Annotated in this window: 63 protein-coding genes; 32 read left to right on the top strand and 31 right to left on the bottom strand. The window is 43.8% G+C overall.

From position 1 onward, the window contains the following. Nucleotides 1–364 precede the first annotated feature (364 nt). From DWX23_RS22845 to purL, 3 genes are all read left to right on the top strand, one after another. Nucleotides 365–535, top strand: coding sequence for a TIGR04149 family rSAM-modified RiPP (locus DWX23_RS22845; RefSeq protein WP_122355977.1), 171 nt, complete (start codon nucleotides 365–367; stop codon nucleotides 533–535). Between the two features lie 671 nt (nucleotides 536–1206). After that, the gene (locus tag DWX23_RS22840) at nucleotides 1207–2346 is read left to right on the top strand and encodes a 6-bladed beta-propeller (RefSeq protein WP_158607114.1); all 1140 of its coding nucleotides are present in this window, start codon (nucleotides 1207–1209) and stop codon (nucleotides 2344–2346) included. Nucleotides 2347–2570: 224 nt separating this feature from the next. Next, nucleotides 2571–6260 (top strand): phosphoribosylformylglycinamidine synthase, encoded by a 3690-nt coding sequence (purL, locus tag DWX23_RS22835; protein WP_122376192.1) that lies wholly within the window; start codon nucleotides 2571–2573, stop codon nucleotides 6258–6260. 150 nt (nucleotides 6261–6410) lie between these two features. On the opposite strand, the gene DWX23_RS22830 is transcribed toward purL, so the two are convergent. After that, entirely contained in the window at nucleotides 6411–8129 is a 1719-nt protein-coding gene (locus tag DWX23_RS22830) for a RagB/SusD family nutrient uptake outer membrane protein (RefSeq protein WP_122376191.1), read from the bottom strand. Between the two features lie 18 nt (nucleotides 8130–8147). Then, the gene (locus DWX23_RS22825) at nucleotides 8148–11144 is read right to left on the bottom strand and encodes a SusC/RagA family TonB-linked outer membrane protein (RefSeq protein WP_122376190.1); all 2997 of its coding nucleotides are present in this window, start codon (nucleotides 11142–11144) and stop codon (nucleotides 8148–8150) included. Nucleotides 11145–11749: 605 nt separating this feature from the next. On the opposite strand from DWX23_RS22825, the gene DWX23_RS22820 reads away from it, so the two are divergent. Beyond that, the gene (locus tag DWX23_RS22820; RefSeq protein WP_122376189.1) at nucleotides 11750–12514 is read left to right on the top strand and encodes a glycerophosphodiester phosphodiesterase family protein; all 765 of its coding nucleotides are present in this window, start codon (nucleotides 11750–11752) and stop codon (nucleotides 12512–12514) included. 4 nt (nucleotides 12515–12518) lie between these two features. Here the strand turns inward: DWX23_RS22820 and DWX23_RS22815 are convergent, their stop codons facing one another. Next, complete coding sequence (locus tag DWX23_RS22815; RefSeq protein WP_122376188.1) at nucleotides 12519–13067, bottom strand: RNA polymerase sigma-70 factor; 549 nt, start codon at nucleotides 13065–13067, stop codon at nucleotides 12519–12521. A 148-nt stretch (nucleotides 13068–13215) separates the two neighbouring features. Between DWX23_RS22815 and DWX23_RS22810 the strand changes: the two genes are divergently transcribed. The 8 genes from DWX23_RS22810 to DWX23_RS22775 all read left to right on the top strand — a co-directional run bounded on the left by DWX23_RS22810 (nucleotide 13216) and on the right by DWX23_RS22775 (nucleotide 26808). Further along, on the top strand, nucleotides 13216–14184 hold the full coding sequence (locus DWX23_RS22810; RefSeq protein ID WP_122376196.1) for a FecR family protein: 969 nt from the start codon (nucleotides 13216–13218) through the stop codon (nucleotides 14182–14184). Between the two features lie 121 nt (nucleotides 14185–14305). Further along, nucleotides 14306–17749 carry a TonB-dependent receptor gene (locus DWX23_RS22805; protein WP_122376187.1) on the top strand — a complete coding sequence of 1148 codons (3444 nt, stop codon included), beginning with the start codon at nucleotides 14306–14308 and terminating at the stop codon, nucleotides 17747–17749. A 32-nt stretch (nucleotides 17750–17781) separates the two neighbouring features. After that, a complete protein-coding gene (locus DWX23_RS22800) occupies nucleotides 17782–19542 on the top strand; it encodes a RagB/SusD family nutrient uptake outer membrane protein (protein ID WP_122376186.1) in 1761 nt (586 codons plus the stop codon). Nucleotides 19543–19624: 82 nt separating this feature from the next. Continuing rightward, a complete protein-coding gene (locus DWX23_RS22795) occupies nucleotides 19625–20998 on the top strand; it encodes a Gfo/Idh/MocA family protein (protein ID WP_122376185.1) in 1374 nt (457 codons plus the stop codon). A gap of 274 nt (nucleotides 20999–21272) precedes the next feature. After that, nucleotides 21273–23192, top strand: coding sequence for a beta-N-acetylhexosaminidase (locus DWX23_RS22790; RefSeq protein ID WP_122376184.1), 1920 nt, complete (start codon nucleotides 21273–21275; stop codon nucleotides 23190–23192). Between the two features lie 128 nt (nucleotides 23193–23320). Then, nucleotides 23321–24607, top strand: coding sequence for a hypothetical protein (locus tag DWX23_RS22785; RefSeq protein WP_122355987.1), 1287 nt, complete (start codon nucleotides 23321–23323; stop codon nucleotides 24605–24607). 160 nt (nucleotides 24608–24767) lie between these two features. Next, nucleotides 24768–25586, top strand: a complete 819-nt coding sequence (locus DWX23_RS22780; RefSeq protein ID WP_122376183.1) for a phosphate ABC transporter substrate-binding protein — start codon at nucleotides 24768–24770, stop codon at nucleotides 25584–25586. Nucleotides 25587–25740: 154 nt separating this feature from the next. Then, complete coding sequence (locus DWX23_RS22775; protein WP_122355931.1) at nucleotides 25741–26808, top strand: nitronate monooxygenase family protein; 1068 nt, start codon at nucleotides 25741–25743, stop codon at nucleotides 26806–26808. 205 nt (nucleotides 26809–27013) lie between these two features. Here the strand turns inward: DWX23_RS22775 and DWX23_RS22770 are convergent, their stop codons facing one another. The 15 genes from DWX23_RS22770 to DWX23_RS22700 all read right to left on the bottom strand — a co-directional run bounded on the left by DWX23_RS22770 (nucleotide 27014) and on the right by DWX23_RS22700 (nucleotide 40916). Next, on the bottom strand, nucleotides 27014–28462 hold the full coding sequence (locus DWX23_RS22770) for a DUF3868 domain-containing protein (RefSeq protein WP_122376182.1): 1449 nt from the start codon (nucleotides 28460–28462) through the stop codon (nucleotides 27014–27016). A 15-nt stretch (nucleotides 28463–28477) separates the two neighbouring features. Then, entirely contained in the window at nucleotides 28478–29044 is a 567-nt protein-coding gene (locus DWX23_RS22765) for a DUF3575 domain-containing protein (protein ID WP_122355927.1), read from the bottom strand. 127 nt (nucleotides 29045–29171) lie between these two features. Continuing rightward, entirely contained in the window at nucleotides 29172–29777 is a 606-nt protein-coding gene (locus DWX23_RS22760; protein WP_122355925.1) for a response regulator transcription factor, read from the bottom strand. 6 nt (nucleotides 29778–29783) lie between these two features. Then, nucleotides 29784–30476 (bottom strand): hemerythrin domain-containing protein, encoded by a 693-nt coding sequence (locus tag DWX23_RS22755; protein WP_122355923.1) that lies wholly within the window; start codon nucleotides 30474–30476, stop codon nucleotides 29784–29786. Between the two features lie 83 nt (nucleotides 30477–30559). Beyond that, nucleotides 30560–30802: a hypothetical protein gene (locus DWX23_RS22750; protein ID WP_233564416.1), complete on the bottom strand. Its 243-nt coding sequence runs from the start codon at nucleotides 30800–30802 to the stop codon at nucleotides 30560–30562. Further along, on the bottom strand, nucleotides 30781–31047 hold the full coding sequence (locus DWX23_RS22745) for a hypothetical protein (RefSeq protein WP_122355921.1): 267 nt from the start codon (nucleotides 31045–31047) through the stop codon (nucleotides 30781–30783). The genes DWX23_RS22750 and DWX23_RS22745 overlap by 22 nt, the downstream gene beginning before the upstream one ends. Nucleotides 31048–31095: 48 nt before the next feature. Continuing rightward, complete coding sequence (locus tag DWX23_RS22740; RefSeq protein ID WP_122355919.1) at nucleotides 31096–32241, bottom strand: Rid family hydrolase; 1146 nt, start codon at nucleotides 32239–32241, stop codon at nucleotides 31096–31098. A 95-nt stretch (nucleotides 32242–32336) separates the two neighbouring features. Further along, nucleotides 32337–32945: a response regulator transcription factor gene (locus DWX23_RS22735; protein WP_122355917.1), complete on the bottom strand. Its 609-nt coding sequence runs from the start codon at nucleotides 32943–32945 to the stop codon at nucleotides 32337–32339. A 10-nt stretch (nucleotides 32946–32955) separates the two neighbouring features. After that, nucleotides 32956–33648, bottom strand: a complete 693-nt coding sequence (locus tag DWX23_RS22730) for a hemerythrin domain-containing protein (RefSeq protein ID WP_122355915.1) — start codon at nucleotides 33646–33648, stop codon at nucleotides 32956–32958. A gap of 24 nt (nucleotides 33649–33672) precedes the next feature. Further along, entirely contained in the window at nucleotides 33673–34824 is a 1152-nt protein-coding gene (locus DWX23_RS22725; protein ID WP_122376181.1) for a Rid family hydrolase, read from the bottom strand. Between the two features lie 10 nt (nucleotides 34825–34834). Next, on the bottom strand, nucleotides 34835–35548 hold the full coding sequence (locus DWX23_RS22720) for a hypothetical protein (protein WP_122376180.1): 714 nt from the start codon (nucleotides 35546–35548) through the stop codon (nucleotides 34835–34837). 10 nt (nucleotides 35549–35558) lie between these two features. Continuing rightward, nucleotides 35559–36773, bottom strand: a complete 1215-nt coding sequence (locus tag DWX23_RS22715; protein WP_122376179.1) for a porin — start codon at nucleotides 36771–36773, stop codon at nucleotides 35559–35561. Nucleotides 36774–36790: 17 nt separating this feature from the next. Continuing rightward, nucleotides 36791–38218 (bottom strand): di-heme oxidoredictase family protein, encoded by a 1428-nt coding sequence (locus DWX23_RS22710; RefSeq protein ID WP_221267795.1) that lies wholly within the window; start codon nucleotides 38216–38218, stop codon nucleotides 36791–36793. 144 nt (nucleotides 38219–38362) lie between these two features. Further along, nucleotides 38363–39550 (bottom strand): imelysin family protein, encoded by a 1188-nt coding sequence (locus DWX23_RS22705; protein ID WP_122376177.1) that lies wholly within the window; start codon nucleotides 39548–39550, stop codon nucleotides 38363–38365. 37 nt (nucleotides 39551–39587) lie between these two features. Continuing rightward, nucleotides 39588–40916: a hypothetical protein gene (locus DWX23_RS22700; RefSeq protein ID WP_122376176.1), complete on the bottom strand. Its 1329-nt coding sequence runs from the start codon at nucleotides 40914–40916 to the stop codon at nucleotides 39588–39590. A 952-nt stretch (nucleotides 40917–41868) separates the two neighbouring features. On the opposite strand from DWX23_RS22700, the gene pflB reads away from it, so the two are divergent. The 5 genes from pflB to ahpF all read left to right on the top strand — a co-directional run bounded on the left by pflB (nucleotide 41869) and on the right by ahpF (nucleotide 48331). Then, nucleotides 41869–44109: a formate C-acetyltransferase gene (gene pflB, locus DWX23_RS22695; protein WP_122376175.1), complete on the top strand. Its 2241-nt coding sequence runs from the start codon at nucleotides 41869–41871 to the stop codon at nucleotides 44107–44109. Nucleotides 44110–44207: 98 nt separating this feature from the next. Next, entirely contained in the window at nucleotides 44208–44930 is a 723-nt protein-coding gene (gene pflA / locus DWX23_RS22690) for a pyruvate formate-lyase-activating protein (protein ID WP_122355983.1), read from the top strand. Between the two features lie 88 nt (nucleotides 44931–45018). Next, nucleotides 45019–45918: a cation diffusion facilitator family transporter gene (locus DWX23_RS22685; RefSeq protein WP_122376195.1), complete on the top strand. Its 900-nt coding sequence runs from the start codon at nucleotides 45019–45021 to the stop codon at nucleotides 45916–45918. Between the two features lie 159 nt (nucleotides 45919–46077). Continuing rightward, nucleotides 46078–46644 carry an alkyl hydroperoxide reductase subunit C gene (gene ahpC, locus DWX23_RS22680; RefSeq protein ID WP_122355897.1) on the top strand — a complete coding sequence of 189 codons (567 nt, stop codon included), beginning with the start codon at nucleotides 46078–46080 and terminating at the stop codon, nucleotides 46642–46644. A 136-nt stretch (nucleotides 46645–46780) separates the two neighbouring features. After that, nucleotides 46781–48331, top strand: coding sequence for an alkyl hydroperoxide reductase subunit F (gene ahpF, locus DWX23_RS22675; RefSeq protein WP_122376174.1), 1551 nt, complete (start codon nucleotides 46781–46783; stop codon nucleotides 48329–48331). Nucleotides 48332–48387: 56 nt separating this feature from the next. Here ahpF and DWX23_RS22670 read toward each other — a convergent pair whose 3' ends face one another. From DWX23_RS22670 to DWX23_RS22655, 4 genes are all read right to left on the bottom strand, one after another. After that, nucleotides 48388–50868 (bottom strand): prolyl oligopeptidase family serine peptidase, encoded by a 2481-nt coding sequence (locus tag DWX23_RS22670; RefSeq protein ID WP_122376173.1) that lies wholly within the window; start codon nucleotides 50866–50868, stop codon nucleotides 48388–48390. A gap of 64 nt (nucleotides 50869–50932) precedes the next feature. Next, complete coding sequence (locus DWX23_RS22665; protein ID WP_122376172.1) at nucleotides 50933–53197, bottom strand: ATP-binding protein; 2265 nt, start codon at nucleotides 53195–53197, stop codon at nucleotides 50933–50935. 89 nt (nucleotides 53198–53286) lie between these two features. After that, a complete protein-coding gene (locus DWX23_RS22660) occupies nucleotides 53287–55608 on the bottom strand; it encodes a glycoside hydrolase family 20 protein (RefSeq protein ID WP_122376171.1) in 2322 nt (773 codons plus the stop codon). Nucleotides 55609–55731: 123 nt separating this feature from the next. Beyond that, a complete protein-coding gene (locus DWX23_RS22655) occupies nucleotides 55732–56565 on the bottom strand; it encodes an MBL fold metallo-hydrolase (protein ID WP_122376170.1) in 834 nt (277 codons plus the stop codon). 95 nt (nucleotides 56566–56660) lie between these two features. Between DWX23_RS22655 and DWX23_RS22650 the strand changes: the two genes are divergently transcribed. The 4 genes from DWX23_RS22650 (at nucleotide 56661) to DWX23_RS22635 (ending at nucleotide 60663) form a co-directional block, all read left to right on the top strand. After that, a complete protein-coding gene (locus DWX23_RS22650) occupies nucleotides 56661–57581 on the top strand; it encodes a Mur ligase family protein (RefSeq protein ID WP_122355886.1) in 921 nt (306 codons plus the stop codon). A 2-nt stretch (nucleotides 57582–57583) separates the two neighbouring features. Next, nucleotides 57584–58132 (top strand): DUF4924 family protein, encoded by a 549-nt coding sequence (locus DWX23_RS22645; RefSeq protein WP_122355884.1) that lies wholly within the window; start codon nucleotides 57584–57586, stop codon nucleotides 58130–58132. A 4-nt stretch (nucleotides 58133–58136) separates the two neighbouring features. Beyond that, nucleotides 58137–58997: a dTDP-4-dehydrorhamnose reductase gene (gene rfbD / locus DWX23_RS22640; protein ID WP_122376169.1), complete on the top strand. Its 861-nt coding sequence runs from the start codon at nucleotides 58137–58139 to the stop codon at nucleotides 58995–58997. Nucleotides 58998–59082: 85 nt separating this feature from the next. Continuing rightward, complete coding sequence (locus tag DWX23_RS22635) at nucleotides 59083–60663, top strand: peptide chain release factor 3 (protein WP_122355880.1); 1581 nt, start codon at nucleotides 59083–59085, stop codon at nucleotides 60661–60663. 482 nt (nucleotides 60664–61145) lie between these two features. Here DWX23_RS22635 and DWX23_RS22630 read toward each other — a convergent pair whose 3' ends face one another. From DWX23_RS22630 to DWX23_RS22610, 5 genes are all read right to left on the bottom strand, one after another. Further along, nucleotides 61146–61838: a YjjG family noncanonical pyrimidine nucleotidase gene (locus tag DWX23_RS22630; protein WP_183671166.1), complete on the bottom strand. Its 693-nt coding sequence runs from the start codon at nucleotides 61836–61838 to the stop codon at nucleotides 61146–61148. Then, a complete protein-coding gene (locus DWX23_RS22625) occupies nucleotides 61838–62710 on the bottom strand; it encodes a hypothetical protein (RefSeq protein WP_122355979.1) in 873 nt (290 codons plus the stop codon). Before DWX23_RS22625 ends, DWX23_RS22630 begins: the two co-directional genes overlap by 1 nt. A gap of 19 nt (nucleotides 62711–62729) precedes the next feature. Beyond that, a complete protein-coding gene (gene rsmI / locus DWX23_RS22620; RefSeq protein ID WP_122355876.1) occupies nucleotides 62730–63434 on the bottom strand; it encodes a 16S rRNA (cytidine(1402)-2'-O)-methyltransferase in 705 nt (234 codons plus the stop codon). Between the two features lie 92 nt (nucleotides 63435–63526). After that, nucleotides 63527–64354 (bottom strand): hypothetical protein, encoded by an 828-nt coding sequence (locus DWX23_RS22615; RefSeq protein ID WP_122376168.1) that lies wholly within the window; start codon nucleotides 64352–64354, stop codon nucleotides 63527–63529. 110 nt (nucleotides 64355–64464) lie between these two features. After that, a complete protein-coding gene (locus tag DWX23_RS22610; protein WP_122376167.1) occupies nucleotides 64465–65880 on the bottom strand; it encodes an ATP-dependent RecD-like DNA helicase in 1416 nt (471 codons plus the stop codon). Between the two features lie 94 nt (nucleotides 65881–65974). Between DWX23_RS22610 and DWX23_RS22605 the strand changes: the two genes are divergently transcribed. The 3 genes from DWX23_RS22605 to rsmD are packed head-to-tail and all read left to right on the top strand — an operon-like array spanning nucleotide 65975 to nucleotide 67975. After that, nucleotides 65975–66601, top strand: coding sequence for a hypothetical protein (locus tag DWX23_RS22605; RefSeq protein ID WP_122376166.1), 627 nt, complete (start codon nucleotides 65975–65977; stop codon nucleotides 66599–66601). A 10-nt stretch (nucleotides 66602–66611) separates the two neighbouring features. Then, nucleotides 66612–67439, top strand: a complete 828-nt coding sequence (locus DWX23_RS22600) for a DUF3822 family protein (RefSeq protein WP_122355868.1) — start codon at nucleotides 66612–66614, stop codon at nucleotides 67437–67439. Further along, complete coding sequence (rsmD, locus tag DWX23_RS22595; RefSeq protein WP_122376165.1) at nucleotides 67427–67975, top strand: 16S rRNA (guanine(966)-N(2))-methyltransferase RsmD; 549 nt, start codon at nucleotides 67427–67429, stop codon at nucleotides 67973–67975. The genes DWX23_RS22600 and rsmD overlap by 13 nt, the downstream gene beginning before the upstream one ends. Here the strand turns inward: rsmD and cls are convergent. Beyond that, entirely contained in the window at nucleotides 67972–69411 is a 1440-nt protein-coding gene (gene cls / locus DWX23_RS22590) for a cardiolipin synthase (RefSeq protein ID WP_122376164.1), read from the bottom strand. The genes rsmD and cls overlap by 4 nt on opposite strands. Nucleotides 69412–69507: 96 nt before the next feature. Here cls and DWX23_RS22585 point away from each other — a divergent pair, with 96 nt between their 5' ends. Both DWX23_RS22585 and DWX23_RS22580 read left to right on the top strand, forming a co-directional pair. Beyond that, nucleotides 69508–70101: a rhomboid family intramembrane serine protease gene (locus tag DWX23_RS22585; RefSeq protein WP_122355863.1), complete on the top strand. Its 594-nt coding sequence runs from the start codon at nucleotides 69508–69510 to the stop codon at nucleotides 70099–70101. A gap of 107 nt (nucleotides 70102–70208) precedes the next feature. Beyond that, a complete protein-coding gene (locus DWX23_RS22580; protein ID WP_122376163.1) occupies nucleotides 70209–71495 on the top strand; it encodes a Gfo/Idh/MocA family protein in 1287 nt (428 codons plus the stop codon). Between the two features lie 90 nt (nucleotides 71496–71585). Here DWX23_RS22580 and DWX23_RS22575 read toward each other — a convergent pair whose 3' ends face one another. Continuing rightward, nucleotides 71586–74393 carry a TonB-dependent receptor gene (locus tag DWX23_RS22575; RefSeq protein WP_122376162.1) on the bottom strand — a complete coding sequence of 936 codons (2808 nt, stop codon included), beginning with the start codon at nucleotides 74391–74393 and terminating at the stop codon, nucleotides 71586–71588. 320 nt (nucleotides 74394–74713) lie between these two features. Beyond that, nucleotides 74714–75277, bottom strand: coding sequence for an RNA polymerase sigma-70 factor (locus DWX23_RS22570; RefSeq protein ID WP_122355857.1), 564 nt, complete (start codon nucleotides 75275–75277; stop codon nucleotides 74714–74716). Nucleotides 75278–75442: 165 nt separating this feature from the next. Here DWX23_RS22570 and DWX23_RS22565 point away from each other — a divergent pair, with 165 nt between their 5' ends. The 6 genes from DWX23_RS22565 to DWX23_RS22540 all read left to right on the top strand — a co-directional run bounded on the left by DWX23_RS22565 (nucleotide 75443) and on the right by DWX23_RS22540 (nucleotide 85554). Then, nucleotides 75443–76501 (top strand): FecR family protein, encoded by a 1059-nt coding sequence (locus tag DWX23_RS22565; RefSeq protein ID WP_122376194.1) that lies wholly within the window; start codon nucleotides 75443–75445, stop codon nucleotides 76499–76501. A gap of 331 nt (nucleotides 76502–76832) precedes the next feature. Next, nucleotides 76833–80024: a TonB-dependent receptor gene (locus DWX23_RS22560; protein ID WP_158607113.1), complete on the top strand. Its 3192-nt coding sequence runs from the start codon at nucleotides 76833–76835 to the stop codon at nucleotides 80022–80024. 11 nt (nucleotides 80025–80035) lie between these two features. Further along, nucleotides 80036–81691 (top strand): RagB/SusD family nutrient uptake outer membrane protein, encoded by a 1656-nt coding sequence (locus DWX23_RS22555; protein WP_122376160.1) that lies wholly within the window; start codon nucleotides 80036–80038, stop codon nucleotides 81689–81691. A gap of 117 nt (nucleotides 81692–81808) precedes the next feature. Continuing rightward, nucleotides 81809–83239, top strand: a complete 1431-nt coding sequence (locus DWX23_RS22550; RefSeq protein WP_122376159.1) for an FAD-dependent oxidoreductase — start codon at nucleotides 81809–81811, stop codon at nucleotides 83237–83239. A 243-nt stretch (nucleotides 83240–83482) separates the two neighbouring features. Beyond that, the gene (locus DWX23_RS22545) at nucleotides 83483–85078 is read left to right on the top strand and encodes a beta-N-acetylhexosaminidase (protein WP_122376158.1); all 1596 of its coding nucleotides are present in this window, start codon (nucleotides 83483–83485) and stop codon (nucleotides 85076–85078) included. A gap of 104 nt (nucleotides 85079–85182) precedes the next feature. Further along, on the top strand, nucleotides 85183–85554 hold the full coding sequence (locus DWX23_RS22540) for a Spy/CpxP family protein refolding chaperone (protein ID WP_122376157.1): 372 nt from the start codon (nucleotides 85183–85185) through the stop codon (nucleotides 85552–85554). Between the two features lie 62 nt (nucleotides 85555–85616). On the opposite strand, the gene DWX23_RS22535 is transcribed toward DWX23_RS22540, so the two are convergent. Next, a complete protein-coding gene (locus DWX23_RS22535; protein WP_122376156.1) occupies nucleotides 85617–86906 on the bottom strand; it encodes a DUF1080 domain-containing protein in 1290 nt (429 codons plus the stop codon). Nucleotides 86907–87175: the final 269 nt, after the last annotated feature.

Raw genomic sequence — 87175 nt, 5'->3', positions numbered from 1 at the left:
CGAGTCAACCCTTTTTATTGATTAGGCAGAAAGTAGTCAACTAAAATCGTTAAACTACAAGCCAGATTTTGTTTCTCCCTAATGAAACAGTTGTTTCTCCATAGTGGAACAAGTGTTTCATTAGTATGAAACAATATTTGTTCAGTATGGACTGTTTACCGGAAAAGTGACAGTCTAAAACAGGATGCTGAGGCAAAAGAACATTGATGCTTCTTCAAAAAAAGGTAAAACATAATCTCGGACTTAGAATAATAAAAGTAGAGAAAACTCAAATAGACTCAATTGGGCTAATTGTGATTTTAAATCGAATGTTAACTTTGTTACATGTTAAAATCTCTTATTAATCTTAATACCATTAAAGAAAATGAAAACTTTAGGTAAGCTTAAATTACATGAATTCAGAAAGGCTGAATTAGAGAAACGTGAACTGAATGCTTTGAAAGGTGCTTGTAATTGTAAATGTCTTTGTATAAGCAGCTATACACAGGTGTATATTCTCAGCAATTCCAGTATGAATGATGCGAGTGCATATTAGTATTACTTTAAAAAGAATTTAAATTTGGTTTGTGCTATATTCAATTAACATTTATGCTGCAATTGTTGCAAATTTAATTTTCTCTTCCCATAGTCTTCGATTTATTTCTTTGTAGGGTTCAATCCCTAATCTGGGAATAAATCGTTGCATGAGGAAGATCTTGTGACACAATACCTTTACTGAGGCCATTTCTATTTTCCCATCGTACAACTTGTGACATCATTTCCCATCGGTAATTTTCTCTTTGGTGAGATAACGAAAATAAGTATCATTCTCTTCTAAACTGAGTCTTAATTTCCTGAAATTAATTTCACCGGATGACAAATCTGTGGTTGTGCTTATGGAGAACTAAAAAATGGAGTACTTATCACTAAGGTGACTTTATATCTTTGGGAGAGTTTATAATGATATAACTGGGCTAATTTGTTATGAATGTGTTATTTGAGACCGTGTAGTAGTCTTTGTGGATGTAAAATATCATAATTTCTTGGATGCTATTTTTTGTTAAGATAAAATTAATCAGTAAATTGTGACCGAGACTTTGAATTAAGACGTTTCTGTCGCTTAAATCTTAATTAATTATGAAATGCGTGAAACTCTTTTGGTTTGCTGTTGTGCTACTTGTTCATTTAGTAATATTGTCTTGTCATGAACAAGGTGATAAAAAACGTATGGAAATGATAATAGAAGATCCTGCTGAATTGTCAACCATAACTGATGTGGTAAAAGTGCGTGATACACAACATAATAATGATGATATATCGATAAAAAATGAATTTAAGAGTATAGAGTATGTTCGTATTGATAATAAAAAGATAATCGGAAAGATAATAGATATCGCTTTTACAAAGGATTATATGTTTTTAATGCTCTCTCATGATGGAGGAATAATGAAATATGATCGGAAAGGTAATTTTATCAAAGTAATCGCCAGGGTTGGTGAAGGTCCTGAACAGGTTAATCCACATCATATATTTGTAGATGAATATAGAGAAAAGGTCTATGTAATGCAGTTTAGAAGAAAACATAGTATAGCCGTTTTTTCTTTTGAAGGAAAGTTTTTAGGAAATTTGGAATATCCGTTCGATGAAATAAGAGTTATGTTACCTTTAGGTGATGAGGTGTTTTTTACTTTTAAGGAATCTATAATTCCTTTGACTGATTCATTGAATTATGTTTCTGGTATGTTTGATATTCTGGGGAAAAAGTATTATTCAAGAAAATCGTATGTAAAACAATGCGATCTTGAAAATTGCAGATTAGGACGCGTGTTCTTTTTTTCTCATAAAAACGGTGTGTTGTACAAAATCGGAGGTATTAATATCCTTTATAGGGCAATGCGAGATACAATTGTTCCTGCTTATTATTTGGATTTAAAAAATCCTATCAGAGGAGAAATTTATCAATTGGCTTACTCTTCTAAATATTATACAAATTCTCTTGATGGGAATAATTTGAATTATCTATTTATTAATAGAGAGGGCTTTTTTGAAACAGACTCTTGTTTATATTTGAGATATGCAAGTGATAGAGGCGGTACCGTTTTGCAATATAATAAAAGTAGAAAACAAACAAAAAGTTATGCGCCTAAAACGAAAAGAGTTTTAGGTGTTAAAAATGATATTGATAATGGAGCCCCTATCTGGCCATTATACCATTATGCGAAAGAGAATATATATGTTCAGACTTTATCAGGTGGAGAAATTCAAGATCTGAAAGATTTGAACTATTTTGATGAACAAGCTCCAGCTGTCTATCGTGATATGAACGAAGATAGTAATCCTCTCATTATTATATATAAATGTAATTGATCGATTCATAGTAGAGGGGCGTTTGTCGTCAATTTTTATGAAATGAAAACGATTGCTGAAATAGTAACCGATGATTCTCGTTTGATAGAACGTTTCTTCCTGCCACAGAAAAAGATGCTGAGAGAAGGGTTGTAAATTTAATAATGTAAAGATGAATATTTTTATCTGCTACATATTTACTATCTTTGCAGTCTGTTATTGGAATATCTTAATAAATCGACGATATGATTCTATTCTTTCAATCTCCAACAAAGACGGTGCTGGCTGTTGAGGCGGCACATGCTTTCTCTCCTGAAGATGTTCAAAAGCTCGTTTGGTTGTTTAGTGAAGCAACTCCCGTTCAATCGGAAACATTGGATGGCTGGTATGTTGGTCCCCGCCGGGAAATGATCACCCCGTGGAGTACTAATGCCGTGGAAATCACCCAAAATATGGGATTGAGCGGTATCTCACGTATCGAAGAATACTTCCCTGTATCTTCCGGTGAGGCAGACCACGACCCGATGCTGCAACGCATTTACAACGGACTGAACCAGGATATCTTCACGATCAGTAAACAACCGGATCCGATTGTTTATATCGAAGATATTGCAGCTTACAACCAACAGGAAGGGCTGGCGCTGAGTGCTGAAGAGGTGTCTTACCTGAACGAAGTAAGCCAGAAGCTGGAACGTAAGCTGACCGACAGCGAAGTGTACGGTTTTGCACAGGTAAATTCGGAACACTGCCGTCACAAGATCTTCGGCGGTACATTCGTTATCGACGGAGAAGAGAAAGAAAGCTCTCTCTTTAACCTGATTAAGAAAACATCGGCAGAAAACCCGAACAAACTGGTTTCTGCTTATAAAGATAATGTGGCTTTCAATGAAGGTCCGGTGATCGAACAGTTTGCTCCGGCAAGCGGTGACAAACCTGATTTCTATGAAACAAAGGTATATAAATCGGTTATCTCTCTGAAAGCTGAAACACATAACTTCCCGACAACGGTTGAGCCGTTTAACGGTGCTGCTACCGGTTCAGGTGGTGAGATCCGTGACCGTCTGGGCGGAGGTAAGGCTTCTTTGCCTATCGCTGGTACAGCCGTTTACATGACTGCTTATCCGCGTACGGAAGGTGCTCGTGAATGGGAAAAGATCATGGACCCGCGTCCTTGGTTGTACCAGACACCGGAACAGATCCTGATCAAGGCTTCCAACGGTGCTTCCGACTTTGGTAACAAGTTCGGCCAGCCGCTGATCTGCGGTTCGGTACTGACTTTCGAACACGAAGAGAATAATAAGAAATATGCTTACGATAAAGTGATCATGCTGGCAGGTGGTGTTGGTTATGCCAATATGCGCGATGCTTTGAAGGGTGATCCTCAGCCGGGTGAAAAGGTCGTACTGCTGGGTGGTGACAACTACCGTATCGGTATGGGCGGTGGTGCCGTATCTTCTGTAAATACAGGACAGTACACCAGCGGTATCGAGTTGAACGCCGTACAGCGTGCCAACCCGGAAATGCAGAAACGTGTATCGAACGTGATCCGTGCGATTGCAGAGTCTGACAACAATCCGGTAATCTCTATTCACGACCACGGTGCAGGCGGTCACCTGAACTGTCTGTCTGAGTTGGTGGAAGCTACCGGCGGACATATCGATATGAGCCAGTTGCCTGTCGGTGACCCTACGCTTTCTGCTAAGGAAATCGTAGGAAACGAGAGCCAGGAACGTATGGGCTTGCTGATGAAGGAAGAAGACGTTGCCCGCGTACGCCGCATTGCCGACCGCGAACGCTCTCCGATGTATGTAGTAGGTGAAACGACCAACGATATGAAATTCGTATTCGAGCAGGCCGACGGTGTGAAACCGATCGACATTAAGCTGGAATATATGTTCGGTAAACCGCCTAGAACAATCATGACAGACCATACAGTGAGCGAAACTTATGCTCCTGTGGTTTACAAAGATTCAGAAATACATCATTACCTGGAAAACGTACTTCAGCTCGAAGCTGTTGCATGTAAAGACTGGTTGACCAACAAGGTAGACCGTTCCGTAACAGGTAAGATCGCCCGTCAGCAGTGCCAGGGTGAATTGCAGTTGCCGTTGAGTGACCTGGGTGCCGTAGCATTGGATTACCGCGGAAAGGCTGGTATCGCTACTTCCATCGGTCATGCTCCACAGGTGGCTTTGGTCGATCCGGCTGCCGGTTCGGTAATGGCTATCGCTGAGTCGTTGACGAATATCGTATTCGCTCCGCTGGCTGATAAGTTGACCGGTGTTTCTTTGAGTGCTAACTGGATGTGGCCGTGCCGCAACGAAGGAGAAGACGCTCGTCTGTACACGGCTGTTCAGGCCGCTTCAGATTTTGCCTGCGAACTGGGTATCAATATCCCGACAGGTAAAGACTCTTTGTCGATGACACAGAAGTATGGCGACGATAAGGTGATCGCTCCAGGTACGGTAATTATTTCGGCAGGTGCTGAGGTAAGCGATATTCGCAAGATCGTTTCTCCGGTATTAGCTCACGAAAAGAATTCTTACATATATTATATAGACTTCTCGTTCGATACGATGAAGTTGGGCGGTTCTGCTTTTGCACAGGCTTTGAACAAGCTGGGTAATGAAGTGCCGACCGTGAAGGATAGCGAATATTTCGCAGATGCGTTCAACGCCGTACAGGATGCGATCGAGAAAGGTCTGATCCTTGCCGGACACGATATTTCTGCCGGTGGTATGCTTACTACCATGCTTGAAATGTGCTTCGCAAACGTAGAAGGCGGTCTGGAAGTCAATCTGGATAAGCTGTCTGAAACAGACATCGTGAAGATCCTGTTCGCTGAAAACCCGGGTATCCTGGTACAGGTGAAAGACAAGAAAACTTTCGAAAAGTTGATGGAAGAAGCCGGTGTCGGTTTCGCTATCATTGCCAAACCGACTGCCGAACGTCATATCCTGGTGGAAAAAGACGGTGTTCAGTATCACTTCGGTATCGACTATATGCGTGACGTATGGTACGAATCGTCTTACAAACTGGATATCAAGCAGAGCGGTAGCGTATGCGCAGGCAACCGTTTCGAAAACTATAAGATGCAGCCGCTGGAATTTAAATACGGCAAGAACTTCACCGGTAAGCTGGCTGATTACGGTCTGACTCCCGACCGTAAAGGTAAGAGTGGTATCCGTGCTGCTGTAATCCGTGAAAAGGGTTGCCAGTGCGAACGTGAAACATCTTACGCATTGTATCTGGCCGGTTTCGACGTGAAAGACGTTCACATGACTGACCTGGCTTCGGGACGCGAAACACTGGAAGATGTGAATATGATCGTATTCTGCGGTGGTTTCTCCAACTCCGACGTTTTAGGTTCAGCCAAGGGATGGGCCGGTGGTTTCTTGTATAACGAAAAGGCTAAGAAAGCATTGGATAACTTCTATGCACGTCCTGATACGTTGAGTCTGGGTATCTGTAACGGTTGCCAGCTGATGGCTGAACTGGGTGTGGTTTATCCGGAACACGAAAAGAAACATAAGATGTTGCATAACGACTCTCACAAACTGGAGTCTAACTTTATTTCTGTAGAGATTCCGAAGAACCATTCAGTGATGTTCGGTCCGATGAGCGGACAGAAACTGGGTATCTGGATCACACACGGAGAAGGAAAGTTCAGCTTCCCGTACGAAGAGAAAGAATATCATATTGCTCTTAAATACAACTATGAAGGCTATCCTGCCAACCCGAACGGTTCGCCCTGGTCGGTTGCCGGTGTCTGCTCACACGACGGACGCCACATGGCTATGATGCCTCACCTGGAACGTGCTTTGTTCCCATGGCAGTGCGGTTATTATCCTGCTGACCGTAAAGGTGACGAAGTAACTCCGTGGATTGAAGGTTTTGTAAATGCACGCAAGTGGATTGAAGAAAACAAGAAATAAGAAAAAGAGATACATCTTTATAAATGTAAAGGTTGCAATGTTCTGAACGTTGCAACCTTTTTTTCTATGAATAAGCAGCCTGGAATTTATTATTAAGTGCTGAATTGTTAGTAGATGCGGCCGCTTATTCATAGTTGTTTCATCAGATGATTACCAGCCTTTTGTCGTTTGTTTTAACAGAGGGTTGGCGTCCAGTTGGCGCTTAGGGATCGGGAAGATCGTGTATTCTTTATCCGACGGATCGACATCTTTATCCCACCAGGCATTACCGAAACGTCCCCAGCGGATCAGGTCCGAACGGCGGCGGCGTTCGCCGATAAACTCGCGTCCCCATTCGTCGACAAACTCCTGGTCGGTCAGCAGGGCCGGATTTTGTACATAGCTGTATTTACCCCATTCGTCTGCCGGATAGTTTCTGACACGGATAAAATCGAGCAGTTCGGCAGCCTTAGCTTTGTTGCCGCTTCTGTAATTGATCTCTGCCAGCATATAATAGATTTCTGTCAGACGGATCTCCGGTGCGGATTGGCACATATATAGTCCGTCGCCTTCCTGCAGATACGGGAACTTATTGAAACGTACGCCTGAATTTTCTTCTCCTGTCGTTACGCGCGAACCTTTTTCTTTAGCCGTGCTGAGACCTTCGGAGAAACGGCCGACCTGATCTACATAGATCAACGGTTCACCTTTGTATTCTTCCGTTCCTTTTACTGTCTCGTTCGTGTAGCCGTATCCTTTTGTATAGTCGAACTTGTATTGGGTTCCGATCATAAAGAAACCTTCGTAATCGCCGTTGGCACTGGTGATCTGGAACGGTTGTTTACGGTAATCGCAGTCTGCATACTTTTCATACGGGGTTCCCAGTTGGCTGGCGAAACTATACACGTTGCCATCGAAATCCCGTGAAGGTGTCATGTGAATACCATTGTTGCCACCGTCGGGATTACCCAAAGCCTGGCCGGAAGTATAATGCAGGAAAGAATCATGGAAACCGCCGAACTGGTACACATTGCGTTTGTGGGGGAATTCGAACAACAGTTCAGGCGACCTGTATCCTTTGATGCCGGAGCGGAACGGATCGCGGTAATCGTTCTGGTTGATATGATATTCCCCGTATTTACCGGCAATGATATCTTCGCAGAATGTTTTACAGTCTGCCGAACGGTCGACATTGAGCCATACCTGCGAATTGAAATAGATACGGGCCAGTAATGCCGCAGCAGGAGCCTGGGTGAAACGACCGACGATATTCTCTTTTTTCAGTTGAGGCAATACATCTTTCAGTTCGCTCTCGATATAGCTGAATACTTCTTCGGGTGTAGCCTGGGCGAGCAGTTCGTCCGGTGCATCCTTTTCCGTGAAGATAGGCACATTCCGGTAGAAGTCGATCAGGAAGATATAGAACCAGGCACGTAAAGTACGTAATTCGCCGATGTAGTTGTTTTTCTCTTCATCCGTGATCCCCATTGCCTGGAAGTCCAGGACATTGAAATCGCGAAGGAGTGAATTGATCTGTTGGATACCCTGATATGGACCGACCCAACCTCCATTGATCTGGTTCATATCGTAATTCCATTTATGCTCGTGCAGACGGACCCATTGTCCGTCGTCATAGCCGTGGCGTCCTTTCTGTGTCCAGACGAAATGGTCGCCGGTAAGTTCCTGCAACTGCCAGCGGTCGCCGTCCCATCCACACCATTGAGCGTGTTCGTAGGGGCGGAGTACGGTTGCTTCGACAGATGCTTTGTCTGTGAAGTAGTTGTCGCTTGTCAATATATTGAATGGCTCCTCCGTCAGATCCGTACAGGAAGTGAAAGCCATGGTTGTAGCCATCAGGCTGACTGCACAAAGTGATTTTATATTTTTCATGCTGTATATACTTTTAGTTTAGTAACTGATTTGAACTCCGAATGATACGTTGCGGGCTGTCGGATATAAGTCCATACTGCCTCTACCGGCCCATAAGCCAGTGACGTCGACACTTGACGGGTCCATGCCGCCTGAATACTTCGTGATGGTGAACACGTTCTTCATGGTTGCATAAATACGCAGGTTGGAGATCCATTTCGTATTCAGTTTAGGTGTCCATCCCAGCGTGATGTTATCCAGTTTCAGGTAATTACCGTTTTCGAGGAAGTAGTCGCACATGATCTTTTCTCCTTTGATATGGGCATTTTCCTTATAAGCGGATGTCAGCTTGTTAATACCTGTTACTCCTTGCAAACCATAATACATCTGGTATTGATTCAGGATCTGGTAGTCGAAACGTCCGCGGAAATAAAGGGACAGGTCGAAACCTTTATAAGTAAATGTGTTTCCCCAGGCCATTTCCCATTTGGGCGTACCGTTGCCGATATAGGTTCTGTCCGCTTCGCTGGCGTCACGTCCCCGTACGGTTTCTCCTCCTTTGATACCATCTTTGAAAACCATGATATTTCCATCTTCATCGACACCAGCGTAGCGGTATCCGTAGAATGAACCGATTTCAATACCATCCTGCAAACGCTGGCACGGGCCGGGGTTTCCAGGTGAAGGCAGACCGTCGCCTTCCATATAACCCAACTCATATTTCTCGTTAGAGAATGATTTCAGCTTCGATTTGGTATAGGCAAGCGTGGCATTGGTTGAATAGGTGAACTTGTCGTTTTGTACGGCATCCCAGTTTACCTGTAATTCAAAACCTTTGGAATTGGTTGTACCTACATTAGTCATGATCTTTTCGTGCAAATAGGGAGGAACAGGAACCTGATATTCACCGATTACATCTTTCCCTTCGCGGATGAAAAGGTCTAAACTACCGGATAGGCGGGAGTTGAACAAGGTATAATCGATACCCAGGTTGTAGGATATTTGTTTTTCCCAGGACAGGTCTTTGTTAGGATTGTTTCCCGGGCCGTATACCTGAACCCATTTACCTTCACTGTTCGGCATCCATCCGTAACCGGTATATTTTGCCAGGGAGATGTATTTATCGAAGCCCGAGCGTCCGGTCTGTCCGTAAGAGAAACGGAGTTTCAGGTCATTCACAGTCTGAGAATCTTCGAAGAAGGAAAGACGGGAAACACGCCATGCGGCAGAAGCAGCAGGGAAAGCACCCCATTTATGATCCGTACCGAATTTGGTGTTCCCTTCGTAACGGATAGAACCCGTGAACAGGAAAGTATTATCGAAATCATAGTTGACGCGTCCCAGGAAAGCGATCGTCTTTTCTTTGTTTTTATCGGATTCCATGCCCAGACGTCCGTCGGCCTTGTTGTAGTCGCCGGCTCCCAGGTTGTTGTACAGGAAAGCGTCTGTCGGGAAGTTCATGTTTTCGGCATTGAACTTTTCCCAGTTGAATTCCTGATAGGAGTAACCGCCCATTACTTTCAGGTGGTGCCGATCTATATCCAGCGAATAATTGCCTAACCATTCTAACGTATAGTCCACCCATTTCTCATTTTCCAGGCGGGCACGTCCGTTACGGCTGTTGTTGATCGACTCGCGATGGTCTTTGAAATAATACTCGCGTTGCTTCTTGTCATGTCCCTGGCGGCCGAGTTTTAATTCGGTATTCAGGTTCTTCAGGATGTTGAGTTTGATGTTGAAGTCGGTAGTCAGGTATTCCTGTGTAGCTCCGTTTTCACGTCTTGTCAGGTTGAAGATCGGGTTGTAACTATCGAAGTTATTCCGGAATGCATCCATTTCATCCTTCGAATAGGTCGGGTTCAGTTCGACTGCTTGTTTGAAACTTCCGTAATCGGTGTAATCTTCATCGGCGTAACGATAGGATATGTTTCCTGTCACTTCCAATAAACCTTCTAAAGTGATTTGTTTGAAGCTGGCACGTAAACCATATTCTTTACGGTCTGTTGCAATGTCGAGCCCTTCTTTCGAACGGTAGTTTGCCGAGATACGGAAGATGCTGGATTCGCTACCACCGGAGAGGGCCAGGTTATGGTTCTGTCCGAAGTTGTTTTTGTTGAGCAACTCGTTGTACCAATTCGTACGGGAACCGTAATCCTTTCCGATATTGTTGGCCACAAACTCTTCCGGACTCAGTATTTCCGGTCGTGCAGCAACGAAATCATGTTCGGCATAACCATCGTATGTGATGGATACTTTACCGGCTTTCCCCTGCTTCGTCTGAACCAGGATAACTCCGTTCGCTCCGCGAGAACCGTAGATGGCAGCGGCGGAACCATCTTTCAATACGGTAATAGATTCGATGTCTTGCTGGGCAAGATTTCGCAGGTCACCGCCCGGCATCCCGTCGATAACGATCAACGGACCGTTTCCGGCTTTCAAAGAAGAGGCTCCGCGTACCTGGATACTCGGACTGGCATTCGGGTCGGCTGCTGCCGTATTGGATACGGATACACCGGCTACTTTACCGTCGATCATCTGTAACGGACTATTGGAAGCTCCTTGCAGGAAGTCTTTACTTTTTACACTTGTCACGGCAGTTGTCAGGTCTTTTTTCACCGTACTACCATAACCGACAACAACTACTTCCTGTAGATTTTCGGTATCTTCTTCCAGTGTAACTTCTATTTTTAACTGGTTGCCTACCGGTATCTCCTGTGATTTGTAACCGATATAAGATATTTGTAGCGTTGCATTCGCAGGTACATTGTTCAGCGTAAAATTTCCGTCGAGGTCCGTAATGCTCCCATTGGTTGTTCCTTTTACTACTACATTGGCTCCGATAACAGCCATCCCTTTTGTATCGGTAATGGTGCCTGTTATTGTTTTGCTTTGCTGGGTAATACTTGTTACCGGTGAATTTTCTGTTGTCGATCGTTTTATATCAGATGCATTTACAGGAAAGGCATAGAATAGAAAACAAAATGCTGACATTTTTGCTATCTCGTTGAAAGAGATGTGATTAAATGTTTTCTTCATAATTGTGAATTAATACTAGTTAGAATTAATAATTTTAATAGGTAAGTGATACGTATCTTATACGTATTGTCTGAACTGTTGTTTTTTCTACGTCATAGGCCTTATTTTTTTAGATTAGAATTAAAGTTGATTTAATACTCGCATTGAAATTTAATCAATAGTTCTTCAGGAACTAATTGCTTTATGAATTTGATTGAGAGAGAAGGCAGTCCTTTTATTGGGAAATTTTGCGAATAATGTTCTTGAGAAGGAGGAATAAGTCAAGGTAAAACATCGAATTCTGTGTTTTTATAATAAAATATTAGCTTATTAATTACTTCATCTGATTTTAAAGCCGGGGTATTATGATATTATATTAATTTTTTTATTATTTTTGCCCTGTGTTTTTCTCAATTTGATTTGTTTTCCATAGTTCCTGAAGAACTATGTCCGATATCTTCTATTCCCGTTAAGATAATGTAAGACCATCATTTTTTATACTCGCATTGATTACCGGCAGTTTTAGCCGGAGTTAGAAATCTTCCGCGGATGCTCCCGAATATCGGATAAAATCTGTAAGTTTACATGCTCAATATTTTGTAACGGATTCTAATACAAAAAAGAAGATGAAGAAGAGATCAATGTTAACTATCCTGCTTGCCGTATGTTTATATGGAAGTAATGTTTTTGCCCAGACAAAAGTAATTGCCCATCGGGGATATTGGGATTGTGAAGGTTCTGCCCAGAACTCGATTACGGCTTTGAACAAAGCCCATGAGGTTGGTGCGTATGGTTCTGAATTCGACGTATCTATAACAGCTGACGGTATTCCGGTCGTCAACCACGATGACAGTATTCAGGGTTTTTGTATAGAAACATCTCTCTATGAACAACTGAAAGACCTGAAGTTGAAGAACGGGGAGACATTACCGACTCTGGAAGAATACCTGATCCAGGGAAAGAATAATAAGGGAACTCAACTGATCCTCGAGATCAAACCTCATAAAAGAGTAGTCAATGAAGACAAAGCTGTCGTGGCAATTCTTTATCTGGTACAAAAATACCAGATGGAAGACCAGGTAGAATATATTTCTTTCAGTATGAATATTTGTAAGGAGTTGATTCGGCGTGCTCCGAGTGTCCAAGTCTCTTATCTTCGTGGGGAAGTTTCACCGACAGACCTGAAGATATTAGGCTTTTCCGGCCTGGATTATCATTATAAAGTATTTGACAAACATCCTGAATGGATTCAGGAAGCCAAGGATGCCGGCCTGACGATCAATGTGTGGACAGTGGACGACCCGGCAGTGATGGAGTCATTCATAGCAAAGAATGTCGATTTTATTACAACGGACAAACCGGTACAGCTGAAGGAGATGATTGGAAAGTAACCTGCTATACTGAAAGGAATAATTGCAGGAAGTAAATATTCTTTTTCAGATATTTCAAAGCCTCATTGATGTGTCTTTCCACTGTCTTTGGGGTAATGTCGAGCCTTTCGGCAATTTCTTTATAGCTAAGTTGTTCATGGCGGCTCAGGTAAAAAACTTCTTTTTGCCTGGGCGGCAATTCGTTTACCAACCGTTCAATATAAATCTGCAGATCTTTTGCCTGTAACTCCTCTTCTATATCATAAGCCTTGTCGTAAGCCGCAAGGATAGACATTTTATAAAAAGTTTCGTTGAAATTTTTCTTTGAATTGCTGAAAATCATATTCCGGGTGATGATGAAAAGTAATCCTTCCAGATTTTCATTTTCATTTACATAACTGCGTATATCCCATAATTTGATAAAAACTTCCTGTACCACTTCCTCGGTGGTAGAATCGTTTGTGTAATAAAGTCTGCAAAACTTGTAGACTTTGTCGCAATACTTGTGATACAAAGAAGTAAAGGCCTCCTCGCTACCGCTTTTTAATGCCAGTATTAGTGATTGATTATCCAAATTAGCTTCTTTATTGATTATTGCAAAGATAGAAAAGAATTGAAGAATAGCAAAAGTATCTTAGAAAGATGAGGCGTTCTGTTAAAATAAAAAAAGTTAGATATTCTTCTGGGGGATAACTCTGAATTTGGAGTATTTAGTGTTAGATATGAAGGAAATGAAAGAAGAGGATATTATAAAAAAAGCTTTGACAAGCAGACTGACTGATAAGGAAAAAGAATTTCTGGCTGGTCAGGAGCCTGTTTTGCGCCATTTAAAAGAACAGTGGAATGAATCGGGAGATTCTTTTCTTTGTCCTGTGGCTAAAGAACGAGTGTTGGGGCGGGTTATGAGGAAGATACATCCTTATAATACCCGCCGGGACTATTGGATGAAGTATGCGGTAGCGGCTTCTTTGGCTCTGCTTATTTCGGTTGGCTCCTGGTTAATTGGGCAGAGTGGGACAGAAGAGAAAACTATTTATGTAGTAAGTGCCGGTCGGCAATCGATGGAGTCGTTCTATCTGCCGGATGGTAGTCATGTGTCGTTGAATGCCGGTGGAAGGTTAACTTATCCGGAGTCGTTCGACGGAGAAAGAAGGGAAGTATCCCTGACCGGGCAGGCTTTTTTTAAGGTACATCATGATCCGGAACATCCTTTCATCGTGAAAACAAAAGGTATGGATGTAAAGGCATTGGGGACTGCCTTCGAAGTCTTCTGTGTCGACTCTCTTTCTTATGCGGAAATGATTCTGGCAGAGGGGGCAGTTGAGGTAAGTACAAAGAATGAGCAGGGTAAAGAGGACGTCTTACTGGTAAAGCCTGATGAGAAACTGGCTTATGTGATAGGAGGAAAGGCTGAAATTGTGCAGGTAAATGCCGATCTGTATTCATCTTGGCGCAGGGATGGAAAACCTAATTTCAAAAATGAAAAACTGGGAATGATTCTTCCACGTCTGGAAAGCTGGTACGGTATAAGTATAAAATGTCCGGTTGAACTGGCCGGTAAATATAGTTTTACCTTTTCTATTCACGATGAGTCGTTGGAACTTTTACTGGATATCATATCCAAAAGTTCTCCGGTTGCCTATCGTAAAAGGGGAGACAGCTTTGTATTGTATGAGAAAGTCAATAAATAATTATGTTAAACTTAAATCAGAAATATATGAAAAACAGGCAAAGTGGATAATAAGAGACAGTAGGAATATTGGCTGATAAAGAGAAAGAAAAAACGCATATTTATTTTATCTAATTATTAATATGAACAAACGAGTTATTTTGTTGAAGGATGTGTTCTGTAAGCAATTCAGAAAGCAGATCACACAGTTGTTTCTGGTAGGTGCGATAGGATTGGTTCCTATCTCGGCTTTTGCACAAGTCTATCAAATTACCATGAAGAAAAGTAATGCACCTTTGTCGTCTGTGATTGCAGAAATAGAGAAAGAGAGCGGCTATACTTTCTTTTATAATGATGACCAGATCAATCTGGGTAAGAAAATTTCAATCGATGTTACTGATGCTTCTCTGGATGTGGTATTGAACCATATGTTCAGGAATACCGGATATGTTTACCGGATTGTGAATAATCAGATTGTAGTTTCAAAAGCTTCCGATGAAAAGGCTTCTGCACGTACACTGTCTGTGAATGCAGCGCAACAGCAGAAGAGTGTTACGATCAAAGGGGGCGTGAAAGATGCACATGGCGAACCTGTTATCGGTGCCAGCGTGGTGGAAGCTGGAACGACAAACGGAACTGTAACTGATTTTGAAGGTAATTTTGTCCTGACAGTGTCAGGAAGAGATAAGCACGTGCTTATCTCTTATATTGGTTATACAACAAAAAATATAGCTTTGAAAGACGGGCAGACTTCGGTTAATGTTATACTTGAAGAGGACTCTGAACTGTTGGATGAAGTTGTTGTAGTGGGCTACGGTACACAAAAAAAAGTGAACCTGACCGGCTCGGTCGCAGCTATCGGTTCGGAAGAAATCAAAGACCGCGTACAAACAAATGTACTGGCAGCCGTTCAGGGAACTGTTCCCGGCGTAACGGTAATATCCCGTCCTGGATCGACACCGTCAATTAACTTCCGTGGTCGCGGTAACCTGGGTACATCTTCTCCTTTATATGTGATCGATGGCGCTATAGCTGATGCCGACTTGTTTTCGAATCTGGATCCGAACAGTATTGAGACAATCTCTTTTCTGAAAGATGCTTCTTCTTCTGCAATTTATGGTTCACGTGCTGCTTATGGTGTAGTATTGGTTACAACCAAACGCGGACAGAAAGAAAAGATGAATGTTTCTTACAGCGGCTATGTCGGAATGAAAATGCCTACTTATCTGCCGGATGTACTCGATTCATGGGATTATGCGATCTTGTTGAACGAGGCATTTTATAATCGCGATGCAAGTAATGGTAAAAATGCCGCTTATTCGGAAGATGAGATCAAGTGGTTCCGAGACGGTTCGAAACCGGATTATTATCCGAATACGAAATGGGCGGATCTGGTGCTCGATAATCCGGTGGTTACCACACAGCATTCGTTGAATTTTAGCGGAGGTAGTGATAAAGTGCGTTTCTTCTCCGGATTGGGATATCTGTATGATGACAAGTTCATGCCGGGACAAAGTTCACAGCGCTATAATTTGGATATCAATGTGGCTGCCGATGTAACAAAGTGGCTGACATTGAAATCGGGCGTGAAGTTTATCCGTAGTACTAATAAAACGGAACATGGAGTTGCTTCGATTGGAAATTTCCTGATGGTACCTTCTACGATGGTTGCGCAGCAGTCGAACGGCGAATGGGGTTCCATTGCCGGAGGAAAGGCTGCTACCCAGTCGTTTATGAACGGTAACCCGTTACGTGCCCTGAGTAAGAATAACTGGTCGGACGGTAAGACCGACAATACAATGATCGATCTGGGATTCGATCTTAAACCTGTTAAAGGCTTGGTGATCTCCGGGCAAGGTGCATTCAAAGGATGGGAAAGTAAATCAAGAGGGTATACCGCTTTGCAGGATAATGTAAAGAATTTTGAAACAGGAGCTGAAATCCCAGGAACCGGTGTGTATACAAATGAAATGAATATGTTCTGGCAGAGTGAAAACCGGACTATGTATACATTGACGGCCCGCTATGACTGGTCGAATAAGGTACATAATATCGGTATACTGGCCGGAACTTCGTACGAACATTATAAATATGAACGTCTTTATACGAAATGGAAAGATTTTGTAACGGATGATCTGGAAGATATGACGACTGGTGGAGAGATCAGCAAAGATCAACCGGACCAGAATTCGTATGGTACGCCGCTGAGAGAATATAAGATTCTATCTTATTTCGGCCGTTTGAATTATAGCCTGCTGGATCGTTATCTGTTTGAAGCAAATCTGCGTGCGGATGCTTCCTCCCGTTTCCACAAAGATAACCGTTGGGGGATTTTCCCGTCTTTCTCTGCCGGATGGCGTATCAACCAGGAAAATTTCATGCAGCAGATCGATTGGATCAATAACCTGAAAATCCGTGCATCATGGGGTACGTTGGGTAATATTAATAACGTAGGTAATTACGATTATTTCCAACTGTATAATAATGGTGCGGATTATAACTTCGACAATGAGGCTGTAAAGGGTGTACTGGAATCAAAACCGGCAAACGAGAAATTAGGCTGGGAAACGGTTGCCCTGACCGATATAGGTGTCGACTTCGATATCTTCAACGGACTACTGAGCTTAACAGCTGATTACTATGTGAAGAATACCAGTGATATCTTGCTGAGTTATAATGTGCCGTTGGAAACAGGTATTTGGTCTAACCCTTCGCAAAACATAGCCAAGGTGCGTAACAGTGGTTTTGAACTGGCTTTGACGCATCGCAAATCGTTCGGCGATTTTTCTTATGTGGTAAGTGCCAATATCGCAACCAACCATAATGAGATCAAAGATATGGGTGAATCTGATGATATTATCCAGAATGGTGGTGACAAGATACGCTATATCCTGCGCGAAGGCGAGTCAATCGGTTCTTTCTTCGGACTAAAAACAGACGGGTTGTATACACAGGAAGAGATCGATGCCGGTCATTATTATACCTACGGTCGTAAACCGAAAGCCGGTGATATAAAGTATGTTCCGCAACGCGAGAATGTAGAATGGGGTAGTGCCATTAACGGAGAAGACCGCACGATTATCGGTAAAGATGTGCCTGACTTTACATATGGTATTAATTTGAATCTGCAATATAAAGACTTCGAGCTTTCTATTTTCGGACAAGGTGTATCCGGGACAATGGCTGGTTTTGAATCTGAACAGGTTTCTGCTTTTATGTTGAACTCAAACCCACGTAAGTTCCATCTGGGACGCTGGACAGAGGAGAATTCGAATCCGCGTGCTGTTTATCCCCGTATCTATGGCGGACACAGTTTGGATGATTATAATCAGTATTTCTCAGATTACCAGTTGTTTGATGCAGACTATTTCCGCATCAAGACTATATCTCTGGGTTATCGTGTTCCGTCTAATCTTATTTCCAAATGGGGAATGTCTTCTTTGAAATTTTTCCTGACCGGTGAAAACCTGTTTACGTTGCGTGCCGATCATGTGATGAAAGATTTCGATCCTGAAGCCTCTTCCGGGCGTGGTATCGGTTCGTTAGGAACCAAGTCGGTTGCTTTCGGCGTGAACGTATCTTTTTAATTGATTCAATAATTTTAAATTAAGTAAGAGTAATGGTAAATCTAAATATAAAGAAATGGGCAGTGCTTGGTTTGATAACTGCCTTTTTTACAGCTTGTGATTTGGACGTGATTCCGCCATCCGATATATCGGCAGAAAGTTTTTGGACATCGGAGAAAGACGCATGGTACGGTTTGAATGCCTGTTATGCACAAGGGAACGGTTTTGATATCTGGGATGAGATGTGTACAGATAATGCCCATAGTCATAAACCTTGGGAAGGTCCATACGAATCTATCCAGCAAAGTGAACTGAGTACGGCGGAAGACCGTGGATATAGTTTCAGCACGGTTCGTATTGTGAACAACTTTCTGGAGAAGGTGGATAACTGTGAAATGGACGAAACCCTGAAAGAAAGGATGAAAGCGGAAGCTCGTTTTTTCCGTGCCCAGGCTTATTTGGATCTGACAACTAAATTTGGAAAAGTGCCAGTTGTAACAACTGTGATGGAATATGATGCACCGAATGTTCCGCGTGATCCGGTGGATAAAGTACAGTCTTTTATTCTGGACGAACTGGCTGCTATTGCTGCTGTCCTGCCGGACAAATATAACGGTGGTTATACAGAGGAAACCGGGCGTATCACACGTGCCGCCGCTTTGGCTTTGCGTGCACGTGCCGCACTGTATTTCGGAAATTTCACAGAAGCTGAAGCTTCGGCTAACAACATTATTAAAGAGGGGCACCATTCATTGTTCCGTGTGACGTCTTTGAATGAAGCACAGAGGAAAGAAGCGGAAGAATTAGGTCAGTTTATTGATTTTGAAGCAAAAGGTATCGATAAGGACAAGTTTGCAAAAGGACTGTTCAGCTATGAAGCTCTTTGGCATCATGACAATGCTTCTCCTTCCAATCCTGAGTATATCCAGACCCGCGAATATATGAATGACGATAATAATAATGACTGGGCACGTTATACGTATATCCGTCCCAGCCAGATGGGATCAGGATACTCTTCATTCGAACCGATGCAGGACTTGGTGGATGCCTATTGGGATATTGACGGCAAAACAGTGCGTTCGTTGATCCCGATGGAAACCCGTAAAGCAAATTTCGAGGTGATTACTGCTGAGGTGGATGGCCTGGATCAGGCAGCCTATATAGCAAAGGTTCCAACTATGGATCTTGCAAAATTTGCTTATATGCAGGAGTTCCGTAACCGCGACAGCCGTTTGTACGCTTCTATCCAGTTCCCGTTCAAGGGTTGGCACGAAACAGACTTTAAAGGCGGCACGTTTTATTACAGATGGGATCCGACCAAAGCCGGACTGGACGGAAATGAATCATGGAGCGGATATAGCTATCGTAAAATGGTGGCATTGAGTCCATATAACGATTATAACAGTTCTGACGATTATCCAGTCATCCGTTATGCCGAAGTGTTACTCACTTTCGCGGAAGCCCGTATTGCTAATTCTGGCTGGGACGGTGAAGTGCAGGCTGCATTGAACGATCTGCGTGACCGTTGCGGAATGCCGAATGTGCCGACTACCATGCCTTCAAAAGATGCTGCTTTGGAATTTGTACGTAATGAACGCCGTATAGAACTGGCCGGCGAAGGACATCGTTATGATGATATCCGCCGCTATGGTTCGGCCTATGGGCAGAAGGCTATGAATGGAATTACATATGCTCCGAACGGATATAAACTGATCGAAAAAAAATGGAACGATCGTATCCTTTTGATGCCTATACCTCAAAATGCAATGGACTTGAACCCGCTTCTGAAAGATGATCAGAATCCAGGGTATTAATTGACCTTAGTTCCGGGCCGTCCGGTATGAAGGATGGCCCGCTTTTCTTAACTTATTCGCACTTTATATATTTAAAATACTTATGAGAAGAATTGTTTATTTATTGTTTTTACTGGCTGTTTTAGCCAGTTTTACCTGTAGTCAGTCGGTGGCACAGGTAAGAATGATCCCGACATCAACACCTGAACGTCCTGCCGGACAGACAGATGTTTTGAATCTGGCTTGCGATCCTATCCCGACGGTACGTATTGCGTATATCGGTTTGGGTATGCGTGGAAGCGGAGCTGTTTATCGTTCTACTTTCCTGGAAGGAGTAGAAGTGAAAGCTCTTTGTGACCTGAATGGTGACTACGTGAAAAGTGCGCAAAAGACATTGACAGATAAAAAACTGCCTGTAGCCGATGAATATACCGGTTTGGATGATTGGAAAAAAATCTGTGAACGGGATGACATCGACTTGGTTTATATTTGCACAGACTGGTTGAAGCATACTCCTATGGCTGTTTATGCGATGGAACATGGCAAACATGTGGCTGTGGAAGTCCCTGCAGCCATGTCGATCGATGAATGTTGGCAATTGGTTAATGCGGCAGAAAAGACTCGTAAGCACTGTATGATGCTTGAAAACTGCTGTTATGACTTCTTTGAAATGGCAACTTTGAATATGGCTCAACAGGGAGTATTCGGTGAGGTGATCCATGGGGAGGGCGCTTACATCCACGACCTGCGTTCATTAAATTTCTATCCGAGTGAGAAGGGTGGTTATCAGGGAATGTGGCGTTTGAAATACAATGAGGAACATACCGGAAATCCGTATCCCACCCATGGATTGGGGCCGATCTGTCAGATTATGAATATTCACAGAGGGGATAAAATGAATTATCTGGTATCCATGTCCACTAAACAGGTGGGGATGACTGAATATGCCAAAGAAACTTTCGGAGCCGATTCAAAAGAGGCGAAACAGACCTATAAAGTAGGTGATATGAATACTACGTTGATCCAGACGGAGAAAGGAAAGACTATTCTGATTCAGCATGATGTTACCAGTCCGCGTCCGTACGACCGTCATCATGTCGTTAGCGGAACGAAAGGTTTTGCCCAGAAATATCCCGTAGAAGGTATTGCTCTGGAGCCTGAAGCACACGAATTTCTTAATAAAGCGCAAATGGATTCCATCATGGCTTTGTATGAACATCCGATAACTAAAGAGGTCGGAGAAAAAGCCCGGAAAGTAGGGGGCCATGGTGGTATGGACTTTATTATGGATTATCGTCTTATTTACTGTCTGCATAATGGTTTGCCGTTAGATCAGGATGTATATGATGCAGCCGAATGGTCTTGCCTGACCGAGCTGACGGAAACATCCGTGAAGCATGGAGGTGTCCCGGTCGAAATCCCTGACTTTACCCGTGGTGCATGGGATAAACTGAAAGGTTTGCAGTTTGCAAAATAACATCGGGTATAAGGAGGAAAGGGGGCTGTCGGACGTTCGTTGTATATGGATTGGGTGAAGAAGGTAAACACATCAATATATCCCGTGGAAGGAGAAGCAGCTGTTAAAGCGATTGTTCAGTAAGAAATGAACTGGTTATCCTGGCGATTATAGGCTGGGGATAACTCAGAGAAACAATAAGAAGAGAGTCTCTCCGGTAATTTACCGGGGAGACTTTTCTGTTTATCAATGAATTGTTATCTTCGTGCAGAATTTCTAACATAAACAAAAAATAATGAAAAGAACACTGCTAAGTTTTGCTACAGCCGCTTTGTTGTTTACCTCTACGTCTTGTGCCGACAAGACCTGTGCGACAGCGGACAAAGAACTCGCCTTGATTCCCGTGCCGCAGGAAATGACTGTCGGTTCGGATTGTTTTACACTTACACGCAGAGCTTCAATCACGTTGGATACTTCGAACGAAGATCTGAAGGGTATTGCGCAGTATTTTAATGAAAAGATAGCTCCGGCTACCGGCTTCACTCTCCCTGTAGAGAAACATGGGAAGATCGAATTCAAGCTGACGGACGATGCGGCATTGGGTGATGAAGGATACCACCTGAAAGTGAAACACGGCGATATTATCCTGACAGCCAATAAACCTGCGGGTATCTTCTACGGTGTGCAGACCTTGTTGCAGATGCTTCCGGCTGAGATCAAGAGCACAACCGAACAGCCGACAGATAAGAAATGGACGATCCCCTGTGTCGATATCACGGACAAACCGCAGTTCCCCTGGCGTGGTCTGATGCTCGACGTAAGCCGTCATTGGTTTACTAAAGAGGAAGTGATGAAATATATCGACGAATTGGCGGAATACAAAATGAATGTTTTCCACTGGCACCTGACGGATGACCAGGGATGGCGTCTGGAAATAAAATCTTTGCCGAAACTGACTGAGGTAGGTGCCTGGCGTGCTCCGCGTGTCGGACAGTGGTGGCAGCGCGAACGCCAGCAACCGGGAGAAGAAGCTACTTACGGCGGTTTCTATACCCAGGAAGATGTGAAGGAAGTGTTGGCTTATGCTGCTAAACGGTTTGTTCGCGTTATTCCTGAGATAGATGTACCGGGGCATGGTGTTGCTGCGCTGGTGGCTTATCCGGAACTCGCTTGTATGAAAGCGCCGGATGCAGTGAATGTCGGGAATAAATTTTACGGAGAAGACGAAAACACGCTTTGTATAGGAAAAGAATCTACTTTTGAATTCATGGATAAAGTGCTGACGGAAGTGGCTGCCCTTTTCCCGGATGAATATATCCATATTGGCGGTGACGAATGCTTCAAAGGCTTCTGGCATAAATGTCCCCGTTGTCAGGCTCGTATGAAAGCAGAGAACCTGAAGAATGAAGAAGAATTACAAAGCTATTTCATCCACCGGATGGGAGATATGCTGAAAGAGAAAGGCAAAAAGCTGGTCGGCTGGGATGAGATCCTGGAAGGTGGTCTTGCCCCGGATGCCAATGTAATGAGCTGGCGCGGTATGGAAGGCGGTATCAAGGCAGCCCAGGCGGGACATCATGTGATCATGACACCGACAAACCATTGTTATATCGACCTGTGGCAGGGTGAACCTTCCGTAGAACCGGATACCTATTCCATGTGCCGTCTGAAAGACTCCTATAGTTTCAATCCCGTACCGGAAGGTGTACCTGCCGAAATGGTGCTGGGCGGACAGGGAAATCTGTGGGCTGAATCGGTTCCGACTTTCCGTCATGCTGAATATATGACGTGGCCGCGTGGCTGGGCATTGGCCGAGGTGTTATGGAGCGGACCGGCTAAGAGCGACTGGAACGGATTCTGGCCTCGTGTAGAGAAACATTTCGTACGTGCCGACCAGGCAGACATTAATTACGCCCGTAGTATGTATAATGCAATTGTCAGCCCGTACCTGCAGGACGATGTCTTGAAAGTGGAGCTGGGTAGCGAGATCGACGGAACGGATATTTATTACACATTCGACAATACCGATCCCGACCGCCACACTCCGAAATACTCGGAACCGCTCAGTATTCCAAAGAATGCAACATGGCTCCGTATCGTAACTTACCGCGACGGTAAACCAGTCGGAAAAGTCATTACCCTGACTGTAAAAGAGCTTGCCAAACGTGCCGAAAAGGACAAACGTACCACCCACGGTAACCTGGATGTAAGCTGATCCTGATGGACGAAACGCTTGTAACGTATTTGTAATAAGGATGCAATACATGTGAAATAGCAATGCTGTTTCTTTGCAACCGGAAACAGCATTGTAATACATTTTTCACTGCACCAACCAACTCAGGAATGAAGATAACAAATGTAATGGCGCTCCTCCTGTTGGCGCTGCTTCCCTTTTTCGCGGAAGCTCAAAACACGGAACAATTAGATGCCCGCATCGATTCGCTTGCGGAAGAAACAGCAACACTGGATAAGATCGTAAAGGGACTGAGTAAGTTCAAAGTCTCTGCTTATATCCAGGGGCAATATCAGTATGGACAGGAAGATGCTACCCTGAAGGTCGGCGATAAGAACGAACACGAAGATAAAGGTTTTAACCGCATCGGCATCCGTCGCGGACGACTGAAGTTTGAATATAACGACGGTATCGGTACCGGAGCCGTACAGATCGAAGCTAACGATAAAGGTGTCAGTTTCCGCGATCTGTATATCGGAATTAAGGATCCCTGGACGAAGCGAAGCCAGCTGATGGCAGGTGTTTTCAACCGTCCTTTTGGTTACGAGATCGGTTATTCGACCAGTGGCCTGGAGTCGCCCGAACGTGCTACGATCATCCAGTATTTTTTCCCGGATGAACGCGACCTGGGGGCCATGTTAACGCTGCGTGCGAAGAAAGAAAGTCCTTTGGGTTTCCTTCGTCTGGACGCCGGATTGTTTGCCGGTAACAGTATCAATCGCGAAACCGACAGCCGTAAAGATTTTATCGGGCGTCTGGGAGCCGAGAAAGAAATCGGAAACTGGGGTAAATGGGGAGCGGGTTTCTCTTATTATAATGGCGGCGTTTACAATCCGACAACGGAAGCTTACGAAATGAAGGATAAACGTTTCGTCAAAATAGATAAAGATGAAACGGGTACGTATATGAAGCGTGAATATCTCGGTCTGGATGCGCAGTTGAGTTTTCTGAGTTCATGGGGAACAACAACATTACGCGCTGAAGGCCTGTTGGGTACGCAGCCAGGGATTGCTTCCAGCAGTAAAAGCCCGAATACCGGTACGCGCCCTGAAAACCTGCCGGAGAATGCCTTGTTCAAACGTCCGTTCATCGGCTATTTTTTCTACCTGGTACAGGATATCGGAACTTCCCCATTTTCAGCCGTATTCAAGTATGATGTATATGATCCGAATACCAAGTTGAAAGGGAATGAGATCGGTTTGGACGGTTCCAATACTTCTAAAACCGACCTGGCACAAAGTACGTTCGGTGTCGGTGCTCTCTATCGTTTTAATAAACATATCCGTGTACAGGCTTACTATGAATTCAACTTCAATGAAAAGAGCGACTTCGTAAAAGGATACGAAAAAGACCGCAAGGACAATGTCCTGACCGTCCGTTTACAGTATAAATTCTAAAACAAGTCGGAATGGGAACCTGTCCGGGCATAAGCTTCAGTTACAAATAAGGCATGCCTGATTATAGGTTTATTCTTCATAGAAATGTAACACCTGTTTCATGCCGTTGAAATACGCCTGTACTTACTTTGCAGTAAGAAAATTAATTCAATAAAGAGTAATGAAAAAGACGATTCTTTTGGCCGCTATGGCCATCGGTTTATTTACAACAAACGTATTTGCACAGAAGATCAAAGGTAGCGATACCTGCTTACCGGTCAGCCAGACGGAAGCCGAGAACTTTATGAATAAGAATAAAGGAACAAAAGTAACGGTTACTGGTGGTGGTTCGGGTGTCGGTATTTCTGCCCTGATGGAAGGTACGACTGATATCGCCATGTCTTCCCGTAAGATGAAATTCGATGAAAAGGTCCGTCTGCAGGAAGCAAAGAAGAACGCAAAGGAAGTGGTGATTGCCTATGATGCCCTGGCAGTGGTTGTCCATCCGTCCAATAAAGTAGATAACCTGACCCGCGAACAACTGGAAGGTATCTTTACCGGGAAGATCAAGAACTGGAAAGATGTAGGCGGAGCTGATATGAAGATCGTGGCTTATTCACGTGAAACATCTTCCGGTACCTATGAGTTTTTCAAGGAAAGTGTATTGAAGAACAAGAACTATATGAACGGTATCCTGAGTATGCCCGCTACCGGAGCTATTATCCAGTCGGTGAGCCAGACAAAAGGTGCTATCGGTTACGTCGGACTGGCGTATGTCAATAAGGACGTAAAACCGCTTCATGTCTCTTACGATGCCGGGAAAAATTATGTAGAACCTTCTTTTGCGAATGCAAAGAACAAGACCTATCCGATCGTTCGTCCGTTGTTCTACTATTACGAAGTGAAAAGTGAAGGCCGCGTAAAGCCTTTCATCGATTATGTGTTGTCTGCTGAGGGACAAGAAATTGTGAAGAAAGTGGGTTATATCCCGGTTAAATAGTTTAGTCTTTAAAGGTTTTGCTTTAGTTTTAATCTGAAGGGCCGATGTTATTGCACAAAAAAGATATACCTGTGCAATAATATTGGTCCTTTTTGCACATCATTTGGTTTATTGTGCTACCTTTGCTGCGTATTTATAAACTATATAAACTTACATGAAGACATTAACAATCGGAGATCTCAAACCCCGTTTCCCAATTATCCAGGGTGGGATGGGCGTAGGTATATCTCTATCCGGCTTAGCCTCGGCCGTTGCAAATGAAGGTGGGATTGGCGTTATCTCCGCCGCCGGTCTCGGACTTTTATATAAGAAATTATCTCCCAATTACACTGAAGCTGGCAATTTAGGCCTGGCTGAAGAGATACGTAAAGCCCGTGAAAAGGCCAAAGGTATCATCGGTGTAAACGTGATGGTCGCATTGTCTGACTTCGCTGAACTGGTGAAGACAAGTATCGCCGAAAAGGTCGATATTATCTTCAGTGGTGCAGGTCTGCCTCTCGACTTACCGTCTTTCCTGAAGAAAGACAGCGTAACGAAGCTGGTGCCTATCGTATCGAGTGCACGTGCCGTACGCATCATCTGCGAGAAATGGAAAAACAACTACGACTATCTTCCCGATGCTGTCGTGTTGGAAGGCCCGAAAGCAGGCGGTCACCTTGGTTACAAGGAAAACCAGCTTGAAGACGAACATTTCTCACTGGAAGAGTTACTGCCGCAGGTAGTACACGAAGTTTCTCTCTTTGAAGAGAAATATCACAAGAGTATCCCGGTAATTGCAGCAGGAGGCATTTATACGGGTGAAGATATCAAACGCATGATGGACCTTGGAGCATCAGGCGTTCAATTAGGAACCCGTTTTGTCACCACCACCGAGTGCGACGCTTCTGATGCTTTCAAAGAGAGCTACATCAAAGCGGAAGAGAAAGACATCGAGATCATCAAGAGCCCTGTCGGAATGCCGGGGCGTGCGATCCATTGTAACTTCCTCGAGAAGGTGAAGGCAGGCATCAAGCAACCGAAGGCATGTCCTTTCAACTGCATCAAGACGTGCGATATCTCGAAGAGCCCTTATTGCATCGTTACGGCGTTGTATAATGCTTTCAAAGGAAACTTTGAAAACGGTTATGCTTTTGCCGGAAGTAATGCCTGGAAGACCAGCCGTATCATGTCGGTGAAGGAAACGATCAATGAACTGATCAGCGAGTGGAAGTCGAAAGAATGATTTTTATCTACTTATATGAATACAAAACCCCGGTAGGCATAATGCTTATCGGGGTTTTATTATTATTGTTCAGGATCTTGTCCTGTCTTAGTAGTGTTACCGTATGTAGCATGCCAGTGCTGCTGTATGTAGGTAAGTAGTGTTACTACATGTACGTTAATAGTGCTACTAAGCATGACTTACCTATCCTGTCGGCAAGCAGTGATTATTGCTCATCCAACCATTTACTTAATCCTTCCTTATTCTGTACTGCGGCTGCAACACCAGCATTAGCTGCTTTGCTGAAATACTCGAGCGCTTTCTGATACTCTTTCTTTTTCGCATAGGCAACACCGAGGTTGTTCCATGCTTCCGGCGTGTTGATCTTCTGCAGACGTTCGATGCCGGCGTCGGTAGCTCCGCGTTCTATTTCGAGAGCAGCCGTGTTCTGTTGTGCAACCGGATCGGTCGGGTAGAGACGTACGGCAATATCGAATACTTCTTTAAATTCAGCACTTTCCTTCGGATAGGTGTTGGCTACCACGAACATTTCGTTCAGGCTCAGATACTGAGGTTTCGTTTTGATTACCTGTTTGGCTTCGTTTACATCGAACGGGCGGGCAATATAAGCCAGTGTATAGTCGATACGACGCAGGGCAGGATAATAATCGTCCAGCAACATGCGATATGTCTTACCACCGTTCAGCGCTTTTAGTTGTGCTTTACGTTTGTTGATATCGGAGATTTCCAGCACTTTGAGGATTTCATCGCGATTGGACAGGTTGGATGCTTTGACTGCATTGCGCAGGCCGATCCAGTCTTCACCTTCCCAATTGACTTTCATCAGTGAAGCAGCCATATCTTCCTTATCTTTCATATAAGTGGCAAAAGCTTTGGCACGGCTTTCCGACAATTTCATATTATACTCGTAACCACCTTCAGGAGATGCATAACCGGTGATGTTGAACTCGGTGAACTTCAGGTTCTTGTCATTACGTACTTCATTCACGATCTTGTTGACGTCTTTCAGTTCGGCAGCGTTATTCTTGAAGTCATGCAACAGGACAGACTTGCCTACTTCGAAGTTCAGATAAGCCGAATGGGTTTCGCTACGTTGTTTTACCGGTTCTGCCGGAGGAGTTACATAGCTTAGTTCGTAAGTCGGTGCAACCACGGGCGGCAATATACGTGACGACAGCGGAGTGATGTTGCTGGCTATATCACATGAGGCACATCCGGTCGTATTCGCCTGCATCACCAGTGAGGCGTTACGCATCCAGCTCTCGTATGGTACGGAGAGTGTCATCGGAATAGACTCCGCCTGGTTTTTCTTGTGACGGAAGATGACGGTCGGTGTCTGTGCGAACGGTTCGGCACCGAAGCCCATTTCGCGGTCGAGCGCTTTCATACGTTTCTTGCCGGTTACAACGAACGGATCGAACTTGATCGTATTTGCCTTGTCGGCCGATTGAAGAACCGGAGTGATGATAACCATGTTCTGCGATTTCAGGTTCATGTTGGTGAGGTTGGCGGTTGTCGATAATACAACCTGGCTACCCTCTTTTTTTACTTGCAGGTCGCTGTATGCTATACCGTCGGGGCTAACAGTCTGTGCCTGCATGCTCCCATAGGCGGAGCATAATAAAACGGTTGCTATATAGAATAACTTCTTCATTTTGCTTGCTTGATTTTAGTGGATAAAATAGATAAAAGAGATAGACGCTTTCGTCACACCCCAGTAGTTGTGGTTGCCTGTACGAAGTTTCGGCATATCTTTGCCTTTGGCGTATTCGTCGTAATGCATACGGGCGTAGCCTGCACCGATCTCGGCTTCGAGTCCCCAGCGTTTGCTCAATATCCATTGATGACCGATACTGACGCCTCCACCATACATATAACCATCGTAGCGATGGTTTTCCAGTTTCTTGAACATATCGAACGGCAACTTGAATCCGGCTACATCGTACTGCCCGCCCAGGGCATGGACTCCGATGAACGTACCGTTGAACTTCTCGCAAGTCCAGAAACGAACGCCGGCATGGGCAAGCCAATGCTTGAACTGTTTGTCGTTGTTAAACTCGAATGGGTTATAACCCGCAGAAAGGTCCATCGTAACCTTCTTCCCCAATCCTACTTCCAGACCTAAGTTGGGAGTGGCGGTGGCATCGTAGACGATATTGTTCTTTAACGCAACATGCTGTGCACTTGCATACAATGAGAATAATAACGTTGCTCCTATTAAAAAGAATCTCTTCATATGATATTCATTATTAGTGATACTCATGAATGTAACATAAGTAGAGACGTGAATGTTCGTGGTTGTTATAAAAAAAGGGTGAAATGTTAGCGTTAATTATTAAGGGGCACGCTGAAGCCTCTCCAAGTCAGGCCTTTTTGATGTCACTAAGTTCTACCAGCTTGTTCACTATGGCATAGACCGTAAGGGCACTGGCACTGTGTACCTGTAGTTTGCGGGCGATGTTCCTCCGGTGTGTGATGACGGTATGGGTGGAGAGAAACAGGCGGTCGGCTATCTCGCGGTTGGTCATACCTTTGACTACGCAGACGACGATCTCTTTCTCGCGCGTACTCAAAGTTTGTTGTTCGTCTGCGTCATTACCTTCTTCTTTCTTTGCGTGCAGGCGCTCCAGTTTATGCTTCAACTCGTCGGCACTGTCGAAGATGCTGATCTGATCGTCGTAATAACGGGTGAGGGAATGGTCCGTGAGTGTATAAAGCAGGGCGAAACACTTCATATCCGGGCATCCGGTCATCTCTTTTAAGTGAGGGATCGTGAAATAACCCGGGATAGAAGGGTTGATGATAAGGATATCCGGTTGGTGTGTCCGGAGATCTTCTGTAAGCGATTCGATGGTTGCTATTTCTGAGATCTGGATGCGGAGACCTGGCAGGTGCTTTAACATTGTTTCCAACCCGCTGCGGATAATAGCGGAAGGTTCAGCAATAACGATCTTCAAATAAGCACTCATAGGTTGTTATTTAATTGTTTTTTCTAATGCAAGTATTGCAGGCATGAAGAGGTAGTCTTCCACATGGTTGTGGGAAGCCAGGTCTTGTTCCGTGGCGAAGATATCGAAGAGGACACTGTTCAGCAGGTTACTTCCGGGACCGGGGTAATATTTGATCAGGATGTTCTTCAGTTCGACAATCTTCATTTCTATCTGGTCATGCCGTTTGCGGAAAATAGAAATATTATATTTCGGATCTTTTACTCCTTTCAACAGATCGCGGACATACGGGAAAACGACTTTCTCTTCGTATGACATATGTTTATTTACCTCTTCGGCATATTCATCGAAGAAGCGCTGGATGACAAAGGCTACGTCCTGCGGACATTCGCCGATCGATTCCAGCAGCTTTCTGCGCAGATGCGGCAGCCGGAAATTGAGGAAGTAATCGTGTGCATTATGGAGATAAGTGATCAGAGCCTCGATGGACAGGCATTTGTCCACGTTCATAACCGGAGCGGATACATCTTGTGTCAGGAAGTTGACGACTGTGAGAAAAGTACAGGCATCGACACCATTCTGACGGCATACTTCTCCGATGTTCTTTTCACCGAAGCCCAGGGCAATGCCAAAACGACTCATCACGAGCACCATCGGATAGTTCTCGCATATAAGATCACTCATTTTGTCGGTTTCCCGGTATTTCCCATTTTTATACATAAGCTATAATCGTCCTTTCTTTTTTGTTTTGGTGTTTGACTGCTCAAAGATACTTCTTTTTTAGGGAACCTCTTGGCTTGTTATTAATCTTTCACGTTTGTTGGGTCTGTTTGTTCTCCATATGGAGCCATCGGCTCGTTCAGATATTTGGGGTCCTGATTGCGTAACGTATAGGCCAGACGCGCCGGATTACGACGGTTATCCCACAGGACAAGAACGGTAATCTGTTCGTCGCTGTGGTGGTAGAATACGGAATAGTCGTCTATAACGAGGGCATGACGGATATGGGGGTATTCTGTCCATTTTACTCTTCTTTTCCTAGCCATTCGTCAAAGAATTGATCCATTTCCTCTTCCGTATAAGTCTGCCCGCTCCGCATCTGTTCTAATGCCAAGTCTATTCTTCCTTTCAGTTCGGGGGAGAAATGGAGAACACCGTCTTCAACATAGGGACTTTCTGCTTTAACGCCATCCTGTTCGTTGAAGATTTCTTCAATCCTGTCGAGGATATCCTCGTCGAAGGTCTCTTCCAGGCGGTCTATCAGTTTCTGTTTGCGTTGTAAGAATGTCATAAGGCTTTTGTTTTAAAGTGTTGCTACAAATGTAAGCATAATAATCGATTATAACGGAGCATATTCCGGTTCATCTACGGCTATGACGGCAATACATTCGATTTCGACTAACCAACCCGGGCGGCATACCGGAGCCCGGACGATGAGGTAAGGCATATTCGGATGTTGGGTTTCCATATACTGTTGCACACGGGCGAAGTCGCCGGTATCACGTATATAGACGATGGCTTGCATGATATCGTTCAGGTCGGCACCGGCTTCGTTGAGGAGGGCGGTGATATTTTCGATCATACGCTCCGATTGTCTGATCACATCGCCCGGATGAACGATCTCGCCATATCTGTCGATACTCGCCGTACCGGATACGAAAACATGACGGCGGTCACCGTATGTGATGGCAACACCTCTTTCAAAGGTTACTCCGTATTCATAAGTCCGGCTCAGATGGTCGGGAGCATACAGATATTGGATCTGTTCCCGTCCGATACCCGAAACAGCGTACGTATCCATGGTAACGAACACATTTGTATCCTGATAACGGCCTTCGATACCGGTACTGGCTATGAAATGGGTGTTTTCCGTCAGGTTCTGCGTAGCGAAAACCTCCTTGCGGGCTTTGACTACCCCCGGATAGTTCACGTCGACATTCTGTACGAATATCCAGGTACGTATACAGTTATTGGCCAGCGTGCAGTTGGCAGCAGTCAGTTGCATGATATAATCGCGGAAGATAAGCCGTGTCTGATATTCCGAATTGGCAGCACGGTTGCAGAGGTTGGCACCGAACAATTGGCGGTAACTGCCGTGACGTGCTTCGAACAGATTACTGGGGAGTACTTGTGTCTGAACTCCGGTCTGGAGCCACACCCAGAGAGCGATCTTTGTCCCGTTCATGGGAGCTTGCTGTACGATGGATAAAGCACAATACGGGTTGGAACGGTCCTTTTCCATTAACAAAGCAGTCTGGTTGGTTACGTCACTCAGGAAGTAGCGGCGGAATACGGCAGTCGGATTTCCCGGAAGTTCTTCGACACATTGTTTATATGCCTGCTGTAGGTTCTGTAACTGGGTGGGATAATCTTCCATATAATCTGTTTGCTGGAAGATGACATGATATTCCGTAATTCCCTTTTTGGTTTCGAATGAAGTGATCTGTACCTCTGTTTTATCGTATTGTTTTGTTGTTAACTCCATGGTAGCTGATATCTATTATTGTTTCTTTCCCAAAGATACAGTATATCAGTCTGAAGCCAAATTTTGGAATGTGAAAAGAAAATAAAACTGACTTGTCAGGTCTTTTTAATATCATTCAGTTCGACCAGTTTGTTTACGATGGCATATACGGTCAGACCGCTGGCACTATGCACCTGTAGCTTTCTGGCGATGTTCCGGCGGTGGGTGATCACGGTATGGGTGGAAAGGTACAAACGGTCGGCTATTTCCCGGTTGGTCATACCCTTTACGACACAGACGACGATCTCTTTTTCCCGGGCACTGAGAGTCTGTTGTTCTTCCTCTTCGGGTTCGGGAGTGACTTCTTCCGCATTCAGCCGCTCCAGCTTATGTTTCAGTTCATCGGGGCTGTCATAAATATTGATCAGGTCGTCATAAGGGCGAAACATGGCGTGGTCGGTAGCCATGCAGGCAATCGCGATACATTTCATTTCGGGGCAGCCACATTCTTCTTTCAGGTGCTGTATTCCGAAATAGCCGGGAAGTGAAGGGTTAATGATCAGTACTTCCGGCCGGTGCATCCGTAGACTTTCCACCAGACATTCTGCGGTAGCGATTTCCGTCAACTGGATATGCAGTCCGGGCAGCCGTTTCAGGATGGTGATCAGCCCGCAACGAATAATGGAAGATGGTTCTGCAACAGCTATTTTAAAGTTAGTGCTCATAAAGCAACGGTCATTTGATTGTTTTTTCAATTGCTAGTACGGCGGGAACGAAGAGGAAATCTTCTACCCGGTTATGAGAAGCCAGATCCTGTTCGGTGGCAAAGATATCGAACAGGACACTGTTCAGCAGATAATTGTCGGGTCCGGGATAGTATTTGAGCAGGATATTCTTGAGTTCGACGATCTTCATCTCTATCTGGTCGTGCCGCTTGCGAAAGATACTGATATTGTATTTGGAATCTTTCACTCCGTCTTGCAGGTTGCGTACATAAGGGAAGACGATCTTTTCTTCATACGACATATGTTTATGGACCTCGTAGACATAGTCGTCGAAAAATTTAGTGATGGCGAAGGCGATATCTCCCGGGCATCCGGTGATCGCTTCCGTCAGTTTACGGCGGATGTGCGGCAACCGGAAGTTTAGGAAATAATCGTGCGCATTATGCAGATAAGTGATCAGCGACCGTAGGGAAAGGCAATTGTTGATCTCGTTGATCGTACCTGAATTTTCTTCCGAAAGGAAATTGACAACGGTAAGGAACGTGCAGCAATCCACTTCGTTCTGCCGGCATACATCCCCGATGTTTTTCTCCCCGAATCCCAGGTCGATACCGAAGCGGCTCATTACGAGAACCATGGGATAGTTCTCGCAAATCAAGTCGCTCATTTTATCTGTCTCTTTGTATTTTCCTTGTTTATACATGTTGTTGTATTTATGGTGTTTTATTTATAAACAGGGGTATTGCGGAAAGTCTGCCGGAATAACGGCAATACATTCCGTTTCGATCAGCCATCCCGGACGACATACCGGTGCCAGTACGATCAGGTGCGGCATATCCGGATGATGGGTGCGGATATAACGGTTTACTTCCTCGTAATCTGCCGGGTCGCGAAGATAGACGATAGCCTGCATGATATCGGCAACGGAAGCTCCGGCCTCCTGCAGCAGGGCGCTGATATTCTCCATCATCCGTTCAGTCTGTTTCAAAATATCTCCGGGATGGACGATCTCCCCCCGGTTATCGATACTGGCTGTTCCCGACAAGAATATCTGTTTCCTGTCACCGTACGAAACGGCTGTGCCCCGTTCAAAGGTGACACCGTATTCATACGTCGGGTTCAAATGGGTAGGGGCGTAGAGGAACTGTATCTGTTCCGGTTGCAGGCCGTCTACCGTATAGGCATCCATTTGTACCAATACCTCCGGATCGGCATGGCGTCCTTCTATCCCGGTACTGGTTATGTAGTGCGTTTTCTCCGTCAGATTCTGTGTGATGAAAACCTCTTTGCGGGCTTTTACGACACCGGCGTAGTTTACATCTACATTCTGTACGAAAAACCAGGTCCGGATACAGTCGGCTGCCAGCGTACAATGTTGTTCGGTCAGTTGCAGCACATAATCGTTCAGTAACAGACGTGTATGATATTCGGATGTGGCAGCCTTGTTGTATGCACCGCCGGTCCACAGATGGCGATACTTATTATGAGAAGCCTCAAACATACCGGAATTGTAGGTCTCCGTAGTCATATCGGTTTGTAAATAAACCCATAAGGCTATTTTAGTACCGTTTAGCGGAGCTTGTTGTACGATCGATAATGCACAGAACGGGTTTTCACATTCCCGTTCCATCAGCAGTTCCGTTTGATTTGCCGCATCGCTCAGGAAATACCGCCGGAATACGGCTACGGCTTTACCGGCTTCTTCTTTTGTTACTGTTTCGTATGCTTTTTCTAATTTATCCAATTGTTTGGTAAAAGGCAGCGAAGGGTTGGTAACGGAAAATAGTATATGATATTCCGTCACCCCTCCCTTGCCTTCAAAAGAACAAATTTGAGCGTGAATGAAGTCTTGTTCGTATATTTTTGTTTTGAATGCCATAATTATAAATTTATTCTTGGGCTCCCCCTTCGATCCAACTCTTCAAAAGAGAAATCTTTTCGGGTGAACCGGATAACAAATCATTATGATAATGGTTGCTCGCCCCTTCTGTCAGTACATCCATGATGAAGCTGTTATCTGCATCACCAGGCTTTACAAGCATTTTCCCTTCATTCGAAGAGTTCGCTTTTACATTGACCAAAGCACTGTGACTTTTTCCTTCAGTCAGATATAGACCATCTGCAGCACTGGCCCCGGCCCCATGACAGCCGGTACAGCTAGCATCAAAAATGCTTTTTTGTATACCATTGAATAAACTCGCATTGACCGTACCTATATCCAGCTTTAGCGTATCGGATGAATCCGTAAAATCCGTTTGATAGAAACTGACAATACGCTTTCTCAGTTTATTGATAACACAAACTTCTATCTGGCTGACCTCATTTGAAATACCTTTTAAAATAAGGTCCATCGAGCCATCGTCTGCGGTTGTCACTGTTTTGGCAACCGCTGCATATTCATCATCCTTTTTAAATCCGGCGACAACAATCGTATAATCGCTGGGCCAGGTTTGAACGCCCTGGATAGTAGCTGTAACCCTGGCTATGCCTCCCTCTATCTCTACGTGTCTGCCCTCGTCGTAAATTTTGCCGTCATCGCAGGAAGCGAAAAGACAAGAGAATAGTAGCGCATTGATTATGAATGAAAAAAACTTTCTATTCATGGTGTGACAATTAGAATGTATATTGAAGCAAAACTGTTCCTGAATGCATAGCTAACCCTAGATCATCGTTATCACGATCAAGCTGTGTGTCATGTCCCGTACGTCCGATGAACTGATACATTGCCTGCAATTTCAGATTACATCCAGTAAAGAAATAGTTGAATCCGACTGCGGGCATATTCAGGAAACCGTTTGTGTCTACTCCGTTGCGGTTAAAGAAATCGTAGCGGGCCGTCGCTTGCAGGCGATTGGTTACAAAATAACCGCCTTGTACATATCCGCCCAGATAGTTATAACTTTCATCTATTTTCTGTCGTTTGGTGAAACCAACGTTCATATAATAGAGCTCCGCTCCCAGATAAAGACGGTTTTTCAACATGGCAAATTCAGCACCGGCACGGTAATCGTTTGTACTTTCATTTTCGCTTTCTACATTTAAAGACGTTGATAGGCCGAATAATATTTTATCTTCTTTCAGACGATTGGGATTTCCTTGATTGGACGGCATAACACCTTTTGGCATGTAAGTAATACGTCCGGCATATAATAAAGAAGGGATATGCCAATCATCGCTGAATGTTTTTGAAGCCACGTTTACGGAGCTACCTGTACCATTAAATATACCCACTTCATAGCCGAATTTTTCTTTGATTAATCCGTGAACTTCTACACCCAGGTCAAAGCCTGTGCCGATATTGGGAGTTACGGCATTCAGTGAATAGGGCAGAATGACAGGTGCTGTCAGTGAAACAGGAAGAGTAGGCATCAGTGTCTCTCCTAATGTTGTCAGATAAGCATGCGCGAACGGTGTTTTGAACTTACCTACGCGTATGGCAAAACTTTCTTTGAGTTTTACGTCAAACCAAGCCTGTTGCAGAATACCACCTCCGCTTGAGGCTGCATTGATAGACAGGTTGAATGTAACCATATTGAACGCTTTTCCTGTAAAACCGAGAATGGCGTATGGGATGGAAAAACCGGAATTTGCAATATTGTCTTGATTATAAGCAGGATCCAAACCTTCATCATCGTAATAATTGATATTTGCACTGGTTTGAACGAGCATATAAGGTTTAAAAACAAAATCGCCTTTTTTAGTGCCGATAGTGAAGCCTTCTTTGCCGGACAAAGATACCACCCCGTTTTCCGTATCTTCTTCGTGCTGGGCCAGTACTGTTAATGGTAAGAACAGTAATGCAATGATTGTAGTTATTAGTTGTTTCATCTTTGTTGTCTTGCTAATTATAATGAATTGATAAATGTGATTAACGCATCGCGATCTTCTTTGCTCATTTTCTTGAATAAATTCTTGGAAGCCTCTCCTTCACCTCCGTGCCACATGATGGCTTCAACCAGATTGCGGGCACGTCCGTCATGCAGATAGTAGGTATGTCCGTTGACTGTCTCTTGAAGGCCGATTCCCCATAAAGGAGTGGTACGCCATTCATTGCCGCGTGCCAGACCGCTGACATAGTTGTCGTTCAAGCCAACTCCCATAATTTCAGACCCCATATCGTGTAATAGGAAGTCTGAATATGGATGGATGGTTTGTCCTCCCAGCCAGGGTAATTGTGTCCCATTCAGTAAAGTAGCACCACGTGTCTTGGTGTGCAGAGTCGTTACGTGGCATAGGTGACATTTGGCTTCGTAGAATTTTTGTTCTCCTTTGATTACCTGCGGATTGTTGACATTTCTTCGGGCCGGTACGCCCAGGGCATGCAGATAAAGGTCTACATTTTCCATCTCTTCCGTTGAAACGTCTAACTGGTCATACGAAAGGCCCATCATGCTGCCCTGATCCATTTGTATCTGTCCTTCGCAGATTTCTTCCGGATAACGGCTGTTGGTTACCCCCATATCGCTGGAGAAACCCAATTCGATGGTCAAGTCGGCATGTTGCGCCTTATTGCCAGACAGACCCAGACGCATGACACCTCGTTCGGAAATGTAGTTGCAACGACCGCTGATGCCATATTCAGGATAATTACTTTTAGCGGCAAGGGCTTCGATCTCTGTCGGGTCGAGTGCCATCATCTGCCCCATGCCGACATGGCGTAAAGGAATACGTACGGTACAGAACAGATCCTTTGGAGCGATACTGTCGGCATACCATTCTGAAATAGAATATTCAGGTTTGCATAACTCGTATGTTTCGCCATCAGGAAACGAGAACGTTTCGTAAGTATATTGAACGGAAAGTTTTCCTTCCGGCTTTACACCATATATGGCCTGGTCGTGCAATACTCGGCCGTAGTTTCTGAATTGTGCCCCGTTTCTTTTGGCGATATAAACCAGCATAGAGGAAAATCCGTAGCTTCCGGAGCCTCCTTCGCTCCATAATGTCGGTTTGGTTCGTCCGGCATTACGATGGCAGCTACCGCAGGAATAGCCTGCATACACGGGGCCGAGGCCGCCGCCTGTGCCGTTACTACTAGTACGTACGTCGTCATACAATCTATCTCCGTTGTTAAACCGGGTTGAATATTTGCCGGAAACCCAGTCTGCTTCTGTGTCGTACGCTACGGATGAGTTGAGGAAGATGGTCGAAGTCCCGGCAGAGAGTGCATAATTGTTAGGAACTTCCACATCATCCATATCTATTCCTTCTTTGTCGCAGGAACAGAGTGGAACGAGGAACAACAGAGGAAAAAACAGATATCGAAATTTCATATTGATTTTTCTTTATTTTTGATCAGATCTTATTGGTTTGAAATCCATCATCAAACATTCCAAAGCCTTGGAGTAGCCTGGTCGCATAACCAGGCTACTTCAAGGCATTATAGCAATGGTGAAAAAGTTTCACCTGGCTCTTTATTAGTTGTTTACTTTACGCGGTTTTCCGTCTTTGAACAACAGGTATTCCAGCGTGTGATAACCACGTACATTTTGTGCGGCTTCTACATCTGCGCTGTCATCGTCTTCGTCCCATTCGATTTGGTCGAAGTTTCCGGATTGCAGGACACTTACAATCATGTTCTGGTCCAAAGGCCAGCTGTCCATATTCGGGTCAAGATTTTCTGTGTCAACCGGACCAAACAGGAATCCCTCGCTCTTTTCCCACGGTTCGCGGGCCACAAGCCATGCTTCGCTGGCTGCCTCGAAATTGCTGTCGCTCGGGCTATTTCTGAACTGTTTAACTGCTTCAAACAGAGCTGCGTTCTTTTCCATCAATGATTTGTAGGTAGGCAATACAACATAGTCGGTATATTGAACCAGGATGGCTTCCAGCTTGCTGTCGTTCGGTGTGTTTTCATAGGCGGCACGTACGGCTGCTTTTACTTCTTTCAGCGTGTTTTCCAATGAAAGACAAGCCTCTTGAGCGGCTAACGCTTCATCGCTGTTGATGTTGTTACGGAAAGGCTGTGGGATATTTTGGATAGCGTCGGCTGCTGCATGGATAGCATCGTCCAATTGCTTGTTCATATCGGCATCCATTGCTTCAACCAATTTGTAGATGGAGCTTGTCTGAATGTCGTTCTGGTCGTTGGTGTCGTTGCTTGAAACTGTTCCGTAGTAAGAGTTACGGATTGACCAGATGTTGTTGGTATAGTCGTCGCGTGAGTGCCAGCTATACCACGATTCTACGGCATAAAGTGCACCTTCTTTGTCTCCTGAATTGTATTTGTCGAGCGGGTCACCGATTTTGGCACTACCTACTTCGTTGGCGATTTCGGCACATTTGTCGAAGATTTGTTCGATACCGTTCAGTGCCGTCTTGATGCTTGTTTCGCCTCCGATGTTATGTTTCTTGAAAGCTTCAGCATAAGGGCCTGTACCTTTGTAGTCTTCATTCCAATATTTGTATAAGTTGGCAGCGTCGTTTTTCAACAGGCTGGCAACGTTATACATGTAGTTACCCCATGCACCTGCATTCTCTGCAGAATAGTCAAGGTCTGCCGGAGTTTCTGTATCCGGTCCGTTGTTGTCATCGTCAGAACAAGCACTGAAAGTCAATGCTATCCCTAACATAAGTGTTGCAAATGATAAAAATTTCTTTTTCATTTTCTTTTGTTATTAAATAGGTTTATATTCTTTCTTCTTATTTACTCAGAAACCAGCCTACGTAGGCAACGGCCAGGCTGAACTCGTTTTCACTGTTATATTTTCCTCCGCCGATTTTGCGTGTCGAATAATCTGCTTTGACAACCAGGTTAGGAAGTGCATACCAGTTTAAACCGGCTGTCCACATGCTGACTTTGGTGCGCGGGTCCATGGTCTGTCTGCCTTCACCCTTTTCTTGCGGATTGTAATATTCGAAACGTGCAAACGGATAGATTACAGGTACTTTCTTGTTGTCTTTGAAGACGGAACGAAGGTTGACACCTACTTCGCCACCATAGCTGACTGCGTTTTTGGCAACCGGAGTAAGGCGGCTGTAAGGAGACGTATTACTTTGTGAACCGATTTTGCCGGAAAGGGCTTCGGCATTGCTTAAACTGCCGTAAATCATGTTTCCGCGGGCGGTTACATATTTGTTTTTATATTGAAGGTCTGCCGTATAAATGCGTAGCGGACTTTTTCCGATGCTGGCGAATGTCTGGGGTTTGTCGGAGTTCGCACCCACATTATTACAATAATAGAAGGAAGCGCCTACTCTTAATCCGGGAACACCTTCATAATTTAAACGGCCTACATAAGCAGGAGAGGTGAAATTGTCTGTCTCGAAAATACCTTGTTTACCTCCAGCAACCCATTCGTCGCGCGAGAATCCGCAGGCGTTTAATCCGGCAACAACCAACGCTTCATAACTGAAGCGAGTATAATCCCTACCAAATGTACCGAACACTTCGATACCGTTTTCATGCCATGTGGAGGGGATAAGCATTGTTTCCCCTTCCGGACGCGATGTGCCGAAGAAATTGATAGGCTCATGATGGGCGTTAGTCAAACCGACCGGAACGATAATATGTCCTACCCGGACATTAAATGCGGGATGGATTAACCGTGTGATATGAAACTGTTCCAGTGCAACTTCGCCACCTTTTTCGACTTCTGTTTCGTATTCTCCGTTTTCTGTATTTTCAAGTTCATAGGCAGTACCTGTACCACCTGCTTCGAATTCAATTTCTGCTCCTAATATCCATTTAGGATTAAATTTATAGTCGAAAGCTACAACGAAACGAGGGATGGATATTGAGTTTCTGTTTGTTTTTGCATTTCCATTATTCCCCCCGTAAAAGCGGTTGATACCATAATCCATAAAATTCGCAAGGATTTCCCCATAACCGCCAAATCTAAATTTATCATAACCGTTGGCATAAATTTCTGCCGACTTTTCTACAGCTGTTGGCTCTTCGTTGCTTTGTGCATAGGCTGTTGCATAAGAACTAAGTAGAGTGATAGCCAACAGGTTTGTTAATTTTCTCATTGCCTTTTTAAATTTTTGGCAAAATTAGAGTGGTTGGGAAGTATGCGCAATCGCATATAGTAGGTAAAAATTGACAGGACTTACCTATTTGTAGGTATTTGTAGTGTTTATTCACTAACTTTGTCATTTCTCCGTCGCCGAGGGGCGGGCAGGTCAGTGGTATATGTTACGGGAGAGAACCTGCTGGCAGAATAGCAGCGCAGGCGATTTTTTGTCCTGTAATCCCTATTAATAGTTAGAAATGAGTCCATTTTACATATATATAGGTATTGTGGCCTTAGGGTAGTGCCCGTATATTTGCACCATCAATTAAGTTTTACTATTAGTATAATCGTCCTGACCAAAACCCCGATTTGTTGATTTTTATGTACACCTATTATTTAAGGTAAAATACCCAAGTGGAAGGGAGTTTTTTTATTGGTTGTCCCTTTCATATAAAAGATGAGCCATCCTGTGAAGAATGGCTCTTTTTATTTTTTCGTCTTTTCTTTAGTATAGAAAGCAATTTGCTTAATATAACACAAAGTAGGTAACAGACACCTCCCTTTTTACTCTATTATAGGTATTGTGTACTTTCCTAGCCGCCTCTATCTTTGCAAATGTAAAAAGTAACACTATTAGTATAATCGCTATATCAAAACCTTTTTGCTAATTATGTAAGCATATAAGATGATTAAACGTATGTCGGGAAGTTTTTATTGGTTGTTTCCGACATAAAAAAGGGGCTCCCCTGTGAAGGATGGTCCCTTTTTTATTTTTTTGTTATTATTTATAATCCATACGCTATGATACCTAAAAGAGGCTATATGCTACTATTCTCCGGCCTTTTTTGTAACTATTTGTAGGCATTTTGACCGTTTCCGGCATATCAAGTATATATGACCAGTTTCTTGTCCCATATAAAAGCTGTACCTTTGTATCGAAATTAAAACCGAAGTAAACAAAGATAGGTATGAAGTTTGAAAACGAGAACTGGGCGCAGTTCAAAGGCGAAATTTGGAAAAGAGAGATTAATGTAAGGGATTTTATCCAGAACAATTATAAACCTTATGAAGGGGATGATTCTTTCCTGAAGGGTTCCTCGGATAAGACGAAAAAGGTTTGGGATAAACTGACCGAAATGTTTAAGGTAGAAAGGGAGAAAGGTGTTTACGATGCTGAAACTAAATTACCGCAGGGGATAGATACGTACGGTCCCGGGTATATCGACAAGGAAAATGAGGTCATTGTCGGTTTGCAGACAGACGCTCCGCTGAAACGCGGTATTTTCCCGAAATGCGGTGTCCGCATGGTAGAAAACAGCTTGACTGCTTATGGCTATGAGCTGGACCCGATGACAAAAGAAATCTTCACGAAATACAGAAAGACGCATAACGAAGGCGTATTCTCAGCTTATACGGATGAAATGATTGCAGCACGTCGCTCCGCTATCATCACCGGTCTGCCGGATGCTTACGGACGCGGACGTATCATCGGTGACTACCGTCGTGTAGCATTGTATGGTACTGAAATCCTGATCACAGAGAAGAAGAACTATCTGAAACGACTCGATATTCAGGAACTGACGGAAGAGATTATCCAGAGCCGTGAGGAGATATCCGAACAGATCAAGGCCTTGAAGGCTTTCGAAAAGATGTGTGCAAGTTACGGTTTCGATGTGACACAGCCGGCTAAGAATGCACGCGAAGCCGTTCAGTTTGTCTATCTGGCTTACCTGGCTGCTGTAAAAGACCAGGATGGTGCGGCTATGTCGTTGGGACGTACTTCTACTTTCCTCGATATTTATCTTGAAAAAGATATCCGTGAGGGCAAATTGACGGAAGAAGAAGCACAGGAGTTGATCGACCAGTTTATCATCAAACTGCGTATTGTCCGCTTTCTGCGTACTCCGGAATATAACGATCTGTTCTCCGGCGATCCTGTATGGGTGACTGAATCTTTAGGCGGACAGGGTGTCGACGGCCGTTCTCTGGTGACAAAGACATCTTACCGTTATCTGCATACATTATATAACCTTGGCCCGGCTCCGGAACCAAACCTGACAGTGCTGTGGTTCAATAATGCTCCTGAAAACTGGAAACGTTTCTGTGCAAAGGTTTCTATCGATACTTCTGCTATCCAGTATGAGAACGACGATCTGATGCGTCCGGATTATGGCGACGATTATGGTATTGCCTGCTGCGTATCTCCGATGAAGATCGGTAAGCAGATGCAATATTTCGGCGCACGTGCCAACCTGGCTAAATGTTTGCTGTATGCGATCAATGGTGGACGTGACGAACGTTCAGGTGCGCAGGTAGCTCCGAAGTTCGAGCCGATCACCAGCGAATACCTCGATTATAACGAAGTAATGGAGAAATACGAACAGATGATGCGCTGGCTGGCGAAGGTATATGTCAATGCTCTGAAGATCATCCATTATATGCATGATAAGTATGCTTACGAAGCCTTTGAGATGGGCTTGCACGACGGTCATGTGGAACGTATCCGTGCGACAGGTATTGCCGGTCTTTCTATCGTGGCCGACTCATTGGCGGCTATCCGCGATACGAAGGTGAAGGTGATCCGTGATGAACGCGGACTGGCTGTCGGTTTTGAGCGCGAAGGCGATTATGTTCCTTTCGGAAACAACGATGACCGTACGGACAGTATTGCTGTGGATATTACTGAAATGTTCATGGAATATCTGCGTCAGCACCAGACATACCGTAACGCTACTCCGACACAGTCTATCCTGACCATTACTTCTAATGTCGTATATGGAAAGAAGACAGGTGCTACGCCTGACGGACGTGAAGGTGGTACGCCGTTTGCTCCGGGTGCCAATCCGATGAACGGACGCGATACCAAGGGGGCGATTGCCGCACTGGCTTCTGTTGCCAAGTTGCCGTTCCAGCATGCACATGACGGTATCTCTTATACATTTGCCGTTTCTCCGTCTACTTTAGGTAAAGAACGTGATATTCAGATCGCCAATATGGTAGGTTTGCTGGATGGTTACTTTACTCCTGACGGCGGTCAACATCTGAACGTGAACGTTTTCGATAAGGAATTACTGTTGGATGCTATGGACCATCCTGAAAAATATCCGCAGCTGACCATCCGTGTTTCCGGTTATGCCGTGAACTTCGTGAAACTGACACGCGAACAGCAGTTGGATGTCATTTCAAGAACAATCAATCACTCACTTTAAAAGTTGACAGTTGACAAGTGATAGTTGACAGTTAGAGGATGCGTAAATGTGTCCTGGCTGTCATCTGTCATCTGTTGACTATCACTTGTCATCTGCTTATGGAGGGGAAAATTCATTCTTTAGAAAGTTTCGGTACAGTTGATGGACCCGGAATTCGCTTCGTCGTTTTTATGCAGGGATGTCCGCTTCGTTGTCTCTATTGCCATAATCCGGATACCTGGGACAGCCGGGGAGGTGCTAAATACCAATTGTCACCGGAAGAACTTCTGGCGGAAGTCTTGCGCTACAAAAATTTTATAGCTAAAGGTGGTGTGACTGTCACCGGAGGAGAACCTTTGTTGCAGGCTGAATTCCTTACCGCTTTTTTCCGTCTTTGCCGGGAAGCCGGTATTCATACGGCATTGGATACTTCCGGTTATATCTGTACACCGAAAGCGTTGGAAGTGTTGGATTATGTCGACCTGGTCCTGCTGGATATAAAAACGATCGATCCCGAATTACATCCCCGGTTAACGGCAGTGAAGCTGGATAATACGTTACGTTTCCTGGATGAACTGGAGAAACGCGGTGTTCCTGTATGGATCCGCCATGTCATCGTTCCCGGACTGACTGATAATGACGATGCGCTGAATAAACTGGCTGAATATATCAGCCGCTATAAAATGGTGCAGAAAGCAGAGCTGTTGCCTTATCATACAATGGGTGCTTATAAATATGAAGCACAAGGAATCGAATACAAATTGAAAGACGTGGAACCTCTGTCTGCCGAACGTCTGGCAAATGCCAAAGAGATATTTAAGAAACAGGGTATTACCGTGTGACATTTTACCTACAATCAGGTATATTTTTATTGCCGGGAAAAACATAGTTTTGTTTCATTTTGTTACTCAAATAAAAGTAAGAATGAATATGGAACAACATCATCATGACCATCATCACGAAATAACTTCTTTGAATAAAGCTTTTATCATCGGTATTACCCTGAACCTGGCATTTGTTGTAGCCGAGTTTGCTGCGGGCTTCTGGTATAATTCGCTCGGTTTGCTATCCGATGCCGGACATAACCTGGGGGATGTCGCCAGCCTGGTACTGGCTATGCTGGCTTTCCGGCTGGCAAAGGTACATCCGACGGCCAGTTATACCTATGGGTATAAAAAAAGCACGGTATTGGTCTCCCTGCTAAATGCGGTCATTCTGTTGGTCGCTGTCGGCATTATTATAGCTGAGAGCATAACGAAACTGTTTCATCCCCGTCCGGTAGAAGGAGCTGCAATCGCCTGGGTTGCAGGGATCGGGGTTGTTATCAATGCAGTTACGGCATGGCTTTTTATGAAGGATAAGGATAAAGACCTGAATGTGAAAGGGGCTTATCTGCATATGGCGGCGGATGCGCTGGTGTCTGTCGGAGTCGTTATTTCCGGGATTGTCATTGCACATACGGGATGGTATATTATCGACCCGGTTATCGGATTGATCATAGCTTTAGTCATCATCTATTCTACCTGGGGATTGTTGCGTGACAGCTTACGTCTTTCGCTCGACGGCGTTCCTGCCGGGACCGATATTGAAAAGGTGGAAAAGGCCATGCATGCCGTGGAAGGTGTACAGGGTGTCCATCACTTGCATATCTGGGCGATCAGCACGACTGAAACAGCCTTGACCGCTCATGTCTCGATCGACGATCTGTCTGATATGGAACGCATCAAACAGGAGATCAAACACGAGCTTCAACATGTTGGTATACATCATGCCACTCTGGAGTTCGAAACCTCGAAAATCAAGGGTGAGAGCCTGTGCTGGCCGGATTGAATCCACTTGTTAATAACTCTGAAATACTGATACCCAAAGATTTTGTCTATGAGGGCATAAAACCTTTCGATTGGATTTTTTGTTCTTACCTCGAACCGGCAACTTATCTTTGCATCAGAAACAAAACAAAATAGTAATAACGATTAAAATAAAAATTCTATGGAACCTATTATCAATTCACAAGCACCCGAGTTCAAAGTACAGGCATACCATAACGGTAAGTTCGAAACAGTAAGCAGCGACGATATCAAAGGTAAATGGGCCATTTTCTTTTTCTATCCGGCTGACTTTACATTCGTTTGTCCGACCGAGTTGGTAGATATGGCTGACAAATATGACCAGTTCCAGGCTATGGGTGTAGAAGTTTATTCTGTAAGTACAGATTCACACTTCGTACACAAAGCATGGCACGATGCTTCTGAAACGATTCGTAAGATCAAATACCCGATGTTGGCTGACCCGACAGGCGTATTGAGCCGTGCTTTCGGTGTAATGATCGAAGAAGACGGTATGGCTTACCGTGGTACATTCCTGGTAAATCCGGAAGGAAAGATCAAATTGGCTGAAATCAACGATAACGGTATCGGTCGTAATGCAGACGAACTGCTTCGTAAGGTAGAAGCTGCTCAGTTCATCGCTGAACATCCGAGTGAAGTTTGTCCCGCTAAATGGAAAAAAGGCGGCGAAACATTGAAACCGAGCATCGATCTGGTCGGTAAGATCTAATAGTAAAACTGGAGGCCGGCAACATATTGTCGGCCTTTTTTGTCTTTGAGGCATACTTAGTTACAGGTTCATTTGATAATAGGATAGCTCGAAGCTATCAAAGAATAAACAACTAATAATAAGGAGGATTTTAATAATGTTAGACTCTTCAATGAAAAATCAGTTATCCGGTATTTTTGCCGGACTGACGAACGAATATATGTTTGATGTTCAGGTATCCCCTGAACACGAAAACCGCAAGGAACTGTTGGAGTTGCTGAACGATGTGGCGGACTGTTCAGATAAGATCTCTGTACAGGTGGCCGACGGAGAAGGACTGGAATTTTCTTTATTGAAAAATGGAGAAAAGACCGGTATTAAATTCCGTGGTGTTCCCAATGGACATGAATTTACCTCTCTGCTGTTGGCGCTTCTGAATAGTGACGGGAAAGGAAAGAATATTCCCGACGAAAGTATCTGCAACCGCGTGAAAGCTTTGAACGGTCCGGTCAAGCTGACAACTTATGTCTCTCTAACCTGTACCAACTGTCCTGACGTAGTACAGGCTCTGAATGCTATGGCTACGCTGAACCCGGAGATCACGCATGAGATGGTGGACGGAGCGATCAATCAGGAAGAAGTGGAAGCCATGAAAGTGCAGGGTGTTCCTTCTGTCTTTGCCGACGGCAAACTGATCCATGTGGGTAGGGGCGATTTCGGTGAGCTACTCGGTAAGCTGGAAGCTCAGTATGGTATGAAAGAAACAGACCTGCCTGTGGTAGAAAAGAACTATGATGTGATCATTGTGGGCGGTGGCCCTGCCGGTAGTGCAGCTGCTATTTACACGGCGCGTAAAGGGGTGAATGTGGCAGTCGTGGCGGATCGTGTAGGCGGTCAGGTAAAGGAGACGGTGGGTATCGAGAATATGATCTCCGTTCCCCAGACGACCGGCCAGCAACTGGCACTCGACCTGATGTCGCATATGAAAGATTATCCGATCGATATCCTCGAACATCGCCGGGTAGAAAATGTGGTAGTGGAGGGCCGTGATAAAATATTGACCACTTCGACCGGAGAGAAATTGATCGCACCCGCAGTGATTGTTGCGACCGGGGCAAGCTGGCGCCGTCTGAATGTTCCCGGCGAAGCAGAGTATATCGGACGTGGTGTTGCTTTTTGCCCGCATTGCGACGGACCCTTTTATAAAGGAAAGCATGTGGCTGTAGTGGGTGGAGGTAACTCGGGAATCGAGGCGGCTATCGACCTGGCAGGTATCTGCTCGAAAGTGACTATCCTGGAATTTGCCGATGCGCTGAAAGCTGATCAGGTATTGCAAGATAAACTGAGAAGTCTGCCGAATGTGGAGATATTCATGAACTCACAGACTATGGAAGTCGTGGGTAACGGTGAGAAAGTGACCGGTATCCGTGTAAAAGATCGTCAGACGGATGAAGTGCGTACGATCGGGCTGGATGGTATATTCGTTCAGATCGGTCTGGCTGCCAATAGCGGTGCTTTCCGTGAGGTGGTGGATACGAACCGGCCGGGCGAGATCGTGATCGACAGCCATTGCCGGACAAGTGTTCCGGGTATTTATGCAGCGGGTGATGTTTCGACTGTTCCTTATAAGCAGATCATTATTTCGATGGGTGAAGGAGCGAAGGCTGCGCTGACAGCTTTCGAAGACCGGATGCGTGGGATAGTGTAACGTAACAATATATTTTATAAAAAGAGCCCCTCAGGCCATAGTCTGAGGGGCTCTTTTTATAAGGATTTAGCAGGATATAACGCCTCCCACCATTCCGGCTGTTCTTTCAGCCATTTGGCGAACCAGGCGAAGATCGTGTTATTCCATTCGGCACGTTTCTTATAATCGAATATCTGATGGTTCTGTCCTGTTACTTGTATAAAGGCTGTCTCTTTTCCTAATAACTTTAAGGCTGTGAACATCTGAATACTTTCTCCGATCGGCACATTCGTATCGACAGAACCGTGTAGGAACAGGAGCGGTGTATTGATTTTATCCGCATGGAACAACGGACTCTGCTCTACATAAATATCGCGGGCATTCCAGGGATAACTGTTAGCTGTTGCCAGCGAGCTATATGAATAACCCCAGTACCCTTCTCCCCAATAACTTGTAATATCGCTGATACCGGCATGCGAGATCGCTGCTGCGAACAGGTCTGTTTTCGTTTGCAGATATTGTGTCATGAATCCTCCGTAGGAGGCTCCGATACAGCCGATCTTCTTGGCATCCACGAAATGATGCTCTGCACAGAATTTTTTTGTTCCTTCAATGATTTCGTCTCCCGTGCGTTTTCCCCATGCATTGACGTGGCGTGCCGAAAATTCCTGTCCGAATCCTGTTGCCCCGCTGGGTTGGATGATATAAACCACATATCCCAATGCCGCATACACATGTGACGGATAACGGTTCTCCAGCGAGCGTTCTGTTGGGCTTGTTCCACCGTAATAGTTGACGATCAGCGGATATTTCTTATTCGGATCGAAATGAGGAGGTAGATAATAGCGTCCGTAAATCGTATCGCCTGCCGCTGCCTTAAAGTTCCAGTCATGTACTTCACCCAGCGTGATATCTTTGAGTATATCTTTGGAGAGGTCTTTCAGGCAGGCAGTCGTATTCTTCTTCAGGTCAACAGCGTAAAGACGTTGCGAGTTGGAAGCACTTTCTCCGAAATAAACCAGCTCCGGAGCCGATGTAGCTATCGTAAAATCCGAGAGAATATCTTCTTTTAACGGGACAGGTTTGATCTTGCCATTAGACGGATCGAGCACATAGAGGCGGACACAATCTTTATCCTCTCCCTGGAGATAGATCTGTTTATTATGGTTGTTCCAGGTAAAAGACTGGATGGACGGGTTAAAATCCTTGCTTACGGGAGTCACTTGTTTGCTATCGGGATCATAGATAAATAGTTGCCCGTCAGCCGTATTGGAGGTTTGTCCCGGTGCGATATTCAATCCGATGCCGTCAAAAGCTTCGCCTGAACCTGCGATAGCCAATTGTTTACCATCGGGAGAGAAGCAGGCGTAATTGATAAACGGATCTCTCAGTAACGCTTCTGTTTGCATGGTTTGAAGGTCCATGCGGTAAAGCGTCGTGATGCTGAAAGGGCGTTTGGTCAGTGTCCGTTCGTGGCTGGTGAATAACAGATAACGACCGTCTTGTGAGATGTCGTTGAGTGAAGTCGAATTATGCCCGTAAGTCAGGCGTTCGAAAACCCCTGTCGCCAGATCGTATTTGTGCAGGAAGGAACGGTTGCGCCATCCCGGCTGACGGTCGTCGGGAACCAGGATTTCTTCCATATCCTGGTCCTTTTTCGGCCCTTCTTCAGATACGCTGAAGAGCAGATAATCTTCGGTTGGGGAGAAGACGAACCATCCGTCGGGTAAGTTGACAGAAAGTATGTTTTCCGTTTTCGTAACAGGATCGAGGCTTACTAGTTCTTTCCCTTGCAAGCCGTTACGGGTATAATACAAACGGTTGCTTTGAGGCATCCAGTTATAATTAATGGAGTTACTTTCCATCAGGACTTGTCCGCTGGTCCGGTCGGTAACCTGTTGGTATGATTCGGTTTTACCACCCGGGAAAGTGGTCTGGTAAGCTGTCAGCAGATATTTTCCGTTAGGGGAGAGATTGACGGAACGTATACGTGTTCCGTCGAACACATCGCTGATGGTATATCTTTTTTCCGGATCGGTTGTTGCTGTAACGACAGCTTCCGATTCCGTATCGAAAGAGACTTTCAGAGAGCCTGTTTTTTCTTTTTCCGACAGATATTTGATAATGACTTCATACCGGTGAGGTTCAAGTGTCAGTGCCACTTTTCCATCCGAAGGTGTCTGCTTTTCATTATTTATATAAACCTCATACGTTTCCGGTCCTTTTATCTGCAAAGAACCCTTTACATACCGGTCGCTGTTCAGATAGAAAGAAGCCAGTCCGATATGACAGGCCTGGTTATTGTCCGGTAGCATACTTTCCCCGCTGGCATTTACCTCCAGGAATTGCATGCTTTGGCGGACATTGTTGAACGGAACGGATGTTTTCAGTAACTCTTTTTCAGTAAATTTCTTGCTGTTTACGTCGAGGCTGTCTTGCAGGAACGGCTTTTTAACTTCATAGGGGCCGGCGTATCTGAACTGTTTTACGATTACCTCTTCGGCAAACAGATTATAGCAGGAACAGATCGCCGCTAAAAGTAATATATTTCTTTTCATGGCGAATAAAATTAGATATTTGACGCAAAGGTATCTAATTTATTTCACCGGATGGCTTTTGTCTTTATTCAACTTTCATTGTAAACCAGAATAAAGTACCTTCTCCTTCCGTCGACTCCACACCGATCTCTCCGCCGAGTTTTTCAACAATCGTTTTACAAATGGAAAGTCCGAGCCCAGTACCTTGCTGGAAATTATTCAGTTTGACAAAGCGTCCGAATACCGAATCTATTTTATCGGCAGGAATGCCGCAGCCGGTATCTTCTACATAGAAACGCAGCATCTTACCTTCTTGCCGGTAACCGAAACGGATATTTCCCCGGGTGGTGAACTTCATGGAGTTGTTCAATAAATTGGTGATGATCTGGGTCAGGCGGTTACGCTCCGTATGGATGATACACTGAGGTAAACGTTCCTCAAAAGAGATTTGAACTTCCGGATGCCGGTTACGGATATGGTAACTTTGCTCTATTTCCGTTAATAGACTGTTCAGGTCTACATCGGAATAAGTAAATTCGAGTGTTCCCGCTTCTATTTTGGACAGGTCGAGTATGTCATTGATCAGCCGGAGCAATAGTTCATTATTATTCTCGATGATCCGGATGAACTCTTCTCTTTCTCCCTGATTCTCTTCATAGGCGAGCAGATTGGAAAAACCGATGATTGCGTTTAGCGGAGTGCGGATTTCATGACTCATATTAGCCAGAAAGGCGGACTTGAGGCGGTTCGCTTCCTCCGCTTTTTCACGTTCGCGGATTTCCTGTTCTATCTTTTTGCGTAAGTTCAGGCTCTGCTGGGCTTCCGTCTTGTCGATGCAGAATATATCGACAACATTTTCTGTGTCCGGAAAAATCAATACATCGAAGAAAGATGTTTTTCCTTCTTTGTCTTCTACTGGAAATAGGCCGCTGTGGTTGATTCCCATATTATCTATGAACTGGAGTTTAGGAAACTTCTGTTTTATCTGTGAAAAATGTTTACCTATCACTTCTTCGCGGGAACAGCCGAAAAACTTCTCATAAGCCCGGTTGATATTTACGAAAATAAAATCGTTGGGTTCTCTTTTTTCGTTAGAGATGATTCGCTGACGGATATAAATGACCGGCATATTGTCTATCATACGTCTGAAACCGGCGAGCAGTTCATACTCGCGTATCTTTTGCTGGCGCTTTTGCCAGTAGAAACGGAGTCTCATGACGAGGATGACGATCATGGCGCAGAAAAGAGCGGCGATGCAGATCATAGCCAGCTTGTTCCGTTCATAGAAATTGGGAGGACGCTGGTAATAGACTGCATCCCCGGGATAGAGGTTGCTGTCGGTATTGTGTGATTTCAGATGGGGATAGTTCAGGTAAGTTCGTGCTTTACCACCGGGATGCGGCTGAATATCGCGGGCAGGAATACCTTCGATTATTTTCTGTAACGTACGGGTCGTTTCGTGGCTGAAGTCGGATAACGAGATGTAATATCCTCCGGCAAAGTAACCGGTTTCCACTTGCTGGTCTGCGATGGTGAAGACCGGATAATGGGAAAATCCGTAAACGACCCGTTGTATATTGTCGTTCAGGTAATTGTCTTTGTTTTGAAGATGTTTCGAAAACCAGGAATAATATAAAATACCGGTTTCTTTGTTATAACGCGAGATCGTGTCGAGTAATTGTTCGGTGGAAAGCCGGGTAGTGGTAAGAAGGTGCAGTTTCAGAGAAGGAAAATGAGTCGACATAGTCTGTTCGACTTCTTTTTGTGCGCACAGGCTGATATAACGGTTGTCGGATATGAAAGCTATATTCCTGATATCCGGTTGTATATGTTGCATGAGTTCAAGAGTTTCCCGGATATAAAAGGGTTGGTATAAAGCCGTTATATTATAACCTTTCATAAGTTGGCCGGCAGGTACGAGTTGTCGGTCGGATAGGTTCCGCGAAAGGAGATTCTCCAGACTGGCGGGCATTGATTCACGTGAATAACAGATCAGGATAGGGATATCCTTCCACTCGTCATCGAATAACGGACGGCATACCAGCCATCCGGGATCGCCTATGAAGACAACGACTTTGGGACACTGGGGGAATTTTTCCAGTAATGAATTTCTTTTGGCCGCAGCTTCTTCTGCGTTTGCAATGGTCGGGACCATCAACTCTTCCGCTTTGACTGCGTATGGCGACTCGTCGAATGATTTGCAGATAGACTGATAGATTCCGTTAGTCCAGGCTTCATCGAAATTGACGGAGTTCAGAACAAGAATATATTCCTGGTCATCTTGATTTTTGGAACTTGCCAGTGTGAAGAAGTATAAGAGGAAGCTTAGTGTGATGATTGTCCTTCGCATGAAACCAGTGTGGATTTTAAGCAAAAAAGCCGGTTAAAGCTTACGTCGGGAAGAGGTAAGTCTTTAACCGGCTCTGTGTTGATAGTACCCTATTGAATAATAATTTCGTCTACAAACAGGTAGGCTGGATTGCCTGCGCCACCGTGCCATGCCGGCAGCTTGTCACTCTTGATAATCACTTCTACATAACGGGCTTTAACCGGTGCAAAAGTAACTTCCTGCGGATAGATGCCGTCTTTATCCGATTGCTTCAATGAAGGGATTGTCTTGGATACAACCTCTTTGAAGTTCTTTCCGTCTTCGGAAACCTTAACGGTAACTCCTGCTGCTCCCATGATCCAGTCGCCTTTCACCACATTGGTATTGAAAGCCACCTGGCTGATTTCGACCGGTTGTTTCAGGTCGATAGCAGCATCCAGGTCTTTCCCCTGGAAGCCCAGCCAACGTCCGGTTTTATAGTTCGTATCACCTGTCAGGCCGTCTGTCATTTCAGGACCGCCTTTGAACTCATACCCTCTGCTCGGAGCAACCCGCAAGGTAACCGGCTTTGCTGTCGATTTGCTGAAGGTGATTTTTTCAGAGAATACGCGGCTGTTACCTGCAGGACGTACCACAACGGCTTTTATCGTTGCATTTTCTTTGATCCTTACCGGTGTATCGTATTTATTGCTTGCACTTGTCGGTTCGCTGCCGTCCAGTGTATAATAAATATCGCCGTCACCCATTGTAGACAGATCGACAACGACTTCGCCGTTTTCCGTATCAGTGGTGAATTCGGCATGGATATCGAAGATATTCTTGGCATAATTGTATCCCAGACGGTCGTACAGCTTGGTCATGCGAACCAGACGGGGCAGGAAGCTCTGATATTCTTTCTTACTCGGATCGGTCCACTGCACTTCAGCCAAAGCAGCCATACGAGGCATAACCATGTATTCAACCTGTGAGAAGGTCGGGATATATTCGGTCCAGAGATTTGCCTGTACGCCGATCACGTATTTTTTATATTCATCCGGGATACCGGCAGTCGGTTCCAGTGAATAAACCCGTTCCAGAGGAAGATAACCACCGATAGCCATCGGTTCGTTCTCCGTATCGGTAGACTGGTAATAGTCGAAATAAAGGTAAGTGTTCGGGGTCATGATCACATTGTGATGTTGTTTGGCCGCTTCGATGCCGCCATCCACTCCGCGCCAGCTCATAACGGTGGCATTCGGTGCCAGACCGCCTTCCAGAATCTCGTCCCAGCCGATAATATGGCGGCCTTTGCTTTCCACGAATTTCTCCATTTGCGAGATCACGGAGCTTTGCAGATATTCTTCTGCACTGTGTTTTTTATCTCCTTTAATGCCTTCCGCTTTAATCCTTGCCTGACATTTCGGGCAGGTTTTCCAGCGTATTTTCGGGCATTCGTCACCGCCGATGTGGATGTATTCGGACGGGAACAGGTCGATCACTTCCGAGAGCACGTCTTCCAGGAACTGCATTGATTTCTCATTTCCTGCACAGATCACATCTTCTGAAACTCCCCATTGTTGCCATACGTCATACGGACCGCCTGTACAACCCAGTTCCGGGTAAGTAGCCAACGCAGCCTGCTGATGTCCCGGCAGGTCGATTTCAGGAATGATCGTGATAAAACGTTCTTTGGCATAAGCGATCACATCACGGATCTCGTCCTGGGTATAGAAACCACCGTAAGGTTTGCCGTCATATTCGCCGGAGTTATGTCCGATCACGGTTTGTTTGCGTTGAGAACCTATTTTTGTAAGTTCCGGATATTTCTTGATCTCGATACGCCATCCCTGGTCGTCTGTCAGATGCCAGTGGAAAGTGTTCATATTATGTAAAGCCAGTATGTCGATGTACTTTTTGACAGAGTCAGCCGGGAAGAAATGACGGGAAACATCCAGGTGCATACCCCGATAGGCAAAACGAGGATAATCGTTGATCGTGACAGCCGGAAGTTCTATATTCATGCCTTCGGCAACTGCGGGGATCGACTTGCGTAAAGTTTGTACGCCATAGAAAACACCGGCTTCGGTCGCTCCGGCCAGTTCAATGCCTTCGGGAGTAACTGTCAGTCGGTAACCTTCCGGATTGGAGATGCTTTTGTCAATCGAAAGATGGATCGGCTTTGAGCTTTTTGCCGTAGCCACTTTCGGGGCATAACCGGTTGCTTCTTTAATATAAGAAGCCAGAAACTCGCCAGCTTGTTTTAGCAGATCATTCCCTTCGGGGTAAATGATAGAAGTAGAAGGCGTTAATACGAAAGAGCCTCCATTGGTGATGGAAACTTCCTGGGGAAGTGGGATAATTCCGTAATCGCCTTTAGCGACTTTTCCGTCGGAACATGCCATCATTCCCGCAAAAGCTGCACAAAGCAGCGTTAATTTGCTTAGTTTATTCATGCGTCGTAAAAAGTTATAAATGATACTGTTTTTTTCTTGTATTTATGATCTGTCTTAGAGATTGTTTCCAAAGATAGTGATTTATTTTATACCTGATATAATTCTCGTTCTTAATCGACGAAGTTACTGTGTTTCTATCGTTTTATCCTTTTTGAAAAAGTCTTTTACTTTTTTTACTGTACTGCATTTGATGTACGCATCATGGCAATAAATGAGTGCTTGCCTTTCGAGGGCTGCTTCTTCCAGTAGGCGTATTTTTTCCTGATAAGAAGTGACCGGAAATGTGTCGTAAGCAGATATCCATTCCGGAGAAACGCTGGCAGCCAGCGGGATCACATCGCCGGCAAAGACAAAGGTCTGTTCGGGTGTCCGGATATAAGGAACGATCTGTCCCGGTGTGTGTCCGTCGAAAAGACGCAGGTCTATACCCGGACAAAGTTCCGTATCGGTATCGATAAGGCGTAACAACCCCTTGTCTGCTATCGCCTGCATATTTTCAATAAAATAAGAATCCTTTTCCAATGCATTCGGGTGGAGGAAATTCTCCCATTGTCTGCGGCTGACCCAGTAGGTCGCATTGGGAAAAGCCAGATAGATTTCTCCGGTCTCTTCATTTTTCAGGGTCGAATAGCCACAATGATCAAAATGCAGATGGGTGAGAACGACATCTGTTACCTGTTCCGGTGAAATGTCCCGTTTTTGTAATTCTTCCCCGAGGTCGACAAGATCGAAGAAGTTATAATAGCCCAGTTGCTTGAGATGTTTTGTGCCTGCTCCGGTATCGATGAGGACCACTTTTTCGGGAACGTTTGATAGTAGCAGGCTTCTCATCGCCAGGACGCAGCCGTTCGTTTCATTACTCGGATAACGCCGGCTCCATGCCGTTTTAGGAATAGCTCCGAACATGGCTCCGCCATCTGCATAAAAGTACCCGGTATCGATTATCTGTATATCCATTTCACTTTTTTTGTGTCAAATATAAGCATGTTTTTTCTATTACTGTTATGGTGAACCTTAATGAAAATGTGTACATTTGCGACAAAATCTAAGCGATGCGAAAAGTTCATTTAATCTCCGTGACCGAACCTCTTGTGCTTGATTTGGCTTTGGCTATTCATGAAAAGGGATATGACGTGAGTGTTTCAGGTGACGGTATAGCAGAGGAAGTGATAGCAAAGCTACACGCCGCAGGTTGTACATGTCATGGAGACGGTTGGTTTCCGGAGAGATTAACAAAGGATAATAATTTTGTCGTTTTGGGCGCTACTGTCAAGCAGGATAACCCGGAATTGATAAAAGCTAAGGAATTGGGGTTATTAATTCTCTCTATACCTGAATTCATTTTTCAGCGAACCAAAGAGAAGACTCGGGTAGTTGTTGCGGGAAGCCGTGGAAAGAAAACAATTATCTCGATGATTATTTATGCCCTTCAGCGGCAGAAACTGGCCTTCGATTATGCCCTGACCAGCGAAATCCCTTTGTTGCCGAATCGGGTACATATGAGCTATGAAGCACGTATAGCCCTGATCGAAGGGGATGAGCATGTTACATCCGCATTGGAAAAACGTTTTCAACTGGAATTCTACCGTCCTCATATTGCCATACTGACCAATCTGTCATGGACACCGGAAACAGACCATGACAGTCCGGATGCTTATTACGGTACGTTCAGGAACTTCATAACCCTGATCGAACGTTCCGGCAAGCTGATCTATTTTGAAGGCGATCCGGCTGTGAGACAGTTGGCGGAAGAGGTGCGTGAAGACATTACCGCCATTTCTTACGGCCAGCATCCGGTGATCGAAAAAGACGGGGCTACTTTCCTGCAGACCCGTTACGGAGATTTCCCGATACGGATACCGGACAACTATTTTCTGACGAATCTGAACGCAGCGCGCCTGGCATGCCGCCAGTTAGGTGTTAAAGATGCCGATTTTTATCGGGCGATATCTGAATATAGTGTATCTTTGTAGCTATGATTATAGCGAGACAAAAAAGAAAAGAAAATATAGCCGAGTATTTATTATACATGTGGCAGGTGGAAGACCTGATACGTGCCAATCAGTTTGATCTCGATTCGATCCGCCGGACGGTGATCGCCCAATACGATCAACCGGACGAAGTGAAAGAGGAGATAGCCAAATGGTATGAAGAACTGATCGATATGATGCGTAGCGAAGGAGTCATGGAAAAAGGACATATTCAGTTGAATAAGAATGTGATCATTGCCCTGACCGACCTGCACCTGCGATTGCTGAAATCCCCGAAAGAAATGGTTTACGGGGCGGCTTATTATAAAACGCTTCCTTATATAGTACAACTTAGGGCAAAGTCCGGGGGTGAAGATTTACCGGAACTGGAAACCTGTTTTAACGCAATCTATGGCTATCTGCTTCTTCGTATGCAGGGAAAAACCGTCAGTTCGGAAACACAGGAGGCGATCAAACAGATCAGTTCTTTCCTGGCTCTTTTGGCCGAGAAGTATCGTGAAGATATGAACGGTGATTTGAAATTAGAAGATTAATGAAATGAAAACATTATTAGTAACCGGTGCCAACGGGCAACTGGGCAATTCGATCCGCCTGCTGGCAAAGAACTATTCAGGATACAATTTCCTTTTTACGGATGTCGATACATTGGACATTACAGACCCTGCTGCCGTGCGGGCAATGATCAAGGACAACCGGGTCGATTATGTGTTGAACTGTGCCGCTTATACGGCTGTCGACAAGGCAGAGGAAGATGAAGCCCTGTGCCGCCGCATCAATGCTTTTGCAGTCGGTGTATTGGGGGAAGCAGCGCACGAAGCCGGAGCTAAAATGATCCATGTCTCAACCGATTATGTATTTAACGGAACGGGTTACCGCCCTTATGTGGAAACAGATGCCACTCGTCCGGTTTCGGCTTATGGTCGTACCAAACTCGCCGGTGAAGAGATACTGCAGGAGGTTTGTCCCGATGCGGTTATTATCCGTACGGCCTGGTTATATTCCGAGTTCGGCAATAATTTCGTGAAGACTGTGCTCCGTCTGGGTAAAGAACGCGATGAGTTAGGCTTTGTCTTCGACCAGATCGGGACGCCGACTTATGCCGGTGACCTGGCTGCTGCCATGCTGGCGGTGGTGACATCCGATGAGCGGAACGCTTTCGTACCGGGTATTTATCATTTCTCGAACGAGGGTGTTTGCAGTTGGTATGATTTTACAGTGAAGATCCTTCAGATCGCCGGGATCGATTGCCGTGTCTTGCCGATCGAAACGAAAGATTATCCGACAAAGGCCGTACGTCCTCCCTATAGTGTATTGAATAAGAGAAAGATAAAAGAAACATACGGTGTCGCTATCCCGCATTGGGAAGAGAGCCTTCGCCTTTGCATGAATAAATTGTAGGGTGTTGATAACCCTGTTGATATGTTGATAAGTATGTTGATAACTCTGTTCATAACCCTGTTTGAAATAAAATAAAGATATAAAAATGAGTCAGTATTCAGAAGAGATTAAAAGAAGAAGAACGTTTGCTATTGTCAGCCACCCGGATGCCGGTAAAACCACATTAACGGAAAAACTGTTGTTGTTCGGTGGTGCGATCCATGTGGCCGGTGCCGTAAAATCCAACAAGATCAAAAAGACGGCTACCTCCGACTGGATGGAAATAGAAAAACAACGTGGAATCTCCGTTGCAACCTCTGTGATGGCTTTCGACTATGACAATCATAAGGTAAATATCCTCGATACTCCCGGTCACCAGGATTTCGCCGAAGATACTTTTCGTACGTTAACTGCCGTAGACAGTGTAATTATCGTGATCGACATTGCCAAAGGTGTGGAAGCACAGACCCGTAAGTTGATGGAAGTTTGCCGTATGCGCAAAACGCCGGTGATCGTGTTTGTCAACAAGATGGACCGTGACGGTAAAGATCCTTTCGATCTTCTGGATGAGATTGAAGAAGAACTGCATATCAACGTACGCCCTTTAAGCTGGCCGATCGATATGGGACAGCGTTTCAAAGGGGTATATAATATATATGAACAGAAACTCGACCTCTACACGCCGAGTAAACAGTATGTGACGGAGAAGATCGAGTTCAACGATATAAACAACCCGGAACTGGAAAACCATATCGGCGATACGCTGGCCGAAAAGCTTCGTGCAGATATCGAACTGATTGAAGGCGTTTATCCGGAGTTCGATGTGGATACGTATCTGCGGGGAGACATCGCTCCTGTCTTTTTCGGTTCTGCCCTGAACAACTTCGGTGTGAAGGAACTGCTGGATTGTTTTATCAAGATCGCACCGTCTCCCCGTCCTATCCAGGCGGTAGAACGTGTCGTTGAGCCGGAAGAGGATAACTTTACCGGTTTCATATTCAAGATCCACGCGAATATGGACCCGAATCACCGCAGTTGTATTGCTTTCGTAAAGATCTGTTCCGGTCGTTTCGAACGTAATGCTCCTTATAAACATGTTCGCTTCGGTAAACAACTGCGTTTCAGCAGCCCGACTGCTTTTATGGCACAGAAGAAAGAAACGGTGGACGAAGCGTTTGCAGGCGACATCATCGGTTTGCCGGATACGGGTAATTTTAAGATCGGCGATACGCTGACTGCCGGTGAAGAGCTTCATTTCAAAGGGTTGCCCAGCTTCTCGCCGGAGATGTTCAAATACATTGAAAATGCCGACCCGATGAAAGCCAAGCAGTTGAATAAGGGGATCGAACAGTTGATGGACGAAGGGGTTGCACAGCTCTTTACCAACCAGTTCAATGGCCGTAAGATTATCGGTACGGTCGGACAATTGCAGTTTGAAGTAATCCAGTACCGTTTGTTACATGAATATGGTGCCCAGTGTAAATGGGAACCGATCAGTCTTTATAAAGCTTGCTGGATTGAAAGTGACAATCAGGTCGCTTTGGATAATTTCAAGAAGCGTAAATCGCAGTATATGGCGCTTGACAAAGAAGGCCGTGATGTTTATCTGGCCGATTCCGGTTATGTACTGACCATGGCACAACAGGATTTCCCGGATATCAAGTTCCATTTTACGTCGGAATTTTAAGGAGAGGGGGATAATGTGCCAATAAGCCAATGTGCTAATGGGGATAGTTACTTACCTGCTACATACGAGAACTTATTATGTACGTTTCAGCCTTCAGGAGCTCACTCTCTTTGATAATCATGGCTCAATCCTGAAGGGTGAAAATATGATGACGCGTTTTATTCTCCTTTCAGGATAATGCTTTGTAAATCAATGCGGAGAAGTGACTGAAGGCTGAAACGTGACTTTATGGATCTCGCTTGTAGAAGTCATTTCGGGTAGCTGTTGCAGTCATTTCCAGTAGTTGCTGCAGTCATGAAAAATCGCTGCGGCACTCATTTGAAATGGTTGCCTACCCGTTCCGGAATGGCTGCCTATCCGTTCTGAAAAAGGCGTAAGCTTTTCGACAAAAAGACGTAAGCTTTTTCTTTGGAGGTTTCATCTTTTTCTATATTCGATCGTGAAGTCCAACTGTCACTTGTCATCTGTCAACTGAAAAAGGTCTATAATATCCCTTTTATTTCCTCCAGACGTTTAACTGTATAGGTAGGGGTAAACTCCTGGGGCGGCAGATCCTGCGGATTGAACCAAAGCTGGTCTATCCGTGATTGGTGGGCGCCGAATATGTCGGCCTCGAAACAGTCGCCGATCATCAGCGTTTCATTGCGTCGGGAATTGGTATTGATCAGGGCAAAATCGAAAATACCCTTATGAGGCTTCTGTATACCGGCATCTTCCGAGAGGATCATCCGGGTAAAGTAGGGAGCCAGTCCGGAGTTGCGCAGTTTCTTGTCCTGTACTTCACGGAAACCATTCGATAAGATGTACATGCGGTAGGAGGGGCGAAGATATTCCAGTAACTCGATCGCTCCGGGGACCAGTCCGGTCTTGGTTGTCGTACGTTGTAGGAAATCATTATTGACAGCCAGCACCGATTGGGTATCCTCAATACCCAGCGGACGAAGCACGTAACGGAAGCGGTCGATGATAAGCGTTTGACGGTCGATCTCTCCTGCGCGATATTGCTTCCACAACAGTTCATTGTGCGGCCAATAGATAGCGAAGAAAGCCTCGAAGGAGGCATAATACCGGTCAAAGTGGTGATCGGTATAAAGCTCTTCGAGGCATTTTTTATTGTTATGGTACGTATCCCAAAGGGTATCGTCCAGATCTATAAAGAGATTTTTGTATTTCATTATCCTACTTCAATAACCAGATATTTACCCAGGCTCCAGAATGTTTTCGGGTCTGTGATATTCAATGTCAGATTACCGTCTTCGTCTTTTACGAATTCGTAAGAACCTTCCGGATGGTTGGATTTCAGTTTGGCTTTAGCTGCGAATAGAGGGATTTCCTTCACTTCGCGAATATCGACAGAGATAAAATAATCTTTGTTGAAGCCACTTTGTAATACTTTTGATTTAGAGAAGAGGCCACCGCCGGAAAGGATCTTTTGGTCTTTCAACTCTTTTCCCGTACCGAAGCAATAGTAGGCCGTGTTGAGTGCCTTATCCTGTTCGCCTAATTTTTCAGACTGGGCGGCAGCAGTTGTTGCCAGGCTTTCGACATCTTCATTCAGGGAAGATACCATTTCGTCCAGTTCCTGGATGCGGACATTCTTCTTTGCCAGGTCTTCCTGCAGGGCGACGATCATCGTTGCCTTCTGGTCCAGTTCGGAGGAAAGACGGTTGATCGTTTTCTTCAGGGCTGCCGATTGGATACCGCTTTTTTTCAGCTTGTCTTCCAGCTGGCTGATCGTTTCTTTATTCTTTTTCAGTGTCTCACTGATCAGCTGCATGTTCTGCTTGATTTGTTCGCGGTTACTTTTGCTGAATTCGCCACCTGTTTGTTGCTGTAGATTCAGATAGTTTTCAGCATCGCGGATAGACTGTATGTCTGCCTCTACATCATTCAATGTAGTCAGGATTTCATTCATCTCGCTGGTCGATTTCATATTCTCTATCTTCAGAGAATCGTTTTCTGCCTTCAGCTTTTTGTATTCGGCTGAATTTTGTCCGCAGGATACCAGTAATGTTGCGCAGGTGCAAGCTAATAATAACTTCTTCATGTTCTTTTTGTTTTTTGAGTTAAACATCTTTTTCTGTCTCTTTTTCCTTTTTATCTTTTAAGCCTGCTAATACTATAACAATCTCACCCCTCGGTTCGTTCACGGTAAAGTGTGCTATAACCTCTTCCAGGGTTCCGCGGACAGTCTCTTCGTGCAGCTTGGATATTTCGCGTGACACGGATACTTGTCGGTCGGTCCCGAAGAATTCGGCTAGTTGGGTAAGCGTCTTTACCAACCGGAAAGGGGATTCGTAAAAAATAAGGGTCCTGTATTCGACGGATAGTTCCTTCAAGCGGGTCTGACGACCTTTCTTCTGGGGAAGGAATCCTTCGAAACAGAATTTCTCGTTCGGTAACCCGGAGGCTACCAGTGCCGGAACAAATGCGGTTGCTCCCGGCAAACATTCCACGTCGACGCCTTGTCGTACACATTCCCTGACCAGCATAAAGCCGGGATCGGAGATGGCGGGCGTTCCGGCATCCGACACAAGGGCTATGTTTTCACCTCCTTTGATACGGGAGGCGATCTGTTCCACCGTCTTGTGTTCGTTGAACTTATGGTGCGACTGCATTTTGTTCTGTATCTCAAAATGTTTCAGCAGGATACCGGTCGTACGTGTGTCTTCGGCCAGGATCAGGTCAGCTTCCTTCAACACACGGATGGCCCGGAAGGTCATATCTTCCAGGTTTCCTACGGGAGTCGGTACAACTGTTAACTTTGCCATAATCTTTTTTAGTTGACAGTCGACAGTTGACAAGTGACAGTTAAAATACAGTCCTTAAAACTGTCAACTGTCATTTGTCAGCTGTCAACTGATTAAAGGAATCGTTTCTCCAACAATTTGAGGAAATCGGCTACGGCTTCATCCTCAATATTCCATTTCAGTTCGTTATTCAGATAGGTTACCGACTCCTCGTACGAATGAATATCGTTGAGGTCGGTAATCGCTTTGTTCATTTTATCTTCATTGCCACCGAACAGCTCGCGGCGGAAGCGGAAGCGGTCGTTCAGGCTGAAAGCCTTGCGGAAGTCAGACAGATTCTTTTTTTCCAGTATGTCGCTGAGGAAAACCCCTTGTTTGTCTGCCACAACTGTTTTGTGAGGTGTCTCGAGCTGTATTTTGTGTTCGGTTGCCTGTGCCGGTTCAGATAACCTGGGGGCCGGTTGTACGGATTCAGGTTGTACCTGCTCCGGCTGTACGGTGGTAATCGGTTCCGGTGTCACTATTTCCGGTTGATGGACCTCCGCTTGTTCGATAACCACTTTTTCCTCTATCTTTTCTTCCGGAATAATCTCTTGTTGCTCGATGATGACTTTCCTGGTTGGTGCAACTTCCGGTTCCGGAATGATTACAGTTTCTGTAACCGGTTCTTCTTTTATTTCCGTTTCGGGAACCGGGATCGTTGTCGCGGCCGGATTGGGCAGCGACTGGATCAATGCTTGATGGGCTTCCATTTGTTTACGTAACATTTCAATCTGTGCCGTTTCCAGCGAATGAAGGTCATTCAGTATTTTATGTGTCAGATTGAACGTCTGGCTAAAGAAGGACACCGGATATACCTCTGCATCGCGCATACCGGCAATCAACGTCTCAAGTTCCTTGATGTCAAGTAACAGATAATCTATTTTTTCTTTATTTGCCATTTCTGAATTTATGCTTAACGGGGAGTGTAATAACAACGCCCCGGTTTATATTGCAACAAAAATAACTATTTTATTTATGTAACGTACTTAATATGTAAAAAAGTGTGCTGTTACTCAACAAATTCATCCGGTAAATTAACTAAATACAGTCGGTGGGTGGCACGGGTGAAAGCGGTGTACAGCCATCGGTAGAAATCTTCTCCCAGCATTTCTTCCGTCATATAGCCGATATCGAGGAAGACGTTCATCCACTGTCCGCCCTGTGCCTTGTGGCAGGTGATGGCATAGGCATATTTTACCTGTACGACATTATAGTGCGGATCGGCTTTCATCTTTTTCATTTTACCCGCCTTGGTTGGAATGTCGTCGTAGTCTTCGAGGATCGTATAGAACAACTTGTCGTTAAGCTCCTTAGGCAGGGCGGGCGAATCGGTCTGCAAGGTGTCGAGCAGGATTTTTATATCCAGTTCGAGGTCGTAATCCTGAAAACGGACGGTAACGTCGGCAAAGCGGAAACCATAGAGTTCGGTTGTCCGTTTTACACGGACAACCTGGATGATTTCGCCATTGGCAATAAAATCCATTTCTTTGCAATCGTTGGTCCAGAAATAGTTATTCTTGGCGACCATCAGCCGGTCGCCCGATGATAATTCTTCTTCTCTGTATAGGATACGGTTGCGTATCCCGTTATTGTAGATCGTAGCTCGTTTGTTAGAGCGGGTGATGATCATTGTGTCTTCTATCCCGTCACGGCTATAGGCCGCTGATATTTCTTCGATCAGTTCATCCCCGTTGATCTTTCGGAAGTCTGTAAAACCTTTCAGGTGGAGCTTGGGATATATCTCGACTTCGTTGTTACGCAGTGCATCCCGTAAACGGGTGGCATTGAGCAATATACCTGAATCCCCGCTTTGTCTGACAACTTGTGTCAGGACGATTTCCTGCACCTGCAGATTGTATCCCCTGAGTATTTCCGGGTTCAGAGCCGGGCTTTCCGTCTGCATGACCGGCGGTAGCTGTGCCACGTCGCCCATCAGGATCAACCGGCAGTTTTCTCCCGAGTAAACATATTGTATCAGGTCATCGAGTAACCGTCCCGTACCGAAAGAGATTGAGTCTAAACCGTCGTTCGATATCATGGACGCTTCATCAACAATAAATAACGTATCTTTATGTAAATTATCAGCCGGCATGAATCCGGTAGGCTCATTGGAGAAGGCCTTCTGGCGGTATATTTTTTTATGGATCGTAAATGCTTTCTGGCCGGAATAGTTAGAAAATACTTTGGCTGCCCTACCGGTGGGGGCGAGCAAAAACGTTTTTTGCTTCAGTTCGGTCAGGGTTTTGACCAGGGCGCCGACCAACGATGTTTTTCCCGTTCCGGCGTACCCTTTCAGCAACAAAAGGGTGTCTGATTCCGTCGAAAGCAGAAAATCCGTGAGCGTTTTCAGGGCAGAAAACTGGTCTTCAGTAGGATTATGTGGAAAATTTTGTGTAATTTGGCGGCTTAAATAACTATTTATCATTTTGATTGCAATAATTTTGGTGATAAAGGTAGTGTATTAAATATTCTTTTTTAAATTTGCCGAACGAAATAAATTCAAAAAAACAATACAAACCATGAAAGTTACATTAAAGATTTTATTAGCTGCTGCAGTTCTCCTGCTAGTTTACATGTGCTATAGAAGCATTATGACGCCGATCGAATTCAATGCAGAAAAAGATACGCGTGAAAATGCTATCAAGGCTCGTCTGGTCGATATCCGTAAAGCTCAGATCGAGTATAAGAATGTGTACAAAACGCATGCAGGTAGTTTCAACGACTTGGTTAAGTTCCTGAAGGATGACAAACTTCCGTTCTTGATCAAAGAAGGTGTTTTGACTGACGAGCAGTTGGAAAAAGGTATGACTGAGAAGGAAGCTGTGAAGAAAGGTTTGATCAGACGTGATACTATTTGGGTTGTAGCAAAAGATACATTGTTCGGTAAAAATTACAATGTAGACGATTTGGCAAACGTTCCGGGAACAAGCGTGAAGTTCTCTATGGATACAGCAACTCTGACTTCCGGTTCAGGTTATACTGTAAAAGTATTTGAAGCAGGCGTTAAGTATGACGATTATCTGGGTGACCTCGACAAACAGTTGGTTGTGAACCTGAAGGATAAGGCTGAAAAGCTGGAAAAATATCCGGGTTTGCGTGTCGGTTCACTGACTGAAATTAATAACAACGCAGGTAACTGGGAATAATCGATTGCTTATGGCTATCAGTATCCCCGATACGTTGACTGCTGATAATTCTGGAAAATACATAATGTCCATCCGGCTTAGGTCGGATGGACTTTCTTTTTCAGGATACTGCCCTTCGGAGAGCGAAAGTTTCTTTTACAGGAACATGGAGTTCGACCGGACGAAGCCTTATATCTCTTCGTTGAAAGAGTTTTTCTTCGGACATGAGTTTCTTACTTATTCATATAAGCGGACAAACCTGGTCTATGTGACATCGCAATATACGGTGGTGCCGGAAGAAGTCTTTACAGAAAAGCAGAAAAACGATCTGTTATCGTTTACTTTTTCTGCTCCGGAGAATAAATGCCTGCATAATCTGTTGGCACGTGAAGCCGCGGAAGTGGTGTTCGGAATGGATGAGGAGGTGTATGAGTTCTGTTCCCGTTCGCTGATCAATCCCTCTTTTGTCCATCATATTACGCCCCAGCTGGCTTTGTGGAAGCAACAAAGCCGGACGTTGATCCCCCGCCAAATGTATGTGGTGCTCCACCGGAAGATGATGGATGTGGTTTGTTTTGCCCAGGGGAGATTGCTTTTTGTGAACACTTTTGAGTATGATAAGCCTGACGATATCCTGTACTATATATTATATGTATGGAAACAGGTCGGTATGGATCAGGAAAAGGATCAGCTTCATATCTATGGAGGTGTTTCCCTGCGTAACAGTATAACGACTACGTTACGCAATTATATACAATATATCAGTCCGGCAGAGATACCGTCGGATGCTTACTTGTTGGGAGCCGAAGTCGTTCAGGCCCCATTGGATTTAATAGCTTTATCTGTATGCGAATTATAAGCGGAATATATGGTCGTAGACGTTTTGACGTGCCGTCTTCTTTCAGTGCACGGCCGACTACTGACTTTGCAAAAGAGAACCTCTTTAATGTGATCAATAACCTTACCGATCTGGAAGGGACTGATGCACTGGATTTATTTGCCGGAACAGGGAGTATCTCGTTTGAATTGCTTTCAAGAGAATGTAAAAGTGTTACCGCTGTGGAGAAGAATAATGCACATGCTTCTTTCATTGCAAAGGTCGCAAAAGAACTGAAGACCGAATCTCTCCATCTGATCCGTGGCGATGTGTTCCGCTATCTGCATTCGGCTCCGAAGCAGAGTTTCGATTTTATTTTTGCCGATCCGCCTTATGCGTTGAAGGAACTGCCGGAAGTGCCTGAACTGGTCTTTGAACGCGACCTGCTGCGTGACGGGGGCATATTCGTAATGGAACATCCGAAAACGAATGATTTCTCCCATCTTCCGTATTTCGATCAGCAACGTATCTATGGTTCAGTCAATTTCAGTATTTTTATCAAAGAAGAAAAGGCTTAAAGGAGCGGGGAGAACAGGCGCATGAACGACTCGGTGAGTCGTTGTTTGACAGGACGTTTCAGCCAGCGCGAAGGGATCAGACGTTCGCAACTGTGCATGTCGTGCAGGAATACCCGTTTCATCTGTATGGCGAAAGAGGGCTGATATACGAATGCGTTTATTTCAAAATTATGCTCGAAACTGCGGAAATCCATGTTAGCCGATCCGATACAGGTTAGCGCATCGTCGGTGATCATTAGTTTGGAATGCAGGAAGCCCGGCTCATAAAAATATACTTTCACTCCTGCTTTTACCATTTCGTCTATAAAAGAATGTGTCGCCATGTTAGCCGTACGGGTATCTGAACGTTTGGGCAGCATAAGGCGTACGTCGATGCCTCCCAGTGCTGCGATTAGCAATGCTTGGTTCAAGCCCTCGGTCGGTAGGAAGTAAGGTGTTTGTATGTAGATGTATTTCTTGGCATTTGCTATGGCAAAGATATATGCCTGAAGCAGTGTACGCCATTGGCCGACCGGACCGCTGGTTACTATCTGCATAATGTTGTCCTCATTATAGATCTTTGCTGGCGGATAAAAAATCTTGTCATTCAGAAGATTTTTGCTGACAACATACCAGTCGATCAGGAAAGCGGACTGGAGGCCGTGTACACCTTTCCCGATTATCCTGAAATGGGTGTCGCGCCAGATACCCCATTCCGTTCCATTCTCATAGCGGTCGGCTATATTCATGCCTCCCATATAACCGATCTCTCCGTCGATGACAACGATTTTCCGGTGGTTACGGTAATTGACTTTGCTGGTGAAGACTGGGAAAGCTACCTTCAGGAAGGCATGTACTTCGATACCTGCTTCCTGCATTTCATTAAAGAAACTGTTCTTTACATTCCAGCAGCCTACATCATCATATAATAACCGTACCTGGATACCTTCTTTCGCCTTTGCGATCAAGGCTTTCTTGAAACGAGTCCCGACTTCATCGTCGCAAAAGATGTAATATTGGATATGGATATGGTGGGTTGCTCCCTGGATATCTTGTAGCAGATCCTTGAATTTGTCTGTCCCGTTCGTATAGATTTTAATCTCACTTCCGTAAAGCAGGGAAGACTGGTTGTTGTTATTCAGCAGGGTGACCAACGGTTGGTACGGCTCGGGGACTGTACAGGCATCCTGTGGAAGCTTACCTTCCTGCGGGCGTTTCATGATACGTTTGTAGGTTCGGCGTGAGATGATACGCTGCTTCCTGTTGTCCTGTCCGAAGAAGAAATAAAAGAGTAATCCGATGCCGGGAGCCAGTAATAATACAATGACCCAGGGGATGGTTTTTAAAGGATTCCTGTTCTCTGCAATGATAACCAGAACCAACCCCAGTATGGTGATGGAGTACAATATGATGAATATTACCCCTGCAACCCATTGTATATGTATGGTAGCCAGCATGCTTTTTATACTTTGTTACAAGTTGATAAAGGTAGTAAGGTAATTTGTAAATAACAAATCTTTACTACATTTGCCGGATATATCAAAAGAAAGAAGATGATTACATATATTATTATCGGTATAACCGTATTAGTTTCTTATCTCTGTTTCAATAATGCGGAATTATTTCGTAAACTGGCATTGATCCCCTATCGTACGGTGAAGAATAATGAATGGTACCGGTTGATTACTCACGGTTTCGTTCATGCAGACATGACGCATCTGCTGGTCAATATGTTTACATTCTGGTCGTTCGGTACTTATATAGAAAAAGTATTCGGTTACCTTGGTTTCGGAACATGGGGATTCCTCGGACTTTATTTCGGTGGAATGATTTTTGCCTCCCTTTATGACCTGATCAAGCATCATAACGATCCTTATTATGTGTCTATCGGAGCATCGGGTGCGGTGTCGGCAGTGTTGTTCTCCTACATATTATTTGATCCCTGGAGCAAAATTTTGTTGTTTGCGATCATTCCTGTGCCGGGAATTATCTTTGGAGTGGTTTATCTGGCTTATTGTCAATATATGGCTAAACGTGCAGGGGACAATATCAACCACAATGCCCATTTTTACGGGGCAGTCTATGGTTTCCTGTACCCGGCTTTACTTAATCCTTCGTTGATAAAAGCCTTTCTGTCGCACTTCTGATCGAGATATTTTCTGTATATAATCGTGTTCAAGTGTTTGTTTTGTAGGGTATTATTTATAGATTTGTAGAAATATCTCAATTTCTCTAATACCATAAGACAGACATAATGAAAAGACGAAACTTCATCAGAAGTGGAGCATTGGCGATTGCAGGCTTCACTATTTTACCCCGCCACATTTTAGGAGGAACGAATTTCGTTGCTCCCAGCGACCAGATCAATCTCGGGATTATCGGTTGCGGGGCACAAGGACGTTGGACACTTGCTCCGGAATTTGCCCGTAGAGCTAACCTGATCGCAGCATCCGATTGTGAATCCCGTCAGCTGAATGCCATGCAGGCGATTGTTGAAAAAGAGACCGAAAAGGCAAAAGGGCAGGCATATAAAGGTTTTAAACTGTATGCCGACTACCATGAATTGCTGAATCGTAGCGACATAGACGGAGTGATTATTGCCACTCCGGATCATTGGCATGCTGTTCAGACTATCGAAGCTTGCCGTGCCGGAAAAGACGTGTATGTGGAAAAGCCGATGTCTCATAGTATCGAAGAAGGACGTGCTATGGCGGATGCAGTTGCGAAATATAACCGCGTACTGCAGGTCGGTAACATGCAACGTTCATGGCGTAACTTCCGCCATGCCTGCGAATTGGTTCGTAATGGTTATATAGGTGAGATCAAAGAGGTCAAAGTCTCTATCGGGCCTCCTCCTGTAAAATATGATCTTCCGGCACAACCGGTCCCCAAGACGCTGAACTGGGATATGTGGATCGGTCCGGCTCCGATGAATGTGTATAATGAGGAACTGGCTCCCCCTATGGAACGGAATACGTTCCCGAACTGGCGTAATTACCGGGAATATGGCGGTGGTATGATTTGCGACTGGGGTGCTCACATGTTTGATATTGCACAATGGGCTTTGGGTATGGACGATTCCGGTCCGATCGAATTTACTCCTCCCGAGGAAGGTGAACTGAGACCGCTCAGCATGCGTTATGCAAATGGAACCATTATGACACACGAACCTTTCCGGAAAGCCAATGGGAATGCAGTCCGCTTTATCGGTTCGGACGGAGTGATCGACATCAGCCGTAGTTTCCTGGATACGATCCCGGCAAAACTTCAGGATGAAGTGATCGGTGGTGATAAGATCAAACTGTATAAGAGTGACGATCACTATAATGATTTCCTCACAGCGATGAAGACCCGTAAGCAACCGTTAAGCACGGTGGAGATAGGACATCGTACGGCTTCCCTTTGTCATATAGTCAATCTTTGTTATGAGTTTGATCGTAAACTGGTATGGAATCCGGAAAAAGAAGAGTTCTTCTTTGATGACGAAGCCAATAAACGGAGGGGAAATCCGATACGTGAACCGTATAGCCTGAAAGTATAGTATATATATTAATGTATAGGAAAATAGGAGCGGCGGTAAAAGTTTATAAAGACTTTTACCGCCGCTCTTTGTTATGCTCTTACCGTTTGTTTAGAAATGTGGGGGAGGTCCTCCGGGACCGCCATGCCCTCTACCGCCCGGTCCGCGCATATCGTTGGCGGAAGCTCCGCCTTTAAAGATGCTGAACCTATAGATAAAGTGGACCATGAAATAACTGCTCAGCGTGTTGTATTCCGAATATTGGGTGTAGTTGGCTGTTACACTTTGGGAAATATTACTACGTTGTTGCAGGATATCATATATTTTGAAACGCAGGGTTGCCTGATTGCCTTTCAGGAAGGATTTAGAGGCCGATGCATTCCACAGAACTTCTTTCTGTTGGTATCCGGCGGCATAACCGGAGTTACTCGACCAGGTAATATCACTTTCAATTTTAAAATCAAGCGGAAGGTAAATAGTGGTTGTCCCGCCGACTCCATAGTTGAAAGTGTTTTGATCATTCTGATTTTGTAAAGAGTTATTCGTACTTCTGTAGCGTACGTTCCCGTTTAACCCCAGGTCGAGGTAGTCGGAACGAAAATCAATACCGGCACGCTCCATGGCTGTGAAATCCTTGTTTACGTTCTTTTCATCGTTGATGAAACCGTTAGAGTTGGCGAATGAAGCCATTGTCATGGAGTTGATAGAAAACTTCTTGTTTTTCAAAGGAGTGTTGAACATGACACGTGCGTTGCCATTGTAGTTTCCATTCACATTCTCGTAAGTCGTCATCTTTTTACCTGTTTCACCGACATAGATGGATTTGGTAACAATATCGTTGACCACATAATTTGCATTCAACATGACCATGAAAGCGGTCTGTTTATCCGGAATGAACTTCTGGTAACGGGCAGACAGGTTATTTGAATAAGTCGGCTTCAGATCCGGATTACCGGTAACGGTATTCAACGGATCGGATATATCGGCTACCGGCTGTAATTGAGTCATACTCGGCTGGCTGGTGCGACCGCGATAATTGATACGCAGATTGGTACGTTTGTCAAACCGATAGTTGAAACGGACCATCGGGGAGACATTAACTACATTACGTGTCAGCTTGGAAAGGGTAGAGTCGCCGACGAAGTTTTCACTTACGCTATGCGAAGGCTCCAGATTCATACCGATCGTATAATCATAGTTCTCGCGGACAGCTTTGAATGCCAGACTGGCTTGCTGGTTTATAAAGTTATTACGGTAACTTTTGCTGTATGCCGTATCCAGTACATTGTACTCTTCGCTTCCTTCTTCTTTGGTATATGAGTTTTTCAATGATTCCTGTTTGTTCTGGCTGATACTGTAGGTCGCCTGGATGAAATTATTACGACCGATCGGTTCTACCCATGACAAATAAACGCGGTAATTGAATCCTTTATTATCGTATCTGAATTGTTGGTCGATCAACTCGTTTTGTTCGTTCCCAAGGAAATACTCCGTATTGGAGTAGTTCAAACCTTTGTTATAAGAGTCGCTTATCCCTCCGTTTAATGAACCACTGAATACACGTCCTTCGTTATTCAGCTTTCGGCTGAATTCCAAACGGGCATTGATATTGTAGCCCTCTCCGTCGGATAGGTAATCGGATTCGCCGAGATTGACCGTGTCTCCCCGGTTGGTCAGCGTGTTGAATGAACCGGACTCCCGGTTATGGCTGTTACTATAGCTGAAACTCGGCTGGAAAATGATTTGTGTGGCGGTATCCGGTTTCCATTCCATACGGAAGTCGGCACCGACATTATCACTTTTTGTATTGTTATTGTTTATCTCATTATAAATAGTCGAACTGTCGTTCGGTAGAATATTTGTCCGGGTTGTCTTACTTTCCGCCTCATTGTCGGAATGCGAATAGCGTACGTTACCTCCCAATGTCAGTTTTTTGCTAAACTCTTTGCTGAAGTTCATGCCGACGTTTCCGGAAGTCATGATACCGTTTCCGGCTCCTCCACCTCCCATACGTCCGCCCCGTCGTCCTCCCATTCCGGAGAACATGTTGGAGGCAATATCCGAGAATCCCATATTATTCGTATTGTTCAAACCTCCCATCAACGTGAACTGATCGTTGTTAATGAAACGATTGACCATAAAGTTCCCTTCATATCTGTCCTCACTGCCATATCCGGCAAAAGCATTTCCGAACCATCCCTGTTTCATTCCAGGCTTGACGGTCAGGTTAATAACGGTTTCTTCCTCTCCGTCGTCAAATCCGGTCATCCGTGCCATGTCGCTCAAACGGTCCAATACCTGCACTTTCTCAACCATTTTAGAGGGAAGATTTTTAGAAGCGACTTTCGGGTCATCAGAGAAGAACTCTTTCCCGTCGATCAGGACTTTCTTGATCTCTTTCCCGTTGACGGTAATCTTTCCTTCACTGTCCACTTCCACACCTGGCATCTTTTTCAATAAGTCTTCCAGTACGGCTCCTTCGGTCGTTTTATAAGAATCCGCATTATATTCGACGGTGTCGTTTCGTACCACTACTTCGGGTGCTTTACCGATCACGACAGCTTCTCCCAACTGGATAGCTCCGTCGCTCAGTGCCAGTTTCCCTAACTTAACCGGGTCTGTCTTTCCTGTGATACGTATCGGCTGGTATAAAGGATCGAAACCGACGAAGCTGACGTGCAGTAAATAACTACCGGCTTTGATTCCTTTTAAAGTGAAGTTCCCGTTGCGTGAACTGGCCACACCTCCGATCATTGTACTGTCTTTTACATTCAATAAGCGGACTGTGGCCTGTTCGATCGGCTCGTTGTTCCCCTCTTCTACCACTGTTCCAGTGACATCAACTCCTCCCCGCTGTGCAACTGCCGGCAACGAAAAAAGAATAAAAAATAACCATAATAAGTATCTTCCCGATTTCATAACTAATATATTATCTGTATAAAACAAATAGTGTACCGGACTGGTTTCCGGTACGAGAAGATAGACTTCGGGAATATGATTAAGTTTAAAAAACTATGTGTTGATTTTGTTTTTATTAACAAAGACTTCGTTGAATACTGCCGTATATTTGTTCGTAATTATCCTTATGTATATTGATTTAGTTGCCGGGGTTATCTGTAGCCGACGTCCTCGACAGCTTTGCCGACGCTGTCGACAATTTTGCTGACGTCGTCGACAATATTGCCGACACTGTCGGCAACAGTTTTTCTGCGGAAGAAAACAAATTCCTTAGGGATCTATCAGGAAGGAAATCCAAATAAAAAAGAGAGAAGAGGGAGATAATCTTTCAGTTTGACACGGAGGATTTTCAAGGATTGGGAAATACGGTATTCAACCGTTTTGACGGATACGCCAAGTTTATTGGCTATTTGGTTATTGGTAAGTTCTCCGAAACGGCTTAAGGCGAAAGTATCACGATAAGTTACCGGTAATTCTTTTATAGCTTTGTTTATGTGCTCTGTTAGTTCGTTTATAAAATAGTAATCAGGATCTTCAAACTGATCTTTAAGTTTGTCATATATTTTATTATGTATCCGTTCGTGGTATAAGTTCTTTTTGATGGCATTTAGGCATCTGTGTTTGGTTGAGATGAAGAGGTATGATTTGAGAGATGTACCGATAATTAAACTTTTGCGTGTCTCCCAAATAAACAGCATCAGATCCTGCACTAACTCTTCAGAATCTTCATCGGAAATATACTGGGAGGCATATTCGCATAAAGGTGAATAATATTTTAGAAAAAGCTGTTTATAAGCATTTTCATCATTATTTTGTAGTAAATTCAGAATCTGATCATCATTCATGGAGTTGGATTGTTTGTCTGTTGTGGTATTTCAAATCTATAAGCAAATGTAAATTGTTTCTTTATACATACAAAATATTTTATAGGATTTACTGATTACTTTTTTTGAAAAAAAGTGGAACATGAGTTTAGGGTACTGTGCCTCAAGTTTTGTCGTATGTATAGAATGGAAAAAGAAAATAGACATATTATCAGTAATGAACCAGACGAGACAGTTCTCTTGAAATATATATCGGAAACTGCTTCGGAAGAGGAAAGAATCCGGGTTGACGATTGGTTAAGGGATGATGAAGACAGGGAAAATGTTTTGTTGCAGTTGGCTGCGATAGATCATGCTCTTCGCACAAAAGAAAGGATAGCATCCCGTAATCCGCTGGATGCTTTTAGTAAAGTGAAAAGGCGTATTAAACTTTCACAGAGAAAGTACTGGATAGATCGTGCTTATCTGGCAGCTGTCTGTTTTTTGGGTGTATTGATCTTATCTACTGCAATATCTTATTGGACACAAAAGGGAATTGGAGGTGAGACACAGATCGTAACAGTCCAGGCTAATGCAGGTATGCGTACTCATTTTAACTTGCCGGATGGAACCGTTGCTTATTTGAATTCGGGAAGTGTACTTTCCTATCCGTTGCATTATGATAAAAAAGAGAGGCGGGTAACACTTACGGGAGAGGCTTATTTTAAAGTTACGCATAACCCGGAACAACCGTTTATAGTAAGTGTGGCTAATGACCGGATGCGGGTTAAAGTGCTGGGAACGGAGTTTAACTTGCAGTCTTATAAAAATGAGAATATAGTACAAACGACATTAGTTAGCGGTTCTGTAAATATAGAAGCTGTAAGGAAAGGCGATATAGTGTCTAATATTAAACTAAAACCATCAGAGAGGGCAGTCTATGACATTTCTTCTGGTTCTGTTTCTATTGCCTCCGTAAATACGGAGTACGATACAGCTTGGAAAGAGGGGCGTTTGATGTTTAAAGACATGCCGATACCGCAGGTATTGAAGAAGTTATCTTATTTTTATAATGTAAGGTTTGATGTAAAGGATTCCGTAATCAATACTTACCGTTTTACCGGAACATTTGAAAATAAGCTATTGTCGCAAATATTGGATTATTTGAAAATTTCTTCGCAAATCGATTATACAATTAAGCAAATGACATCGGATGATAGTTCGGGTATTCAAAATGAGACTGTCATCCTGAAGAAAATGAGATAGTGTTAAATCTGAATGTTTAATTTAATATATATGCCTATGAAGTAATACCTAATTATTGTAAACCTTATTGAAAACATACGGAAATATGCTGGTAACATATTCCCGTATGAAAATTCGAAAGGTCTTTAGAGACTACAAACAATTTTTTTTAATCTTAAATCACTGCAAAAGTATGGTAAAGATTTATTATTTCCAATATAAAGGGAATATTAGTGCCTTTATATTACAATCTAAAATCACGAGAATCATGAAGTTAACCAGTCTATTGCTTTTTTTGTCAATCGGATTAGCTTGGGCATCGAACTCATATGCACAAAAGGCTATACTTTCAATGAATATGACTAATCGGACTATTTTTGATGTATTGGAAGAGATTGAAACGCAAACTGATTTTCATTTCTTTTATAACAGCAAGATTATCGATATTCATCGAACAGTTTCGGTAAACGTAAAAGATAAATCTGTTTTTACAATCCTGGATCAGATATTTCAAAATTCAAATGTTGCTTATAAGGTCGTGGATAAGGATATTATCCTTTCGGCAGATGAAGCTACCGGAACTTTACAGGATAGGCGGAAGATAACAGGGATAGTTAAAGATAAAAGTACGGGCGAACCTGTTATCGGAGTGAATGTCTTGGTGAAAGGTTCAACAAATGGAACGGTTACTGATATAGATGGCAGGTTCTCTCTGGAAGTCTCATCGTCCGATATATTGTCTGTTTCTTATATAGGCTATATGTCTCAAGATATTACAGTCAGTAATAAGGATGTGATCAATGTTGATTTACAGGAAGATTCGACTAACTTGGATGAAGTTGTGGTTGTGGGATTCGGCACACAGAAAAAAGTCAACTTAACAGGGTCCGTCTCGGCATTAAGCACGAAAGAGATTGGAAAGTTGAAAGTGACACAAACCTCTCAATTGTTATCGGGAATGGTTAGCGGTATAAATGTTACACAAGGATCCGGACAACCGGGGGCCGATCAGTCTTCTGTAACGATCCGTGGATTGGGGACTTTCAGTAGTGCAGGAAACTCTCCATTAGTATTGGTTGACGGGTTGTCTTCTTCATTGGACAATGTGAATGCGAATGATATAGAGAGTATTTCTGTTTTAAAAGATGCAGCATCAGCTTCTATATATGGAACCAGAGCAGCAAATGGTGTTATATTAATTGAAACGAAAAAGGGGAAAGAAGGAAAAGCCCGAATCACTTATCAGGGTAATTTCGGTTTTTCCCGTCCATCGGAGACTCCTAAGATAGTGGATTCCTGGGTCTATGCTGAAATGTACAATGAGGCATTGATAAATGGAGGAGGAAGTCCTCAATATACGGTAGATGAAATTGATAAATTTAAATCAGGGGAAGATCCGGATAATTATCCCAATAAAAGGCATTATGACGACTTGATAAATTCCGGAAGTGGTTTTCAGACCAATCATTATTTAGGTTTGACGGGAGGAACAGAAAAGAATTCTTATATGTTTTCTCTGAGTTATCTTAATCAAAAAGGTATTGTTGCAGAAACAAATTATCAACGTTATAATGTAATGTTTAATGCAAGCAGCAAACTAAGAGATAATTTTAAAGTAAATGTGAAATTTTCTGGACAGAAAGGGGATAGTAACCAGCCAACGGCTGTTGACAGTAATCCTCCTGAGGGAGTTGAAGGCTTGATAAGCTATGCCATAAAGGTTCCGAATACAATAGCCGGGAAACGTTCGGATGGTTATTATGGTAATCAGACGGGATTTACAATTGAAGGTTGGATGGACAGTGAATCTTTTATTAAGAATGATGATGTAGATGTTATTGCAAGTGCCAATATTGAATGGAATATATTGAAGGATTTAAAACTGACGGGAGTGGCAGGGTATGATTATTCGGCTTCCGACTACAAAAGATTCAGGCCTACATTGGTGATAGATCAATATCTGACTGCTTCTCCTTCCGATCTCAGGATACGTAAGGCACGGAATACTCTTTTAACATTGCAGGCATATTTGGATTATGACTGGTCTGTAAATTCTCATTTGTTTCATGCTCTTTTAGGGTATTCTCAGGAAAGTAATAAAAACGATTGGGTTGAAGCTTTTCGCGATAATTTTCCCAGTAATACTTTATATGAACTGAATGCAGGTTCGGCTTCTAACCAGCAAAATGCCGGTTCTGCATCGGAGTGGGCTTTGGCCTCTTTTTTCGGAAGATTGAATTATTCATTCCTGGATAGATACCTTTTGGAAGTCAGTGCCAGGTATGATGCATCTTCAAGGTTCCCCAAAAAGAACAGGTGGGGGTTTTTTCCGTCTGTTTCCGGTGGATGGATTATATCGCAAGAGAATTTTTTCAATATACCGATTATAAACAATCTGAAATTGAGAGCTTCCTGGGGTAAATTAGGTAATCAGAATATTGGAGATTATCCTTATCAACAAGTAATAGCTCTGGGTATTAATGCTCCGTTTGGTGTTTCGGAAGAGTTATGGCCCGGTGCTGCTGCTGTAGATGTTCCAAGTACGGATATTACCTGGGAATCCACAGAAGTAATGAACGTCGGACTAGATATCGGCTTATTTAGCAATAAACTGACGTTTACTGCGGATTATTATATAAAAGAAACATCTGATATTTTATATAATGTAACAGCTTCAAAGGTCTTGGGAATGACTCCGTCTGTGCAAAATGCAGGAACTGTAATTAATAAAGGTGTCGACTTTTCAGTTCAGCATAGAAATGTTATAGGGGATTTTTCTTATGGAGTTGCGGCAAATGTGTCTTATGTGAAAAATCGTGTGGATAAACTGGCTAATGTGGAAAAGGATATTGCCGGAGGACTTTTTGTCGGTCATTCTTTAAATTCGATTTATGGCTATGTTGTTGATGGTTTTTTCAATAGCCAGGAAGAGATAGATAATTATGCCAAGCAACCTCGGACTGCTAAACCTGGGGATTTAAAGTTAGTCGATATAAGTGGCCCGGATGGTGTACCCGATGGTATTGTTAATGCTGACTATGACAGGCAGATAATAGGAACTCAGTTTCCCAAGTTAAATTTTGGTTTTAATATCAATGCTCAGTATAAAAATGTCGATTTCTTACTTAATATGAATGGAGTAGGAGGAATGGACCGCTTTGTCGGAGGAGAAGAAAGTTATCAGGGAAATGCCTTTTACCGTGGATCCAATCCACAGGAATGGATGATAAAGGGACGATGGACTAAAGATAATCATGATGCTACTTATCCCCGGTTACTGGTTGTTGGGGGAGGAGAGCAACAATTTTATAAATCTACATATAGAGTTATTAATGCGTCTTTCTTTCGGATAAATGATATACAAATCGGATATACATTCCCTTCTACAATGATTCAATCTTTGGGTATGTCAAATCTGAGGGTTTATGCAAGTGTAAAAAATCTGGCCACTTTTCATAATTTTTTGGAAGGATGGGATCCGGAAAGAACTTCTATGTATCCGGCTGTTAGGGATTTTATGGCAGGTATTAGTGTAACATTCTAATTTGAAACAATATGAAAAAGAGTTGTGTAAGTAAATATATATTTGTAGTTGCTTTTTTGAGCTTTTCTGTCGTTATACTAACAGGGTGTGATAGTTTATTAAACAAATATCCGCTGGATAGTTTGTCTAATAGTACTTTCTGGAAAACAGAAGGGGATGCTTTGTTGGCTTTAACAGGAGTATATCAACAAAATAAGCTGACAGGAACTAATGCAAAACAATCTTTTGACTTATGGAATCAGGATGCTTATTTAAGATTGTTTGAGGCTACCACTGATAATGGTTTTGAAAAGGACAACGGTGTAACCGATTTTAATAATGGTGATTTAGCAGCATCTTATCAGCCAGTAATGGATTTGTGGACAACTACTTATATCAAAATTACGAAATGTAATAATTTCCTTGAGAATATTGATAATGTTGAAATGGATGTAAATAAGTTGGAAGAAATGAAAGCTGAAGTCAAAACGATAAGGGCTTACGATTATTTCTGGCTGGCGTTTTTGTGGAGTGATGTTCCTTTGGTTACTAAAGTATTAACGGTGGATGAAGCTAATAGTGTGTTTCGTGATAGTCGTGAAAATGTTATCAAATTTGTAATAGAGGAGTTACAGTCGGCAATTCCTAATTTACCGGTAACACGCCCGGATAAAGATTATGGCAGAATAACGAAAGGGGCGGCTCTGGCTATTTTGGGGAGAGTCTTTTTGGCCGAAAAAAGATGGGAGGATGCAAAAAATGTTTATAAACAGGTTATAGATCTGGGAGTCTATAGCATAGATGCACGTTTCAGCAATCTTTTTATTGAAAAGGGTGAGAACAGTAAAGAGTTCTTGTTGGTAAGTAAAAGAATGCCGGATATATATGGGAATTCCATCTTGTTAAGTTGTCTAGGGTTTACGTGGGGAGGATATCATCATTACAGTCCGTATAATGAATTGGTGGAAGATTTTGAATGTATAGATGGTTTGCCTGTTAAAGAATCTCCATTGTTCGATCCGGAGAAACCCTATGAAAATCGTGATCCGAGATTACTGAAAACAATATTTGTAGATAATATATCCGTCTTTAAGAATATATTATATATTGCTCATCCAGATTCATCCCCGAACGTTTATCAGGATCAATTGACAAGACGTCAGTGGAGCGGTTATATGGTTCGTAAATTTTGTGATGAAGATTACAATGGAAATCTGAATGTGTATGGTTGCGATTTTCCAATGATTCGTTATGCAGAAGTTCTGTTGAGTTATCTGGAAGCGAATATAGAGTCTGGAACACCTATAACGCAGAATTTATTGGATGAGACAATAAACCGTGTCAGAGGTCGCGAAGAAATAAAAATGCCTCCTGTTACGGAAACAAACCCGGATAAGTTGACCACTATCCTGAGACGTGAAAGGCGTGTGGAATTGGCTTGGGAAGGTCTAAGACTGTTTGATTTGTTCCGGTGGCGTACAGCTCATATATTACTTAAAGGACGTTTTCATGGCATGAAGATCTGTTCTAAAAAAGATGCATCTGGTTATACGAAAGTACCTGTCAATACAGATGGCTATTATTTTTGTGAAGAAACATTTTTCAGGGAGAATGTAGATTATTTGTGGCCAATTCCCCAGGCAGAACGGGATGTTAACAAAAATCTGACACAGAATAGCGGTTATTAGTTCCGTTTGGAGAAATTTATCCGTGGTGAGTACCACCTGAAGTATTTAGGTGGGATACTCATCCGGTACTGGTTTATGAAAATAAATTGAATAAAAAACAATTAATAAAATATAGATATGAAAATACATTCCAGAAGAACGTTTCTAAATAATATTTGGGTCGGAAGTGTTGGTCTTGGGATCATGGCTCCTTTTTCTTCCTGTATGAAACATGGTGGAGAAATAAAAAGTACACGGGTGAATTTACCGGTAATCGATGAGGTTGAGATCTGTATATTGGGAGGTAGTTGTACAGGGGTTTTTGCAGGAGTTAGAGCGGCACGCTTAGGTGCATCTGTTGCTATTGTTGAAAAACAGAATGCATTTGGTGGTGTTGCAACCAGTTCTTTAGTAAATATATGGCATTCATTATATGATACGGAAGGCAAACAGCAAATAATAGCCGGATTGACGAAAGAAGTGTTAGATCGCCTGGCTACACGTGATGCGGTAAATGTCAGTTCAAATCCAAGTTCAGCGTATACATTTAATTCGCAAGAGTTAAAAATAGAGTTGGATGAATTAGTGTTGGAAACAGGCATTCATCCCTATTTACATACACTTTTTTCAGAGCCATGCCTGGATGAAGATGGTCAGTTAATCGGGGTGATTGTCGATAATAAGTCCGGGAGAGGGATCATTAAAGCGAAATATTTTATAGATGCAACAGGAGATGGTGACTTATGCTATCGCTTAGGTTTAAAATCTTATGTTTTTGATTTGTTACAGCCCCCTACGACTTGTGCATGTTTTGAAGGCTGGAATTCCAGAGAATTTGATGAACTGTTGAAAATGCATGCTGCTGAATTCAATATTCCGGATGGATTTGTCTGGGGGGCAACACTGCCTAATACGAATGTTTACATGCTTGCTGGGACTCGGGTATATAAGGCCGATTGCTCTGTGGCGGATGATTTGACAAAAGCGGAAATTGAAGGAAGAAGGCAGATCCGGGCAATTATGGATATGTTGAGAAAATATGGAACCAAAGAAAATCTGCCGGGGTTGGTCGCATTACCTTCTTATATTGGAATACGGGAAACAAGGCATATAAAATGTCTCTATCAGATTAGTGATGAAGATGCAATGTATGGTAAACATTTTGAAGATGCAATAGCAAATGGTAGTTATCGTTTGGATATCCATCATCAGGATAAGCCAGGATTGACTTTTAGATATCTTGATGGTTCAGAGGTTTATGTAAGACCTGGAGTCGCAGATCAGAAAAGTCGTTGGCGAAAGGAAATGGAGGTTGATCCGACTTTCTATCAGATACCACTTCGTTCGATAATCCCGGAGAAACATGAGAATTTGATGGTTGCCGGCAGAATGTTGGATGCTGCAATTATAGCCTATTCAGGTATAAGAGTTATGGTAAATATGAACCAGGTTGGTGAAGCTGCGGGAGTTACTTCTTATTTGGCATTGCATCAACAAAAAAGGATCAGAGACGTTTCCAGTGGAGATGTAAGAGATGAATTAAAAAAAGGAGGCTCTATTATTATTTAAGTTGAATTTTTAGCTTTACTAAAGCTTTTAGTTTATATCTTTTTTGCAGGAACTGTCGCTTTCCTTTTTTAATGCAGATTGGAATATGAAGTAGAATACAGGGTTTAGATATACATCCTGAACCCTGTCACTTTTATTTAGCTGTTTTTTTGAAATATAAGTTTGTGTATTTTGTTTTTATCATATTACTTTGTAATTTGTTTTTTTACAATATCTTATATCTAATTTATAAATCTGAAGTACATGAAAACAAACATTCTGACCTATTTGTGTTTTCTTATCCTTTGTGCCTGCCAGGCTCCCCCCGTTGAAGAGTATGCGATTATTCCGCAACCTCAGGAGATCAGTTATACACCGGGTTTTTTTAAGATGAGTGCTCATCCGGCTATTTCTTATTCCGGTGATTTAAACAATGAAGCTCAATTGTTACAAGCAGCTCTTTCTTCTGACTTTTCGGTGGATGCAACCCTTAAAGATACAGGAAAAGGGGATATTAACCTGATGCTTGATCCGACAGTTTTACCAGATAAACCGGAAGGATATCAGTTGGAAGTTACTTCCGGCAAGGTAAATATCAAGGCTAATTCTGCAACCGGTATTTTAAATGGTGTGCAGACACTGCGTCAAATAATCAAAGAGAAAGATGGTAAATATCTGGTTCAGAGAGCAATTATCTCTGACTATCCGGCTTTTTCCTGGCGCGCTTTTATGTTGGATGAAGGACGTTATTTTAAAGGGAAAGAAGTGGTGAAAAACCTGTTGGATGAAATGGCCGGGTTGAAAATGAATGTTTTCCACTGGCATCTTACCAATGATCAGGGATGGAGAATTGAAATCAAGAAATATCCGAAGTTGACAGAGATAGGTGCTTTCCGCGATTCTTCGGAAATCAATCATTTTGGAAGCGATGTGTACGATGGAAAACGACACGGAGGTTTCTATACACAGGAAGATATAAAGGAAATCGTTGATTATGCATCCAAACGACATATTACTATTGTTCCGGAAGTCAGTATGCCGGGACATGCCAGTGCTGCTATTGCTTCTTACCCCTGGTTGGGAACAAGTGGAAAACAGATCAAAGTACCAGGAAAGTTTGGTGTTCATTATGAGGTTTTGAATGTCTCCGATCCTCGTGTGATGGAATTTCTTGATGATGTAACGAACGAAGTTATCGCTTTATTCCCTAGCCCTGTGTTTCATATAGGTGGTGATGAAGTAAAATATAACCAGTGGAAAGAATCTCCAGCCATACGTAGCTATATGGCTAAGAAAGGTTTGAAAACTCCTGCAGAACTACAGATCTATTTTACGAATGAGGTGTCCAATATGCTTGAGGCCAAAGGAAAGAGAATGATGGGCTGGAATGAAATTACTGGTGATAAATTGCATGAATACCAGTCTGCAGAAGATACAAAAGATGTTGAGCAGCAGTTGGCGAAAGGTACTATCGTTCATTTCTGGAAAGGAGATTCTGCCTTGATCAAAAAAACGATCGACAAAGGATATGATGTTGTAAATTCATATCATATATATACTTATATCGATTATGATTATAAATCGATCCCGTTGTCAAAAGCCTATTCATTCAATCCGGTACCGGAAGGATTATCTCCGGAAGAACAAAGTAGAGTGTTGGGGCTGGGTTGCCAGATGTGGGGTGAATTTATTCCGACTGTTGAAAGTATGAATCAGAAAATTTATCCGCGTATTGCGGCCTATGCCGAAACGGGATGGACCGGCGCAGAGAAGAAAGATTTCAACCGCTTCCTGAATTCTCTCAGCCATTTTATCAATAAATGGACGGCTGAAGGATTAGTGATCGGGCCGGTTGAGTAAAAAATATTTTTCAAAGTGATTAAACTATTTCCATGTAACAAAGTCTATTATATCGAAGCGCTTCACAAACAGTTAAATATTAATTTAAGTAATAAGTATAGTTTATGAAGAAGGTAATAGGATTGTTTTTGGTTATCCTGATTAGTACAGCAACAGTTTTTGCACAGGGCGGTAATCGCCAGGGAAAGGAGGGAGATCCTTCCAAACGTAGTGAAAAAATGATTGAGGATCTGAAACTCGATGATAAACAGGCTGCAGAATTCCGTAAGGTGGAAGCTGATTTTAGAGAGCAGATGAAGAAGGAACGTGAGTCTGTCAAGGAAGACCGTGAAAAGATGCGGGAAAAAATGATAGCTATGCGTACTGAAAAAGACGCTCAGATAAAGAAAATCCTGACGGACGAACAGTACAAACAATATCAGGAGAAACAGAAAAAAGCGGATAGCTCTCGTAAAAAAGGACATGGACGTAAATGATAAAAGTAAAAAATCCCCGGTAGAATATTCTGCCGGGGATTTTTGTGTTTGTTATTACGGGATTACAACGTTTTCAATTTTAGGTTACGCCATAATACTTTAATGCCGCCACCATCGTGGATTTGTAAAGCGATGCGGCCTTGTCCGGCACCGATTTTCTCATCGTTGATGTTAACCATTTCTTCGCCGTTCAACCAGGTTTGTACATTATCACCTTGAACTTTGATACGCATGGTGTTCCAGTCGCCTTCTTTCAGGATCGTTTCTTTTTCATCCGGAATCTGAATCAACCATCCGCGACCGTATGATTCGTAGATACCACCGGTGTCATGACCTTTAGGAGCTACTTCAACCTGCCATCCGTTCACTTTTACATCTTCTTCAATGAAAGAACGGATAAATACGCCAGAGTTTCCGTCTGCTTCCTGTTTGAATTCAACTGTCAGGTCGAAATCATCATAATAGTCACGTGTAGCCAGGTAACCATATTTTTTATCCGGACCGCTTTCACAAATCAGCAAACCGTCTTTTACATACCATAATTCAGTACCGTATGCTTCCCAACCTTTTAGGTCGACTCCGTTGAACAGATTCACTTCTTTGCTTTTGCGGGGAAGTTCTTTGATCTTTATATTACGGAAAGATGCAGGATAACCATGATCCTGTAAGCAAAGGACGCCTTTTTTAGCTAAACCATATTCGGGAGCATTCGCCCACTTTCCACTGTTTTTCTTTTCATACCAATCGTCGGTCCATGCTTCGAATTCCAGAATTTTCTGGCCATTCAGCCAATGTTCTACATGACCATTATCAAATACGATTTTAGAATTGTTCCATTCACCTTGCGGGTTAACCTTCATTTTGGATTTGTCAGGCAGATGCATTGCGTAGTCTACGCCCAGTTTTTGCCATTCTTCCAGAGGTTCCGGGAAGTTCGGTTCATCGATCAGCTGATATTCCGGACCTGTAACATAAGGTACGGCGAACTGAGGACGTTCGACAACATGGTAAAGCATACCGCTGTTGCCACCCTTCGACAGTTTCCAGTCCCATGACAATTCGAAATTTTCATACTGTTTATCGGTTACAATATAACCGCTGGCATCACTGCCGTCACCTTTAGCCTGGATGCATCCGTCGACAACATGCCATGGCTGTGTGAGGGTTGTTCCGTTGTAATCTTTCCAACCGTTGAGTGTTTTTCCGTCGAAAAGAAGTTGCCATCCATCGGCTACCTCTTCGGGAGTAAGCGTGTTTTGTTCTGCACCTGCGCAAGAGGTAAACAGTGCTAATGATACTGCACAAGAGGCTAACAAACTTGTTGCAGCTACTCTTTTCACTACTGATTCCATTTTAGAATTAAGTTTTAATTGATAATGATATAGCGACAAAGATAGGAAAACTTCCTATGCAAAATCTTTAAAAAATGTATTGAAATCTCATTAACTTACTGTAGACTTATTCGTTTGATATATATCAAATGAATAAATGACATATGTGTTCCTTTCGTTTGATGATTGTGCTTTATTCGTTTGATAATTGTCAAAAGAAAGGAAGTAAGGGATGTCCTGTCCTGAAATAAGTTGACAAAACACCACGGTAAACTTATGTCAGAATCGAA

This window comes from Parabacteroides sp. AF18-52, from assembly GCF_003479145.1.
Lineage (GTDB): Bacteria > Bacteroidota > Bacteroidia > Bacteroidales > Tannerellaceae > Parabacteroides > Parabacteroides faecis.
Note: the sequence above shows the minus strand (reverse complement) of the source record. Positions and strands in the feature narration are given on the sequence as shown.

Coding starts and splice junctions, on each gene's coding strand:
- DWX23_RS22810 (WP_122376196.1), top strand. CDS start 13,216: ATGAAGGAAATGAAAGAAGAGGATATTATAAAAAAAGCTTTGACAAGC.
- DWX23_RS22700 (WP_122376176.1), bottom strand. CDS start 40,916: ATGAGAAAATTAACAAACCTGTTGGCTATCACTCTACTTAGTTCTTAT.
- DWX23_RS22790 (WP_122376184.1), top strand. CDS start 21,273: ATGAAAAGAACACTGCTAAGTTTTGCTACAGCCGCTTTGTTGTTTACC.
- cls (WP_122376164.1), bottom strand. CDS start 69,411: ATGCTGGCTACCATACATATACAATGGGTTGCAGGGGTAATATTCATC.
- DWX23_RS22565 (WP_122376194.1), top strand. CDS start 75,443: ATGGAAAAAGAAAATAGACATATTATCAGTAATGAACCAGACGAGACA.
- DWX23_RS22715 (WP_122376179.1), bottom strand. CDS start 36,773: ATGAAACAACTAATAACTACAATCATTGCATTACTGTTCTTACCATTA.
- DWX23_RS22665 (WP_122376172.1), bottom strand. CDS start 53,197: ATGCGAAGGACAATCATCACACTAAGCTTCCTCTTATACTTCTTCACA.
- DWX23_RS22705 (WP_122376177.1), bottom strand. CDS start 39,550: ATGAAAAAGAAATTTTTATCATTTGCAACACTTATGTTAGGGATAGCA.
- DWX23_RS22735 (WP_122355917.1), bottom strand. CDS start 32,945: ATGAGCACTAACTTTAAAATAGCTGTTGCAGAACCATCTTCCATTATT.
- DWX23_RS22670 (WP_122376173.1), bottom strand. CDS start 50,868: ATGAAAAGAAATATATTACTTTTAGCGGCGATCTGTTCCTGCTATAAT.
- DWX23_RS22650 (WP_122355886.1), top strand. CDS start 56,661: ATGCGAAAAGTTCATTTAATCTCCGTGACCGAACCTCTTGTGCTTGAT.
- DWX23_RS22615 (WP_122376168.1), bottom strand. CDS start 64,354: ATGGCAAATAAAGAAAAAATAGATTATCTGTTACTTGACATCAAGGAA.
- rsmD (WP_122376165.1), top strand. CDS start 67,427: ATGCGAATTATAAGCGGAATATATGGTCGTAGACGTTTTGACGTGCCG.
- DWX23_RS22645 (WP_122355884.1), top strand. CDS start 57,584: ATGATTATAGCGAGACAAAAAAGAAAAGAAAATATAGCCGAGTATTTA.
- DWX23_RS22750 (WP_233564416.1), bottom strand. CDS start 30,802: ATGGCTAGGAAAAGAAGAGTAAAATGGACAGAATACCCCCATATCCGT.
- DWX23_RS22770 (WP_122376182.1), bottom strand. CDS start 28,462: ATGAAGAAGTTATTCTATATAGCAACCGTTTTATTATGCTCCGCCTAT.
- DWX23_RS22760 (WP_122355925.1), bottom strand. CDS start 29,777: ATGAGTGCTTATTTGAAGATCGTTATTGCTGAACCTTCCGCTATTATC.
- rfbD (WP_122376169.1), top strand. CDS start 58,137: ATGAAAACATTATTAGTAACCGGTGCCAACGGGCAACTGGGCAATTCG.
- DWX23_RS22630 (WP_183671166.1), bottom strand. CDS start 61,838: ATGAAATACAAAAATCTCTTTATAGATCTGGACGATACCCTTTGGGAT.
- pflB (WP_122376175.1), top strand. CDS start 41,869: ATGAAGTTTGAAAACGAGAACTGGGCGCAGTTCAAAGGCGAAATTTGG.
- DWX23_RS22825 (WP_122376190.1), bottom strand. CDS start 11,144: ATGAAGAAAACATTTAATCACATCTCTTTCAACGAGATAGCAAAAATG.
- DWX23_RS22555 (WP_122376160.1), top strand. CDS start 80,036: ATGAAAAAGAGTTGTGTAAGTAAATATATATTTGTAGTTGCTTTTTTG.
- DWX23_RS22805 (WP_122376187.1), top strand. CDS start 14,306: ATGAACAAACGAGTTATTTTGTTGAAGGATGTGTTCTGTAAGCAATTC.
- DWX23_RS22795 (WP_122376185.1), top strand. CDS start 19,625: ATGAGAAGAATTGTTTATTTATTGTTTTTACTGGCTGTTTTAGCCAGT.
- DWX23_RS22540 (WP_122376157.1), top strand. CDS start 85,183: ATGAAGAAGGTAATAGGATTGTTTTTGGTTATCCTGATTAGTACAGCA.
- DWX23_RS22745 (WP_122355921.1), bottom strand. CDS start 31,047: ATGACATTCTTACAACGCAAACAGAAACTGATAGACCGCCTGGAAGAG.
- DWX23_RS22725 (WP_122376181.1), bottom strand. CDS start 34,824: ATGGCATTCAAAACAAAAATATACGAACAAGACTTCATTCACGCTCAA.
- DWX23_RS22730 (WP_122355915.1), bottom strand. CDS start 33,648: ATGTATAAACAAGGAAAATACAAAGAGACAGATAAAATGAGCGACTTG.
- DWX23_RS22840 (WP_158607114.1), top strand. CDS start 1,207: ATGGAAATGATAATAGAAGATCCTGCTGAATTGTCAACCATAACTGAT.
- DWX23_RS22560 (WP_158607113.1), top strand. CDS start 76,833: ATGAATATGACTAATCGGACTATTTTTGATGTATTGGAAGAGATTGAA.
- DWX23_RS22785 (WP_122355987.1), top strand. CDS start 23,321: ATGAAGATAACAAATGTAATGGCGCTCCTCCTGTTGGCGCTGCTTCCC.
- pflA (WP_122355983.1), top strand. CDS start 44,208: ATGGAGGGGAAAATTCATTCTTTAGAAAGTTTCGGTACAGTTGATGGA.
- DWX23_RS22575 (WP_122376162.1), bottom strand. CDS start 74,393: ATGAAATCGGGAAGATACTTATTATGGTTATTTTTTATTCTTTTTTCG.
- rsmI (WP_122355876.1), bottom strand. CDS start 63,434: ATGGCAAAGTTAACAGTTGTACCGACTCCCGTAGGAAACCTGGAAGAT.
- purL (WP_122376192.1), top strand. CDS start 2,571: ATGATTCTATTCTTTCAATCTCCAACAAAGACGGTGCTGGCTGTTGAG.
- DWX23_RS22600 (WP_122355868.1), top strand. CDS start 66,612: ATGGCTATCAGTATCCCCGATACGTTGACTGCTGATAATTCTGGAAAA.
- DWX23_RS22545 (WP_122376158.1), top strand. CDS start 83,483: ATGAAAACAAACATTCTGACCTATTTGTGTTTTCTTATCCTTTGTGCC.
- DWX23_RS22780 (WP_122376183.1), top strand. CDS start 24,768: ATGAAAAAGACGATTCTTTTGGCCGCTATGGCCATCGGTTTATTTACA.
- DWX23_RS22720 (WP_122376180.1), bottom strand. CDS start 35,548: ATGAATAGAAAGTTTTTTTCATTCATAATCAATGCGCTACTATTCTCT.
- DWX23_RS22710 (WP_221267795.1), bottom strand. CDS start 38,218: ATGAAATTTCGATATCTGTTTTTTCCTCTGTTGTTCCTCGTTCCACTC.
- DWX23_RS22830 (WP_122376191.1), bottom strand. CDS start 8,129: ATGAAAAATATAAAATCACTTTGTGCAGTCAGCCTGATGGCTACAACC.
- DWX23_RS22655 (WP_122376170.1), bottom strand. CDS start 56,565: ATGGATATACAGATAATCGATACCGGGTACTTTTATGCAGATGGCGGA.
- DWX23_RS22625 (WP_122355979.1), bottom strand. CDS start 62,710: ATGAAGAAGTTATTATTAGCTTGCACCTGCGCAACATTACTGGTATCC.
- DWX23_RS22605 (WP_122376166.1), top strand. CDS start 65,975: ATGAAAGTTACATTAAAGATTTTATTAGCTGCTGCAGTTCTCCTGCTA.
- DWX23_RS22845 (WP_122355977.1), top strand. CDS start 365: ATGAAAACTTTAGGTAAGCTTAAATTACATGAATTCAGAAAGGCTGAA.
- DWX23_RS22570 (WP_122355857.1), bottom strand. CDS start 75,277: ATGAATGATGATCAGATTCTGAATTTACTACAAAATAATGATGAAAAT.
- DWX23_RS22820 (WP_122376189.1), top strand. CDS start 11,750: ATGAAGAAGAGATCAATGTTAACTATCCTGCTTGCCGTATGTTTATAT.
- DWX23_RS22580 (WP_122376163.1), top strand. CDS start 70,209: ATGAAAAGACGAAACTTCATCAGAAGTGGAGCATTGGCGATTGCAGGC.
- DWX23_RS22635 (WP_122355880.1), top strand. CDS start 59,083: ATGAGTCAGTATTCAGAAGAGATTAAAAGAAGAAGAACGTTTGCTATT.
- DWX23_RS22685 (WP_122376195.1), top strand. CDS start 45,019: ATGGAACAACATCATCATGACCATCATCACGAAATAACTTCTTTGAAT.
- DWX23_RS22610 (WP_122376167.1), bottom strand. CDS start 65,880: ATGATAAATAGTTATTTAAGCCGCCAAATTACACAAAATTTTCCACAT.
- DWX23_RS22800 (WP_122376186.1), top strand. CDS start 17,782: ATGGTAAATCTAAATATAAAGAAATGGGCAGTGCTTGGTTTGATAACT.
- DWX23_RS22775 (WP_122355931.1), top strand. CDS start 25,741: ATGAAGACATTAACAATCGGAGATCTCAAACCCCGTTTCCCAATTATC.
- DWX23_RS22585 (WP_122355863.1), top strand. CDS start 69,508: ATGATTACATATATTATTATCGGTATAACCGTATTAGTTTCTTATCTC.
- DWX23_RS22740 (WP_122355919.1), bottom strand. CDS start 32,241: ATGGAGTTAACAACAAAACAATACGATAAAACAGAGGTACAGATCACT.
- DWX23_RS22765 (WP_122355927.1), bottom strand. CDS start 29,044: ATGAAGAGATTCTTTTTAATAGGAGCAACGTTATTATTCTCATTGTAT.
- DWX23_RS22550 (WP_122376159.1), top strand. CDS start 81,809: ATGAAAATACATTCCAGAAGAACGTTTCTAAATAATATTTGGGTCGGA.
- DWX23_RS22755 (WP_122355923.1), bottom strand. CDS start 30,476: ATGTATAAAAATGGGAAATACCGGGAAACCGACAAAATGAGTGATCTT.
- ahpF (WP_122376174.1), top strand. CDS start 46,781: ATGTTAGACTCTTCAATGAAAAATCAGTTATCCGGTATTTTTGCCGGA.
- DWX23_RS22660 (WP_122376171.1), bottom strand. CDS start 55,608: ATGAATAAACTAAGCAAATTAACGCTGCTTTGTGCAGCTTTTGCGGGA.
- DWX23_RS22535 (WP_122376156.1), bottom strand. CDS start 86,906: ATGGAATCAGTAGTGAAAAGAGTAGCTGCAACAAGTTTGTTAGCCTCT.
- ahpC (WP_122355897.1), top strand. CDS start 46,078: ATGGAACCTATTATCAATTCACAAGCACCCGAGTTCAAAGTACAGGCA.